Raw genomic sequence first — 82,931 nt, forward strand, 5'->3', positions numbered from 1 at the left:
AAACGCCCGGTTACATTCCGAACCCGGAAGCTAAGCCTTTCAGCGCCGATGGTACTGCAGGGGGGACCCTGTGGGAGAGTAGGACGCCGCCGAACAATCTTTGATAAGAGCTGGTCCCTGAACTTCGGTTCGGGGACCAGCTCTTTTTCGTTTTGCGTCACTTGCCGTTCACGTTGCGCGATCAGCATCCGTCACATGGGGACAGAAGCGTTGCTCAGAGCGGCAGGTGTAGGCAACGGGGACGAGGTCGTCGTACCCGCGTACGGGAGCGCCTCGGTCGCCGAGGCCGTGGTCTCCGCGGGGGCCATGCCGGTCTTCGCCGACATAGACCCGGCCACGTACTGCCTCGGCGTCGACGCCGTCGACGCCGTCCGCACCGAGCGCACCGCCGCCGTCGTCGCCGTACGCCGCTTCGGGAACCAGGCCGACATGCCGCGGCTGCACGCGCTCGGGCAGCGCCACGGCATGCTCGTACTCGAAGAAGGTGAGCAGGGCGCGACGTACGACGACGTCGCACGGCGGCGCGCACACGCCGCGTACCTCACCGCCCGGCTGACCGGGGTGCACACGCCCGCCGGCGGCGAAGGCCACAGCTATCAGCAGTACGTCGTACGCGTACCCGGCAACGGACGGCCGGACCGGGACGCCTTCGCGCGGGTCCTGCGGGCCAAGGGCGTCGACTGCCGGGTTCCCGTGAAGACGCCGCTGCACCGCACGCCGCAGTTCTGGCGGGACGTGGAGCTGCCGGAGACCGAGCGGGCCGCGGACGAGACGCTGGCCCTGCCCGTCGACGCCTGGCTGAGCCGGCGCGACCTCCAGCGGATCGTATCGGCGTGCAACGCGCTCGGAGGGTTGCTCCAGCCGGCGTTTTAGCCGCTGGAGCGGGGCGGTTCGAGACCACCGGATGTTCGGGTATGATTTATTTCGTTGCAGCGCGGGAAGCCGCGCAAGGCGCAACTGGCCCCTATAGCTCAGTCGGTAGAGCGTCTCCATGGTAAGGAGAAGGTCAGCGGTTCGATTCCGCTTGGGGGCTCCATAGGAAAAGGCCACCGCCTCCCAGGCGGTGGCCTTCTTTGTTTCGCGGGCCGAGCCCCCGGTGCCCGGAAAGGCACCGGGAGTTCAGCCCTGGAACTCCGGTACGCGCATGGCCAGGATCGCCATGTCGTCCGACGGGGCGTCCGCCGCGAAACGCTCCACGGCCCGCATGATGCGGGCCGCCACGGCGCCCGCGGTGAGGCCCGTACAGGTCGTCAGGACGTCCGCGAGACCGTCGTCGCCCAGCATGCGGGTGCCCTCGCGGCGCTCGGTGACGCCGTCGGTGACGCAGAGCAGGACGTCGCCCGGGTCGAGCGTCATCGTCTGCTCGTACAGATCGAGGTCCTCCATGACGCCGAGCAGCGGCTGGGGCTCCGCGTACGGCTCGACCGTGCCGTCCTGGCGCAGGCGCAGCGGCAGCGGATGACCCGCGCAGACGATCTTCAGGACCGCCGAGCCGTCCTCCTGGGGCCACAGCTCGCCGTACAGGAGGGTGAGGAAGCGGCTGCGGGCGCCCTCGTCGAGGATCGCCGCGTTCAGGCGCTCCAGGACCGCGGGGCCGTCGAAGCCCTCCCGGGCGAGGAGGCGCAGCGCGTGCCGGGCCAGGCCCGTCACGGCGGCCGCCTCGGGGCCCGTGCCGCACACGTCCCCGATGGCGAAGCCGTAGGTGCCGTCGCGGATCGGGAAGAGGTCGTAGAAGTCGCCGCCCACCTCGTTGCCCTCGCCGGCCGCGCGGTAGATGACCTCGACCTCGACGCCGGGGACCTGGGGCAGGCCGGGCGGGAGCAGGCTGCGCTGGAGGGACTGGCTGATGGCCGTGCGCTCCGAGTACAGGCGGGCGTTGTCCAGGGCGAGCGCGGCCCGGCGGGACAGGTCCTCGGCCAGCTCCAGGATCTCCTGGCGGAAGTGTTCGTCGGAGGGCTTGCCGAGGGTGAGCATGCCGATGACGCGGTTGCGGGCGACCAGGGGCAGGACCACCGTCTCGCCGCCCACCGCGGAGGCCGTGGACAGCGAGGTGCCGATGCCGCTCGCGGTGGACATGGGCTCGCCGAGGCCGAGGTTGCGCATGGAGGTGCGCAGGGCCGACTGGTGGGCGGCCTCGGACGGGGCCTTCCAGATGCGGGCGCCCGGGGTGCGCACCGGCTCCGGGGGATCGACCTTCTTCAGAAGCGCCTTCAAGCCGTCGATGCGCTCCTCGTCCTCGTGCAGGACGTACGAGAGGTACGGCTCCGACGTCTGGTCGGCGATGGTGTAGACGGCGCACCAGGTGGCGAGCGTGGGGACCGTCATCTGCGCCATGAGCGCGAGGGTCTGGTCCCGGTCGAGCGTGCCCGCGAGCAGGTCGGAGGCCTCGACGAGGAAGGAGAGGGAGCCGCGGCGCAGGCGTTGCAGATCGCCGAGCCGGGCCGACTCGATGCCGAGGGCGATGCGGTCGGCGGCGAACTGGAGGCGCAGGGCCTCCTCGTTCGAGTACCGGTTCGGGGCCTCTGCGGCGACGCCGAGGGAGCCCGTGAGCCGGCCCTCGACCTTCAGCGGGACCGTGACGACCGAGCGCATGCCCGTGCCCTTGAGGAGAGGCACCGCGTCCCGCACGACCGTGAGGTCCTCGTGGACGGCGGGCATGCGGGCGGAGCCGTAGCGGCCGGTGCCCGCCTCGACGGGGACGCGGGCGAAACGCTGGCGGGCCGAGGGCAGGCCGGTGGAGGCGCGTACCTCCAGTTCCGTCTCGTCGTCCGTGGCCAGGAGGAGGAAGGCCGCGTCGCCGTCGAGCATGTCGCGGGCCCGCTCGACGGTGCGCTGGAGCAGGCCGTCCAGGTCCTCGGGCGTGGGCGAGCCGATGAAGACCTCGAAGGGATCGGCGGCGTGCGGCTCGCTGAGGGCGCCGGACTCGGGCGACGGGACGCGCAGCGGGGTCTGGAGGACGGCCCGCTCGTCGTCGCGTACGAGCAGACAGACCGTGGATGGCTCGCCGTCCGTGTCGCGGACGCGCAGGTGGGAGGCGTACACGGGGGTGACGCGACCGTCGGCGTCGCGGATGCCGTAGCTGCCCTCCCAGCGCGAGAGCTGGAGGGCGTCGGCGATGCCGGTGCTGGTGCCGGGGGTGTGCGGCCAGGCAGCGAAGTCCGTCAGCGGCTTGCCGGTGACCTGCTCCGCGACGTACCCGAAGAGTTCCTCCGCGTCCTCGTTCCAGGCGGAGATGGCGCCCGTGCGGTCGATCTGGACGACGGCGACGCGGACGCGGCCGTCGGTGATCGGGAGCAGGTCGGGCGGCAGGGTGGGGCCGGCCGTGCGGGTGCCCACGGGGCGGTCGGGCAGGTCGAGTTGGAACCAGACCTGTTTGTGCGTGGGGGTGTAGTCGACGCCCCAGCGGGTGGCGAGCGCGGCGCAGAGCTGGAGGCCGCGGCCGCCCTCGCGGTCGGGGCTGCCCATGGTCGCGGGGGAGTTCTGGAGGGGGATCTCGCGCTCGGGATAGCGGTCGGAGACCTCGATGCGGACGGAGTCGTCGGTACGCAGGCACTGGACGTCGGCGGCGGTGCCCGCGTGCACGACGGCGTTCGTGACCAGCTCACTGGTGAGGACGACCGCGTCGTCGATGATGTCCGAAAACCCCCACCCCTGAAGGGTGTCCCGGACGAACGAGCGGGCCGTCGCGACGGAACGCCCGACGGGTTCGAAAGTCGCAGCCGCGCGCGCGGTGATCACAGAGCTCCTCGTCCGTTGTCCCCCGGGAATCTGCAGTCCCATGGTGCGGCCGCCCCTCCGATGCCCGCTGAATATGTGTGCCACCGCCCTGGCCGGGCAGGACCGGGGTGGTTGGACAGCCGGATGCCAGGTTACTTACCTTCGCCGTCCATGCTGATGCCGGTCGCCAGTGTTTCCGCCCGGAGGGTGTGCGGACGGTGTGCGAAGCTGCCGAACTGTTATGGCCTGGTTCGGCCATGGTGAAACACTGGGCAGGCATGAGACGAGCAGTACGGTCGACCCTTGCGGGAGGGACACAGTGGAGTCTGGCGCTGCGACGCGGGGCAGTAAGACGCGCGCGAAAGACGAACGGTCCCTGAACGGTCAGCGCAAGCCGCGGAACGGGACGACGGTCACGGTGGAGGCAGCGGCCCTGAACAGGCTGCTGACGGCGCTCGTGGCGATGCGGGACGGGAATTTCCGCAAGCGGCTCACGGTCACGGGCGACGACGTGATGTCGGAGATCGCCGCTGTTTTCAACGAGGTCGCGGACCGTAATCTGCACCTCACCGGAGAGTTGTCGCGGGTGCGGCGCACGGTGGGGCGTGAGGGGAAGCTCACAGAGCGGCTGGCGGCCGGGGCGATGGAGGGTTCCTGGGCCGCTGCGATCGACGCGGCCAATGACCTGGTGGACGATCTCGTACGACCGGTCTCCGAGGTCGGCCGGGTGCTCTCGGCGGTCGCGGACGGCGACCTGGAGCAGCGCATGGAGCTGCGCGCGCACGTGGCGGACGGCAACGGCCATCCACTGCGCGGCGAGTTCCTGAAGGTCGGGCGCACGGTCAACAACCTGGTGGACCAGCTGTCCACGTTCACCGACGAGGTCACGCGTGTGGCCAGTGAGGTGGGCACGGAGGGCAAGCTGGGCGGGCAGGCCCGGGTGCGCGGCATGTCCGGTTCGTGGAAGGACCTCACGGACTCGGTCAACACGATGGCGTACCGCCTGACGGCCCAGGTGCGGGACATCGCGCTGGTGACGACCGCAGTGGCCAAGGGTGATCTGTCCCGGAAGGTCACGGTTCACGTGGCCGGCGAGATGCTGGAGCTGAAGAACACCGTCAACACGATGGTGGACCAGCTGTCCTCGTTCTCCTCCGAGGTCACGCGCGTCGCGCGCGAGGTCGGTACGGAGGGCGAGCTGGGCGGGCAGGCGCAGGTGCCGGGCGTCGCGGGCGTGTGGAAGGACCTCACGGATTCGGTCAATCTGATGGCCGGAAACCTGACGGCCCAGGTGCGCGGCATCGCGACGGTCACGACGGCCGTCGCCAACGGCGACCTGTCGCAGAAGGTGCGGGTGAGCGCGCGCGGCGAGGTGGCGCAGCTGGCCGGAACCATCAACCAGATGACCGAGACGCTGCGGACGTTCGCCGACGAGGTCACGCGCGTGGCCAACGAGGTCGGCGCCGAGGGGCAGCTCGGCGGCCAGGCCAACGTGCCGGGCGCGGCCGGCACCTGGAAGGACCTGACGGACTCCGTCAACACGGTCTTCCGGAACCTGACGACCCAGGTCCGTGACATCGCCACGGTCACGACGGCGGTGGCGAACGGCGACCTGTCGCAGAAGGTCACGGTTGACGTCGCGGGCGAGATGCTCGAACTCAAGAACACCGTGAACACCATGGTGGACCAGCTGTCGTCCTTCGGTGACGAAGTGACCCGGGTGGCGCGCGAGGTCGGCGCCGAGGGCCAGCTCGGCGGCCAGGCCCAGGTGCCGGGCGCGGCGGGCACCTGGAAGGACCTCACCGACTCGGTGAACACGGCTTTCCGCAACCTCACGGGTCAGGTCCGCAACATCGCGCAGGTGACGACGGCGGTGGCGAACGGCGACCTGTCGCAGAAGGTCACCGTGGACGTCTCAGGCGAGATGCTCCAGCTGAAGAACACCGTGAACACGATGGTGGACCAGCTGTCGTCCATGGCCGACCAGGTCACGCGGATGGCGCGGGACGTGGGCACCGAGGGCCGCCTGGGCGGTCAGGCGCGCGTGGACGGCGTGAGCGGCACCTGGAAGGAGCTGACGGACTCCGTCAACTTCATGGCGGGCAATCTGACCTCGCAGGTCCGCCAGATCGCCCAGGTGACGACGGCGGTGGCGCGCGGCGACCTCTCCCAGAAGATCGACGTGGACGCCCGCGGGGAGATCCTGGAGCTGAAGAACACCATCAACACGATGGTCGACCAGCTCTCCGCGTTCGCCGACCAGGTGACGCGCGTCGCCCGGGAAGTGGGCACGGAGGGCAGGCTCGGCGGCCAGGCGCAGGTCCCCGGCGTCGCGGGCGTGTGGCGCGACCTCACGGACTCCGTGAACGGCATGGCGGGCAACCTCACCGCGCAGGTCCGCAACATCGCGCAGGTCGCCACGGCGGTGGCGCGCGGCGACCTGTCACAGAAGATCGACGTGGACGCGCGCGGCGAGATCCTGGAGCTGAAGAACACCCTCAACACGATGGTGGACCAGCTCTCGGCCTTCGCGGAGCAGGTGACGCGCGTCGCCCGCGAGGTGGGTACGGACGGCATCCTGGGCGGCCAGGCCGAGGTGCAGGGCGTGTCGGGCACGTGGAAGGACCTGACGCAGTCCGTGAACGGCATGGCGAACAACCTGACGCTCCAGGTCCGCAACATCGCCGAGGTCACGACCGCCGTCGCCCGCGGCGACCTGTCCAAGAAGATCACCGTCGACGCCAAGGGCGAGATCCTCGAACTCGTCACGACCGTGAACACGATGGTCGACCAGCTGTCGTCGTTCGCCGAGCAGGTCACGCGGGTCGCCCGTGAGGTGGGCACCGAGGGCAAGCTGGGCGGCCAGTCCCGCGTCCCGGGCGTCACGGGCATCTGGAAGGACCTCAGCGACAACGTCAACCTGATGGCCAACAACCTGACCATGCAGGTGCGGAACATCTCCCAGGTCGCCGCGGCCGTGGCCAACGGTGATCTGACGAAGACGGTGACGATCGAGGCGCGCGGCGAGGTCGCGCAGCTCGCGGACACCTTCAACACCATGGTGAAGACGCTGAGTTCGTTCGCCGACCAGGTCACCAAGGTGGCGCGCGAGGTGGGCACGGACGGCATCCTCGGCGGGCAGGCCCGCGTCCCGGGCGTCTCGGGCACGTGGAAGGACCTCACCGAGTCCGTCAACGGCATGGCGTCCAACCTGACCGGCCAGGTCCGCAACATCGCGATGGTCACGACGGCCATCGCCAAGGGCGACCTGACCAAGAAGATCGACATCGACGCGCGCGGTGAGATCCTGGAACTCAAGACGACCATCAACACGATGGTCGACCAGCTCTCGTCCTTCGCCGAGGAGGTCACGCGCGTCGCCCGCGAGGTGGGCACCGAGGGCCAGCTGGGCGGTCAGGCGCGGGTGCGGGACATCGACGGCACCTGGCGCGACCTCACGGAGTCCGTGAACGAGATGGCCGGGAACCTCACCCGGCAGGTGCGCGCGATCGCGGCCGTGGCCACCGCGGTGACCCGCGGCGATCTCAACCTGAAGATCGACGTGGACGCGGCGGGCGAGATCCAGGTCCTCCAGGACAACATCAACACGATGATCGCGAACCTCCGCGACACCACGCTCGCCAACAAGGAACAGGACTGGCTCAAGGGCAACTTGGCCCGCATCTCCGGTCTGATGCAGGGCCGCCGCGACCTGGAGGACGTCGCCTCGCTGATCATGAGCGAGCTGACACCGGTGGTCTCGGCGCAGCACGGCGCGTTCTTCCTCGCGATGGCCGTCGACGACGCGAACGACCTGGGCCGTGACGAGGACGCGTACGAACTGCGGATGCTGGGGAGCTACGGCTACTCGATGGGCTCGATGCCCACCTCGTTCCGGCCCGGTGAGACGCTGATCGGCACGGCCGCCAAGGAGCGCCGCACGATCCTCGTGGAGAACGCGCCCTCCGGCTATCTGCGCATCGCCTCCGGGCTCGGTGAGGCGCCTCCGGCGCAGGTCATCGTGTTGCCGGTGCTCTTCGAAGGCAAGGTGCTCGGCGTGATCGAGCTGGCGTCGTTCCAGCCGTTCACGCAGATCCAGAAGGACTTCCTGAGCCAGATCGCCGAGATGATCGCGACGAGCGTCAACACCATCAGCGTCAATACGAAGACGGAGATGCTGCTCAAGCAGTCGCAGGAGCTGACCGAGCAACTGCGCGAGCGCTCGGAGGAGTTGGAGAACCGGCAGAAGGCGCTCCAGGACTCCAACGCCGAGCTGGAGGAGAAGGCCGCGCTGCTCGCCCAGCAGAACCGCGACATCGAGGTGAAGAACACCGAGATCGAAGAGGCCCGGCAGGTCCTGGAGGAGCGTGCCGAGCAGCTCGCGGTGTCGATGCGCTACAAGTCCGAGTTCCTGGCGAACATGTCGCACGAGCTGCGGACGCCGCTGAACTCCCTGCTCATCCTCGCCAAGCTGCTCGCGGACAACGCCGACGCGAACCTCACCCCCAAGCAGGTGGAGTTCGCCGAAACGATCCACGGGGCGGGCTCAGACCTGCTTCAGCTGATCAACGACATCCTGGACCTGTCGAAGGTCGAGGCGGGCAAGATGGACGTCAGCCCGACGCGCATCGCGCTCGTCCAACTCGTGGACTACGTAGAGGCCACTTTCCGTCCACTGACCGCCGAGAAGGGGCTCGACTTCTCCGTACGCGTATCGCCCGAGCTGCCCGCGACGCTGCACACGGACGAACAGCGCCTCCTTCAGGTGCTGCGCAACCTGCTGGCCAACGCGGTCAAGTTCACCGACACCGGCGCGGTGGAACTGGTCATCCGGCTCGCCAGCAACGACGTGCCGAACGCGATCCGCGAGCAGCTCCTGGAGGCCGGTTCGCTGCGCGACCCGGACGCCGATCTGATCGCCTTCTCCGTGGCCGACACGGGCATCGGCATCGCGGCCAGCAAGATGCGGGTGATCTTCGAGGCGTTCAAGCAGGCGGACGGCACCACCAGCCGCAAGTACGGCGGCACAGGTCTGGGCCTGTCCATCAGCCGGGAGATCGCGCGGCTGCTCGGCGGCGAGATCCACGCGGCCAGCGAACCGGGCCGCGGCTCCACCTTCACGCTGTATTTGCCCCTGCACCCGAGCGAACTTCCGCCGCAGGGGTACGCCCAGCTCGCCTCGCCCGCGGCCCCCGCGCTGCCGGCTCTGGAGAGCCTGGGCGAGGTCGCGGGCAACGCGGCCGCGGAGCCCGGGCTGCCCGGCACCGCGCGCGCGGAGGTCGCGGAGCGGCCCGCCGGGCCCGCCGCGCTCTTCCGGCGCCGCCGCCGGGCCGCGTCCGCCGGGGAGCCTGCGGGCGAGGCCCCGCAGCCGGCCCCCGGGGCGGGAGTGCGGGAGCAGTGGCAGGAGGGCGGCGCGCAGGACACGGCGTCCCCGCGCGTGGCGTTCCAGTTCGGCGGCGAGAAGGTCCTCATCGTCGACGACGACATCCGCAACGTGTTCGCGCTCACCAGTGTCCTGGAGCAGCACGGCCTGTCGGTGCTGTACGCGGAGAACGGCCGCGAGGGCATCGAGGTCCTGGAGCAGCACGACGACGTGACGGTCGTTCTGATGGACATCATGATGCCGGAGATGGACGGGTACGCGACGACGACGGCGATCCGCAGGATGCCTCAGTTCGCCGGCCTTCCGATCATCGCGCTCACCGCGAAGGCGATGAAGGGCGACCGGGAGAAGGCGATCGACTCCGGTGCATCCGACTACGTGACGAAGCCGGTCGATCCCGATCATCTGTTGTCGGTCATGGAGCAGTGGATGCGGGCGGAGTGACGGAGCGTGGCCGCGGCCACGCTCCCGGCCGCCCTCCCGGGCCGCCGCCGGGGCGCCGGGAGAAGCCGCGCCGCTACGCGGAGTTGCTGACAGAGTGTGTCCGGCGCAGTGTAGAACCGCGGTATTCGGGGAACCTTCTGGTCCGCCACTGCGTTTCTGCTACGTGCACAGTGACATCGCGGTGACAGGGTGTGGCGACAGGCGGGGTGCGGCTACCATGACCGGCACAAGGACGGACGGCGCCAGGGAGCCGTCCCCTGGGGCGGCGCCCGGTGTACCGCCGGGGCGAGGAGGGCGGGCCATGGTGCAGAAGGCCAAGATCCTCCTGGTCGATGACCGGCCGGAGAATCTGCTGGCGCTGGAGGCCATCCTCTCTGCGCTCGATCAGACGCTGGTGCGGGCATCGTCCGGGGAGGAAGCGCTCAAAGCGCTGCTGACGGACGACTTCGCGGTCATTCTCCTGGACGTCCAGATGCCAGGGATGGACGGCTTCGAGACCGCGGCGCACATCAAGCGGCGGGAGCGCACCCGGGACATCCCGATCATCTTCCTCACGGCGATCAACCACGGCCCGCACCACACCTTCCGGGGATACGCGGCCGGCGCCGTGGACTACATCTCCAAGCCCTTCGACCCGTGGGTCCTGCGCGCGAAGGTCTCGGTGTTCGTCGAGCTGTACATGAAGAACTGTCAACTGCGCGAGCAGGCGGCCCTGCTGCGCCTCCAGCTGGAGGGCGGCGGCAAGACTGCGGCCGACGACGCCCGGGAGCCGGCCAGTATCCTCGCCGAGCTGTCGGCCCGGCTCGCCGCTGTCGAGGAGCAGGCCGAGGCGCTGTCCAAACAGCTCGACGACGACTCGGCCGACGCGGCGGCCGTCGCCACGGCAGCCCATCTCGAACGCAAACTCACCGGTTTGCGCAGGGCTCTTGACGCCCTGGAGCCGGGCACCGGCAGCGGTGCGCCTTCGGTGCCGTCGCAGAACTGACGGGGGCTCGGAGCACCGTCCGCGCGCGGCGCCCCGGACGCGGGCCGACGGTGGCCCGGACGCGGGTCGACGGTGGCCCGGACGCGGGTCGACGGTGGCCCGGACGCGGGTCGACGGTGGCCCGGACGCGGGCCGACGGTGGCCCGGACGCGGGCGCGCAGGTGGCGGAAGCAATGATTCCGTACGATGCGTCGGTGGCTCCCGGCGCTTGCCGTGAGCCGTCGTCAGCCTTCCTGTGAAGCCTCGTCAGTTCGCCGCCTCCACAAGGGCGACACAAACGGGTGAAGCAGTAGGCACACGTGTCCACCGTCGCCTCCCCCGGTAATCTCACACCCATGGCCTCACGTCAGCCCGCAGCCAAGAAGACGCCCGCGAAGAAGGCGGCCGCGCCGACCAAGGCTCCGGCGAAGAAGGCCGCCGCCAAGAAGCCGCCCGCCAAGAAGGCCCCGGCGAAGAAGGCGCCCGCCAAGAAGACCGCGGCACCCAAGAAGCCCGCCCCGAAGCCGGCGCCGAGCCCCACCAACGGCCTCTACCGCGTCATCCGCGCCATCTGGCTCGGCATCGCGCACGCCGTGGGCGCGATGTTCCGCGGCGTGGGCCGCGGCGCCAGAGGACTGGACCCCGCGCACCGCAAGGACGGACTCGCGCTGCTCCTCCTCGGCATCGCGCTGATCGTCGCGGCGGGCACCTGGTCCCATCTGCGCGGCCCCGTCGGCGACCTCGTCGAGATACTGGTGACCGGCGCCTTCGGACGGCTCGACCTCCTCGTGCCCCTCCTTGTGGCGGGCATGGCCATGCGCCTCATCCGGCATCCCGAGAAGGTCGACGCCAACGGCCGCATCGTCATCGGCCTGTCCGCCCTCGTCCTCGGCGTGCTCGGGCAGGTGCACATCGCCTGCGGCTCGCCCGCGCGCGCGGACGGCATGCAGGCCATAAGGGACGCGGGCGGGCTCGTCGGCTGGGGCGCGTCGACGCCCCTGACCAAGGCGATGGGCGAGGTCCTCGCCGTGCCGATGCTGGTCCTGCTGACGGTCTTCGGTCTGCTCGTCGTCACGGCGACCCCGGTCAACGCCATCCCGCAGCGCCTGCGCGCGCTGGGCGTACGCCTCGGCGTGATCGAGGGGCCCGCCGAGGTCCAGGAGTACGCGGACGGCGAGTACGCCGAGTACACCGATGATGACGAGCGGTACGAGGACCAGTGGCGCGAGGCGCTGCCCGCGCGCCCCCGCTCCCGGGTCCGCAGGCGGCCCGCTGACGGGCCGCAGGGGGCCTCCGCCGACCAGGCCGAGGAAGACGCCCTGTCCAAGCGCCGCAGGCCCCGCAGGGCCTCCGTGCAGCCCGACCCGGACCGTCCCATGGACGCGGTGGACGTGGCCGCCGCCGCTGCCGCCGCGCTCGACGGCGCCGTGCTGCACGGCATGCCGCCCTCGCCGCTGGTCGCGGACCTCACGCAGGGCGTCTCCGTGGAGCGCGCGCCGCAGGACCCGTCCGCGCCGGTGCCGTCCGCGCGCGGCACCGAAGGCCGTGGGGCGGACGCGACGCCGGGCCGTAAGGCCGGGGCCAAGGAGCCCGCGCGCGCCGGCGTGCCCGACCTGACCAAGGCCGCGCCGGACGAGTCGCGCGACCTGCCCCCGCGCGCGGAGCAGCTCCAGCTCTCCGGGGACATCACGTACTCCCTGCCGTCGCTCGACCTCCTGGAGCGCGGCGGCCCCGGCAAGGCCCGCAGCGCCGCCAACGACGCGGTGGTCGACGCGCTCTCCACCGTGTTCACCGAGTTCAAGGTCGACGCCGTCGTCACCGGCTTCACGCGCGGCCCGACGGTCACGCGCTACGAGGTCGAGCTGGGCCCGGCCGTGAAGGTCGAGAAGATCACCGCGCTCGCGAAGAACATCGCGTACGCCGTCGCCTCCCCGGACGTGCGGATCATCTCGCCGATCCCGGGCAAGTCCGCGGTCGGCATCGAGATCCCGAACACCGACCGCGAGATGGTCAAGGTCGGTGACGTGCTGCGGCTCGCGGACGCCGCCGAGGACGAGCACCCGATGCTGGTCGCCCTCGGCAAGGACGTCGAGGGCGGCTACGTGATGGCCAACATGGCCAAGATGCCGCACATCCTCGTCGCCGGAGCAACCGGCTCCGGAAAGTCGTCCTGCATCAACTGTCTGATCACCTCGATCATGGTGCGGGCCACCCCCGAGGACGTCCGCATGGTCCTCGTCGACCCCAAGCGTGTGGAGCTGACCGCGTACGAGGGCATCCCGCACCTGATCACGCCGATCATCACGAACCCCAAGCGGGCCGCGGAGGCGCTCCAGTGGGTCGTACGCGAGATGGACCTGCGCTACGACGACCTCGCGGCCTTCGGCTACCGCCACATCGACGACTTCAACCAGGCCGTGCGCGAGGGCAAGCTCAAGACGCCCGAGGGCAGCGAGCGCGAGCTCAAGCCGTACCCGTACCTCCTGGTGATCGTCGACGAGCTGGCCGACCTGATGATGGTGGCGCCGCGCGACGTCGAGGACTCGATCGTGCGCATCACCCAGCTCGCGCGCGCGGCCGGCATCCACCTGGTGCTCGCGACGCAGCGGCCCTCCGTGGACGTCGTGACCGGTCTGATCAAGGCGAACGTGCCCTCCCGGCTCGCCTTCGCCACCTCCTCGCTCGCCGACAGCCGAGTGATCCTCGACCAGCCCGGCGCCGAGAAGCTCATCGGCAAGGGCGACGGGCTCTTCCTGCCGATGGGGGCGAACAAGCCGGTCCGCATGCAGGGCGCCTTCGTGACCGAGGACGAGGTCGCGGCGGTCGTGCGGCACTGCAAGGACCAGATGGCGCCGGTCTTCCGCGACGACGTCACGGTGGGCACCAAGCAGAAGAAGGAGATCGACGAGGACATCGGCGACGACCTCGACCTGCTGTGCCAGGCGGCCGAGCTGGTCGTCTCCACCCAGTTCGGGTCCACGTCGATGCTCCAGCGCAAGCTGCGCGTCGGCTTCGCCAAGGCCGGCCGCCTCATGGACCTCATGGAGTCGCGCAACATCGTGGGTCCGAGTGAAGGGTCAAAGGCTCGTGACGTTCTCGTGAAACCTGATGAGCTGGATGGAGTGCTCGCCGTAATCCGCGGGGAGGCTTCCTAGAAGCCCGGAAACATCTCGGGAGCCCGGGGCCCGGCCCCGTACGACGGCCGGGAGCGCCGCGTGCGCGCCCCGGCTCGCCCGTACGGGGGCCGGCTCACCCGTACGGGGACGAAGGCAACCGTTTCCCCTCGGCGTACGTCAAGTTGAGGGAAGCGCAAGACCGTGTTCCACCATCAGGATGTCCGGCCATTCTGATGGCGTACAAAGTCCGTCCGCCCGGTTGCCCCACCCTTTCTCAGCCCCCCTAGACTGAATGTCCGGCAGGTGGCTACACGCTCGAAAGGCGCACCCGTGTCCATCGGCAACTCCCCCGAAGACGACCGCCCTTCAGACGACCGCCCCGCAGACGAGCGTCCCGTCGCGGACGGCCCCGCGGAAAGCCCTGCCCAGGAGCGTCCCGCGGAGGACCGTCCCCCGATCGGCCGTGTCCTCCGGCAGGCGCGCATCGACGCGGGTCTGACCGTCGACGAGGTCAGTACGACCACCCGGGTGCGCATCCCGATCGTGCACGCGATCGAACAGGACGACTTCTCCCGCTGCGGTGGCGACGTCTACGCGCGCGGACACATCCGTACGCTCGCCCGCGCCGTCCACCTCGACCCCGCCCCGCTGCTCGCCCAGTACGACGAGGCGCGCGGCGGGCGGCCCCCTGCGCCGACCGCGGCCGCGCCGCTGTTCGAGGCCGAGCGGATCCGCCCCGAGCCGCGCCGGCCGAACTGGACGGCGGCCATGGTCGCCGCGATCGTCGCCGTGATCGGCTTCGTCGCGTACACGGCGTTCAGCGGCGGGGACGACGACGGCTCGGCACAGCAGGTCGCCGAGGGCTCCACGCCCGCCAGCAAGCCCGCCGCCGAGAAGCCGAGCCCGTCCAAGCCCGCCGACCCCAAGCCGGAGCCGTCGGACAGCGCCATCGCCGGTGTGCCCCGGGACAAGGTGACCGTCAAGGTCGACGCCTCCGACGGGCGCAGCTGGATCTCCGTCAAGGACCACAACGGCCGGCTGCTCTTCGACGGCCTGCTCAAGCAGGGCGAGACCAAGACCTTCCAGGACAAGAACAAGATCGACCTCGTGCTCGGCGACGCCGGAGCCATCAGCCTCTTCGTGAACGGCAAGCAGGTCGAAAACGAGTTCAAGCCGGGCCAGGTGGAGCGCCTCACGTACACGAAGGGCGACCCGGAGGTCGGCTGACCAGCGGCGTCCCGAGACCCTCGCCGAGCGCCCGTCACCGGCCCAGGAACCCTGGCGGCGGGCGCCGACGCATGGACGAAGTAGTCTTGAGAACATGCCCGAACGCCGCACTGTCGCCCTTGTCACGCTCGGCTGCGCCCGTAACGAGGTGGACTCGGAGGAGCTCGCAGGCCGCTTGGAGGCGGACGGCTGGGCCCTCGTCGAGGACGCCGAGGAAGCGGATGTCGCCGTCGTCAACACCTGTGGCTTCGTCGAAGCCGCCAAGAAGGACTCCGTCGACGCCCTTCTGGAAGCCAATGACCTGAAGGGTCACGGCCGCACCCAGGCCGTCGTGGCCGTCGGCTGCATGGCCGAGCGCTACGGCAAGGAGCTGGCCGACGCGCTGCCCGAGGCCGACGGCGTGCTCGGCTTCGACGACTACGCCGACATCTCCAACCGCCTCCAGGTCATCCTGAGCGGCGGCAGTGTCGAGGCGCACACCCCGCGTGACCGCCGCAAGCTCCTTCCGATCAGCCCGGCCGAGCGCCAGGAGGCCGGCACGGATGTCGCCCTCCCCGGGCACGCCCCGGTCGACCTGCCGGAGGGCGTCGCGCCCGCGTCCGGGCCGCGCGCGCCGCTGCGCCGCCGCCTCGGCGCGAGCCCCGTGGCGTCCGTGAAGCTGGCCTCCGGCTGCGACCGCAGATGCTCCTTCTGCGCCATCCCGTCCTTCCGCGGCTCGTTCATCTCGCGCCGTCCGTCGGACGTGCTCGGCGAGACGCGCTGGCTCGCCGAGCAGGGCGTGAAGGAGATCATGCTGGTCTCCGAGAACAACACCTCGTACGGCAAGGACCTCGGTGACATCCGTCTCCTGGAGACGCTGCTGCCCGAGCTGGCGGCCGTCGACGGCATCGAGCGGGTGCGGGTGAGCTACCTCCAGCCCGCCGAGATGCGCCCCGGCCTGATCGACGTCCTGACGTCGACGGAGAAGGTCGTGCCGTACTTCGACCTGTCCTTCCAGCACTCCGCGCCCGGCGTCCTGCGCGCCATGCGGCGCTTCGGGGACACCGACCGGTTCCTGGAGCTGCTCGACACGATCCGGAGCAAGGCGCCCCAGGCGGGCGTGCGCTCCAACTTCATCGTGGGCTTCCCCGGCGAGACCGAGGCCGACGTGGCGGAGCTGGAGCGCTTCCTCACCGGCGCCCGCCTGGACGCCATCGGCGTCTTCGGCTACTCGGACGAGGAGGGCACCGAGGCGGCGACGTACGGGGACAAGCTCGACCAGGACGTCGTCGACGAGCGGCTCGCGCGCGTCGCGCGCCTCGCCGAGGAGCTGACGTCGCAGCGCGCGGAGGAGCGCGTCGGCGAGCGCGTCGAGGTCCTCATCGAGGCCGTCGACGACGAGGAGGGCGCCATCGGCCGCGCGGCGCACCAGGCGCCCGAAACCGACGGACAGATCCGTTTCACCGGCTCCACCCCTGGGGACGGCCTGGAGATCGGCCGTATGGTCGTGGCAAAGGTCGTCGGCACGGAGGGCGTGGATCTGGTGGCTGAGCAGTGCGAGGTCCTGGAGGCCTCCGACCGACCCCATGGAGCCGGTGAAGGGACGGGCAGATGACCCAGGTCCCGGCATCCGCGGCGGGCGGCTCCGGCGCGCCCGGCGCGAAGCCGGTGCGCGGCGGGAAGCTCGGCGCCGCCGCGATGGACCAGGCCAGTCTGTGGAACGTCGCGAACCTGCTGACCATGATCCGGCTGCTGCTCGTGCCCGGATTCGTGATGCTGCTGCTCGCCGACGGCGGGTACGACCCGGCGTGGCGCTCCTTCGCCTGGGCCGCCTTCGCCATCGCCATGATCACGGACCTGTTCGACGGCCATCTGGCCCGTACGTACAACCTGGTCACGGACTTCGGCAAGATCGCCGACCCCATCGCGGACAAGGCGATCATGGGTGCCGCCCTGATCTGTCTGTCCTGGCTCGACGACCTGCCGTGGTGGGTGACCCTCGTGATCCTCGGGCGCGAGCTGGGGATCACGCTGCTGCGGTTCTGGGTGATCCGCTACGGCGTCATTCCGGCCAGCCGCGGCGGCAAGATGAAGACGCTCGCCCAGGGCACGGCCGTCGGGATGTACGTCCTGGCGCTGACCGGGCCGCTGGCCACGCTGCGGTTCTGGGTGATGGCCGTCGCCGTCGTCCTGACCGTGGTGACCGGGCTCGACTATGTGAAACAGGCCGTGGTGTTGCGGCGGCAGGGCATGGCTGAGGCTGCTGCGGTTTCTGAGGCCTACGAGGTGTCTGAGGTCTCTGGGGCTTCTGAGGTCGCCGTGGCTTCTGAGGCAGCTGTGGCCTCCGAGCCCGCTGTGGTTTCCGAGGCTGCCGTGGTCTCGGACAGGTCCGAGGGCTCCGATGTCTCCGGGACTTCTGAGGCGGGGGAGCCGGGGGCGGCCAAGTGATGTCCTCGGGGTCCTCTGGAAGCGCGGCGGCCAAGGAGGCCTCCGAGACGGGAGACGCCGCTGCCGCCGAGACGGCCGCGGAGGTACTGCGGCTGCTCGGGGAGCGGGGTGAGACCCTGGGGGTCGCCGAGTCGCTGACCGGGGGTCTCGTCGCCGCCGAGGTGACGGCCGCACCGGGGGCCTCGCGGGTCTTCCGGGGGTCCGTCACCGCGTACGCGACGGCGCTCAAGCGGGAGGTCCTGGGGGTCGACGGCGGCCTGCTCGACGCCCGCGGGGCCGTGGATCCCGAGGTCGCCCTCCAGATGGCGGCCGGGGTGCGGCGGCTGCTCGGGACGGACTGGGGGATCGCGACCACGGGCGTCGCAGGCCCCGAGCCGCAGGACGGCAAGCCGGTCGGGACGGTGCACGTGGCGGTGGCCACGGGTGCGGGAGCGGCGCCGGGTTCTGCCGAGGTCGTCCCGGGCGGTGCGGACGCTGGTTCCCCGCTTCGCTCTGAGGGGAAAGTAGCGACTCTGCGGTTGAACGGAAACCGTACGGAAATCCGTATGGAGAGCGTCCGCAGCGTGCTGAGCCTGCTCCTGGAACAGCTCTCGGGCGAACGCACCGGGAACGGGCGAGCACAGGATACGGAACAGAACGGGGGGACTTGATGTTTGCAGCCCTGAGTGAACACGACATCGCTCCCCGCACGGCCGCCGCGCGAGGCGGTACGGTGGGGCGTGAAGGATGCGGCTACGCGGTCCGAGGAGGGAGCCACCGATGATTCTGCTCCGTCGCCTGCTGGGTGACGTGCTGCGTCGGCAGCGCCAGCGCCAGGGCCGTACTCTGCGCGAAGTCTCCTCGTCCGCCCGAGTCTCACTCGGCTATCTCTCCGAGGTGGAGCGGGGGCAGAAGGAGGCTTCCTCCGAGCTGCTTTCCGCGATCTGCGACGCGCTTGACGTACGGATGTCCGAGCTCATGCGAGAAGTGAGCGACGAGCTCTCGCTCGCCGAGCTGGCCGAGTCGGCAGCGGCCACGGAACCGGTGCGGGCACCGGTCCGCCCGATGCTCAATTCCGTCTCGGTGACCGGCGTGCCACCGGAACGGGTCACGATCAAGGCACCCGCGGAGGCGGTCGACGTCGTCGCCGCGTGACGTCCGGGTGACCACTCGTGACGAAGGCCCCGGCCGGGCGCTCCGGCCGGGGCCTTCGCTGTCCTGTGACGGTACGGGGCGCTGGTGCGGTGGTCGGCCGGGTCCTGGGGCCCTTGCTGCCCGTGCTCGTGGTGGGCCGGGGCGGGGGTGTGCTGCCGGACGTGGCGGTGGGTGTTCCCGGAGGTAGCGGTGTGTGCCTTGCGCGGTAACCGCGTGTGCTTTCCGAAGTGGCCGTAGTAGTGCCGGTGCGCGATGGTTGATGGGTGTGTGACGCCGCTCGCGGGTAACCGCGTGGTCGAGCACGTCTGGATGACCCGCGTAGCCGGAGGTTACCGATGTACGTCGTGAAGAGCCCGCTGCCCGATGACGATCTGAAGACGGTGTCCGAGGCCCTGCAGGGCGCGCTCGTGGACCTCGTCGACCTGTCCCTGGTCGCCAAGCAGATCCACTGGAACGTGGTCGGACCGCGCTTCCGCTCCATCCACCTCCAGCTCGACGAGGTCGTCGACACGGCACGTCAGCACTCCGACACGGTCGCGGAGCGGGCCTCGACGCTCGGCGTCCCGCCCGACGGCCGCGCGGCCACCGTGGCGGGCAGCAGCGGCATCGGCGCCGTCCCCGAAGGCTGGGTCAAGGACACGGACGCCGTGGGGACACTCGTGGCGGCCCTCGGCGCCGTGATCACACGGATGCGGGCGCGGGTGAACGCCACGGGCGATGCCGACCCGGTGAGCCAGGACATCTTCATCGGCATCACCGCCGACCTGGAGAAACACCACTGGATGTTCCAGGCCGAGAACGGATAGGGGCTCCGCGGCGGCGGGGCGCCCGCGCTGGTGCGGGGCCACGCTGGTGGGCGGTCCGTACCGGCGGGGCGTCCGCGGCGGCGGGGCGTCCGCGGCGGCGGGGCGCCCGCCGTGGTGGGCGGGTCGGGCGGCGGCGCTCTCGCACCTTCGGTGCGCCCGGTGCGCCCTGCCGTCGGGGGACGGGCCGGGTCTAGCGTCGTCTGGCGGGAGGTGACAGCCGTGGCGAGGCGCTTCCTGCGGTGGGCTTCGGCTCTCGGTCTCGCCGCACTGTGGTGGTGGGCGGTGCTGCGGCTCGCGGTGGCGCCCGACGCGGGGGCCCTCGAGGGCACGATCGCCGCCGGGGGATGGGGGTTGAGCCTGCTGCCTGTGCACTGCGTGCCCAAGGAGCGAGCGCTGGGGGTGGCGGCGGCGCGGCGGCGGATCGCCGGGGCGCGGGGGTCGCCGGGGCGCGCGGGATCACCGGGGCGCGGGGGATCGGTGCTGTGGCGGGGGCGGAGCAGGCGCTGACAGGAGCGCGGGGGCGTGGCCCGCGCGCCCGCCTTGGCCTCTCCTTGGCCTCCTGGCCGACGAGGGCGTGGCTCGGCTACCAGGGCATCGCTACGCCGCCGTTGGGGCGGAGGATCTGGCCGGTCGTGAACGCCGCCGCGTCCGACGCCAGGTACAGGACGGCGTGCGCGACGTCCTCCGGCACGCCGACCCGGCCGAGCGGCGACCTCCGGGCCATGAGGTCCTCGGTATGGGACCGCGCCGCAGCGTCCCGGGCCGGTGTCGCAGCGCCCTGGGCCGGTACCGAGGCGTCGGCCCGCGCTGGGGCGTCGTGGCGGTGTGTCATCGGCGTACGGATCCAGCCCGGCGCCACGGCGTTGACGCGGATGCCGTGCGGCCCGACCTCGGTGGCGAGGGTCTTCGTCAGCTGCACCACCGCGGCCTTCGAAGCGCCGTAGCAGAGCAGGCCGGGGCCGCCCGTGTCCACGGTCCCCGAGGCCATCGTGACGATGCTGCCGCCCGAGCCCGCCTCGATCATCACGCGGGCCGCCGCGCGGCAGGCGTAGAGGACTCCCTTGAAGTTCACACCGAGGACCCGGTCGAGGTCCTCCTCGCGGGTCTCCAGGACCGTGCTGCTGTGCATGATCCCGGCGATGGCGGCCAGGACGTCGACGCGGCCCGTCGCCCCGGCCGCTTCCGCCACGGCCTGCTCCACCTGCGCCTGATCGCTGACGTCCACGAGGTGCGTGTGGGCGGTGCCGCCGGCCTTCTCGACGAGATCGGCCGTCTCGCGCAAACCCGGCGCGTCCCGGTCGGCGCAGTGCACCGCGGCTCCCGCGCGCGCCAGCAGGAGGGCGCTGGCCCGGCCGATGCCGCTCGCCGCGCCGGTGACGAACGCGGTGCGGCCCGTGAGGTCGTACGGCTTGAGGGGCATGACGGGACCGTAGGAGAGAGCTGACGGGCCGTCAATTGGTGGGGGTGGGCGGGCCGGGCCTGAGGGAGCCGCTCCGGCCAGGGGTCGGGCCTTGCTGGCAGGTCGGGCACCAGTACGTCGGGCGCTGGCGGGAGCCGTCGCCCTGGTCCGCGGAGCGTACGGGGGTGCCGCAGCGCAGGCAGGGGCGCGGCGCCCGGCCGTACACGTACAGCCGTCGGCCGGGGCGTGGGACGCCCGTGGTCGTGCGGTCGGGGCGGTCGCGGTTGGCTTCCAGGAGCTTCTTGGCGAGGGCGGGCAGGCGGCTCGCCGTCTCGGCGGGGAGCTTGTCGATCGGCGTCCAGGGGGTGACGCCGAGGAGGAAGCACAGCTCGCTCTTGTAGATGTTGCCGATGCCCGCGAGGTTGCGCTGGTCGAGCAGGGCCTCGCCGAGGGCGCGCTCGGGGGTCGCGAGGAGGTTGCGCAGGGCCTGGTCGGGGTCCCAGTCGGGGCCGAGGAGGTCGGGGCCCAGGTGGCCGACGGCGCGCTGTTCGTCGGCGGTGCGGAGCAGTTCGAGAACCGGTAGGCGGTAGCCGACGGCCGTGTGCTCGGCGGTGCCCAGGATGGCGCGGATCTGGTGGGCGGGGCCGCCCCGCCAGCGTTCCTGGGGGGCGTAGACCTTCCAGGAGCCGTCCATGCGCAGGTGTGAGTGGAGGGTGAGGCCGCCTTCCACGCGGGTGAGCAGGTGCTTGCCGCGTGGGGTGACGTCCAGGACGGCGCGTCCGGTGAGGTCGGCCGTGGCCAGCTTGGGGACGCGGAGGTCGGAGCGGGTGAGGGTGTGACCCGCCAGGGCCCGGTGGAGGCGGCGGGCCGTCTGGTGGACTGTGTCTCCTTCGGGCATGGGGACAGGGTGTCACTGGGGGCGTGGGGTGGGCGCGGGCTCCGGGGCGGAGCGGGGGGCGGTTAGGCCTCGCCGTGGGGCTGCCTTCGGCCGTGGGGCTGTCTTCGGTTCTGCCCTGGTTCCGCCTTCGGCCCGGCGCGGCCCGGCCCCGTCCTCGACCCTAAGTCTGCTCTCGGCCTGGCTCTCGGCCCGATCCCGCCCCGGCTCGTCTCCGCCCGCTCGTCCCCGGTCCGGGCTAGCCCTCCGGCCCCCGGTGCGCGTTCGGCCCGGCTTTCCCTCCGGCCCCCTGCCAGCCTCGGCACGAGCCACCCCGGCCCGCCCGCGGCCCTGGCGCGGGAGCGCTAGCCCCGGCCCCCGGCCGGCTCACGCGCGGACACGGAGGCCTCTCGGGGTGGCGTGGAAGCCGGTGTGCTCCAGGAGGGGGGCGAGGGGAGAGGTCAGGGCGGGAGCGCCGTTGACGCGCTCCACGGTGACTGTGCCGAGGGCGCCCGCCTTGGCGGCCGAGGTCAGCGCCGTCGCGGCCGCGAGGAGCCGGGGGTCCTGGGCGGTCTCGGACGACATCCAGGCCAAGATGGACTTGCCGCCGCGCTCCACGTACAGCGTCAGCTCGCCGTCGACCAGGACGACCAGGGAGCCCGCCTTGCGGCCCGGCTTGTGACCGGCTTCGGCAGGGGGGTCGGGCCAGGGCAGGGCCGCCCCGTACGCGTTCGCGGGGTCGGCGGCCGCCAGGAGTACCGCCTGGGCGTCGGTGGTGTGCTCGGCGCCCGCGCGCTCCCGCGCGCTGGCCGTGGCGCGCAGCCGGTCCACGGCGCCGTCCATGGCGAACTGCGCCGCGCCGAGCCCCTCCACCACGTATCCACGACGGGCCTGGCCGCTGTCCTCGAACGCCGACAGGATCCGGTACGTCGCCGAGAAGCCGCCCTCGACACCCTCGGCGGCCACCGCGCCCCGGGTCACCACGCCGTGCCGGTCGAGCAGCGTGCGGGCCAGGGCGTGGGCGCGCAGCGTCGGGTCGGGCTCGCGGGCGGGCAGCAGGGACCACCGGCCCGCGACGGTCGGCGGGCCCGTGCGGGAGACGGGGCGGGCGGCGGCCAGGCTGCCGTAGCGCCCGCGCGGGACGGCGCGCTTCGCACGGTGGGCCGTGGAGCCCGCCGTGCGGCCCGAGCCCAGGAGGGAGCGCATGGGGGCGAGCGTGTCGTTCGTGAGCCGGCCCGACCAGGCGAGGTCCCAGATCACGTCGGCCAGCTGGGGATCGGAGGCCTCCGGGTGCGTGGTGGCGCGGACCTGGTCGGCGATCTGCCGGAAGAACAGGCCGTACCCCCCGGAGAGCGTGTCCAGGACGGACTGGTGGAGCGCGGTCAGCTCCAGGGGGTGCGCGGGCGGCAGCAGCAGGGGAGCGGCGTCGGCCAGATGCAGAGAGACCCAGCCGTCCTTACCCGGGAGGGCGCCCGCCCCGGCCCACAGGACCTCTCCTGCGGCGGTGAGTTCGTCGAGCAGCGCCGGGGCGTACCCCGCCACCCGGGAGGGCAGGACGAGCTTCTCGAGGGCCGAAGCCGGTACGGACGCGCCTTGCAGCTGCTCGATCGCGCGCACCAGGCCGTCGACGCCCCGCAGGCCGTGGCCGCTCAGGTGCTGCCACTGCGGCAGGAACTGGGCGAGCGCGGCCGGCGGCACCGGCTCCAGCTCCTGGCGGAGCGCGGCGAGGGAGCGGCGGCGCAGGCGGCGAAGGACGGCCGCGTCGCACCACTCCTGGCCGATGCCCGCCGGGTGGAACTCGCCCTGGACCACGCGGCCGTTCGCCGCGAGGCGGTGCAGCGCGCCCTCCGTGACGGCCGCGCCGAGACCGAAGCGGGCAGCCGCGTCGGCGGAGGTGAACGGCCCGTGGGTGCGGGCATAGCGCGCGAGGAGGTCCCCGAGGGGATCTTTCATGGGCTCCGTGAACGCCTCGGGGACGCCGACCGGCAGGGCCGTCCCCAGGGCGTCCCGCAGGCGGCCCGCGTCCTCGATGGCCGCCCAGTGGTCGGCCCCGGCGATCCGGACCCGGATGGCGCGGCGGGCCGCCGCGAGGTCCTCGGCCCACGCGGCCTCCGCGCCGCGCTCGGCCAGCTCGGCGCCTGTGAGCGGGCCGAGCAGGCGCAGCAGGTCGGCGACGCCCTCGGCGTCCTTGACGCGGCGGTCGTCCGTACGCCACTGGAGTTCGCGCTCCAGCTCGGCGAGGACGTCCGCGTCGAGCAGCTCGCGCAGCTCGGCCTGGCCCAGCAGCTCGGCCAGGAGGCGGGAGTCCAGGGATAGGGCGGCCGCGCGGCGCTCGGCCAGCGGCGAGTCACCCTCGTACAGGAACTGGGCGACGTATCCGAACAGCAAGGAGCGGGCGAACGGGGACGGCTCCGGGGTGGTGACCTCCACGAGCCGGACGCGGCGGGACTCGATGTCACCCATCAGCTCTGTCAGGCCCGGTACGTCGAAGACGTCCTGGAGGCACTCCCTGACCGCCTCCAGGATGATCGGGAAGGAGCCGAACTCGCTGGTCACCTCCAGGAGCTGGGCGGCGCGCTGGCGCTGCTGCCACAGGGGGGTGCGCTTGCCCGGATTGCGGCGCGGCAGCAGCAGCGCGCGGGCGGCGCACTCGCGGAAGCGGGCCGCGAACAGCGCCGAGCCGCCCACCTGATCGGTGACGACCTGGCTGACCTCGCCCTTGTCGAAGGTGACGTCCGCCGCGCCGACCGGGGCCTGCTCGGGATCGGACGCCGAGTCCACCGTGATGTCCACCGGTGCCTGGTCGAGCAGGTCGAGCCCCATCAGGTCGGCGTCCGGCAGGCGCAGCACGATGCCGTCGTCGGCGTGCATCACCTGGGCGTCCATCCCGTACCGCTCGGTGAGGCGGGCGCCGAGCGCCAGGGCCCAAGGCGCGTGCACCTGCGCGCCGAAGGGCGAGTGCACGACGACCCGCCAGTCACCCAGCTCGTCGCGGAACCGCTCGACCACGATCGTGCGGTCGTCCGGGATGTGTCCGCAGGACTCGCGCTGCTCGGTGAGGTACGCCAGGACGTTGTCCGCGGCGAAGGTGTCGAGGCCCGCCGCCTGGAGGCGCGCGCGGGCGTCGTCCTGCGGCAGCGAGCCGATCTCGCGCAGGAACGCCCCCAGGGCGCGCCCCAGTTCGAGCGGGCGGCCCAGCTGGTCGCCCTTCCAGAACGGCAGCCGGCCGGGGACACCGGGCGCGGGGGACACGAGTACGCGGTCGCGCGTGATGTCCTCGATGCGCCAGGAGCTGGTGCCCAGGGTGAAGACGTCGCCCACGCGCGATTCGTAGACCATCTCCTCGTCGAGTTCGCCGACGCGGCCGCCGCCCTTCTTCGGGTCGGCGCCTGCCAGGAAGACGCCGAAGAGGCCCCGGTCCGGAATCGTGCCCCCGGACGTCACCGCGAGGCGCTGGGCTCCGGGGCGGCCGGTGACGGTGCCCGCGACCCGGTCCCACACCACGCGCGGGCGCAGCTCCGCGAACGCGTCGGAGGGGTACCGCCCGGCGAGCATGTCCAGGACCGATGTGAAGGCCGACTCGGGCAGCGAGGTGAAGGGCGCGGCGCGGCGGGCCAGGGCCAGGAGGTCGTCCACCTGCCAGGTGTCCAGGGAGACCATCGCGACCAGCTGCTGGGCCAGGACGTCCAGCGGGTTCGCCGGGACGCGCAGGGATTCGATGGCGCCCTGGCGCATCCGCTCCGTGACGACGGCGGCCTGCACCAGGTCGCCCCGGTACTTCGGGAAGACGACTCCGGTGGAGACGGCCCCCACCTGGTGCCCCGCGCGGCCCACCCGCTGCAACCCGGAGGCCACGGACGGCGGCGACTCGACCTGCACCACCAGGTCGACGGCTCCCATGTCGATGCCCAGCTCCAGGCTGGAGGTGGCGACCACGGCGGGAAGCCGGCCCGCTTTCAGGTCCTCCTCGACCTGGGCGCGCTGCTCCTTGGACACCGAGCCGTGGTGGGCGCGGGCCAGGACGGGGGGCGCGCCCTTGGCGGCACCCGCCTCCGCCATCAGCTCCGCCGGGGAGTGGTCCTCGGGGAGAGGCTCGCCCGTGGCACGCTCGTACGCGATCTCGTTGAGGCGGTTGCACAGACGCTCCGCCAGGCGCCGGGAGTTGGCGAAGACGATCGTCGAGCGATGTGCCTGGACGAGGTCGGTGATGCGCTCCTCCACGTGCGGCCAGATGGAGGGACGCTCCGCCCCCTCGTCGGAGTCCGCGACCGGGGAGCCGCCCAGCTCGCCCAGGTCCTCGACCGGGACGACCACCGACAGGTCGAACTCCTTGCCCGACTCGGGCTGGACGACCTCCACCCTGCGCTGCGGCGAGAGATAGCGCGCCACCTCGTCCACCGGGCGGACCGTGGCGGACAGGCCGATCCGGCGAGCGGGGCGCTTCAGGAGCGCGTCGAGCCGCTCCAGGGTCAGCGACAGATGCGCGCCGCGCTTGGTGCCCGCGACCGCGTGCACCTCGTCAAGGATCACCGTCTCGATGCCGGTCAGCGCGTCCCGCGTGGCGGACGTCAGCATCAGGAACAGCGACTCCGGGGTCGTGATCAGGATGTCCGGCGGGCGGGTGGCCAGGGCGCGGCGCTCGGCCGCCGGGGTGTCACCGGAGCGGATGCCCACCCGCACCTCGGGCTCGGGCAGGCCGAGGCGCACGGACTCCTGCCGGATGCCGGTGAGCGGGCTGCGCAGATTGCGCTCCACGTCGACCGCGAGGGCCTTGAGCGGCGACACATACAGCACCCGGCAGCGCTTCTTCGGATCCGCGGGGGGCGGGGTCGAGGCGAGCTGGTCCAGGGCGGCGAGGAACGCGGCCAGGGTCTTGCCGGAGCCGGTCGGCGCCACCACCAGGACGTCCGAGCCCTCCGCGATCGCCCGCCACGCTCCCGCCTGGGCGGACGTGGGCGCGGAGAAGGCCCCCGAGAACCAGCCGCGGGTCGCCGGGGAGAAGCCATCGAGGGCGCCGGGGGCGCTGTCTGCGGACCGAGCCATGAACACATGGTGCACCCCGCCACTGACAATGGCCCTGACCTGCGCAGACGACACTCCCCGAGCGGTGGGCGCGACCTCCGTCCGGCCTGCACGGGCGACCGCGCCGCCGAGCCGGCGCCGCGAGCCGGTGCCGCCCGGCACCTGATTCGCGCCAGGGGCGCAGAATGGCGGCATGACAGGTTCGGCGGAGCGCGCGCGGCACTGGACCTACGCCGAGCTGCCCGGCGTCGACCTGCTGCGGGCCCGCTACGTCCGCAAGACCTTCGTCCGGCACACCCACGAGCACTTCGTGATGGCTGCGGTCACCGAGGGCGTCGACGTCTTCCACCACACCGGCTCCGACCGGCACGCGGGCCCCGGAATGCTCGCTCTGATCAACCCTGACACCCCGCACACCGGCCGCGGAGGCGGCCCGGAAGGCTGGCGGTACGGCGCGGTGTACCCGGCGCCGGAGCTGGTCGCGGCCATCGCAGCGGAGACCACGACCCTGCGGGGCACGCCCGGCTTCGTCCAGCCCGTGTTCGAGGACGCGTACGCGGTGACCCTCGTCCACCAGGTGCTGCACGCCGCCGAGGAGGGCAACGCCCTGGCCGCCGACACCTTCCTGCGGGCCGCCGTGACCCGGATGCTGCGGCGCAACGGCGGCGCCCTGCCCGAGCGCACCGTGCGGTCGGCGGGCGACCGCGTTGCCGCACGCGCGCGTGCCGTCCTCCAGGAGCGCCTCACGAACCCGCCCAGCCTGGACCGGCTGGCCGCCGACCTCGGCGTCGGGTCCTTCGCCCTGCTGCGGGCCTTCCGCGACGCGTACGGCATGCCTCCGCACGCCTGGCTCACCGACGCGCGCGTGCGCCGCGCCCGCCACCTCCTGGACGCCGGTACGACGCCCGCCGACGCGGCCGCGGCCGTCGGCTTCACCGACCAGCCGCACCTCAACCGCCACTTCACCCGCATCGTCGGGGTGCCCCCGGGCGCGTACCAACGGGAGCGCAAGAACGTACAAGACCATCCGGGCGGGCGCCTCGTAGCGTCCCTGGGGTGGCAGAACGAACATCACCCGCGGACATCACCAGCGCGGACATAGCCAGCCCTGTCGACCCCCTCGACGTCGCCGCCACGGACGGCGCGGACGCCGTCGTGGACTGTGCGGAAACCGCCGTGGACCGTGCGGAAACCGGCCCTGAGGGCGTCGCGAGTCGTCCGGACTCCGCCGTCGTCCGCGACGCCCTCGGTGTGGGCGTGGCCGTCGGCCTCTCCGGATTCGCCTTCGGCGTGACGTCGGCCGGCAGCGGCCTCACCGTGTTGCAGACCTGCGCGCTGAGCCTCCTGGTGTTCACGGGGGCCTCGCAGTTCGCCCTGGTGGGCGCGCTCGCCGGGGGCGGGAATCCCCTCACCGCGGCGGCGGGCGCGTTCTTCCTGGGCGTGCGCAACGCGTTCTACGGGCTGCGGCTCTCCCAGTTGTTGGCCCTCCCGCGCGCGGTGCGCCCCTTCGCGGCCCACTGGGTGATCGACGAGACCGCGGCCGTGTCGCTCGCGCAGCGCGGTCGGCGCGGCGCCCGCATCGGCTTCACGATCACGGGGCTCAGCCTTTACACCCTGTGGAACCTCACCACCCTTCTGGGCGCGGTCGGCGCCGAAGCCATCGGGGACACCGACGCCTGGGGCCTCGACGCCGCGGGCCCCGCGGTCTTCCTCGCCCTCCTGGCGCCGATGATCCGGAGCGCCCAGGAGCGCGCGGTCGCCGCGGTCGCGGTCCTCCTGGGGCTCGGGCTGCTGCCCGTGCTGCCCGCGGGCGTGCCGGTCCTGGCGGCCGCGCTCGCCGTGCCGATCGTCCTCTACGGAGCGAGCCTCCGCGCCCAGCGCACGACACGAGGGAACGACCGTTGAACATCTGGATAGCCATCGCTGTGACCGCCGTCAGCTGCTACGCGGTCAAACTCGCGGGCCTCCTGGTGCCCGTCGAAGCCCTGGAACGGCCGCTCGTGAAGCGCATGGCCGCCCTGCTGCCGGTCGCGCTGCTCGCCGCTCTCACCGCCCAGCAGGCCTTCGCCGACGGGCGCGCCCTGGTGCTCGACGCCAGGGCCGCGGGGCTCGCGGCGGCCGCCGTGGCGCTGCTGCTGCGCGCGCCCTTCCTGGTCGTCATCGCCGCCGCTGTCGTCGTCACGGCGGGCGTGCGGGCCCTGACGGGGTGACGGCCGGGCCGTCACCCCAGGCGCCGCCTCAGCCGATCGGCCGCCCGTACGCGGCGAGCGTGCGTAGGGCGTCGATCGTCACGATCGGCCGCCACTCCAGGGCGGTGCCCGGAGCCCACTGACGCCACCGGATCGGCCAACCGCCATCTTCTTGTTGGTCGTTCACGAGGAAGTCCAGGGAGCGCGCCATCTCCTGGTCCGTGAACCAGGCGCGGGCGAGCGAGTCCGGGGACTTCGCGAAGTCGTGGGCGAAGTGGTGCTCACCCGGCGCGTACCCCTCGGGGACCGGATACGCGTCGGCCCGCTCCGGCTCCAGGGCCACGAGGCGCTGCTCGCGCACCAGGCGGCCGAGCCGGTCGGCCGCCGCCTCCGCGCGCGGGCGGTCCGGCGCGCCGTCGAGGAAGGCGACCGCCGCCAGGACTTCGTACGGATGGGACTTCTCCAGCGTCTCCACGGCCTGCCAGCAGAAGTCGGTGGCCCGGAACAGCCAGGCGTGCCAGACCTCGTTGCGGTGCAGCAGGCCCACCACGGGCCCGGTGGCGAGCAGCTCGCTGGGCGGGTCGTCCACCACGGGCACGAAGGGCGCCAGGGGGTAGCCGCGCTGGCTGGGATGGATCGCCGGCAGAGCGCCCTCAGCCGTCGACACCGACGTCAGATAGCGGCACACACGCTCCACCCGCAGCCCGCCGCAGCGCCCGATGGAGTCCAGGACCCGCAGCGCGTGACCGGTGTGCAGCGGCTGGCTGACGGGCCCGCGCAGATCGGGTTCCAGCGCGTGGCCGTACCCGCCGTCCGCGTTGCCGTACGCGGCAAGGGCCGTCTCCACCGTGTCGGCGCCGTCGTCGCTGCCCGCGCCGGCTGTGCCGTTCAGGAAGTGGTACGCGAATCGTCGCTGTTCGAGGACGCGCGCGGTGAGCCAGACGAACTGTTCGGCGCGCGCGAGCGGGGAGGACGCGGCGTGCGAGGACGCTCCGTTTTCGGCCATGTTCAGACGGTAGGGCGGAATGCGCCGCCGACAAGCCCTCCGGGCTCGGCTGCACTCTCAGGGGCGCGATACTGGACACATGCGGTTGACGGTCTTCTGGCAGCGAATGGCGGCCCACTTCGGCGCGGGGTACGCGGACTCCTTCGCGCGCGACCACGTGATGTCCGAGCTGGGAGGGCGGACGGTGCACGAAGCGCTGGACGCTGGCTGGGAGGCGAAGGAGGTCTGGCGCGCCGTCTGCAAGGCCATGGACGTACCGGCCGAAAAGCGCTGATCCCCGTGGGCGACAGCCCGCGCTGCGGCCGCTCCACGCGCGCGTAGCCGCCGTCCGGCAGTGGCCGAAGGGCCGCGGGTGCGCGCCCGGAGGAGCACGCGGAGCCGCGCGCGGGACGTGTGGAGTCGCGTGCGGGATGTGAGGAGCGCCGCGAACTGGCGGGGGCGACGGCCGATCGCCGTCCGCGTGGGCGAGACTGGCACGGTGGCACCCACAGACGACACCGCGCAGATCACCTCCGAGGCCTTGACGCCGCCGGGCACCACGCCGCCCGCACAGCCCCCCACCGGGGCCGAGCAGGGACGCGGCGCGGGCATGCCGCGCTGGCTGCCGCGGGCCATGGTGCTCGCGCTCGCCCTGGTCGCCTGTTTCCAGCTCGGCAGCTGGGCCTTCCACCAGCTGACCGGACTGCTGATCAACATCCTGATCGCGTTCTTCCTGGCGCTCGCCGTGGAGCCCGCCGTGAGCTGGATGGCGGCGCGCGGCCTGCGCCGGGGCCTGGCCACGGGCATCGTCTTCCTCGGCGTCATCATCGCCAGCGCGGGCTTCATCACGATGATGGGCTCGATGCTCGCTGGCCAGATCGTCGACATGGTCGAGGACTTCCCCGACTACCTGGACAAGGTCATCCGCTGGATCAACCAGACCTTCGACACGGACCTGTCCCGCGTCGAGGTCCAGGACAGCCTGGTCCACTCCGACTGGCTGCGGAAGTACGTGCAGAACAGCGCCAGCGGCGTCCTGGACGTCTCCGCGCAGGTGCTCGGCGGCCTCTTCCAGCTCCTGACGATCCTGCTGTTCTCGTTCTACTTCGCCGCCGACGGGCCCCGGCTGCGGCGCGCGCTGTGCTCCGTGCTCCCACCCGCCAAGCAGGCCGAGGTGCTGCGCGCCTGGGAGATCGCGGTCAACAAGACCGGCGGCTACCTCTACTCGCGCGGCCTGATGGCGCTGATCTCCGGGATCGCGCACTACATCCTGTTGCAGATCCTCGAGGTGCCCTACGCCCCCGCCCTCGCGGTGTGGGTGGGTCTGGTCTCGCAGTTCATCCCGACGATCGGCACGTACCTGGCGGGCGCCCTGCCGATGCTGATCGCCTTCACCGTCGACCCCTGGTACGCGGTGTGGGTGCTGGGCTTCGTGGTCATCTACCAGCAGTTCGAGAACTACGTGCTCCAGCCCAAGCTCACCGCGAAGAGCGTGGACATCCACCCGGCGGTCGCCTTCGGGTCGGTCATCGCGGGCACGGCGCTGCTGGGTGCGGTCGGCGCCCTGATCGCCATCCCGGCGGTGGCGACGTTGCAGGCGTTCCTGGGGGCGTACGTGAAGCGGTACGACGTCACGGACGACCCGCGGGTGCACGGACACCGCCGCCGCGGCGGCACGCCCCTGCTCGTCCGGCTGCGGCGCGCGCTGACGCCGCCGGGGCGCGAGGGCTGAGGGCTCCGGCGAGCCGCGTTCCAGCGGGCCCGATGGCTGAAGCGCGGGTTCCGCTCGCGGCCTGACGCATCGGACACCCCTGGCGTGGTGCGCTTGACAGCAAAATCGAACATCCATTCTGATGGGGGCTCCGGCGGCTTCGTACCGGGGGTTCGCGGGGGGATTCCCGGGCGCGCCGGTGGATTTCGGCGGGCCGCGGAGCCCGAGTTATCCACAGGCCGGACGGGCGTCGGGGCGCATTGTCAGTGACAGGCGTTAGCGTCTTTGACGTGAAGCGATCGACTCAAGCAAACCGGGTGGAACCCATGGCAGGAACCGACCGCGAGAAGGCGCTCGACGCCGCGCTCGCACAGATTGAACGGCAATTCGGCAAGGGCGCGGTCATGCGCATGGGCGAGCGGTCCCAGGAGCCCATCGAGGTCATCCCGACCGGCTCGACCGCGCTCGACGTGGCGCTCGGCGTCGGCGGGATCCCGCGCGGCCGTGTGGTGGAGATCTACGGCCCGGAGTCCTCCGGTAAGACGACCCTCACGCTGCACGCCGTGGCCAACGCGCAGCGGGCCGGCGGCGCCGTCGCCTTCGTGGACGCGGAGCACGCCCTCGACCCGGAGTACGCGAAGAAGCTCGGCGTCGACATCGACAACCTCATCCTGTCCCAGCCGGACAACGGCGAGCAGGCTCTCGAGATCGTCGACATGCTGGTCCGCTCCGGCGCGCTCGACCTGATCGTCATCGACTCCGTGGCGGCCCTGGTGCCCCGCGCGGAGATCGAGGGCGAGATGGGTGACTCGCACGTGGGTCTCCAGGCCCGCCTGATGAGCCAGGCCCTGCGGAAGATCACCAGTGCGCTCAATCAGTCCAAGACCACCGCGATCTTCATCAACCAGCTGCGCGAGAAGATCGGCGTGATGTTCGGCTCCCCGGAGACCACGACCGGCGGCCGCGCGCTGAAGTTCTACGCCTCGGTCCGGATGGACATCCGCCGTATCGAGACCCTGAAGGACGGCACGGACGCGGTCGGCAACCGCACGCGCGTCAAGGTCGTCAAGAACAAGGTCGCGCCCCCCTTCAAGCAGGCCGAGTTCGACATCCTCTACGGCCAGGGCATCAGCCGCGAGGGCGGCCTGATCGACATGGGCGTGGAGCACGGCTTCGTCCGCAAGGCCGGCGCCTGGTACACGTACGAGGGCGACCAGCTCGGCCAGGGCAAGGAGAACGCCCGTAACTTCCTGAAGGACAACCCCGACCTCGCCAACGAGATCGAGAGGAAGATCAAGGAGAAGCTGGGCGTCGGTGTCCGGCCGGCGAGCACCGAGGGCGAGCCCGCCGCGGAGGCCGCGGGCGAGACCCCGGCGGCCGACGCCGCCAAGACGGTGCCCGCTCCGGCGGCGAAGGCCACCAAGTCCAAGACCGCGGCGGCCAAGAGCTAGGCCGTGACGCGACGTACCGACTGGGCGGAGCACACGGGCCCCTCGGGAGGCGGCCACTGGAGTGGCGGCGGACCGGATGGTGCGGGTGCCGATGCTGATGACGGCCCGTGGAGCGGCGGCGACCAGGAGGGCCGGGGCGGCGGCCGCCGGCGTCGGCGGCGCGGCGGTCGCGGCGGCCATCAGGACAGCGGTTCCCCGTCCTCGTCGAGGGCCGAGAACGGGGAACCGCCCACGGGGGACCCCGGTGAGCGGGCGCGAGCCATCTGCCTGCGCCTGCTCACCGGGACGCCCCGCACGCGCAAGCAGCTGGCCGACGCCCTGCGCAAGCGGGACATCCCCGACGACGTGGCGGACGAGGTGCTGTCCCGCTTCGAAGAGGTCGGGCTGATCAACGACGAGGCCTTCGCGGACGCCTGGGTGGAGTCCCGGCACCACGGCCGGGGCCTCGCCCGGCGGGCCCTGGCGCGCGAGCTGCGGACCAAGGGCGTGGACGCGGCCCTGATCGACGAGGCCGTCGGCCAGCTCGACGCGGAGCAGGAAGAAGCCACGGCCCGCGAGCTGGTCGCCCGCAAGCTGCGCTCCACCCGCGGCCTCGACCGCGACAAGAGGCTGCGCCGCCTCGCGGGCATGCTCGCCCGCAAGGGATACCCGGAGGGCATGGCGCTGCGCGTGGTCCGCGAGGCCCTGGAGCAGGAGGGGGAGGAGACGGAGGACCTCGGGTACGAGGGGCTCTGAGCGGCCGGCGTGCCCGTGCCGAGGAGGGGCTCCGACTTGGGCGGCACCCAGGGCAACCTCTGGCGTGCTTCGAGGCGAGGCTCCGAGGAGAGAAGCCGGGGCGAGGCCCGGAAGCTCCTAGGCCAGACCACGAGGCGCGACCTGAGCCCCGAGGCCAGACCCCGAGCCCCCGGGGCCAGGCCCCAAAGCCCCGAGGGCCAGACCTCGACGCGTGACCCCGAGGCCACCGAGGCCCTGAATCCCCGAGGCCAGACCCCGAGGTGACGCCTAGGGGTGGGGCTAACCCCCCATGGAAGACGCCTGGTTGCCACCATGCACAGGGACCTGTGCACAGGCGACTGTGTACGCATGGTTCACCACCAGGGCAGAAGCGAGGGACAGGCCCCCAGCGGCGGGGGCGTGGAGCCGGGGCAGGCCGTCGAGCCCAGCCCGGTCCGCGCCGACAGCTCCGCCGTGCCCGTTCCCGAAGAGCTGGATGACCTGCGGGCCCTCAAAGCCCTCGCGCAGCCACGACGGCAGCAGATGCTCCAGCACCTCACCGTGCACGGGCCCGCCACGTCCGCGACCCTGGCCCGAGCCCTGGGCCTGAACACCGGGGCGACGAGCTACCACCTGCGAGCGCTCGCCCGGTACGGATTCGTCGAGGAGACGGACGGCACCGGGCACGGGCGCGAGCGCTGGTGGCGTGCGGTGCCCGGGGACCGGCGCTTTCCGCCGCGCAGTCGGCAGAACGCCGAGACGCGGCTCGTCATGGACGAGCTGAACCATCTGTCGTACGCCGCCGACCTGGAACTCTTCGAGCAGCTCCAGCGCGCGAGCGGCGGCGCCGAGGCCGACGAGTGGGCCGACGCGTACCCGTACTCGCGCGGCACGATGCGGCTGACGGTGGCCGAACTGCGCGAGTTCTTCGAGGAGTACATCGCCCTCCTCAACCGCTACAAGCGCCCCGACGCCGACATCCCGCCCGGGGCCCGCACCGTCCTCACACGCTTCCTGGCCTTCCCCGCGCCGACGGCGGAGCCCGGCACCGGCACATCCGAGTCTTCGGGCGCAGCGCAACTCGTCCCGCCGGACGTGCCGACCGCCACCACCACCGTGCCGCCCCTCAGGTCGCAGCAACCCGACCTCACAGCCGCACCCTCCTCCGGTACCCCCGATGACAACAGAAGAGAGACCGAGACCTCATGACGCTGCGCTACGCACTACAGACGATCCGTGACCGGAAGGGCGGGTTCCTGGGCGCCTTCGTCGCGTTGGTGTGTGCCGCCGCGCTCATCACGGCCTGCGGCACCCTCCTGGAGACGGGCCTGCGCGGCACCATCGGCCCCGAGCGCTACGCCGCCGCCCCCGTGCTCGTCTCCGCCGATCAGAACGTGCACCAGACCACCGTCAAGCACAAGAAGGGCAAGACCAAGGTCAAGCACAAGGCGAAGCCGATCGCCGAACGGGCCTGGCTGCCGCGCGACGTCACGAGACGGCTGGAGGGGATTCCTGGAGTAGGGAAGGTGATACCCGAACTCACCTTCTTGGCCGAGCCGTTGACGCCTGCTGCCGGTGACCCGGACCGCCCCGCGTACGGGCACGCCTGGACCTCGGCAGCCCTCACGCCCTTCCGGATCGTCGACGGCCGGGCCCCGCGCGCCGCGGCGGACCTCGTCGTCGACCGGGCTCTCGCCGAGCGCGCCCGCCTCAAGCCCGGCGACCGGCTCACCGTCCAGTCGACACGGGCCCCGCGTACGTACCGCGTCACGGGCATCGCCGCCCCGGACGGCGGGGGGAACGCCCTCGCGCACCAGACCGCCCTGTTCTTCTCCGACCGCGAGGCCGAGCGGCTCGCCGCGCACCCCGGCCGGGTCACCGCCCTCGGGGTCCTGCCGGCCGACGGCACGTCCGTGCAGACGCTCACGGCGGCGGTCAAGGAAGCCCTGGACGGTACGACCGCGCAGGTCAGCAGTGGTGACGACCGTGGCCCCGTCGAGTTCCTCGACGCGGCGGGCGCGCGGGTGAAGCTCGTCAGCATGGGCGGAGCCATGGGCGGGACGTCGCTGCTCGTGGCCATCCTCGTGGTCGTCGGCACCTTCGCCCTGTCCATCCAGCAGCGCCACCGCGAACTGGCCCTGCTGCGGGCCATCGCCGCGAGCCCCAAGCAGCTGCGCAAGCTGCTCGGCCGCGAGGCGCTCCTCGTCGGGGCGGCCGCCGGGGTGCTCGGCTCGCTGGTGGGCATCCCGCTCGGAGGGGTGCTGTACGGGAAGTTCGTCGACGAGGGAGTGGTTCCGGCGACGCTGGGCCGGGTCGTCAGCGTCTTCCCGCCGCTCGTGGCCGTCGCCGCGACGCTGGTGGGTGCCTGGGCGGCCGCGCGTGTCTCCGCCCGCCGCATCGCTCGCATCCGGCCCGGGGAGGCCCTGGCGGAGGCGGCCGTGGAGCGTAGGAAGCTCTCCTGGGCGCGTGTCGTCGCCGGGGTGGCCTTCCTCGCGGGAGGTGTCGTCCTCGTCCTCGTCCTCAGCGTGCTGCGGACCGAGCCCGCCTCGACTCCCGTGACGTTCCTGGCCGTTGTCGTGCTCGCCTCGGCCGTCGCCCTGCTCGGCCCGCTCGTCGTCAAGGTGTCGGCCGCCGTGCTCGGCCGGGTGCTGCGCTTCACCGGCCCGACCGGGCGGCTCGCGCACGCCAACCTGCGGGGCAACGCCGCCCGCATGGCCGCCGCCGTCACCCCGCTCGTGCTGCTCATCGGCATGACGTGCACTGTTCTCTTCACGCAGCCCACGCTCACCGCCGCCGCCCGTGAACAGGCGCGCGACGGTGTCCGTGCCGACTGGACGCTCGCCGCGCGAGGGCCCGGCGTACCGGCGGCGGCCGCGCGGCAACTGCGGGCGTCCGACGGCGTCGAGGCCGTCACCGAGGTCGTCCGCACCACGGTGCGCGTCGGGCTCGACAAGTACCCGGCGCAGGGCGTGACCCCGGCAGGCCTCACCCGCACCTGGGACCCGGACGTCACGGCGGGCTCGCTGACCTCCTTCGGCTCGGGCGACATCGCCGTCAGCGAACTCGCCGCCGACCAACTCGGCCTGAAGCCGGGCAGCAGCCTCAAGCTCACCCTCGGCGACGGCACCCCGACCACCCTGAAAGTCAGCGCCGTCTACGCGCGCGGGCTCGGCTTCGGTGACCTGACCATGGCGCACGACCTGGTCGCCCGCCACGTCGACAACCCGCTCGCCGCCACGGTCCTCGTCCGGAGCGACCGTACGAAGAATCAACTCGCGGCTGCCCTACGCGAGTTCCCGACCGTGCGGGTGGATTCCCCGGACGCCGTCGACCGCCTCCAGGCCGAGCGCGGCCAGTCGAGTGCCGACGTGAACCTCCTCGCCATGGGACTCGTGCTGGCCTTCACCGCGATCGCCGTCGTCAACACGCTCGCGATGTCCGTGTCGGAGCGGGTGAGGGAGTTCGCGCTGCTGCGCCTCGCGGGAGCCACGCGCCGCCAGGTCCGGGGAATGCTGCGCACCGAGGCACTGTCGGTCCTGCTCATCGCGACAGCTCTGGGGAGCGGCATCGCTCTCGCTGTCCTGACCGCGTTCAGCGTCGGCATGACCGGTTCTGCCGCCCCCGTGGTCCTGCCCCTGCTCTACGTCGCCGTGATCGCCGTAGGGGGTCTGCTCGCGCTGACGGCGACGGCGCTGCCCGGCCGCGCCGCGTTGAAGCCGCTCCCGGTGACGGTGGCGACGGCCAAGGAGTAAGGGGCAGTACGCAATGGTGGGCGCCCCTTACACACGCTCCTACGGGGGCGCGGTACGGGGCGCCCACGCCTGCGCGGGAACCCACACGCGAACAGAGGGCAGTCACCCGGCGACAGGGAACCCGGCAGCCTTCCAGGCCTGGAAGCCGCCGACGAGGTCGGTGGCGTGCCGCAGCCCGAGTTGGCGCAGGGAGTGAGCCGCGAGGCTCGACGCGTACCCCTCGTTGCAGACGACGACGATCTCCAGGTCGTGGCTGACGGCCTGCGGGGCGCGGTGGCTGCCCTGCGGGTCGAGGCGCCACTCCAGTTCGTTGCGCTCGACGATCAGCGCCCCCGGGATCAGGCCGTCGCGTTCGCGCAGCGCCGCGTACCGGATGTCGACGAGGAGGCCGCCGGACCGGTCGATCTCGTACGCCTCCCGGGGCGTGACCCGGTCGAGGCCGCGCCGTACCCGTTCGAGGAACTCGTCTATGCCCACGGGTGTGGGCGGCTCCGCGGCGTCCGCCGGTACACCCGGGACGCCGTTCAACTCAAGGCCCGCACTCACTGCCAGTCCTCCGGACGCTCGACGTGCTCAAGGCGTAGCACGTCACCAATGCGGCTGTAGCGACGGATTCGTGGAAGTGGCGGATAGTACGCGTGCACGGAGACGGCGTGTTCCGTAGAGGACTCGTTGAGCACCTCGTGCACGTGGTTGCGGCCGAATGCCCTTCCTTCTCCGGCGGGCAGCCGCCGTTCGCGGTCGATGCCCTCGGTGAGTTCCAGGGTCTTCCAGCCGTCGGTGGGCAGCCGGGCGGCGAGGGAGTACTCCTTGAGGGCGCCGGACGCGGTGGTGAACGCGCCGACCGACTCGGCGTGGTCGTGCCAGCCGGTGCCGGTGCCGGGAGGCCATCCGATCAGCCAGGCCTCGCTGCCGCCGGGCCCGTCGAGGCGTACCCAGGTGCGGCCCTCGGGGTCGAGGGGGAGTGAGGCGACGAGGTCGGCGTCCGCGGCGGTGCGGCGCACGAAGTGGAGGAGGTCGGCCGAGGTGGGAGGGGCCACGCGGGAGCCGGCGGGGGAGGGCAGCGGGGCAGGGCTTGAGACAGACGCTGACATGGGACCGTCCTGGGAGTTCGCGGAACGGCGCGCCGACGACGGGCGCGCGAGAAGGTGGTGATGGCGAATTCAGCAGGACGGCTGACACACGCAGCCCGCATAGCGGACGAGGTCCATGTGGACCCTCCGCCACAAGCGGACAGCGGTGTCGGTCATGGTCCGGAGTAGACCATGACGCTGGGGAGCGGTCAACTCGCGCTCAGCATGCGGTCGGACGAGCCCCGGGGCGGTCGTTACCGCTTCAACATCAGTTGTCTCCGGGGCTTGCGATGATCCCGTGATCCGGTCCGGAGGCCTGGCCTGGGGTCTTAAGGAGGGCCCTTTCGGTGTCCGGCTTGCTTGAACCGGTGCCCTAAGGGGATGGCTTTTTCGGCTCGCTCGACGACCCGGTGGCAGGTGTCCCACCGGGCGCGCGGCTGCCCTTCGGGTCGGTGCCGGGCAGTGCGTGGGCCGGTCCGTCACCGTTCGGCCCGGTGGTGGGCCTTCCGCCGGCCGCCCGGGCATCGCCGGGCTCGCTGCCGGGCTTGCCGCCGGCCTTCGGGCCGTTATCAGGCGCCGCCCTGGGCGCTCCGCTGTTCTTCCTCGGCGCGCCCTTCGACCGCACCTTCTCCGGCGCTTCCCGCACCACCTTGCCCAGGGCCGCCTCGGCGGCCGCGTACAGCTCCGCGGGACGTACGCCGTTCAGCGCCGTGACCAAGTGGCCGTCGGGCCGGACGAGCAGGACCGTGTGCGCCGCGGCGCCCGGGTAGCTCTCCGCGACGAGCAGCTCGGCGGGGCACGGCAGCGCGGTCACCGCGGCGGCGAGCCGGGGCATGATCCCCGCCGTCATCCAGTGCCGCCGGTCCCACACGACGGTCCCGGGCGCCACGAGCACCACGAGGAGTTGACTGAGGCCGAGCCGGTCCCGCAGCCGTACGACCGAACCGTCGGGAGCCGTGACGGCCACGTCGACGACCGGGGCGCCCGGTTCCGTGTCCACGAGGACCGTGGAGTCCGAACTTCCGGGGGACAGGGGCGAGTCGGCGTACGCCCCCGGCGCACCCAGCTGGCCGCGCCCCACATGGCCGTCCGTCAGCAGCGCGTCCTGACCGCGCGCGGCCCCCGGCACGTACGAACGCAGTCCACCGCCGCCACGGAGCAGGGGCAGCGACTGGTCGGCGGCGCGCAGGCGCGCGGCCACGGCGGCGCGCCGCTCGGTCTGGTAGCTGTCGAGCAGCGCGCCACTCGGGCCGTGGTGCCAGGCGAGCGCCAGCTTCCAGGCGAGGTTGTCCGCGTCCCGGAGGCTCTCGTCCAGGCCCTGGGTGCCGAGGGCGCCGAGGAGGTGGGCAGCGTCCCCGGCCAGGAAGCAGCGGCCGACCCGCCACCTGCGGGCGAGCCGGTGGTGGACCGTGTGGACACCGGTGTCGAGGAGGTCGTACGGCGGGGTGGCGCCGCACCAGCCCGAGAGGGTCTCCCGGACGCGGGAGACGAGGGCGTCAGGTGTCACCAGGTCACCGCGCGGCGGCAGCAGCCAGTCGATCCGCCAGACGCCGCCCGGCAGGGGCCGTGCCGTCACCTCGGGGCCGCCGCCGGGCCACGGCGGGCTCCGGTGCAGCAACGCTTCTCCGGGCCAGGGAAGTTCCGTCCGCAGGGCGGCGACCGCGTGCCGCTCGACCGCCGTGCGCCCCGGGAAGCGGATGTCGAGGAGCTTGCGGACCGTCGACCGGGGGCCGTCGCAGCCGACCAGATAACTGCCACGCCACCAGGTGTCCTTGGGCCCGCGTGTGTGGGCCGTGAGCCCGGAGGCGTCCTGCTCCAGGGTGTCCAGCTTGCTCTCCACCGCGATCTTCACGAGCCGCTCGTCGGCGATGGCGTCCCGCAGCACACCCGTCAGCACGTGCTGCGGCAGGTGCAGCGGTGAGGGCATCTCGTCACTGAACGTGAGCTGCCGCATCACCTGCTTGCGCCGCATCGACCGCCAGCCGCCCCAGCGCGCACCCGTGTCCGGCCCCCCGAAGGACACCCCGCAGAGGCGCTCGACGAGGGCCGCCGTGTCCTCCCGCAGGACGACGGTCCGCGCGGGGCGCTGCTCGTCCTTGCCCGGCCCCTCGTCCAGGACCACGGTGGGAACCGAGTGACGGGCGAGAGCCAGGGCGAGCGTGAGCCCCACGGGGCCCGCGCCGACGACGATCACCGGGTCCACGGCGCACGGCCTCCTGCCAGGACGGCCCGCGAGCGCTGGACGGACGTACGGGAAATGGCAGTTGAAACCCGGTGCACGATCACAGAACGTATGCAACCCACTGCTGGTTCCTGCGTCAAGCGACGAAGGCAGTGGCGTGATCGCCACTGCCTTCGTTCTTGCAGATCATCGGGTGAGCGCCGGGGGGCGGGTCAGGTGGTGCTCCCGCCGGTGTCGGTCAAGCCGCCGCCGATGCCGCCCACGCCGCCACCGCCGTCGCCCGTCGCGAACCCTCCCGCCACGGCCGCCGGAGGCACCGTCGCGCCGGTGGACTTCTTGCTCCGCCGCAGCCGCTGCTCCAGCCAGCTCGCGAACGACGTGAGGATGAAGTTCAGCACGATGTAGATCACCGCGACGACCGTGAAGCTGGCGATGACGTTGGCTCCGTAGTAGCCGCTCATCGTGCTGACGGTCGACAGGAGCTCGGGGAAGGTCAGCATCGCGCCGCCGAGCGCGGTGTCCTTCACGATGACCACGATCTGGCTGACGATCGCGGGCAGCATCGCCGTGACCGACTGCGGAAGGAGCACGGACCGCATGGTCTGGCCCTTGCGCAGGCCGATGGCCTTGGCCGCCTCGGTCTGGCCCTTGGGCAGCGCCAGGATGCCCGCTCGTACGATCTCCGCGAGCACGGAGGCGTTGTACAGGACGAGACCGGTCACGACCGCGTACATGGGGCGGTCGTCGGAGGAGACGTCGCTGTACTCGGCGAAGGCCGCGTTGGCGAACAGCATCAGGATCAGGACCGGGATCGCGCGGAAGAACTCCACGATCGTGCCGGCCACGATGCGTACCCACAGGTGGTCCGAGAGGCGCGCGATGCCCAGCACCGCGCCGAGGGGCAGCGCGATGACCATGGAGTACGCGGCCGCCTTGAGGGTGTTCTCCAGGCCGGGCCAGATGTACGTCGTCCAGGCCCTGCTGTCCGTGAAGAAGGGCTTCCACTTCTCCCAGTCGAGCTGGCCCTTGTCGGAGAGGGCGTTGTAGACCCACCAGACCAGCAGGCCCATGGCGATGACGAAGACGACCGAGTAGATGATGTTGCGCTGCTTGGCGCGGGGGCCCGGGACGTCGTAGAGGACGGAGTTCATCGCTTGACCGCCACCTTCTTGCTGACCCAGCCGAGGATCAGACCGGTCGGAAGCGTGAGGCAGATGAAGCCGAACGCGAAGACGGCGGCGATCGCGATCGTCTGGGCCTCGTTCTCGATCATGCCCTTCATCAGCAGGGCCGCCTCGGCGACGCCGATCGCGGCGGCCACGGTGGTGTTCTTCGTGAGCGCGATCAAGACGTTGGCGAGCGGTGCCACCACCGAGCGGAAGGCCTGGGGGAGCACGACGAGGGTGAGGACCTGCGTGAAGCTCAGCCCGAGTGCCCGGGCGGCCTCGGCCTGGCCCATCGGCACGGTGTTGATGCCCGAGCGCAGCGCCTCACAGACGAAGGCGGCGGTGTAGGCGGTCAGACCGAGCACGGCCAGGCGGAAGTTGGTCGCGTCGATGGTCGACGCACCCAGGTCGATGAGCAGCGTCTGGTTCAGGCCGAGCGACGTGAACACGATGATGATGGTCAGCGGAATGTTCCGCACGACGTTGACGTAGACGGCTCCGAAGCCGCGCATCAGGGGCACCGGGCTGACGCGCATGCCCGCCAGCACGGTTCCCCATATCAGGGAGCCGACCGCTGAGAGTCCGGTGAGCTTCACCGTCTCCCAGAAGGCCCCCCACAGGTCATAGCCTTCAAGAAAGTCGAACACGTTCTCCCGCGCTTCCGCGTAGAGGGACAGCTTCCGCGTAGAGGGCGAAGGGGCGCGCCGCCATGATGAGCGGCACGCCCCTCACGTCCTGCTTACTTGACGATGTCGCCGATCTTCGGGGCGGGCTCGTTCTTGTAGCTGGCCGGGCCGAAGTTGTCCTTCACGGCCTTCTCCCACGACCCGTCCTTGACCATCGCGGTCAGCGCGTCGTTGATCTTCTTCTTGAGGTCGGAGCCCTTCTTGACGCCGATCCCGTAGTTTTCGTTGGTCATCTTGAAGCCGCCGAGCTTGAACTTGCCCTGGAAGTTCTTCTGCGCGGCGTAACCGGCGAGGATCGAGTCGTCGGTGGTGAGCGCGTCGATGGCCTTGCTCTGCAGGCCGGTCAGGCACTGGGAGTACGCGCCGTAGTTCTGGAGCTGGGCCTTGGGCGCCAGCTTCTCCTTGACGTTCTGCGCCGAGGTCGAACCCGTCACCGAGCAGAGCTTCTTGCTGTTCAGGTCCTTCGGCGACTTGATCGACTTGTCGTCGGCGCGGACCAGGACGTCCTGGTGGGCGAGCAGGTACGGGCCGGCGAAGTCGACCTTCTCCTCGCGCTCCGGCGTGATCGAGTAGGTCGCCGCGATGAAGTCGACGTCACCGCGCTGGAGCATCGTCTCGCGGTCGGCGCTCTTGGCTTCCTTCCACTCGATGTCGCCGTCCTTGTAGCCGAGCTTCTTGGCCACGTAAGTGGCGACGTCGACGTCGAAGCCCTCGTACTTGCCGTCGGGCGTCTTCTGGCCGAGGCCGGGCTGGTCGAACTTGATGCCGATGGTGACCTTGCCGCCCCCGCCGGAGCCCTTCTTGTCGTCCTTGTCGTCACTGCCACACGCCGTGGCCGTGAGGGAGAGCGCGAGCAGAACGGAGGCTGCCGCGGTGACCTTGCGAACCTTCATGGTGAACATCCTTCGTGTCGGCGGAGGTTGGGGGAGACGCTGCCGAGCGTCATGCGTCGGATGAGGCATCCCGCGCGCGGGAACGCGTGCGGCGCGTCAGTGGTGCAGGATCTTCGACAGGAAGTCCTTGGCACGGTCGCTGCGCGGGTTGCTGAAGAACTGGTCCGGTGTGGCCTCTTCGACGATCCGGCCGTCCGCCATGAAGACGACGCGGTTGGCGGCCGACCGGGCGAAGCCCATCTCGTGGGTGACGACGACCATGGTCATGCCGTCCCGGGCGAGCTGCTGCATCACCTCGAGGACCTCGTTGATCATCTCGGGGTCGAGCGCCGACGTGGGCTCGTCGAAGAGCATGATCTTGGGCCCCATGGCGAGCGCCCTGGCGATCGCGACACGCTGCTGCTGGCCGCCGGAGAGCTGCGCCGGGTACTTGTCGGCCTGCGTGCCGACACCCACGCGGTCGAGCAGGCCGCGTGCCTTCTCCTCCGCCTCCGCCTTGGCCGTCCTGCGCACTTTGACCTGGCCCAGCATCACGTTCTCGAGCACGGTCTTGTGCGCGAAGAGATTGAAGGACTGGAAGACCATGCCCACGTCGGCGCGGAGCCTGGCCAGCTCCTTGCCCTCCTGGGGCAGCGGTTTGCCGTCGATCGTGATCGCGCCGGAGTCGATGGTCTCCAGGCGGTTGATCGTGCGGCACAGCGTCGACTTGCCGGACCCGGAGGGTCCGATCACGACGACCACCTCGCCGCGGGCGATGGTCAGGTCGATGTCCTGGAGGACGTGCAGTGCGCCGAAGTGCTTGTTGACGTTCTTCAACACGACAAGGTCGTCCGCCGCGGGTATGGCGTCCTTGGTCACCGAAACTTCGGTCACGGCTTGTTGCTCCATCCTCCTCGGGTTGGGAGGACAGTAGTAACCCGGTGCGACCAGCGTCATTACATCTGAGGGGAAATTGAGCATAACGATCCGGCCGCAACCGGACACTTTGTGTGAAGAGGGCGCCCCGCGCGCGTACCGGGTGCATAACGGAACGTGTCCGTGACCCGAAGGGCCTTGACGCGGTCCTTATCCATCGGCGTGGATGCCTTGGGGCGCGCGAGAGCGTCCGGCACACCGCTGGTTCCGCGCGCACGCGCGCGTAGGACACGCCTACGGCAAAGGGCGTAGCCCGCGCGCGAGCGGGAGCGGAACGATCAATGAACTGACGGTACGACCGATGAACCACAGGGGAGCCTATGGGCTGGAGGAGGGCCGCATGAGACTGCTGCTCGTCGAGGACGACGACCACGTGGCCGCCGCCTTGTCCGCGGTCCTGGCCCGGCACGGCTTCGCCGTCACCCACGCGCGCAACGGCGAGGAGGCCCTCCAGGCCCTGCTGCCGGGCGAAGCGGCACCCTTCGGAGTGGTGCTCCTCGACCTCGGCCTGCCCGACCAGGACGGCTACGAGGTCTGCGGGAAGATCCGCAAGCGCACGCAGACCCCGGTCATCATGGTGACGGCCCGCGCCGACGTGCGCTCCCGCATCCACGGCCTGAACCTCGGAGCCGATGACTACGTGGTGAAGCCCTACGACACCGGGGAACTCATCGCGCGCATCCACGCGGTCACCCGCCGCCCGTCCGCCGCGGAGGCCGCCGCGGCCCCCGCCGAGACGGAACTGCGCCTCGGCAACGTACGCATCGAACTGCCCACCCGTCAGGTCAGTGTGGACGGTGCCAAGGTGCAACTGACCCGCAAGGAGTTCGACTTGCTCGCGCTGCTGGCCCAGCGGCCCGGGGTGGTGTTCCGGCGGGAGCAGATCATCAGCGAGGTGTGGCGCACCAGTTGGGAGGGTACGGGCCGCACGCTGGAGGTGCACGTCGCCTCCCTGCGGGCCAAGCTGCACATGCCCGCCCTGATCGAGACCGTGCGCGGCGTCGGGTACCGGCTCGTCGCCCCGGCGTCGTAGCGAGGTCAGGTGCGCGCCCGTCTCCTGCCGCTGCTCATCGTCCTGATGGCGGGCGTCCTGCTCGCCCTGGGATTCCCCCTCGCGGTGAGCGTGGCGTCCGCCCAGCAGCAGAAGGTCGTCGTCGACCGCATCGACGACACGGCACGCTTCGCCTCGCTCGCGCAGTTCGTCACCAAGCGGCCCGCCGGCTCGCGGATGCGCGACAAGGACGAGCGGCGCGAGACCCTCCAGAAGGAACTCGACTACTACAACGAGGTCTACGGCATCAAGGCGGGCGTCTTCTTCCGCGACAGATACCCCATGGCGCACGCCCCTGCCGCCTGGTTCCTGCCCGGCCCGGGCCGCCCCGTGCGCGACGCCTTCGACGAGGCGCTGCGCTCCCGGGGGAGCCACGACCCGCCGCAGGTGTGGCCCTGGGAGGAGGGCGGGCGCATCGTCGTGGCGTCCCCGGTGATCCGTGACGGCGACGTGGTCGCCGTCGTCGTCACCGACTCGCCCACCGGGCGGATGCGCGCGCAGACCCTGCACGGCTGGCTGCTGATCGCCGCGGGCGAGTCGGCGGCGATGCTCCTCGCGGTCGGCGCCGCGCTGCGCCTGACCCGCTGGATCCTGCGTCCGGTGGGCGTCCTGGACGCGACCACGCACGACATCGCGACCGGGCGCCTCGCCTCCCGGGTGGCGGCGGCCGGAGGGCCGCCGGAACTCCGGCGCCTGGCCCGTTCGTTCAATGAGATGGCCGACCACGTCGAGGACGTCCTGGAGCAGCAGCGCGCCTTCGTCGCCGACGCCTCCCACCAACTGCGCAACCCGCTCTCCGCCCTCCTCCTGCGCATCGAGCTGCTCGCCCTGGAGCTGCCCGAGGGCAATGAGGAGATCGCCTCGGTCCGCACCGAGGGCAAGCGCCTCGCTCAGGTCCTCGACGACCTCCTGGACCTGGCGCTCGCCGAGCACGCGGCGGCCGACCTCCAGCTCACCGACATCGGCGGCCTTGCGGCCGAGCGCGTGGCGTCCTGGCGCCCGCTCGCCGAGGAGCGGGGCGTGCGCCTGGAGGGTCACTGCCCGGCGACCACCGGCTGGGCGGACCCGGTGGCCCTGTCCAGCGCCCTGGACGCGGTGATCGACAACGCCCTCAAGTTCACGCCCGAGGGGGAGCGCGTCGAGGTGCGGGTCTCCTCGGCCGACGAGACGACGACGGTCGTCGTCACCGACCGCGGCCCGGGCCTCACCGACGACGAACTGGCCCGCGTCGGCGACCGGTTCTGGCGCAGCAACCGCCACCAGAACGTCAAGGGCTCCGGCCTCGGACTGTCGATCTCCCGGGCGCTGCTCGCCGCGGGCGGCGGCTCCCTGGTGTACGCGCGCCACGAGCCGCACGGCCTGAAGGTGACGGTCGGGGTGCCCCGGCAGGCGCCCGCGGGCGTGCCGGCGGCTAAGGCTTGACCGAGCGGTAGTAGCGCCGCGCGCCCTCGTGCAGCGCCAAGGGGTGCGTGTACAGGGCCGTCCGCAGGTCGACCAGTTGCGCGGCGTGCACGCGCGCGCCGATGCGGTCCCTGCTGTCGATGACCGTACGGGTCAGGCCCTCGGTCAGCTTCGGGTCGGCCCGGTCGGTGGTCACCAGGAGGTTGGCCACCGCGAGAGTGCGCACGGACGCGTTCTGCTGGGCCTCCGGGTAGGCGTCGGCAGGCATGACGGCGGCACGGTAGTAGCGCGACTCGCGGCCCTGCCGGTGCAGCGCGTCGACGAGGTCGCCGAGCGGTACGAGACGGATGCTCATGCGCTCGGAGAGCTTCTGTACGGAGGTCGTGGGCAGCCCGCCGGACCAGAAGAAGGCGTCGATCTCGCCGCGCCGCAGCAGCTCGGGTGCGGTGTCTATGCCGGCGGGCAGCGCCTTGATGTCCTTCTCCAGGTCGAGCCCGGCGGCCTGGAGGACGCGGTCGGCGATCAGTTGCACCCCGGAGCGCGGCTGCCCGACGGCGACCTTCTTTCCGCGCAGGTCCCGCGCCGACGCGATGTCCGACGAGCCGCGCACGACGATGTGCACGTAGTCGTCGTACAGCCGGGCGCAGCCGCGCAGCCGGTCCGCGCCGGGCCCGCCGTCGAGGCGGTACTTCTCCACGGCGTCGGCCGCCGCGATGGTGAAGTCGGCCTTCCCGGTGGCCACCCGCTGCACGTTCTGCTGCGATCCCTGGCTGTTCAGGAGGTCGATGCTGACGTCCGGCATGTCCTTGGCCGCGGCACCCCGTAGCAGGTTCCCGTACGTCTCGTAGACGGCACCCTTGACGCCCGTACTGAAGCTCATCCGGCCCTTGGGCGACTCATCCCCCATGGGGAGCAGCCACCACAGGAGCAGCCCGAACACCAAGAGGCCCGCGACCGAGCCCTGGAGGGCGCGCCGGCGGGTGAGGTGAGGCAGGGCCGCGAACATGGCGCGATCCTGCCATTTCCGGCGCGGTGGTGACCAGGGCCGGGGCGGTGCCGTTCGGCGAGCGCGGGCCGCCCTCTGCGGCCGCCCTCTACGGAACAGGCGCTCTAGCGCACCACGGCCCGCGTCAGCAGCGCCTGGAGCGTTTCCTGCTCCCGGTCCGAGAGGCGGCTCAGGGGTGACTCCTGGGAGAGCGAGTCCATGAGGCGCTCGCGCAGTGCGGTGCCCTTGGGCGTGAGGACGAGCTGCTTGGCGCGGCGGTCGCTGGGATGGGGGCGGCGCTCGACGAGCCCCTGCTCCTCCAGGCGGTCGGAGACGAACGTGGCGTTGGACGGCTCGCAGGTCATCCGCTGCGCCAGCTCGCGCAGGGTCAGGGGCCCGGTCAGCTCCCGCAGGGCGACGGCCTGGGGCGCGGTCAGGCCGAGGGCGGTGGCGTGCTCGCGCACGTGCGTCTCGATCCGCCGGGCGAGGGCGTTCACGAGCCCGCAGACGCGCCAGTCGGCCGCCGGGAGGCCCTCGTGCGTCTCCGCGCCCTCGATCGCCGTACGGGGCTCTTGGACGCCTCCTTGAGCCTTCTCGCGTTCTTGGGCCATCCCTCGCTCCTGGGCCGTCCCGCACGTGTTCGCCATGGCACTCAGCCTACTCACTTCATGCAACTGAAATGGTTGCAACTCGAATGGTTCTAGTTCTAACGTTTCCGTGGTGCGGCGCTGCGACGCCCGTGCCACCGGCTGAACCCACTGCCCTGGAGAGCCCATGCCCACATCCGAGAACACCGCCGCGGCCCTCGCCGATGGCGCCGCGCCGCAGTCCGCTGAAGACGCCGCAGAGCGGCTCCGCAGGCCCGCCCGCACCCGCACGTTCCACCTCGGCGAGCTGCGCGTCAGCTATGTGGCGGACGGCGCCGTGGGCCTCAAGCCCCGCGGCTGGCTGCCCGCCGCCACCGAGGGCGACTGGGCGACGTACGCGGACCACCTGGACGAGCACGGGCACCTCGTGGCGAGCGTCGGCGCGCTGCTCGTCGAGCACGGCGACCGCGCCCTGCTGATCGACACCGGATTCGGCCCCAAGACCTCTCCGGACGACCCGGACAACCCCCTGGTGGGCGCCCTGCGCAGCGGCCGGCTGCTCGACGGCCTCCACGAGCTGGGCCGCGCCCCCGACGCCATCGAGGCGGTCGCCTTCACGCATCTGCACGGCGACCACATCGGCTGGGCCTGGCACCCGGCCTCGGGCGGCACCGGGCCCGCCTTCACGCGCGCCGCCTACCTCTTCGCGGAGCCCGAGTGGGAGCAGCGCCACCTGGCGGCGGGCCATGGCGCGACCGAGGAGGTCCTGGCCGCCCTCGCGCCCAAGGTGCGCACGCTCACGGACGGCGAGGAGATCTTCCCGGGCGTACGCGCCCTTGTGCGGCCGGGGCACACGGTCGGTCACGTGACCTACGAGATCACCTCGGGCGGTGAGCGGCTCCTGGCCTTCGGGGACGCCATGCACTCGCCGGTTCAGGTCACCCACCCGGAGTGGTCCGCGGCCGTCGACCACGACCCCGCAGTCGCGGCCGAGTACCGCCACTGGCTCGTGCGCGAGCTGGCCGAGCCCGGCACGGTCGGCTTCGGCGTCCACTTCGCGGACGTGGTCTTCGGCCGGGCGGAACGGGACTCCCAGGGGCGCACGGTCTGGGCCCCACTGCCCTGACGGCTGACCGCCCGGCTCAGGCCTTGCGGGCCACACCCGCGTACATGGCGACCTCGTCCGGCAGCGCCGCCGGGTCGCCGTCGGCCCCTTCCGGGCGCCAGCGCGAGCACGAGACCACGCCGGGCTCCAGCAGGTCGAGGCCGTCGAAGAACCGGGCCACCCGATCCGGGGTGCGCTGCGTCAGCTTCGGAGTGCCGTGCTCGTTCCAGAAGGCCACCGCCGCGTCCACGTCCGGCATCGCCGGGCTGGTGATCGTGTGCGAAAGCACCAGATGGCTTCCGGCGGGCAGGGCGTCCATGAGACGGCGTACGAGACCGTAGGCCTCCTTGTCGTCGTCGATGAAAATCACGACCCCCAGGAGCATCAACGCGACCGGCTCACTGAAGTCCAGGGTCCGCCCCGCGTGCTTCAGGACGCTCTCGACATCCCTCATGTCGGCGTCCAGGTAGTCGGTGCGCCCCTCCGGGGAACTGGTCAGCAGGGCGCGCGCGTGCGTGAGGACCAGCGGATCGTTGTCTACGTAGACGATGCGTGACTCCGGGGCGATCCGCTGGGCCACCTCGTGCGTGTTGTCGGCCGTCGGCAGGCCGGTGCCGATGTCGAGGAACTGGCGCACGCCGCGGTCGGTCACCAGGTGGCGCACCGCGCGGCCCAGGAAGAGCCGGTCCGCGCGCGCGTAGTCACCGATCCCGGGGTGCAGCTCGCGGATGCGGTCGCCCGCCTCGCGGTCGACGGCGTAGTTGTCCTTGCCGCCGAGCCAGTAGTTCCAGATCCGCGCCGTGTGCGGCTGCGCGGTGTTGATCCGGCTCCGTACGGCGTCGGCGGCGTCCTTGAGGGACGGGTCCTGGGCGCTGTGCGGAGCCTCAGGGGAGGGGTTCCCGGTCACGTGATCGCCTCCTGGCGCGAGGGGTGGGCCGGTTCGGGTGTCAACACGCAATCTAGCGGGGCAAGTTGCGTGCTCCGGCCCGGACCGGCACACGGGCTCGCAGCGCTGGGTCCCGCGAGGGCCTGCCCGCGCCGGGCCGGGGCCGCGCGGCCGCTCCGCACGGTGTACTGATCCGAGCCCTTACCCTGGACGGGTGAGCGGTGACGACGTGGCTGGTGGAGCAGTGGACGGATTGAAGACCTACGAGGTGCGCACCTACGGGTGCCAGATGAACGTCCACGACTCCGAGCGCCTCTCCGGCCTCCTGGAGGGCGCGGGGTACGTGCGCGCCCCGGAAGGCTCCGACGGCGACGCGGACGTCGTGGTCTTCAACACGTGCGCGGTGCGTGAGAACGCCGACAACCGCCTCTACGGCAACCTCGGCCGCCTCGCCCCGAGGAAGGCCTCGCGCCCCGGCATGCAGATCGCCGTCGGCGGCTGTCTGGCGCAGAAGGACCGGGACACCATCGTCAAGAAGGCCCCCTGGGTCGACGTCGTCTTCGGCACGCACAACATCGGCAAGCTGCCGGTCCTCCTGGAGCGCGCCCGCGTCCAGGAAGAGGCGCAGATCGAGATCGCCGAGTCCCTGGAGGCGTTCCCCTCGACGCTGCCCACCCGCCGCGAGAGCGCGTACGCGGCCTGGGTGTCGATCTCCGTCGGCTGCAACAACACCTGCACCTTCTGCATCGTGCCCGCCCTGCGCGGCAAGGAGAAGGACCGCAGGACCGGCGACATCCTCGCCGAGATCGAGGCCCTCGTCGCCGAGGGCGTCTCCGAGATCACGCTCCTCGGGCAGAACGTCAACGCGTACGGCTCGGACATCGGCGACCGCGAGGCCTTCAGCAAGCTCCTGCGCGCCTGCGGCGCGATCGAGGGCCTGGAGCGGGTCCGCTTCACCTCGCCGCACCCGCGCGACTTCACGGACGACGTGATCGCCGCGATGGCCGAGACGCCGAACGTGATGCCCCAGCTGCACATGCCGCTGCAGTCCGGCTCGGACCCCGTCCTGAAGGCCATGCGCCGCTCCTACCGGCAGGAGCGCTACCTGGGCATCATCGAGAAGGTCCGCGCCGCCATCCCGCATGCGGCCATCACCACGGACATCATCGTGGGCTTCCCCGGGGAGACCGAGGAGGACTTCGAGCAGACCCTGCACGTGGTCCGCGAGGCCCGCTTCGCCCAGGCCTTCACCTTCCAGTACTCCAAGCGCCCCGGCACCCCCGCGGCCGAGATGGACGGCCAGATCCCCAAGGAGGTCGTGCAGGCGCGCTACGAGCGCCTGGTGGCCCTCCAGGAGGAGATCTCCTGGGACGAGAACAAGAAGCAGGTCGGCCGCACCCTGGAGCTCATGGTCGCCGAGGGCGAGGGCCGCAAGGACGGCGCCACGCACCGCCTCTCCGGCCGCGCCCCCGACAACCGCCTGGTGCACTTCACCAAGCCGGACACCGAGGTGCGCCCCGGTGACGTGGTCACCGTCGAGGTGACGTACGCGGCGCCGCACCACCTCCTCGCCGAGGGCCCCGTACTCGACGTGCGCCGCACGCGCGCGGGCGACGCCTGGGAGAAGCGCAACGCCGCCGAGACCGCGAAGCCGGCCGGCGTGCTGCTCGGCCTGCCCACGGTGGGCGTCCCGGAGCCCCTGCCGGTGGCGACGGGCGGCGGCTGCGCCCTCGACTGACGGCTCGCGGCCGGGTGCCCCGCACGGGGCACCCGGCCGCACCCTGTCCCCGCCGTCCGCGCGCGGACGAGCGGCCCCGGATCCCGCGCCGACCGTGCTCCAGCCGGTCGCCCTCCTCGCTGTCCGTGGGGAGCGTTACGCTGCGGATCATGCTTGTCGCCGCCGCCGTCTGCCCCTGCCCGCCCCTGCTCGTGCCCGAGGTCGCCGCGGGTGCCGCGCCCGAGCTGGACGCCGCGCGTGCGGCCTGCTCGGACGCGATCGCCGTCCTCGCGGCCTCCCGGCCGGACCTCCTGATGGTCGTCGGCCCCGCCGACCGGAGCGGGCGCGGCCCCCATGCGCAGGGCACCCCCGGATCGTTCCGCGGTTTCGGTGTCGACCTCGATGTGACGCTCGGTGAGGCGCTCCCCGCGCACGGCGGCGGTACGGCGCCGGAGAGCGGACTGCCGACGTCCCTCGCCGTCGCCGGGTGGCTGCTCGACCGCACGAAATGGTCGGCCGCACCCGTGGAAGGCCTCGGCGTGGGGGAACCTCTCACGCCCGAGCGGTGTATCCAGAGCGGAGAGGAAATCGCCGCCCGCGCCGACCGGGTGGCGCTCCTGGTCATGGGCGACGCCAGCGCCTGCCGCACGCTGAAGGCGCCCGGCTATCTCGACCCCCGGGCGGAGGGATTCGACGCGCGCGTCGCCGAGGCGCTGGGTGCGGCGGACGTGGCGGCGCTCAAGGCCCTGGACGTCGACCTGGCGCACGAGCTGAAGGCGGCGGGCCGCGCCCCCTGGCAGGTGCTCGCGGGCGCCGCCGAGGGCGCGGGCCTGCGCGGCGCGCTGCTCTTCGACGACGCGCCGTACGGCGTGGGGTATCTGGTGGCGGCCTGGTCCTAGGGGGCTGTTCCTAGGGGGGCCTGTTCCTGAACTGCCCGGTGACGGCGCGAGCCCCTTCAGGCGACCCGCCCGCTGACTGGTAGCGGACGGGTCCCCGCACACGCCGACGGCCGTGAAGCTGAGCGCGCTTCACGGCCGTCCACCGGTGTGTTCAGGAGACCGACGGGTGTGACGGCGGCGACGGGGGAGTGGTGCCGTCCCCCGCGCCCTTGCCGTCGTGGCTCCCGGCGAGGCGATCCAGGGCGTCCTCCGCGGTGCCCGTCCCCGTGCTGCCGCGCGAGGCCTAAGACCTTGTCCTTCGCGGGGGCGGCTTTCGCAATCCGCGGGAAGCCCATGGGCTCACCTTGCCTCAGGGAGTCACTTGCGGGCGCCCTCACCGGCCTCGTTGTCGGCCGCCTCCTGGGCGGACTGCTGCTTGGGGATCTCCACATTCTCGGCGTTGTCGGCGCTGTCAGCGTTCTCGGCGTTCTCGGCGTTCTCGGCCTTGGCGGTGTTCTCCGCGGCGGCGGTCTCAGCAGTCTCGGCGGTCTCCGCCTTCTCGCCCGTATCGTCCTTGCCGCCCTCGGCTTCGCCCTTCGCCTCGCCCGTGGCATCGCCCCCGGCGGCCGCCTCGGCCCCGGCCGTCTCCTCGGCACCGGCAGACTCAGCGGCACCCTCCGGCTCCGCCGTGAGCGTCGCTGCCGCTGCCTCCTCAGTCGATGCCTCGGCCTTCTTGCGGCGGAACCGTGAAAAAACACCCATAACTACTCCATACGTTACTCGTGTGGGCGAAATCCCGCGTCGCCCGGTGCGTCCGATTGCGTCGCACGGGTCACCGGTCTCGAAACCGGCGGCCGGGACCTCGCAACAGGCAACGACCCCGCAGCCGTGCCGTCACGTAGCTCGTTCGGGCAGTCGCGGCGTGATTTGCGAGACTGGGGCGGTGAGTAGTGCAGCCCCCGCACCGCGGGTCATCGCCGTTGTCGGGCCCACCGCGGCCGGAAAGTCCGATCTGGGAGTCTTCCTGGCACAGCGCCTCGGTGGCGAAGTCGTCAACGCCGACTCGATGCAGCTGTACCGAGGGATGGACATCGGTACCGCCAAGCTGACGCCCGCCGAGCGCGACGGCGTCCCGCATCACCTCCTGGACATCTGGGACGTCACCGAGGCGGCGAGCGTCGCCGAGTACCAGAAGCTGGCGCGCGCGGAGATCGACCGCCTGCTCGCCGATGGCCGCTGGCCGATCCTCGTCGGCGGCTCGGGCCTGTACGTCCGAGGCGCCGTGGACCACCTGGACTTCCCCGGCACCGACCCCGCCGTACGCGCCCGCCTCGAGGAGGAGCTGGAGCAGCACGGCCCCGGCGCGCTGCACGCCCGGCTCGCCGCCGCCGACCCCGCGGCGGCCCGCGCGATCCTGCCCGGCAACGGCCGGCGGATCGTCCGCGCCCTGGAGGTCATCGAGATCACGGGGCAGCCCTTCACCGCCAACCTGCCCAGCCACGAGTCCGTGTACGACACCGTGCAGATCGGCGTCGACGTGGGCCGGCCCGAGCTGGACGAACGCATCACCGTGCGCGTGGACCGCATGTGGGAGGCGGGACTCGTCGAAGAAGTGCGCGCGCTGGAGGCGCAGGGGCTGCGGGAGGGGCGCACGGCGTCCCGCGCGCTCGGGTATCAGCAGGTGCTCGCGGCGCTCGCGGGGGAGTGCACCGAGGACGAGGCGCGCGCCGAAACCGTGCGCGCCACCAAGCGCTTCGCGCGCCGTCAGGACTCGTGGTTCCGCCGCGACCCCCGGGTGCACTGGCTCAGCGGGGCGGCCGCCGACCGCGGGGAACTCCCCGGGCGAGCAGTGGCGTTGGTCGAACGAGCGGTCACAGCCTGATCACGTGATGGCATCGGGACGCTCCGCCGGTCATCGTGGCACCTGACGCCGTGCCATCATCGACCATCGATCGACCAGTGGAGTCCGAAGTGGGAGGGCGCGTGGCGATGGAGGCCGGCCCTCGTGACACCGCACATGACGGCGAGCGGCACACCGCACGTGAGGGCGGGCGGCACGCCGCTCCTCACGGTGAGCGGCACACCGTTCCCGACGGAGCGCGACTCAGCCCGGACGGTCCGGACAGCCAGGACGTGACCACGAGCGGCGTGACCGACGACGGGCCCTCCGAGGCGGAGCTGGCCGCGCAGCCCGAGGTCGAGGTCGAACTGCGCCCCCAGCGCAGACTGCGCATCTGGCAGCTCGCCCCGATCGTGATCCTGGCCGCCGTCGGCTCCCTGATGTTCGCCTTCCCGCTGGCCTTCGAGTTCGGCGACGGCGGTGCCGTGGTCGCCATGCTCGGGCTGCTCATCAGCTCCTGCGCCGCGGGCTGGGGCATGATGGCCGCCCGCCGCGTGGGCTACACCTGGCCGGGCCTGCCGGAGCGCGGCTCGGGGCGGCGCCCGGACTGGCGCGTGGTCTCCGCGTACACCCTGGTCGTCGCCGTCGCCGCCGTCCTCGCGGTGTGGCGGGTGGCCCGGCTCCGCTGAGCCGGGCGTCGCACGGGACGGCTCTCCCATCGGTGTCGTACCCACCCCGTACGATCGAGGAATGAGCACGCCGATCGCCTTCCTCAAGGGGCACGGGACCGAGAACGACTTCGTGATCGTCCCCGACGCCGACAACTCCATCGAGCTGCCCCCGGCCGCCGTCGCCGCTCTGTGCGACCGGCGCGCGGGCATCGGTGGCGACGGCCTGCTGCACGTCGTGCGCTCCGCCGCGCACCCGGACGCGCGGCATCTGGCCTCCGAGGCCGAGTGGTTCATGGACTACCGCAACGCGGACGGCTCGATCGTCGAGATGTGCGGCAACGGCGTGCGCGTGTTCGCGCGCTACCTCCAGCGCGCCGGGCTCGTCGGCGAGGGCGACCTGGCCGTGGCCACCCGAGGCGGCGTGAAGCGCGTGCACATCGCCAAGCCCGCCACCCCCGGCGGCCCGGACGGGGACGTCACCGTCGCCATGGGCAAGGCCGTGCTCCCGGAGGGCGACGTCACGGTCTCCGTGGCCGACCGCCACTGGCCCGCCCGCAATGTGAACATGGGCAACCCCCACGCCGTCGCCTTCGTGGCCGACCTGGCACACGCGGGCAACCTCTACAGCCCGCCGCCGTTCACCCCGGCCACCGCGTACCCGGACGGGGTCAACGTGGAGTTCGTGGTCGACCGCGGCCCCCGCCACGTCGCCATGCGCGTGCACGAGCGCGGCGTCGGCGAGACCCGCTCGTGCGGCACGGGCGCGTGCGCCGTCGCCGTCGCCGCGGCCCGCAGGGACGGCCTGGACCCCACGGCGACCGGCACCCCGGTCACGTACACCGTGGACGTGCTCGGCGGCACCCTGGTGATCACCGAGCGGCCCGACGGCGAGATCGAGATGACGGGCCCCGCCGTGATCGTCGCCGAAGGCGAGATCGCCCCGGAGTGGCTGGCCTCGGTGACGGCCTGAGAGCAGTGGGCTGCGGCCGAGGTGCCGGTGAGCGGCGACCTGAAGCGGTGCGCTGAAGGAGCTGCGAGGGCTGCTCCGAAGGCGAGGCGACAGACGGGCCGGCCCGATCGCGCGAGGGCGGTGCCGCGCGCGTGACGGCCCTCCTGAGGCCCGTGGAGACCAAGCCCGCCCAGTCCGCAGCAGCCGTCCCGGCCCGATCCCGCGGCAAAACCCCCGAGCGCCGCCTCTGCGCCACGTGGACGCACCCACCCCGCGCAACCGCCCCCCGACACCACCGGGCGCCCCGTACGCCCGGCGAAACAGTCGAAACGGGAGCCTGCCCCGTCACGATGGGGCTTCCCCGTGTCGAATCAGTACTCGTCCCAGTCGAATCATCACTCGAAACAGCACTTCACAGAACTGTCGCTCGAATGGGTGATCCGTTTCACGCTCGGCGAGAGCGGGTCAGCACCGCGTGATGGGCTCGGTAGCATCAAGCACCGGCCCGGACGGAGCAGGCTGCCGTTCGTACACCGCCGGTCGGAGCTGCCGGAGGTGCCCATGAGTGCGGAGGCCACGAATCCCGCGACGCCCGGCCCCACGACGCCCTCGGGCCCGATCCCGGCGACAGCGGGATCCACGGGCCAGCGGCGCCGCGCCCGCCCCCGGCTCGACCTGCGCAGACTCGGCTGGGCCGCGCTCCTCGGCACGGCTGCCCGCGGCCGCGTCCCGGACGCCATCAGTCACGTCGCCGAGGCCCACCGAGGCCACCACCCGGACGCCGACCTGGAGCCGCTGCGCCGCGCCTACGTCCTCGCGGAGTCCTCGCACCGCGGCCAGAAGCGCAAGAGCGGCGAGCCGTACATCACCCACCCGCTCGCCGTCACCCTGATCCTGGCCCAACTGGGCGCCGAGACGACCACCCTGACCGCGTCCCTCCTCCACGACACGGTCGAGGACACCGACGTGACGCTCGATCAGGTGCGCGCCGAGTTCGGCGAGGACGTGTGCTATCTGGTCGACGGCGTCACCAAGCTGGAGAAGGTCGACTACGGAGCGGCCGCCGAACCCGAGACCTTCCGCAAGATGCTCGTCGCCACCGGCAACGACGTCCGCGTGATGTCGATCAAACTCGCCGACCGCCTGCACAACATGCGCACCCTCGGCGTGATGCGCCCCGAGAAACAGGCACGCATCGCCAAGGTCACCCGGGACGTGCTCATCCCCCTCGCCGAGCGGCTCGGCGTGCAGGCGCTCAAGACCGAGCTGGAGGACCTCGTCTTCGCGATCCTCCACCCCGAGGAGTACGCCGAGGTCGAGGGGCTCATCGCGGCGAAGAACGCGGGCGGTTCCGACCCCCTCGCGGACATCGCCGAAGAGGTACGCGGCGTGCTCCGCGAGGCGGGCATCGCCGCGGAAGTGCTGATCAGACCCCGCCACTTCGTCTCCGTACACCGCGTGCACCGCAAGCGCGGCGCCCTGCGCCCCGCCGACTTCGGACGCCTGCTCGTCCTCGTCGCCGAGGACGCCGACTGCTACGGAGTGCTCGGCGAGCTGCACACCTGCTTCACGCCGGTCGTGGCGGAGTTCAAGGACTTCATCGCCGTACCGAAGTTCAACCTCTACCAGTCGTTGCACACGGCCGTCGCGCGGCCCGACGGCGAGGTCGCCGAAGTCCTCATCCGCACCCACCAGATGCACCGCGTCGCCGAGGCAGGCGTCGTCGCCCTGCGCAGCCCCTACGCGCCTCCCGTGGAGGAGCAGCCCGCCGACGGCGAGCGCGCCGACCCCACCCGGCCCGGCTGGCTCTCACGCCTCCTCGAATGGCAGCAGGCCGCGCCCGACCCCGACACGTTCTGGTCCACGCTGCGCGAGGACCTCGCCCAGGACCGCGAGATCGCCGTCTTCCGCCCCGACGGCGGTACGCTCGGCCTTCCCGCGGGCGCCAGCTGCGTCGACGCCGCCTACGCCCAGTACGGCGAGGACGCCCACGCCTGCATCGGCGCGCGCGTGAACGGCCGCCTCGCGACGCTCAGCACGGTCCTGCGGGACGGCGACTCCGTGCAGCTCCTCATGGGCCAGGACCCGTCGTCGGGGCCCTCACGCGAGTGGCTCGACCACGCGCGTACGCCCGCCGCGCGGATCGCCATCCGGCGCTGGCTCGCCTCCCACCCGACCCCGGCCCCCGGCCAGCCCGCGACAGCGTCCGCGCCCTCCGCGACGGTGCCGTCGGCCGCCCCGCGGCCCCCGGTGCCGGCGGCCCTGCGCCCGGCCGCCGCGAACGTGGTCGCCGACCGCGAGGGCGCCACCGTACGCCTCGCGGGCTGCTGTACGCCCGTACCGCCCGACGAGGTCACGGGATTCGCGGTACGCGGCGGCGTCGTCACCGTCCACCGTGTCAGCTGCCCCGCGGTGGCGCGCATGAAGGGCGTGGGGCGCCCGGAGGTGGGCGTGCGCTGGGGGGACAGCGCCGAGTGCCGGGTCACGCTCATCGCCGAGTCGTTCGGCAGGCCGCACCTCCTCGCCGACCTCACCGAAGCCATCGCCCTGGAAGGCGCCGCCATCGTCTCGGCGACCGTGGAGCCCCCCAGCCAGCAACGCGTCCGCCACACGTACACCCTGGAGCTCCCGGACGCCGCTGACCTGCCCGCCCTGATGCGCGCGATGCGGAACGTACCGGGGGTGTACGACGTGAGCAGGGCACAGCACCGGGCCGCGGCGACGCCCTAGCCGCCGTCCTGGAGGAGCCGTGGCGACGCCCTGGAGGGCCGCAGCGATGCCCCGGTGGGCCGCAAGCGATGCCCTGGAGGAGCGCAGCGATGCCCTAGGGAACGCGAGGGCGCCCGCCTGCCCCCGCCGCGCCCCTCCGAGCCTCCACCCGCTCTCCGGGCCGCGCCGCTGAGGCATCCGGCCACCCCCGCCCCGACACGTTCGAGTGGCCCGGCGCGCGTCATCACGGCGCGGAAGGCAGGCGCTGATAGCGGTAGTTCATGCTGCTCACCCCACGCCCCACGGCCGCGAGGACCAAGGCCGCGCGGCCCCGGTCCGTCCGCGTTGCCATCGCCGTCCTCGCGACCGCCGCCTCCACCGCCCTGCTGGCCGCGAGCGTCCCGCAGCCGGCCGTGCCGCTCGGCATCGGCGACCGGCTCTTCCCGCACCTCGGCAACCCGGGATACGACGTCCTGGAGTACGACATCGCGTTCGCCTACCGGGGGAACAACGCCAAGCCGCTCGACACGGTCACGAAGATCGACGCACGCGCGACCGCCGCCCTTGAGCGGATCAACCTCGACTTCTCCCAGGGCAAGGTCCGCTCCGTCGACGTCAACGGCGCGCCCGCCACCTTCGACACCAGCGGCGAAGACCTCGTCATCACCCCCCACGCGCGCGTGGAGCGCGGTCAGCGCATGCGGGTCACCGTCCGGCACACCAGCCACCCGGTCGGCGGCAAGGAGGAGGGCGGCTGGGTGCGCACCGCCGACGGCCTGGCCATGGCCAACCAGGCCGACGCCGCACACCGCGTGTTCCCCTGCAACGACCACCCCGCCGACAAGGCACACTTCACCTTCCGCGTCACCGCTCCCAAGGCGCTCACCGCCGTCGCCAACGGCCTGCCGGTGGCCAAGACCCGCGCCGGGGCCACCACCACGTGGGCGTACCGCACCGAGCACCCCATGGCCACCGAACTGGCGCAGGTCTCCGTCGGCCGCTCCACGGTGCTGCACCGCACCGGCCCGCGCGGCCTCCCCGTACGTGACGTCGTACCGACCAAGAGCCACAAGAAGCTGGAACGGTGGCTCAAGAAGACGCCCGGTCAGATCGCGTGGATGGAGGGCAAGGTCGGCCGCTACCCGTTCGAGAACTACGGACTGCTCGTCGCCGATGCCAGGACCGGCTTCGCGCTGGAGACGCAGACGCTGTCGCTCTTCGAGAAGCAGCTGTTCACGCGGCCGGAGTTCCCGGAGTGGTACGTGGACACGATCATGGTCCACGAGCTGGCACACCAGTGGTTCGGCGACAGCGTCAGCCCCCGCACCTGGTCCGACCTGTGGCTCAACGAAGGGCACGCCACCTGGTACGAGGCCCTGTACGGCGAGGAGAAGTCGGGGCACAAGCTGCGGACGCGGATGCGCGAGGCCTACCGGTACTCGGACCAGTGGCGCGCCACCGGCGGCCCGCCCGCCGCTCCCAAGGCGCCCAAGCCGGGGGAGAAGATCAGCCTCTTCCGGCCCGTCGTGTACGACGGCAGCGCGCTCGTGCTCTACGCGCTGCGGCAGGAGATCGGACGGCCCGCCTTCGAGAGTGTGGAGCGCGCTTGGGTGCGCGCCCACCGGGACGGCACCGCGACCACCGCTGACTTCACGCGCCTGGCCTCGCACGTCTCGGGCCGGGACCTGCGCGCGTTCTTCGCCGCCTGGCTGTACGGCACCAAGACACCGCCGATGCCGGGGCATCCCGACTGGACGTCTGAGGCACCGGGCAAGAGCCGGCCCGGCCGGGCCGGCGGCGGCCAGATCCCCCCGGGGCACGCCCACCACTGATCAAGGTCCCGCGCCGCCTGTTCTACGGCGTTTGTCCAGGTGGCGGGCCTGGGAATAACCCAGGTGACGAGACGGGCCGTCCCGTGCAACCATCTTCAGGTCGGCGGCGCGGCCCGTCCGGGACATCCCCTCGGGGAGATCTCAGGGGCGATTCCGTCCGGTCCGGGGAATCCCGGGGCGGTCGGGCGCGTTGTCGAAGGTGACGGGTGGCGCCGTCACTCGCGAGGCACTGCCGCACCCAGCGTGCGGCAGGGGACGGCAGACGTCCCCGAGGCGCCCCGCATCGGATTCCCATCGACGTAAAGGACCCAATGACCTCCTCTTCTTCCTTTTCCCAGGACGCACAGAGTGTCGTGCAGAACTACCCCGAAGGTCTTCGGGCCGATGCCCTGATGGAAGAGGACGTCGCCTGGAGCCACGAGATCGACGGAGAGCGGGACGGCGAGCAGTTCGACCGTGCCGAGCGTGCGGCACTGCGCCGCGTCGCGGGCCTCTCCACCGAGCTCGAGGACGTCACCGAAGTCGAGTACCGACAGCTCCGCCTGGAGCGCGTCGTCCTCGTCGGCGTCTGGACCTCCGGGACGGTTCAGGACGCGGAGAACTCCCTCGCCGAGCTGGCCGCCCTCGCGGAGACGGCGGGCGCCCTCGTGCTCGACGGCGTCGTGCAGCGCCGGGACAAGCCGGACCCGGCCACGTACATCGGCTCCGGCAAGGCCCTCGAGCTGCGGGATATCGTGCTCGAGACCGGCGCCGACACTGTCGTCTGCGACGGTGAGCTGAGCCCCGGCCAGCTCATCCACCTCGAAGACGTCGTCAAGGTCAAGGTGATCGACAGGACCGCCCTGATCCTCGACATCTTCGCCCAGCACGCCAAGTCCCGAGAGGGCAAGGCCCAGGTGGCCCTGGCCCAGATGCAGTACATGCTGCCGAGGCTGCGCGGCTGGGGCCAGTCGCTGTCCCGGCAGATGGGCGGCGGCAAGGGCGGCGGCCTCGCCACCCGTGGTCCCGGTGAGACCAAGATCGAGACGGACCGGCGACGGATCCGCGAGAAGATGGCGAAGATGCGCCGTGAGATCGCGGAGATGAAGACGGGCCGCGAGATCAAGCGCCAGGAGCGCAAGCGCAACAAGGTGCCTTCGGTCGCCATCGCCGGTTATACGAACGCGGGCAAGTCCTCCCTGCTCAACCGCCTCACAGGCGCGGGCGTGCTGGTGGAGAACGCCCTGTTCGCCACCCTCGACCCGACCGTCCGCAGGGCGGAGACCCCGAGCGGCCGCCTGTACACCCTGGCGGACACGGTCGGTTTCGTCCGGCATCTGCCGCACCACCTGGTGGAGGCGTTCCGCTCCACGATGGAGGAGGTCGGCGAGTCCGACCTGATCCTGCACGTGGTCGACGGCTCGCACCCCGCCCCCGAGGAGCAGCTCGCCGCCGTACGCGAGGTGATCCGCGAGGTCGGCGCGACGGACGTCCCCGAGATCGTGGTGATCAACAAGGCGGACGCCGCCGATCCGCTGACCCTCCAGCGGCTGCTGCGCACGCAGCGGCACGCGATCGCGGTCTCCGCGCGCACCGGCGCGGGCATCGAAGAGCTGCTCGGGCTCATCGACGCCGAGCTGCCGCGGCCCTCGGTCGAGATCGAGGCCCTGGTGCCGTACACCCACGGCAAGCTCGTCGCGCGCACGCACGCCGACGGCGAGGTGCTCTCCGAGGAGCACACCGCCGAGGGCACGCTGCTCAAGGCCCGGGTGCACGAGGAGCTGGCGGCGGAGCTGGCGCCGTTCGTCCCGGCGGCGCACTGACGTCAGCCCGCGCCACCCGCGCACGCACAAGGCGGAGGCCCCGCCCCCTTCCGAGGGGGCGGGGCCTCCGCCGTGCCGGGCGGCTACGGGCCCTGTCGTGAACCGGCAGGGCCCGGCGCGATCGGCCAGGGCCTACTGCGCCCCGTACTTCTCGCTCATCATGTCGAAGATCTGCTTGGCGCCGGCGCCCAGCTGCGGGCCGGCCAGCCAGGTGTTCTCCGCCGGGCCGATCGAGGTGTTGGACACCAGCTTGGTCTCGCCGTCGCCCGCCTTGTGGAACCAGCCACCGCCGGACGAGCCACCGGTCATCGTGCAGCCGATGCGGTACATCGTCGGCTGCGCCGGGTTCAGCGACAGCCGTCCCGGCTGGCCGGCGCACTTGTGCATGGTCAGGCCGTTGAACGGTGGCGCGGCCGGGTAACCCCAGGCGCCCATGGAGCCCACGCTCCGTGCCGAGGGAGTCGAGAAGTCGACATTCAGTGCGTTGCCGACGGTCTCCTCCAGGGACTTGCTGCCCTGCTGCGGCTTCACGTGCAGCACGGCGTAGTCGTACGGAGCACCGGCACCGCCCGAGGCGGCGCCCTGGTCGATCCACTCACCGGAGGTCGACACCCAGTCCGCCCACCACTGGCCGTACGGGGAGACCTCCTGCGGAGCGGCGTTGCTCAGCTCGGCCTCGGACTTGCCCAGGTCGTTGTAGGCGGGCACGAAGGTGATGTTGCGGTACCAGCCGCCCTTCGAGCCCGCGTGCACGCAGTGGCCCGCGGTCCACACGAGGTTGGACCTGCCCGGGTTGCGCGGATCCTTCACGACCGTGCCCGAGCAGACCATCGAACCCTCGGGGGAGTCGAAGAAGATCTTGCCGACGGGCGCGGCGTGCTCGTGGTACGGCGTCTTCTCGGGCTCCGCCGGGACGGGCTCGGGCTCGGGGTCGGTCGCCCCCTGGTCGGCGGAGGCGTCCTTGGCCGCGATCGTCTTGTTCGGGTCCTTGGCCTTCCGCATCCGCTCGGGCTTCCACAGGTCCTTTATGACCGGGTTGACGAAATCCTTGGCCTCGCGCAGCCAGTCGTCCTTGCTCCAGTCCTTCCAGGCGCCGTCCTTCCACTTGTCCGGATCGATGCCGTGCTCCTTGAGCCGGTCGGTGAGGTCGGCGGGCAGCCCGCCGCCGCCCGAGCCGGACCCCTGGTCGGCACCCCGCGAAGCGCCGGAGTCGGCCTTGTCGCTCGCCTTGTCGTCGCCCGGCCCGCAGGCCGTGGCGGTGAGCGCCAGGGTCGCGGCGAGCCCGGTGACGGCGAGCGCGGTACGGCGACCGCGGCCGCGCGCGAAGGGCGCACGAATGGAACGCATGGAGCTGTAACCCCCGTAGGAACGTGTGTTTGCCATGTGCGTGTCAGGCGAGGGCGCGGCATCCGCCGCCCGGGCCGACGTGGCCTCCCACTATGCCTGTGCAGTTGGGGACGAACAGCGGCGAGGCCGTGAAGGTTTCGCCGCCCCCTTCGGCGTACGCGTATGCATGGCGGCGTAGGCGTACAAAGCGGATCTACGTGGCGCGGTTCCGCGCCGTGCGCGGGTGGCTGAGCGCCGGGCTCCGCTGAGCCCTGGAAGCCTGGGCCCTTGGAGCCCTTGGAGCCCTTGGAGCCCTTGGAGCCTCGGAGTCCGGCGCCGGGGTCGCGCGCGGCCGGTGGGTTCCCCCTCACGAGCGAACCCACCGTGCGCCCCGCGCATGCGCGCGAACTCCTACCGGCCCGCGAACTTCTTGCTGACCGCGTCGTAGATGCCCTTGGCCTCGTCACCCAGGCGCGGGCCCGCCAGCCAGCCGGCCGTCACCGGGCCGATCGACGTGTTCGACACCAGGGCGGGCTTGCCGTCCTTGCCCGCGGCGACCCAGCCACCGCCGGACGAACCACCGGTCATGGTGCAGCCGATGCGATACATCGTCGGGTCGGGCTCACTGATCGAAAGCCGGCCCGGCTTGTCCGCGCACTGGAACTCCTTCTGGCCGTCGAACGGCGGTGCCGCCGGATATCCCGTCGCCGTCATGTCCTTGATGTCCGGCACGGCCGGAGCGTTGAAGTCCACGGGCAGCGCGGCGCCGACCGTCTCCTCCAGGGACTTGCCCTCGCTGCCCTTCTCCGGCGTCACGTGGATCACCGCGAAGTCGTACGGAGCGCCCTTGCCGCCGGTCGGACCGCCCTGCTCGATCCACTGGTCCGAGGTCTGCGCCCAGTCGCCCCACCACACGCCGTGCGGAGCGACTTCTTCCTTGGGCGCGCCCTGGAGGTCCGCGGTGGCCTTGCCCTCGTTGTTGTACGACGGGACGAAGGCGATGTTCCGGTACCAGCCGCCCTTGGCGCCCGCGTGGACGCAGTGGCCCGCGGTCCACACCATGTTCGACTTGCCGGGGTTCTTGGGGTCCTTGACGACCGTGGCCGAGCAGACCATCGAGCCCTCGGGGCCGTCGAAGAACAGCTTCCCGGCCGCGGGGACCTGGTCGTCGTACGGCGCCTTCACGGGCACCGCCGCGACCGGCTTCGGAGTCGGGTCCGTCACGCCCTGGTCACCGGAGATGTCGTTGTCGTCGACACCCCGGTCCGGGTTCTTGTCGGCGTCCCGCATGCGGTCCGGGTCCCACAGCCCCTCGATGATCGGGTTGACGAAATCGCCCGCTTCGCGCAGCCAGTCGTCCTTGTCCCAGTCCCGCCAGGCGCCGTCCTTCCACTTGTCGATGTCGATGCCGTGCTCCTTGAGCCGGTCCTCGATGTCGCCGGGAAGCCTGATCTTGCCGTCACCGTCGCCGTCGCCGCCCGGCTGGGACGCGGACGAATCGTCCTTGTTGTCGTCACCGGGGCCACAGGCCGTCGCCGTCAGGACGAGTGCCGCGCCGAGCGCGACAGCGGCCGCCACGGGGGAGGTCCTGCCGCGCGCGCTTCTCCCACGACGAGCGGTGAAGAGCGGACGTATGGGTCGCATGGTGAGAATCCCCCTGGGCCTCGAATCGTTCCAAATGCCGGACATCGTGACGTAGTACGCCATTCGTACGCCGTTTCGTACGGTTTCCGTACGCCTGTCGCGGCAGCGCCGATCATCACTGGACACCGTGGTGCTCAGGGGTTCTGAACGCCTTGGTGCTGATGAACGGCACCCCACACTATGCCGGTGCCGTTGGGGACGGCCGACGGAACGGCAACGGTTCCGTCACGGCAAGGATCTTCGGGCAACCCGTGATCCCCCGGACTCGCCGTCGTTGGTACGTACGGGGGACACGCGGCACGCGTTCATCCCCCGCGCCAACTCGCCCGCCGCACCCGGCCGGATGCGACGGGCACCTGCCCTGTCCCAGCGGGAGGACGAACAGCCGTGGCCGTGACCGAGCCTGTCCCCGCGGTGGTGTCCGCGGCGCACGAAGGGATTCTGCGCCGTCAGTCGGCGCGCGAGTCCGCCGCGCGCACCTATGCGCGCGCCCTGCCGATCGTGCCCGTCCGCGCGCGCGGGATGACGATCGAGGGCGCCGACGGGCAGCGCTACCTGGACTGCCTCTCCGGCGCGGGAACCCTCGCCCTCGGGCACAACCACCCCGTCGTCCTCGAAGCCATCCGCGCGGTCCTCGACTCCGGCGCGCCCCTGCACGTCCTCGACCTCGCCACACCCGTCAAGGACGCCTTCACCACCGAGCTGTTCCGCACGCTCCCGCGCGGCTTCGCGGAGCGCGCACGCGTCCAGTTCTGCGGCCCCGCGGGCACGGACGCCGTGGAGGCGGCCCTGAAACTGGTGCGCGCCGCCACCGGGCGCGAAGGGCTGCTCGCCTTCACCGGTGCCTATCACGGCATGACCGCGGGGGCGCTCGAAGCATCCGGAGGCGCACGGGACGTACGAGTGGCGCGCCTGCCCTATCCGCAGGACTACCGCTGCCCCTACGGCATCGGCGGCCCCCGCGGCGCCGAACTCGCCGCCCGCTGGACCGAGAGCGTGCTCGACGACTCCAAGTCCGGCGTCCCCGCCCCGGCGGGCATGATCGTCGAACCCGTACAGGGAGAGGGCGGAGTGCTCCCCGCTCCCGACGCCTGGATGCGCCGCATGCGCGAGATCACGGCAGCTCGGGGCATTCCTCTCATCGCGGACGAAGTGCAGACCGGCGTCGGACGGACCGGCGCCTTCTGGGCCGTCGAGCACAGCGGCATCACCCCCGACGTCCTCGTCCTCTCCAAGGCCATCGGCGGCAGCCTGCCCCTCGCCGTCGTCGTCTACCGTGACGACCTCGACGTCTGGCCCCCCGGCGCCCACGCCGGCACCTTCCGCGGCAACCAGCTCGCCATGGCCGCCGGCGCGGCGACCCTCGCCTACGTCCGCGAGAACCGCCTCGCCGAGCGCGCCGCCGACCTCGGCACCCGCATGCTCGGCGGACTGCGCTCCCTGGCCCACGAACACTCCAGCGTCGGCGACGTACGCGGACGCGGCCTCATGCTCGGCGTCGAACTGGTCGACCCCAGCGGCCGCCAACCCGCCCTGCTCGACAGCGATTTCACCCGGTCGAGGGGGGCCGCCCGGTACGACGACCCGTCTTCCGAGATGGCCGATCGGCGACCCGGAAGCGCGCCCGGCCCTTCCGCGCGCGGCCACCACCATCCCGGGTCTGCCCGTACGGTCCCCGCCGCCCGCCCCGGTGACGCCCACGCCGAAGGCGCCCACCCCGAGGGCGCCCACCCCGAGGGCGCCCACCCCGAGGGCACCCACCCCGAGGGCGCGCATCCCCACCCCTCTCAGCCCGACGGGACAGCGGCGGCCGATCCCCACCAGCGCCCGCGCGACCCCGCGCACGACCTTCCGGAATCCCGCCCCCACCCGCCGGCCCCCGACCTTGCCGCCGCCGTGCAGCGGGAGTGCCTGCGCCGCGGACTCATCGTCGAACTCGGCGGGCGCCACTCCAGCGTCGTACGCCTCCTGCCTCCCCTCACCATCACCGACGAACAGGCGACCGCCGTCCTCGATCGCCTCGCCGACGCGCTCGCCACGGCGACGCGCGCCCAGCACAGGTAGCCACCGCCTCCCACGCCCCACTGCCGACCGCCTCCCTTCCCCGTTGATCACGACGGAACCGGACCGCCCCGGTGGCAGCCGACCGCACCTCACGTCCCACCTCCCCGTCCCAGCCCCTGCCCGTCGCCACACGGAGCCCGACACCACGCAAGGAAGCCCCTTGAACGCCACCCCCGCATCCGACGGCCGTCCCCAACCGCACCCGTCAGGCGCCTGCGGCACGCAATCCCCGCCGGCTGCGGAGTCCGGCACGGTCCCCCAGCAGAAGGGCAGGACCCACGAGGCCAAGCGCCTGCCGCACGGCACCGCCGACTTCCTCGACCACCCCGACCCGCAGGTCGCCGCCCAGGCCGCCGCCGTCGAGAACCTGCTGCGTTGCTGGGTACGGGAGAACGGCATCGCCGCGCCCGACCAGGGCTCCCTCCGCATCCCGCTCCACGCCAGCGCCACCGCCCTGCTGGTCCCCGTCGACTACTGGTCCCCGACCGGCTGGCACCGCTTCGGCCTCCCCTACCTCGAGGACGGCCCCGAGTCCGCGCCCCCGGTCGACGCGGTCACGGTCGCCGCCCTCCTCAGCCGCGAAACCGCGACCGCGGAGCAAGACAGCCCTTCCGCCTCCGAGCCCACCGGGGCCCCGGCCGCCGAGCAAGCCGAGCCCCTCTCCTTGGGCGGCCGGGAACAAGGCACGGGGGAGCCGGAGCCGGACAAGCCGACCCTGCGGGGCGCGACGCCGCCGGCTCCGCGGCCGCCGGAGGCCGGGGTTCCTGCGCCCGCGGAGCCCGAGGCCGCGCCACCGAAGGCCGCCGCGCCTGGGGCCGAGGTGCTGCCCCCGGGCGCCACGGACCAGCCGCCCAGCCCTCAGATGCCCACGCGGCAGCCCCCGACCGGCCTCCCGGCACCGGAGGCAACCGAACCGGCCCCGGCCGGAGCCCTCTCGGGGCCAACCCCGGCCACGGGCGGGCCCGCGACTCCCGAAGCACCGAGGACGCCCCCGGCCGCACCCCAAGAGTCCACGGACGGCGCCGACCTCGTCGCCCGCGTCGCCGACTCCGTCCGCCGCACCGCCGACTTCCTCGCCGACCGCAGGAACAACCTGGACGACACCCCCGATCTCTTCCTCGCCGCCGAACAGTCCCTCCTCCTCGGTCACCCCCTGCACCCGACCCCGAAGAGCCGCGAGGGCCTTTCCCGCACCGAATCCCGGCTCTACTCACCGGAGTTGCGCGGCTCTTTCCCGCTGCACTGGCTGGCGGTCGACCACTCCGTCCTGGCCACGGCCTCGGCCTGGACCGAGCGAGGCCGCACCGTGCCGGCCGAGCAACTCACCGCACGCCTGGCCGGCCCCGGTCTGACGCCGCCGGACGGTCACGCCCTGCTTCCCGTGCACCCGTGGCAGATGCGGGAACTCAAGCACCGCCCCGAAGCCGCCGCCCTCCTGGCCGCCGGGCTCCTCAAGGACTGCGGCCCACACGGCACGCCCTGGTGCCCCACCTCCTCCGTACGCACCCTTTACCGGTCCGGCGCGCCCGCCATGCTGAAGCTGTCGCTCGGCCTGCGCATCACCAACTCCCGTCGTGAGAACCTCCACAAGGAACTCCACCGCGGCGTCGAGGTCCACCGCCTGCTGCGCAGCGGCCTCGGCGAACAGTGGCAGGCCGCTCACCCCGGCTTCGACGTGATCCGCGACCCCGCCTGGCTCGCCGTCACCGGAGCCGACGGCAACCCCCTCGCCGGGATCGACGTCATGATCCGGCACAACCCCTTCGGCCCCACCGACGACGCCACCTGCATCGCGGGCCTCGTCTCGCCCAAGCCGACCGGCCGGTTCAGCGGCCAGGACCGCCCGCCGATGCGCTCCCGGCTCGCCGAGATCATCACCCGTCTCGCCGGGCGCACCGGACGGCCGCGCGGAGCCGTGGCCGCAGAGTGGTTCCTGCGGTACCTCGAAAGCGTCGTCCGCCCCGTGCTGTGGCTGGACAGCGAGGCCGGGATCGCCCTGGAAGCCCACCAGCAGAACACCCTGCTGCTGCTCGACCCCGACGGCTGGCCCACGGGCGGGCGCTACCGGGACAACCAGGGCTACTACTTCCGCGAGTCCCGCCGCACCGAGCTGGACAAGCGCCTTCCCGGCATCGGGCAGCACAGCGACACCTTCGTCTCCGACGAGGTGACCGACGAGCGCTTCGCCTACTACCTCGGCATCAACAACGTCCTGGGCCTCATCGGAGCCCTGGGATCCCAACGCCTCGCCGACGAGCGGCTGTTGCTCGCCGCCTTCCGCCGCTTCCTCACCGATGTGGCAGCAGGGCCCGGCCGACTCCGCACCCCTCTGCCCGCCCGGCTGCTCGACTCACCCGTGCTGCGTTGCAAGGCCAACCTGCTGACCCGCCTGCACGGCCTCGACGAACTGGTCGGTCCCGTCGACACCCAATCCGTCTACGTCAGCATCGCCAACCCCCTCCACATGTGAACCCTCCACCCCGCCGCCGACCCTGACCTCTGCCTGTCACGACCCACCCCTGAGGACCACACCCGGCCCCACTGAACCCGCCCCCCTGCCGAGAGGAGCGACGTCGTGCCTTCCACCGAAGCGAGCACCGACGCCGGAACCGAGCCCGCCACCGCGGGCCCCACGGACTTCGAAGAGACCCTCGACCTGCGGCTGCCCGACGACCTCGGCGCGCAGACCCCCCAGAGCGACGCGCAGCCGACCCGCGTGGCAGCCGACACCCACGGCGATGCGCCCCCGACGGCAGGCGGGGCGGGCACCCCGGCACCGGAGGACCTCCTCGACCACATCGCTGCCTGGGGCCCGGCGCCCACCGAGGCCGGAGCCTTCGGCCTCGTACCCGTCCGCCTCGAAGACGACCTGGCGCTCATCAGCGGGTGGATGAACGACCCAGCCGTCGCCGCGTTCTGGGAACTCGCCGGACCCCCGGCCGTCACGGAGGCACACCTGCGTGCCCAGTTCGACGGCGACGGACGCAGCGTCCCGTGTCTCGGCGTCCTCGCGGGCACCCCCATGAGCTATTGGGAGATCTACCGCGCCGACCTGGATCCGCTGGCACGCCACTATCCAGCGCGGCCCCACGACACCGGAATTCACCTCCTGATCGGTGGTGTCGCCGACCGCGGCCGAGGGCTCGGCAGCACCTTGCTCAGAGCCGTCGCCGACCTCGTACTCGATCACCGCCCCTCCTGCGCACGCGTCGTAGCTGAACCAGACCTGCGCAACACCCCCTCCGTCTCCGCCTTCCTCACCGCCGGCTTCCGCTTCGCCGCCGAGGTCGATCTCCCCGACAAGCGGGCGGCGCTCATGATCCGTGACCGGTCCCTGCGCGACGTGCTGTGACCCGCACACGACGGTTCGCTCACAACAAACCGCCCGACGACCCGCTCGCCACAACTGCCCGACGACCCGCTCACCACAAACCGCCCGGCGGCCCGCCCGCGGCGATCCGCCCACGACGGTCCGTGCAACACGGTCCGTGCAACACGATCCGCCCACGACGGCCCGACCACGACGACCCACCCACGACGCCCTGCTCACTTCTGATACACCGCTCGACCCGATCCGGTTCCCTCCCAGAGGAGTCCCCGTGCCGAATCCCTCAGGACCCCACAAACCCCACGAACTCCAAGCCCCCGCCGCGCTCTACGACCCGCCCGAGCTGACACACGAACGCTGGGAGCAGGCAGGCCGGCGACTGCTCGCGAAGATCATCGGCGAGTTCGCGTACGAAGAGATCATCCAGCCCGTCCCTGAGGGGGTGGGCGAGGGCTTCGGCGATGGCGAGGACTCAGGCACGTACCGCCTCCCCCTCGACGAACCCCCCGCGGGCGAGCAGCCCCGCCCCCTGCTCACCTTCCGTGCCTGCCGTGGCGCCTACGGCAGCTGGCGCGTGGACCCGGCCAGCCTGACCCTCACCGAAGGCGACCGGCCTCAGCCAATGACCGACCCGCTGCGCTTCCTGACCGCCGCGCGCCGCACCCTCGGCCTTGACGGTGCCACGCTCGGACACCTCATCCGCGAACTGACCGTGACGCTCAGCGCGGACACCCGTCTGGACCACGGGGCGCTGAGCGCGGCCCGGCTGGCCGACCTCGGATACGCGGAACTGGAAGGGCATCAGACCGGTCATCCCTGGCTCGTCCTCAACAAAGGCCGCATCGGCTTCTCCGCCACGGACGCACTGCACTGGGCACCCGAGGCGCGCACCAGCGCGACGATCCCCTGGATCGCGGTCCACACCAGCATCGCCACCTACCGGGGCGTGACCGGCCTGGACACCTCCGACAAGCTCTACGCCCGTGAACTCGCCCCCGCCACACAGGAGTCCTACGCCGCCCTGCTCCGCGCGCGGGGACTCGATCCGGAGGAGTACCTCTACCTGCCGGTGCACCCCTGGCAGTGGGACGACGTCGTGCTGCCCCTCTTCGCCCCGTCCGTCGCCTCCGGGAAGGTCGTCCCGCTGCCGACCGACGGCGACCTGCGCCTGCCCCAACAGTCCATCCGTACGTTCCTGAACACCACACACCCCGAGCGGCACACCATCAAGCTGCCGCTGTCCGTCCTCAACACTCTGGTGTGGCGCGGCCTGCCCACGGAGCGCACACTCGCCGCCCCGGCCGTCACTGCTTGGGTGCACGCCTTGCGGGACGCCGACCCGTTCCTACGCGACGAATGCCGCGTGATCCTCCTCGGAGAGGTCGCATCCGTAGCGGTCGAGCACCCCGTATACGACTCATTGCCCGAAGTTCCCTATCAGTACAAGGAACTGCTCGGCGTCATCTGGCGCGAGCCCCTCACCCGCTACCTCGCGCCGGGGGAGCGCGCCCGCACGCTTGCCTGTCTCCTGCACACCGACCCGCAGGGACGTGCTGTCGTCGCCGAGCTGGTCCAGCGCTCCGGGCTGACGCCGACCGTCTGGCTGAGCCATCTGTTCGCGGCGCTCCTACCGCCCCTGCTGCACTTCCTCTACCGGTACGGCACGGTGTTCTCGCCCCATGGTGAGAACACCATCGTTGTTTTCGACGACAGTGACGTTCCCGTACGGCTCGCGGTGAAGGACTTCGTAGACGACGTGAACGTCAGCGCCAGGCGCGTGCCGGAGCACGACTCCATGCCGCCCGCCGTGCGCGACATCCTGTTGACCGAGCCCCCCGCCTTCCTCACCCAGTTCATCCACGCCGGGCTCTTCGTGGGCGTCTTCCGCTACTTGGCGCCGCTGTGCGAGGAACACATGGGCGTCACCGAATCCGACTTCTGGGCCCTCGTGCGTGCCGAGATCCTGCGCCACCAGGCCCGCGTCCCCGAGCTCAAAGAGCGCTACGAGATGTTCGACCTGTTCACTCCCCGTATCGACCGGCTGTGCCTGAACCGGAACCGGCTCCACCTCGACGGCTACCGCGACCGCGCGGAACGTCCGCACGCCGCCGTGCACGGGACCGTGCCGAACCCGCTCCACCAGCCTTGAGGGCGGCGTTGTCAGTGGGGCACCGTAGGGTGGTCGGGCTATGACGAAGCCCTCACTCCCCGAACTCCTGCACGCCGCCGTCGCCGCTGTCGGAGGCACGGAGCGCCCTGGCCAGGTGACCATGGCCGAGACCGTCGCCGAGGCGATCGACGACGGCTCCCACGTGCTGGTCCAGGCCGGCACCGGCACCGGCAAGTCCCTCGGCTATCTGGTGCCCGCGCTGGCCCACGGGGAGCGGGTCGTCGTCGCGACGGCCACCCTGGCGCTACAGCGCCAGCTCGTGGAGCGGGACCTGCCGCGCACGGTGGACGCCCTGCACCCGCTGCTGCGCCGCCGCCCCCAGTTCGCCATGCTCAAGGGCCGGTCGAACTATCTATGCTTGCACCGCCTCCACGAAGGCGTGCCGCAGGAGGAGGAAGAGGGCCTCTTCGACCAGTTCGAGGCGGCGGCCCCCACGAGCAAGCTCGGCCGGGATCTGCTGCGCCTGCGGGACTGGGCGGACGAGACCGAGAGCGGGGACCGCGACGACCTCACTCCCGGAGTCTCCGACCGGGCCTGGGCCCAGGTGTCTGTCTCCTCCCGGGAGTGCCTGGGCGCCACCCGCTGTGCGTACGGCCAGGAGTGCTTCGCCGAGGCGGCCCGCGAGCGCGCCAAGCTCGCCGAGGTCGTGGTCACCAACCACGCCCTCCTCGCCATCGACGCGATCGAGGGCGCTCCGGTCCTGCCTCAGCACGAAGTACTGATCGTGGACGAGGCCCACGAGCTGGTGTCCCGGGTGACCGGCGTCGCCACGGGCGAGCTCACTCCGGGACAGGTGAACCGCGCGGTGCGCCGCGCGGCGAAGCTCGTCGACGAGAAGGTCGCGGACCAGCTCCAGACGGCCGCGGAGGGCTTCGAGCGGCTGATGGAGCTGGCACTGCCCGGCCGTCTGGAGGAGATCCCGGAGGACCTCGGCTATGCGCTGATGGCCCTGCGTGACGCGGCCCGCGGGGTCATCACCGCGCTCGGCACGACCCGCGACAAGTCGGTCCAGGACGAGGACGCCGTCCGCAAGCAGGCCCTGGCCTCCGTGGAGACCATCCACGACGTGGCCGAGCGCATCACGACCGGCTCCGAGTACGACGTCGTCTGGTACGAGCGCCACGACCGCTTCGGCGCCTCCCTGCGCGTGGCGCCCATGTCGGTTTCGGGCCTCCTCCGGGAGAAGCTCTTCACCGACCGCTCGGTGGTCCTGACCTCAGCCACCTTGAAGCTCGGCGGCGATTTCAACGGGGTGGGGGCGTCCCTCGGCCTGGCCCCCGAGGGCACCCAGGCAGAGGACGCCCCGGTGTGGAAGGGCGTGGACGTCGGCTCGCCCTTCGACTACCGCAAGCAGGGCATCTTGTACGTCGCCCAGCACCTGGCCCGCCCCGGGCGCGACGGCACGCGCGAGGACATGCTCGACGAGCTGGCCGAGCTGATCGAGGCCGCGGGCGGGCGCACGCTGGGGCTCTTCTCCTCGATGCGCGCGGCGCAGTCGGCGGCCGAGGAGCTGCGCGGGCGCCTGGACATGCCGATCCTGCTCCAGGGCGAGGAGACCCTCGGCGAGTTGATCAAGAACTTCGCGGCTGACGAGCAGACCTGTCTGTTCGGCACGCTCTCGCTCTGGCAGGGTGTCGACGTGCCGGGCACCAGTTGTCAGCTGGTGGTCATGGACAAGATCCCGTTCCCGCGCCCGGACGACCCGCTGATGAGCGCCCGCCAGAAGGCTGTGGACGAGGCGGGCGGCAATGGCTTCATGGCGGTCGCGGCGACGCATGCCGCTCTGCTGATGGCGCAGGGCGCCGGCCGTCTCGTACGGGCGTCGGGGGACCGAGGGGTGGTGGCCATCCTGGACCCGCGCCTCGCCACGGCCCGGTACGGCAGCTATCTGCGGGCGTCGCTCCCTGACTTCTGGTACACCACGGACCGTAATCAGGCGCGGCGCTCCCTGGCGGCGATCGACGCGGTGGCCAAGGAGAAGAGCGAGTAGCGCAAGGGGGCGCGTAGGAGGCTGAAGGGCGCGTAGGCGGGGGAAGGAGCCACTGGCCCGACAGGCCAGCGGGTCACCGGTCAGCGGCCACAGTGACCGGGCGACCGAACAGCTGGCGAGCGCACCGCGCTCAAGGCCTGCACGCCACCGCGCCCAGCCCTACGAAGGCGTGTCGGGCCCCACCAAGGCGTGCCGAGGCGCCTTCTCAAGCCGCCCAGCCCCGCCCGGACGGCCCCAAGCCCTTGCCCGGCCTCCGCGGACCCCGGAGCCCCAGGGCACAGAGCAGGGCCCCGGAACCGGCGCAGTGGGTCCCGGGGCCCGGTCGGGGGCACAGGCTCACACCCGGCGGAGGACCGCCACCACCTTGCCGAGGATCGTGGCCTCGTCGCCGGGGATCGGCTGGTACGCGGCGTTGTGAGGCAGGAGCCAGACGTGTCCGTCCTCGCGCTTGAAGCGCTTGACCGTGGCTTCGCCGTCGAGCATCGCGGCGACGATGTCGCCGTTCTCCGCGACGGGCTGGCGGCGGACCGTCACCCAGTCGCCGTCACAGATCGCGGCCTCGATCATGGAGTCACCGACGACCTTCAGGACGAACAGCTCACCGTCGCCGACGAGCTGCCGGGGGAGGGGGAACACGTCCTCGACGGACTCCTCGGCGAGGATCGGGCCACCTGCGGCGATGCGGCCGACGAGGGGGACGTACGAGGCGGCGGGCTTGCCGGTCGTGTCCGTGGCCTGGGTGCTGGGCTGGTCCGAGCCGCGGACCTCGTACGCGCGCGGGCGGTGCGGGTCGCGGCGCAGGAAACCCTTGCGCTCGAGAGCCATCAGCTGGTGCGCCACCGACGAGGTGCTGGAGAGGCCGACCGCCTGCCCGATCTCCCGCATCGACGGCGGGTAGCCGCGCCGCTGCACCGAGTCCCTGATGACCTCGATCACCCGGCGCTGGCGGTCCGTGAGCCCGGAGCTGTCGGCGCGGATCCCTGGAGGTCGGCCCGGCAGGGAGCGTGTGGGCTTGGGCCCCTCCTGGTTCGTGGCTGCGTCATTCATGGCATGCACCGGCTCGAATCGGCTCCGGGAGCGGTCCTGGGCACTGATAGTGGCGCTGTCTGCGGTGGTGGTCACGTCGGTCGGCCCCTCTCGAGATGTTCTCCCTAGTTAGCCAACGGTAGTTGCTTTCGAAAGGTTGCGCCAAACACACGTTCGAGTGAAAAATCGCAGATTACCTGCCGTGATCATGTGTCCGGGTGTATAGCTCACGCCGAGGCCGAAAGGCATTTCGGTTCATTACGGTACGCTTCACCGCCGGGGTTGTAACCCTGCCGAGTGAGGCTCTCATAGTGCCATCCGCGCCCGCGTCAACCCCGCACCGGCCCCTCTCGGGTGGCGTTGGTGTGGCCGGGCCCGGGGCGCGCAAGGGGTGGACGGCGCGACGCGCGGGAGCGATCGACACGACACGCGACGGCGTCGAAATTTACGGCAAACCCCAGATCTAGTGGTTGGATTGCGACCGCAGCCCAGAAGTTGTGGTCCCTGGTCTTTCAGGGGCTCCGGCATCGCCTATGCTTGGGGCTGCTTCGAGGGCCTCAAGGGTCCCCAGAGGCTTGTGAGTCGTGCCGTGAAGGAGGGTTGGGAGTTCCATGCACTGCCCCTTCTGCAGGCACCCCGACAGCCGCGTAGTCGACAGCCGCACCACCGATGACGGCACGTCGATCCGCAGGCGCCGTCAGTGCCCGGACTGCTCGCGCCGTTTCACCACGGTGGAGACGTGCTCACTGATGGTGGTCAAGCGCAGCGGCGTGACCGAACCCTTCAGTCGCACCAAGGTCATCAACGGCGTCCGCAAGGCATGCCAGGGGCGACCGGTGACGGAGGACGCGCTGGCTCAGCTGGGCCAGCGGGTCGAGGAAGCGGTGCGGGCCACGGGAAGCGCCGAACTGACCACCCATGACGTGGGCCTCGCCATACTCGGCCCACTGCAGGAGCTGGACCTCGTCGCCTATCTGCGCTTCGCGTCCGTGTACCGGGCGTTCGATTCGCTCGAGGACTTCGAGGCCGCGATCGCGGAGCTGAGGGACCGACGCGAGGAGCGGGGTGACCGCGCGCCGGACGGCTCCGGCGCGGAGCGGGCCGCGACCGGCCGCGGGCCCGGGGGGACTCCAGAAGTCCCGCAGCCTGCCACTGCCGCCGACTGACCGTCCTGCCGACGGTTCGGCGGCGAACCTAGACCTGTCACGAGGCGCCCACGCGGCGCACGCGACACAAGACACACACCGTGCTGCGGGAAGAACGCGGCACTTCTGGGCGTTTTAGCCTGATACAGGGAGGCGGCATGACCGAGACGACGAGCGGCCCCGCACGAGGGTCCCGCGCCAAGGGAGCCAAGGGCGGCAAGGGCCTGCGCATCGAGCGCATCCACACGACCCCTGGCGTGCACCCGTACGACGAGGTGGCCTGGGAGCGCCGTGACGTCGTCATGACCAACTGGCGCGACGGTTCGGTCAACTTCGAGCAGCGCGGCGTCGAGTTCCCCGACTTCTGGTCGGTGAACGCGGTCAATATCGTCACGAGCAAGTACTTCCGGGGCGCGGTCGGCACCCCGCAGCGCGAGGTCAGCCTCAAGCAGCTCATCGACCGCATCGTGAAGACGTACCGGAAGGCCGGCGAGGACTACAAGTACTTCGCCTCCCCCGCGGACGCCGAGATCTTCGAGCACGAGCTGGCGTACGCCCTCCTGCACCAGATCTTCAGCTTCAACTCGCCGGTGTGGTTCAACGTCGGCACGCCCCAGCCGCAGCAGGTCTCCGCCTGCTTCATCCTCTCCGTCGACGACTCCATGGAGTCGATCCTGGAGTGGTACAAGGAAGAGGGCATGATCTTCAAGGGCGGCTCCGGTGCCGGCCTGAACCTCTCCCGCATCCGTTCCTCCAAGGAACTGCTGTCCTCCGGAGGCAACGCCTCGGGCCCGGTCTCCTTCATGCGGGGTGCCGACGCCTCCGCAGGAACGATCAAGTCGGGCGGCGCCACCCGCCGCGCGGCCAAGATGGTCATCCTCGACGTCGACCACCCCGACATCGAGGGCTTCATCGAGACCAAGGTGAAGGAAGAGGAGAAGATCCGCGCGCTGCGTGACGCGGGCTTCGACATGGACCTGGGCGGCGACGACATCACGTCCGTCCAGTACCAGAACGCCAACAACTCGGTCCGCGTGAACGACGAGTTCATGAAGGCCGTGGAGACCGGCGGCAAGTTCGGCCTGCGCGCCCGCATGACCGGTGACGTCATCGAAGAGGTCGACGCCAAGTCCCTCTTCCGCAAGATGGCCGAGGCCGCCTGGGCCTGCGCCGACCCGGGCATCCAGTACGACGACACGATCAACGCCTGGCACACCTGCCCGGAGTCCGGCCGCATCAACGGCTCGAACCCGTGCAGCGAGTACATGCACCTGGACAACACGTCCTGCAACCTCGCCTCGCTGAACCTGATGAAGTTCCTCAAGGACGACGGCAAGGGCAACCAGTCCTTCGAGTCCGAGCGCTTCGCCAAGGTCGTCGAGCTGGTCATCACGGCGATGGACATCTCCATCTGCTTCGCCGACTTCCCGACCCAGAAGATCGGCGAGAACACCCGCGCCTTCCGTCAGCTCGGCATCGGCTACGCCAACCTCGGCGCCCTGCTGATGGCCACCGGCCACGCGTACGACTCCGACGGCGGCCGTGCCCTCGCCGGCGCCATCACGTCGCTGATGACCGGCACCTCGTACAAGCGCTCCGCCGAGCTGGCCGCGGTCGTCGGCCCGTACGACGGCTACGCCCGCAACGCCGCTCCGCACCAGCGCGTCATGAAGCAGCACGCCGACGCCAACACCGCGGCCGTCCGCATGGACGACCTGGACACCCCGATCTGGGCCGCCGCCACGGAGGCCTGGCAGGACGTCCTGCGCCTGGGTGAGAAGAACGGTTTCCGTAACTCCCAGGCCTCGGTGATCGCCCCGACCGGCACCATCGGTCTCGCGATGTCCTGCGACACCACCGGTCTCGAGCCGGACCTGGCCCTGGTCAAGTTCAAGAAGCTCGTCGGCGGCGGCTCGATGCAGATCGTCAACGGCACCGTGCCGCAGGCCCTGCGCCGCCTGGGCTACCAGGAGGAGCAGATCGAGGCGATCGTCGCCCACATCGCCGAGCACGGCAATGTGATCGACGCCCCGGGCCTCAAGCACGAGCACTACGAGGTCTTCGACTGCGCCATGGGCGAGCGTTCCATCTCCGCGATGGGCCACGTCCGCATGATGGCGGCCATCCAGCCGTGGATCTCCGGCGCGCTCTCCAAGACGGTCAACCTGCCGGAGACGGCGACCGTCGAGGACGTCGAAGAGGTCTACTTCGAGGCCTGGAAGATGGGCGTCAAGGCGCTCGCGATCTACCGCGACAACTGCAAGGTCGGCCAGCCCCTCTCCGCCAAGAAGAAGGAAGAGGAGAAGGCCGAGGTCACGGAGAAGACCGAGGCGACGATCCGCGAGGCCGTCGAGAAGGTCGTCGAGTACCGCCCGGTCCGCAAGCGTCTGCCCAAGGGCCGTCCCGGCATCACCACCTCCTTCACGGTGGGCGGCGCCGAGGGCTACATGACCGCGAACTCCTACCCGGACGACGGTCTCGGTGAGGTCTTCCTGAAGATGTCCAAGCAGGGCTCGACCCTCGCGGGCATGATGGACGCCTTCTCCATCGCCGTCTCCGTCGGCCTCCAGTACGGCGTGCCCCTGGAGACGTACGTCTCCAAGTTCACGAACATGCGCTTCGAGCCGGCCGGCATGACCGACGACCCGGACGTGCGGATGGCGCAGTCGATCGTCGACTATATCTTCCGCCGCCTGGCGCTGGACTTCCTGCCCTTCGAGACCCGCTCCGCGCTCGGCATCCACTCCGCCGAGGAGCGTCAGCGTCACCTGGAGACCGGTTCGTACGAGCCGGCCGACGAGGACGTCGACGTGGAGGGCCTGGCCCAGTCCGCCCCGCGCCAGACGGAGTCCCTGAAGGCCGTCGCCGCCCCGGAGGTGAAGGTCGAGGTGCCCGCCCCGCAGCAGGCCCACACCAGCGCCGAGCTGGTCGAGATGCAGCTGGGCATCCAGGCCGACGCGCCGCTGTGCTTCTCCTGCGGTACGAAGATGCAGCGCGCGGGCTCGTGCTACATCTGCGAGGGCTGCGGCTCCACCAGCGGTTGCAGCTGACCGCGTGACGCCGTGAGGTGAGGGGCGGCGGGCCTTCGGGTCCGCCGCCCCTCATCGCGTTCTCAGCGGACGCCGCCCATGGCGGACGTGAAGGACGCCAAGTCGGTGTCGAAGCCGTGCAGCAGCTCGCGGAACGCCCACGGCCCGCCCGGCTGGTCCCGGGTGAACTCGGCGACCACGGACGCCGTGGAACCGGCGACTTCCGCGAAGTCGTGCTCCGTGAGGTCCGTGTACCCCTCGCGGATCCGGACGGAGGCATTCACTATGTCGCCGAAGGCCCTGCCCTCCGGAGGCTGCTGGATGGCCACGCCGACCACCACGCGCACGTACCTCTCCGCGAGCCGCTCCAGCTCCAGGACCATGACCTCGTCGTAGCCGAAGCCCTGGCCGGTCTTGCTGTCCCTGCTGAGCGTGATCGTGCCGTCCGGGGACCGGCTGTCGAAGTGCACGAAGTAGGCGGGGCTGCCGTACGGATCCTCGGCCGTGTACGTCGCGGCCACGATGTCCAGGTCGTGGGGCGGCGTACCGAGGGGGCTCGGGTCCCATCTCAGGCCGACCTCGACCTTCTTGAGCCCTTTCCTGATGTTGCTCACCGAACTCCCCCTCACCGTCGGCCGGTTGCCAGTGCTACGGACACGCTAAGGCTTCCCACTGACATCGGCGTCATGACCCATGGCCTTGCGTCGATCGCCCCCGTGGTGATCATTGTCCCGTGACATGGAACGAGAAGGAACTGGATGTCGAGGCCTATCTGGCCAGGATTGCCTACGAGGGGGAGACGAAGCCGGATCTGTCGACACTGCGCGCGCTGCACCGCGCCCACGTGTTGGCCATCCCTTTCGAGAACCTTGAGATCATGCTCGGCCGCCCCGTCCTGCTGGACGTGGCCGCCTTGCAGGACAAGATGGTGCGCCGTCGGCGCGGCGGCTACTGCTACGAACAGAACCTCCTGTTCGCCGCCGTGCTGGAACGTTTCGGCTTCTCCGTGACAGGATTCGGTGCCCGTATCAGGGCGGGATCGACATCCGTACGCCCGGTGACGCACATGCTCCTGAAGGTCGAGGCGGACGGTGAGCAGTGGCACTGCGACGTCGGCTTCGGCGGTGAAGGGCTGATCGAGCCCCTCTTGTTGCGTGACGGGGTCGACGAGCGACAAGGAGCATGGCGGTTCGGTCTGAAGAGCGAGCCGGACGGAGTGATGGTGCTGCGGACCGAGCACCCTGACGGTTGGTTCGACCTCTACTCGTACACGTCGACTCCGTGCCTTCCCGTCGACTATGCCGTCATGAACCACTACATCTCCACCCACCCCACGTCTCCCTTCGTCCGCCGCCCCATCCTGCAAAAGGCCACCCCCGAGGTGCGTCTTCGGCTGACCGGCACGGAGTTGGCCGTCACGGCGCCCGACGGCGAACTCGAGAAACGGGACGTGGCCGGAGGCGAGTTGGGGGACGTGCTCGTGCGCGAGTTCGGTATCGAGCTGAGCGACGAGGAGCTCGTTGACCTGATCCGGGGGCACTACTCGGGAGCGTGACCCGCGCCACGCGCCGCACCGTACGATGGCGCGGTGCTGGTCAAGTGGATTCGCTGCACCGTCGTGGACCGCCGGGGATACGAGCGGGCGCAGCGAAAGTGGGCGGGGCTTCTGGGAGAGCCGGGTTTCCGGGGACAGGGCGGGGGATGGAGTCGTGGTCGGCCGAACGTGGCGCACGTCTTCGCGTTCTGGGAGAGCCGGGCCTTCTACGACTCCTTCATGGCGCGCTCGCACGACCGGCTCGCGGCGGCGCAGGTGGGCACCTACAGGGATGTCCAGGTCAAACTCTTCGACCACCGTTTCGACGTGAAGACGGGCTTCGAACCGCGCTTCACGGAGGCCGACGTGGTGCGCGTGGCGCACTGCCGTGTCCACGAGGAGCGGGTCGAGCACTTCGCGCTGATGCAGGAGAAGGTCTGGAACCCGGCGATGGCCGGCTCGCCGGGGATGGTCCGAGGGCTCTTCGGCGAGGCCCCCGGGCATGAGTTCCTGGTCCTGTCGATGTGGCAGTCCGCCGCCGAGCACGGCAAGTACCGCGCGGAGCGCGTCGAACGGCTCTCGCTGCGCGCGCAGACCGAGGCCGATGTCGCGGCGCTGGCGGGAGACGTCGTGGAGCTGGAGCCGTCCTGGACGGTGTGAGGTGGCGTGGGGGGGGGAGCGGCTGCCCAGGGCCGGGGGCGGTGGCTGTGTGTGGGGCGTGCGCGGGCCCGCTGACCGGGGGGCGTAGATCCCCTGGGCGATGGCGAGGTGCCCGGCGCACGCCCCGCGTGCGTGGCGGCCAAGGTGTCAGCAGTTTTGCGCGGTGCTGGGCTGCTTGAAAGCTCTCGCGCGTGTGGCGGCCGTGGCGTCAGCAGTTCTTCACGGTGCCCGGCCGCTCGAAGGCTTCCGCGCGTGTGGCGGCCATGCGTCAGCGGTTTTGCGCGGTGCTGGGCTGCTTGAAAGCTCTCGCGCGTGTGGCGGCCGTGGCGTCAGCAGTTCTTCACGGTGCCCGGCCGCTCGAAGGCTTCCGCG

At 71.6% G+C, this 82,931-nt stretch carries 60 protein-coding genes, 1 tRNA gene and 1 rRNA gene; 41 read left to right on the forward strand and 21 right to left on the reverse strand.

Annotated elements, in window-relative coordinates; translation table 11 throughout:
* The 3 genes from rrf to AC07GB_RS22120 form a co-directional block, all read left to right on the forward strand.
* Positions 1–95: ribosomal RNA gene (gene rrf, locus AC07GB_RS22110) — 5S ribosomal RNA — on the forward strand; the annotation flags it as partial.
* Between the two features lie 22 nt (positions 96–117).
* Positions 118–873: a DegT/DnrJ/EryC1/StrS family aminotransferase gene (locus AC07GB_RS22115; RefSeq protein ID WP_478848204.1), complete on the forward strand. Its 756-nt coding sequence runs from the start codon at positions 118–120 to the stop codon at positions 871–873.
* A gap of 87 nt (positions 874–960) precedes the next feature.
* Positions 961–1,036: transfer RNA gene (locus AC07GB_RS22120), tRNA-Thr, on the forward strand.
* Positions 1,037–1,119: 83 nt separating this feature from the next.
* Here AC07GB_RS22120 and AC07GB_RS22125 read toward each other — a convergent pair.
* Positions 1,120–3,780, reverse strand: coding sequence for a SpoIIE family protein phosphatase (locus AC07GB_RS22125; protein ID WP_478847959.1), 2,661 nt, complete (start codon positions 3,778–3,780; stop codon positions 1,120–1,122).
* A gap of 256 nt (positions 3,781–4,036) precedes the next feature.
* Here AC07GB_RS22125 and AC07GB_RS22130 point away from each other — a divergent pair, with 256 nt between their 5' ends.
* The 9 genes from AC07GB_RS22130 (at position 4,037) to AC07GB_RS22170 (ending at position 19,218) form a co-directional block, all read left to right on the forward strand.
* On the forward strand, positions 4,037–9,544 hold the full coding sequence (locus tag AC07GB_RS22130; RefSeq protein WP_478847961.1) for a HAMP domain-containing protein: 5,508 nt from the start codon (positions 4,037–4,039) through the stop codon (positions 9,542–9,544).
* 301 nt (positions 9,545–9,845) lie between these two features.
* On the forward strand, positions 9,846–10,529 hold the full coding sequence (locus AC07GB_RS22135) for a response regulator (protein ID WP_478847963.1): 684 nt from the start codon (positions 9,846–9,848) through the stop codon (positions 10,527–10,529).
* Between the two features lie 335 nt (positions 10,530–10,864).
* The gene (locus tag AC07GB_RS22140; RefSeq protein ID WP_478847965.1) at positions 10,865–13,663 is read left to right on the forward strand and encodes a DNA translocase FtsK; all 2,799 of its coding nucleotides are present in this window, start codon (positions 10,865–10,867) and stop codon (positions 13,661–13,663) included.
* A 291-nt stretch (positions 13,664–13,954) separates the two neighbouring features.
* Positions 13,955–14,851, forward strand: coding sequence for a helix-turn-helix domain-containing protein (locus tag AC07GB_RS22145; RefSeq protein ID WP_478847967.1), 897 nt, complete (start codon positions 13,955–13,957; stop codon positions 14,849–14,851).
* Between the two features lie 94 nt (positions 14,852–14,945).
* Positions 14,946–16,445, forward strand: coding sequence for a 30S ribosomal protein S12 methylthiotransferase RimO (gene rimO / locus AC07GB_RS22150; RefSeq protein WP_478847969.1), 1,500 nt, complete (start codon positions 14,946–14,948; stop codon positions 16,443–16,445).
* Positions 16,442–17,278: a CDP-diacylglycerol--glycerol-3-phosphate 3-phosphatidyltransferase gene (gene pgsA, locus AC07GB_RS22155; RefSeq protein ID WP_478847971.1), complete on the forward strand. Its 837-nt coding sequence runs from the start codon at positions 16,442–16,444 to the stop codon at positions 17,276–17,278. Before rimO ends, pgsA begins: the two co-directional genes overlap by 4 nt.
* Positions 17,278–17,928: a CinA family protein gene (locus tag AC07GB_RS22160; RefSeq protein WP_478847973.1), complete on the forward strand. Its 651-nt coding sequence runs from the start codon at positions 17,278–17,280 to the stop codon at positions 17,926–17,928. The genes pgsA and AC07GB_RS22160 overlap by 1 nt, the downstream gene beginning before the upstream one ends.
* 109 nt (positions 17,929–18,037) lie before the next feature.
* Complete coding sequence (locus AC07GB_RS22165; RefSeq protein ID WP_030688912.1) at positions 18,038–18,412, forward strand: helix-turn-helix domain-containing protein; 375 nt, start codon at positions 18,038–18,040, stop codon at positions 18,410–18,412.
* A 335-nt stretch (positions 18,413–18,747) separates the two neighbouring features.
* Entirely contained in the window at positions 18,748–19,218 is a 471-nt protein-coding gene (locus AC07GB_RS22170; protein ID WP_478847975.1) for a Dps family protein, read from the forward strand.
* A gap of 583 nt (positions 19,219–19,801) precedes the next feature.
* On the opposite strand, the gene AC07GB_RS22175 is transcribed toward AC07GB_RS22170, so the two are convergent.
* The 3 genes from AC07GB_RS22175 to AC07GB_RS22185 form a co-directional block, all read right to left on the reverse strand.
* Positions 19,802–20,638 (reverse strand): SDR family NAD(P)-dependent oxidoreductase, encoded by an 837-nt coding sequence (locus tag AC07GB_RS22175; RefSeq protein ID WP_478847977.1) that lies wholly within the window; start codon positions 20,636–20,638, stop codon positions 19,802–19,804.
* Between the two features lie 31 nt (positions 20,639–20,669).
* Positions 20,670–21,515, reverse strand: a complete 846-nt coding sequence (locus AC07GB_RS22180) for an Fpg/Nei family DNA glycosylase (protein WP_478847979.1) — start codon at positions 21,513–21,515, stop codon at positions 20,670–20,672.
* A 363-nt stretch (positions 21,516–21,878) separates the two neighbouring features.
* Positions 21,879–26,534 (reverse strand): ATP-dependent helicase, encoded by a 4,656-nt coding sequence (locus tag AC07GB_RS22185; RefSeq protein WP_478847981.1) that lies wholly within the window; start codon positions 26,532–26,534, stop codon positions 21,879–21,881.
* Positions 26,535–26,706: 172 nt separating this feature from the next.
* On the opposite strand from AC07GB_RS22185, the gene AC07GB_RS22190 reads away from it, so the two are divergent.
* From AC07GB_RS22190 to AC07GB_RS22200, 3 genes are all read left to right on the forward strand, one after another.
* Positions 26,707–27,615, forward strand: coding sequence for an AraC family transcriptional regulator (locus AC07GB_RS22190; protein ID WP_478847983.1), 909 nt, complete (start codon positions 26,707–26,709; stop codon positions 27,613–27,615).
* A 74-nt stretch (positions 27,616–27,689) separates the two neighbouring features.
* Positions 27,690–28,418 carry an AzlC family ABC transporter permease gene (locus AC07GB_RS22195; protein WP_478848206.1) on the forward strand — a complete coding sequence of 243 codons (729 nt, stop codon included), beginning with the start codon at positions 27,690–27,692 and terminating at the stop codon, positions 28,416–28,418.
* Complete coding sequence (locus AC07GB_RS22200) at positions 28,415–28,723, forward strand: AzlD domain-containing protein (protein WP_478847985.1); 309 nt, start codon at positions 28,415–28,417, stop codon at positions 28,721–28,723. The genes AC07GB_RS22195 and AC07GB_RS22200 overlap by 4 nt, the downstream gene beginning before the upstream one ends.
* A 28-nt stretch (positions 28,724–28,751) precedes the next feature.
* Here AC07GB_RS22200 and AC07GB_RS22205 read toward each other — a convergent pair whose 3' ends face one another.
* On the reverse strand, positions 28,752–29,708 hold the full coding sequence (locus AC07GB_RS22205; protein WP_478847987.1) for a hypothetical protein: 957 nt from the start codon (positions 29,706–29,708) through the stop codon (positions 28,752–28,754).
* A 79-nt stretch (positions 29,709–29,787) separates the two neighbouring features.
* On the opposite strand from AC07GB_RS22205, the gene AC07GB_RS22210 reads away from it, so the two are divergent.
* The 6 genes from AC07GB_RS22210 to AC07GB_RS22235 all read left to right on the forward strand — a co-directional run bounded on the left by AC07GB_RS22210 (position 29,788) and on the right by AC07GB_RS22235 (position 37,315).
* On the forward strand, positions 29,788–29,982 hold the full coding sequence (locus AC07GB_RS22210) for a DUF3046 domain-containing protein (protein WP_478847989.1): 195 nt from the start codon (positions 29,788–29,790) through the stop codon (positions 29,980–29,982).
* 204 nt (positions 29,983–30,186) lie between these two features.
* Positions 30,187–31,419: an AI-2E family transporter gene (locus AC07GB_RS22215; protein ID WP_478847991.1), complete on the forward strand. Its 1,233-nt coding sequence runs from the start codon at positions 30,187–30,189 to the stop codon at positions 31,417–31,419.
* Between the two features lie 305 nt (positions 31,420–31,724).
* Complete coding sequence (gene recA / locus AC07GB_RS22220; RefSeq protein WP_478847993.1) at positions 31,725–32,849, forward strand: recombinase RecA; 1,125 nt, start codon at positions 31,725–31,727, stop codon at positions 32,847–32,849.
* A gap of 3 nt (positions 32,850–32,852) precedes the next feature.
* Positions 32,853–33,584, forward strand: coding sequence for a recombination regulator RecX (gene recX / locus AC07GB_RS22225; protein WP_478847995.1), 732 nt, complete (start codon positions 32,853–32,855; stop codon positions 33,582–33,584).
* 348 nt (positions 33,585–33,932) lie between these two features.
* Positions 33,933–34,772: a helix-turn-helix domain-containing protein gene (locus tag AC07GB_RS22230; RefSeq protein WP_478847997.1), complete on the forward strand. Its 840-nt coding sequence runs from the start codon at positions 33,933–33,935 to the stop codon at positions 34,770–34,772.
* Positions 34,769–37,315, forward strand: a complete 2,547-nt coding sequence (locus AC07GB_RS22235; protein WP_478847999.1) for an FtsX-like permease family protein — start codon at positions 34,769–34,771, stop codon at positions 37,313–37,315. Before AC07GB_RS22230 ends, AC07GB_RS22235 begins: the two co-directional genes overlap by 4 nt.
* A gap of 102 nt (positions 37,316–37,417) precedes the next feature.
* Here AC07GB_RS22235 and AC07GB_RS22240 read toward each other — a convergent pair whose 3' ends face one another.
* From AC07GB_RS22240 to AC07GB_RS22275, 8 genes are all read right to left on the reverse strand, one after another.
* Positions 37,418–37,861 carry a rhodanese-like domain-containing protein gene (locus tag AC07GB_RS22240; RefSeq protein WP_478848001.1) on the reverse strand — a complete coding sequence of 148 codons (444 nt, stop codon included), beginning with the start codon at positions 37,859–37,861 and terminating at the stop codon, positions 37,418–37,420.
* Positions 37,858–38,409: a cupin domain-containing protein gene (locus tag AC07GB_RS22245; protein WP_478848003.1), complete on the reverse strand. Its 552-nt coding sequence runs from the start codon at positions 38,407–38,409 to the stop codon at positions 37,858–37,860. The genes AC07GB_RS22240 and AC07GB_RS22245 overlap by 4 nt, the downstream gene beginning before the upstream one ends.
* A gap of 69 nt (positions 38,410–38,478) precedes the next feature.
* Entirely contained in the window at positions 38,479–38,565 is an 87-nt protein-coding gene (locus AC07GB_RS22250; RefSeq protein WP_361832679.1) for a putative leader peptide, read from the reverse strand.
* A gap of 196 nt (positions 38,566–38,761) precedes the next feature.
* Positions 38,762–40,591 (reverse strand): FAD-dependent monooxygenase, encoded by a 1,830-nt coding sequence (locus AC07GB_RS22255; RefSeq protein WP_478848005.1) that lies wholly within the window; start codon positions 40,589–40,591, stop codon positions 38,762–38,764.
* Positions 40,592–40,782: 191 nt separating this feature from the next.
* Entirely contained in the window at positions 40,783–41,721 is a 939-nt protein-coding gene (locus tag AC07GB_RS22260) for an amino acid ABC transporter permease (protein ID WP_478848007.1), read from the reverse strand.
* Positions 41,718–42,383, reverse strand: coding sequence for an amino acid ABC transporter permease (locus AC07GB_RS22265; RefSeq protein WP_478848009.1), 666 nt, complete (start codon positions 42,381–42,383; stop codon positions 41,718–41,720). The genes AC07GB_RS22260 and AC07GB_RS22265 overlap by 4 nt, the downstream gene beginning before the upstream one ends.
* 92 nt (positions 42,384–42,475) lie before the next feature.
* Positions 42,476–43,315 (reverse strand): glutamate ABC transporter substrate-binding protein, encoded by an 840-nt coding sequence (locus tag AC07GB_RS22270; RefSeq protein WP_478848011.1) that lies wholly within the window; start codon positions 43,313–43,315, stop codon positions 42,476–42,478.
* A gap of 96 nt (positions 43,316–43,411) precedes the next feature.
* On the reverse strand, positions 43,412–44,188 hold the full coding sequence (locus AC07GB_RS22275; protein ID WP_478848013.1) for an amino acid ABC transporter ATP-binding protein: 777 nt from the start codon (positions 44,186–44,188) through the stop codon (positions 43,412–43,414).
* Positions 44,189–44,570: 382 nt separating this feature from the next.
* Between AC07GB_RS22275 and AC07GB_RS22280 the strand changes: the two genes are divergently transcribed.
* Together AC07GB_RS22280 and AC07GB_RS22285 are read left to right on the forward strand one after the other, a co-directional pair.
* Positions 44,571–45,263: a response regulator transcription factor gene (locus AC07GB_RS22280; RefSeq protein ID WP_478848015.1), complete on the forward strand. Its 693-nt coding sequence runs from the start codon at positions 44,571–44,573 to the stop codon at positions 45,261–45,263.
* A 9-nt stretch (positions 45,264–45,272) separates the two neighbouring features.
* Positions 45,273–46,703 carry a sensor histidine kinase gene (locus AC07GB_RS22285; RefSeq protein ID WP_478848017.1) on the forward strand — a complete coding sequence of 477 codons (1,431 nt, stop codon included), beginning with the start codon at positions 45,273–45,275 and terminating at the stop codon, positions 46,701–46,703.
* Here the strand turns inward: AC07GB_RS22285 and AC07GB_RS22290 are convergent.
* Both AC07GB_RS22290 and AC07GB_RS22295 read right to left on the reverse strand, forming a co-directional pair.
* Complete coding sequence (locus tag AC07GB_RS22290; RefSeq protein ID WP_478848019.1) at positions 46,693–47,688, reverse strand: TAXI family TRAP transporter solute-binding subunit; 996 nt, start codon at positions 47,686–47,688, stop codon at positions 46,693–46,695. The genes AC07GB_RS22285 and AC07GB_RS22290 overlap by 11 nt on opposite strands.
* A gap of 104 nt (positions 47,689–47,792) precedes the next feature.
* The gene (locus tag AC07GB_RS22295; protein WP_478848020.1) at positions 47,793–48,278 is read right to left on the reverse strand and encodes a MarR family winged helix-turn-helix transcriptional regulator; all 486 of its coding nucleotides are present in this window, start codon (positions 48,276–48,278) and stop codon (positions 47,793–47,795) included.
* Positions 48,279–48,441: 163 nt separating this feature from the next.
* Here AC07GB_RS22295 and AC07GB_RS22300 point away from each other — a divergent pair, with 163 nt between their 5' ends.
* A complete protein-coding gene (locus AC07GB_RS22300; protein ID WP_478848022.1) occupies positions 48,442–49,380 on the forward strand; it encodes an MBL fold metallo-hydrolase in 939 nt (312 codons plus the stop codon).
* Positions 49,381–49,396: 16 nt separating this feature from the next.
* Here the strand turns inward: AC07GB_RS22300 and AC07GB_RS22305 are convergent, their stop codons facing one another.
* Positions 49,397–50,182, reverse strand: coding sequence for an SAM-dependent methyltransferase (locus tag AC07GB_RS22305; protein ID WP_478848208.1), 786 nt, complete (start codon positions 50,180–50,182; stop codon positions 49,397–49,399).
* Between the two features lie 292 nt (positions 50,183–50,474).
* Between AC07GB_RS22305 and miaB the strand changes: the two genes are divergently transcribed.
* The gene (miaB, locus tag AC07GB_RS22310; RefSeq protein WP_478848209.1) at positions 50,475–51,983 is read left to right on the forward strand and encodes a tRNA (N6-isopentenyl adenosine(37)-C2)-methylthiotransferase MiaB; all 1,509 of its coding nucleotides are present in this window, start codon (positions 50,475–50,477) and stop codon (positions 51,981–51,983) included.
* 149 nt (positions 51,984–52,132) lie between these two features.
* Positions 52,133–52,861: a class III extradiol dioxygenase subunit B-like domain-containing protein gene (locus AC07GB_RS22315; RefSeq protein WP_478848024.1), complete on the forward strand. Its 729-nt coding sequence runs from the start codon at positions 52,133–52,135 to the stop codon at positions 52,859–52,861.
* A 357-nt stretch (positions 52,862–53,218) separates the two neighbouring features.
* Here the strand turns inward: AC07GB_RS22315 and AC07GB_RS22320 are convergent, their stop codons facing one another.
* Entirely contained in the window at positions 53,219–53,602 is a 384-nt protein-coding gene (locus tag AC07GB_RS22320) for a hypothetical protein (protein ID WP_478848026.1), read from the reverse strand.
* Positions 53,603–53,783: 181 nt separating this feature from the next.
* Here AC07GB_RS22320 and miaA point away from each other — a divergent pair, with 181 nt between their 5' ends.
* The 6 genes from miaA (at position 53,784) to hflX (ending at position 62,643) form a co-directional block, all read left to right on the forward strand.
* Positions 53,784–54,722, forward strand: a complete 939-nt coding sequence (miaA, locus tag AC07GB_RS22325; protein WP_478848028.1) for a tRNA (adenosine(37)-N6)-dimethylallyltransferase MiaA — start codon at positions 53,784–53,786, stop codon at positions 54,720–54,722.
* A gap of 107 nt (positions 54,723–54,829) precedes the next feature.
* Positions 54,830–55,369, forward strand: a complete 540-nt coding sequence (locus tag AC07GB_RS22330; RefSeq protein ID WP_478848211.1) for a hypothetical protein — start codon at positions 54,830–54,832, stop codon at positions 55,367–55,369.
* 61 nt (positions 55,370–55,430) lie between these two features.
* Positions 55,431–56,321, forward strand: a complete 891-nt coding sequence (dapF, locus tag AC07GB_RS22335) for a diaminopimelate epimerase (protein ID WP_478848030.1) — start codon at positions 55,431–55,433, stop codon at positions 56,319–56,321.
* A 540-nt stretch (positions 56,322–56,861) separates the two neighbouring features.
* Positions 56,862–59,030: a RelA/SpoT family protein gene (locus AC07GB_RS22340; protein WP_478848032.1), complete on the forward strand. Its 2,169-nt coding sequence runs from the start codon at positions 56,862–56,864 to the stop codon at positions 59,028–59,030.
* Between the two features lie 260 nt (positions 59,031–59,290).
* Positions 59,291–60,841 (forward strand): M1 family metallopeptidase, encoded by a 1,551-nt coding sequence (locus AC07GB_RS22345; RefSeq protein ID WP_478848034.1) that lies wholly within the window; start codon positions 59,291–59,293, stop codon positions 60,839–60,841.
* Positions 60,842–61,152: 311 nt separating this feature from the next.
* Positions 61,153–62,643, forward strand: coding sequence for a GTPase HflX (gene hflX, locus AC07GB_RS22350; RefSeq protein ID WP_478848036.1), 1,491 nt, complete (start codon positions 61,153–61,155; stop codon positions 62,641–62,643).
* A gap of 132 nt (positions 62,644–62,775) precedes the next feature.
* Here the strand turns inward: hflX and AC07GB_RS22355 are convergent, their stop codons facing one another.
* Both AC07GB_RS22355 and AC07GB_RS22360 read right to left on the reverse strand, forming a co-directional pair.
* Positions 62,776–63,990, reverse strand: a complete 1,215-nt coding sequence (locus AC07GB_RS22355; RefSeq protein WP_478848038.1) for a trypsin-like serine peptidase — start codon at positions 63,988–63,990, stop codon at positions 62,776–62,778.
* 390 nt (positions 63,991–64,380) lie between these two features.
* Entirely contained in the window at positions 64,381–65,613 is a 1,233-nt protein-coding gene (locus tag AC07GB_RS22360; protein ID WP_478848040.1) for a trypsin-like serine peptidase, read from the reverse strand.
* Positions 65,614–66,000: 387 nt separating this feature from the next.
* Between AC07GB_RS22360 and AC07GB_RS22365 the strand changes: the two genes are divergently transcribed.
* The 5 genes from AC07GB_RS22365 (at position 66,001) to AC07GB_RS22385 (ending at position 75,165) form a co-directional block, all read left to right on the forward strand.
* Positions 66,001–67,677, forward strand: coding sequence for a diaminobutyrate--2-oxoglutarate transaminase family protein (locus AC07GB_RS22365; RefSeq protein ID WP_478848042.1), 1,677 nt, complete (start codon positions 66,001–66,003; stop codon positions 67,675–67,677).
* A gap of 160 nt (positions 67,678–67,837) precedes the next feature.
* Positions 67,838–70,147, forward strand: coding sequence for an IucA/IucC family protein (locus AC07GB_RS22370; protein WP_478848044.1), 2,310 nt, complete (start codon positions 67,838–67,840; stop codon positions 70,145–70,147).
* A gap of 105 nt (positions 70,148–70,252) precedes the next feature.
* Positions 70,253–71,029, forward strand: coding sequence for a GNAT family N-acetyltransferase (locus AC07GB_RS22375; RefSeq protein WP_478848046.1), 777 nt, complete (start codon positions 70,253–70,255; stop codon positions 71,027–71,029).
* A 247-nt stretch (positions 71,030–71,276) separates the two neighbouring features.
* On the forward strand, positions 71,277–73,154 hold the full coding sequence (locus AC07GB_RS22380) for an IucA/IucC family protein (RefSeq protein ID WP_478848048.1): 1,878 nt from the start codon (positions 71,277–71,279) through the stop codon (positions 73,152–73,154).
* Between the two features lie 40 nt (positions 73,155–73,194).
* Positions 73,195–75,165 (forward strand): ATP-dependent DNA helicase, encoded by a 1,971-nt coding sequence (locus AC07GB_RS22385; protein ID WP_478848050.1) that lies wholly within the window; start codon positions 73,195–73,197, stop codon positions 75,163–75,165.
* A gap of 336 nt (positions 75,166–75,501) precedes the next feature.
* On the opposite strand, the gene lexA is transcribed toward AC07GB_RS22385, so the two are convergent.
* Positions 75,502–76,287 carry a transcriptional repressor LexA gene (lexA, locus tag AC07GB_RS22390; protein WP_030680474.1) on the reverse strand — a complete coding sequence of 262 codons (786 nt, stop codon included), beginning with the start codon at positions 76,285–76,287 and terminating at the stop codon, positions 75,502–75,504.
* 515 nt (positions 76,288–76,802) lie between these two features.
* Between lexA and nrdR the strand changes: the two genes are divergently transcribed.
* Positions 76,803–77,357: a transcriptional regulator NrdR gene (nrdR, locus tag AC07GB_RS22395; protein ID WP_478848052.1), complete on the forward strand. Its 555-nt coding sequence runs from the start codon at positions 76,803–76,805 to the stop codon at positions 77,355–77,357.
* Between the two features lie 137 nt (positions 77,358–77,494).
* A complete protein-coding gene (locus tag AC07GB_RS22400) occupies positions 77,495–80,386 on the forward strand; it encodes a vitamin B12-dependent ribonucleotide reductase (protein ID WP_478848054.1) in 2,892 nt (963 codons plus the stop codon).
* A 62-nt stretch (positions 80,387–80,448) separates the two neighbouring features.
* Here AC07GB_RS22400 and AC07GB_RS22405 read toward each other — a convergent pair whose 3' ends face one another.
* On the reverse strand, positions 80,449–80,979 hold the full coding sequence (locus AC07GB_RS22405) for a TerD family protein (RefSeq protein ID WP_478848056.1): 531 nt from the start codon (positions 80,977–80,979) through the stop codon (positions 80,449–80,451).
* 119 nt (positions 80,980–81,098) lie between these two features.
* Between AC07GB_RS22405 and AC07GB_RS22410 the strand changes: the two genes are divergently transcribed.
* Together AC07GB_RS22410 and AC07GB_RS22415 are read left to right on the forward strand one after the other, a co-directional pair.
* Positions 81,099–81,920 carry an arylamine N-acetyltransferase family protein gene (locus tag AC07GB_RS22410; protein WP_478848058.1) on the forward strand — a complete coding sequence of 274 codons (822 nt, stop codon included), beginning with the start codon at positions 81,099–81,101 and terminating at the stop codon, positions 81,918–81,920.
* Positions 81,921–81,953: 33 nt separating this feature from the next.
* Positions 81,954–82,559 carry a YdbC family protein gene (locus AC07GB_RS22415; RefSeq protein WP_478848060.1) on the forward strand — a complete coding sequence of 202 codons (606 nt, stop codon included), beginning with the start codon at positions 81,954–81,956 and terminating at the stop codon, positions 82,557–82,559.
* Positions 82,560–82,931 lie beyond the last annotated feature (372 nt).

This window comes from Streptomyces sp. NPDC045778 (genome assembly GCF_056431945.1).

What these genes read in the sequence shown, in the direction of transcription:
- AC07GB_RS22125 (WP_478847959.1), bottom strand. Translation starts at nt 3,780, where the DNA reads ATGGGACTGCAGATTCCCGGGGGACAACGGACGAGGAGCTCTGTGATC.
- AC07GB_RS22135 (WP_478847963.1), top strand. Translation starts at nt 9,846, where the DNA reads ATGGTGCAGAAGGCCAAGATCCTCCTGGTCGATGACCGGCCGGAGAAT.
- AC07GB_RS22140 (WP_478847965.1), top strand. Translation starts at nt 10,865, where the DNA reads ATGGCCTCACGTCAGCCCGCAGCCAAGAAGACGCCCGCGAAGAAGGCG.
- rimO (WP_478847969.1), top strand. Translation starts at nt 14,946, where the DNA reads ATGCCCGAACGCCGCACTGTCGCCCTTGTCACGCTCGGCTGCGCCCGT.
- pgsA (WP_478847971.1), top strand. Translation starts at nt 16,442, where the DNA reads ATGACCCAGGTCCCGGCATCCGCGGCGGGCGGCTCCGGCGCGCCCGGC.
- AC07GB_RS22160 (WP_478847973.1), top strand. Translation starts at nt 17,278, where the DNA reads ATGTCCTCGGGGTCCTCTGGAAGCGCGGCGGCCAAGGAGGCCTCCGAG.
- AC07GB_RS22165 (WP_030688912.1), top strand. Translation starts at nt 18,038, where the DNA reads ATGATTCTGCTCCGTCGCCTGCTGGGTGACGTGCTGCGTCGGCAGCGC.
- AC07GB_RS22170 (WP_478847975.1), top strand. Translation starts at nt 18,748, where the DNA reads ATGTACGTCGTGAAGAGCCCGCTGCCCGATGACGATCTGAAGACGGTG.
- AC07GB_RS22175 (WP_478847977.1), bottom strand. Translation starts at nt 20,638, where the DNA reads ATGCCCCTCAAGCCGTACGACCTCACGGGCCGCACCGCGTTCGTCACC.
- AC07GB_RS22180 (WP_478847979.1), bottom strand. Translation starts at nt 21,515, where the DNA reads ATGCCCGAAGGAGACACAGTCCACCAGACGGCCCGCCGCCTCCACCGG.
- AC07GB_RS22185 (WP_478847981.1), bottom strand. Translation starts at nt 26,534, where the DNA reads ATGGCTCGGTCCGCAGACAGCGCCCCCGGCGCCCTCGATGGCTTCTCC.
- AC07GB_RS22190 (WP_478847983.1), top strand. Translation starts at nt 26,707, where the DNA reads ATGACAGGTTCGGCGGAGCGCGCGCGGCACTGGACCTACGCCGAGCTG.
- AC07GB_RS22205 (WP_478847987.1), bottom strand. Translation starts at nt 29,708, where the DNA reads ATGGCCGAAAACGGAGCGTCCTCGCACGCCGCGTCCTCCCCGCTCGCG.
- AC07GB_RS22210 (WP_478847989.1), top strand. Translation starts at nt 29,788, where the DNA reads ATGCGGTTGACGGTCTTCTGGCAGCGAATGGCGGCCCACTTCGGCGCG.
- recA (WP_478847993.1), top strand. Translation starts at nt 31,725, where the DNA reads ATGGCAGGAACCGACCGCGAGAAGGCGCTCGACGCCGCGCTCGCACAG.
- AC07GB_RS22230 (WP_478847997.1), top strand. Translation starts at nt 33,933, where the DNA reads ATGGTTCACCACCAGGGCAGAAGCGAGGGACAGGCCCCCAGCGGCGGG.
- AC07GB_RS22235 (WP_478847999.1), top strand. Translation starts at nt 34,769, where the DNA reads ATGACGCTGCGCTACGCACTACAGACGATCCGTGACCGGAAGGGCGGG.
- AC07GB_RS22245 (WP_478848003.1), bottom strand. Translation starts at nt 38,409, where the DNA reads ATGTCAGCGTCTGTCTCAAGCCCTGCCCCGCTGCCCTCCCCCGCCGGC.
- AC07GB_RS22250 (WP_361832679.1), bottom strand. Translation starts at nt 38,565, where the DNA reads ATGACCGACACCGCTGTCCGCTTGTGGCGGAGGGTCCACATGGACCTC.
- AC07GB_RS22260 (WP_478848007.1), bottom strand. Translation starts at nt 41,721, where the DNA reads ATGAACTCCGTCCTCTACGACGTCCCGGGCCCCCGCGCCAAGCAGCGC.
- AC07GB_RS22270 (WP_478848011.1), bottom strand. Translation starts at nt 43,315, where the DNA reads ATGAAGGTTCGCAAGGTCACCGCGGCAGCCTCCGTTCTGCTCGCGCTC.
- AC07GB_RS22280 (WP_478848015.1), top strand. Translation starts at nt 44,571, where the DNA reads ATGAGACTGCTGCTCGTCGAGGACGACGACCACGTGGCCGCCGCCTTG.
- AC07GB_RS22290 (WP_478848019.1), bottom strand. Translation starts at nt 47,688, where the DNA reads ATGTTCGCGGCCCTGCCTCACCTCACCCGCCGGCGCGCCCTCCAGGGC.
- AC07GB_RS22295 (WP_478848020.1), bottom strand. Translation starts at nt 48,278, where the DNA reads ATGGCCCAAGAACGCGAGAAGGCTCAAGGAGGCGTCCAAGAGCCCCGT.
- AC07GB_RS22300 (WP_478848022.1), top strand. Translation starts at nt 48,442, where the DNA reads ATGCCCACATCCGAGAACACCGCCGCGGCCCTCGCCGATGGCGCCGCG.
- AC07GB_RS22315 (WP_478848024.1), top strand. Translation starts at nt 52,133, where the DNA reads ATGCTTGTCGCCGCCGCCGTCTGCCCCTGCCCGCCCCTGCTCGTGCCC.
- AC07GB_RS22320 (WP_478848026.1), bottom strand. Translation starts at nt 53,602, where the DNA reads ATGGGTGTTTTTTCACGGTTCCGCCGCAAGAAGGCCGAGGCATCGACT.
- AC07GB_RS22330 (WP_478848211.1), top strand. Translation starts at nt 54,830, where the DNA reads ATGGAGGCCGGCCCTCGTGACACCGCACATGACGGCGAGCGGCACACC.
- dapF (WP_478848030.1), top strand. Translation starts at nt 55,431, where the DNA reads ATGAGCACGCCGATCGCCTTCCTCAAGGGGCACGGGACCGAGAACGAC.
- AC07GB_RS22340 (WP_478848032.1), top strand. Translation starts at nt 56,862, where the DNA reads ATGAGTGCGGAGGCCACGAATCCCGCGACGCCCGGCCCCACGACGCCC.
- AC07GB_RS22345 (WP_478848034.1), top strand. Translation starts at nt 59,291, where the DNA reads ATGCTGCTCACCCCACGCCCCACGGCCGCGAGGACCAAGGCCGCGCGG.
- hflX (WP_478848036.1), top strand. Translation starts at nt 61,153, where the DNA reads ATGACCTCCTCTTCTTCCTTTTCCCAGGACGCACAGAGTGTCGTGCAG.
- AC07GB_RS22355 (WP_478848038.1), bottom strand. Translation starts at nt 63,990, where the DNA reads ATGCGTTCCATTCGTGCGCCCTTCGCGCGCGGCCGCGGTCGCCGTACC.
- AC07GB_RS22360 (WP_478848040.1), bottom strand. Translation starts at nt 65,613, where the DNA reads ATGCGACCCATACGTCCGCTCTTCACCGCTCGTCGTGGGAGAAGCGCG.
- AC07GB_RS22385 (WP_478848050.1), top strand. Translation starts at nt 73,195, where the DNA reads ATGACGAAGCCCTCACTCCCCGAACTCCTGCACGCCGCCGTCGCCGCT.
- nrdR (WP_478848052.1), top strand. Translation starts at nt 76,803, where the DNA reads ATGCACTGCCCCTTCTGCAGGCACCCCGACAGCCGCGTAGTCGACAGC.
- AC07GB_RS22400 (WP_478848054.1), top strand. Translation starts at nt 77,495, where the DNA reads ATGACCGAGACGACGAGCGGCCCCGCACGAGGGTCCCGCGCCAAGGGA.